The sequence below is a fragment of the Bradyrhizobium ottawaense genome (assembly GCF_900099825.1).
In the GTDB taxonomy this organism is placed as follows: Bacteria; Pseudomonadota; Alphaproteobacteria; order Rhizobiales; family Xanthobacteraceae; genus Bradyrhizobium; species Bradyrhizobium ottawaense_A.
Window position 1 is genome coordinate 8,138,487 of the sequence record NZ_LT629693.1, and the last position, 112,575, is coordinate 8,251,061.

The 112,575-nt window shown below is 61.6% G+C and carries 113 protein-coding genes and 1 pseudogene (2 of these 114 running past the window's edge); 46 read left to right on the top strand and 68 right to left on the bottom strand.

Going from position 1 to position 112,575, the window contains the following annotated elements; translation table 11 throughout:
- From BLR13_RS38505 to BLR13_RS38515, 3 genes are all read left to right on the top strand, one after another.
- Nucleotides 1-530 carry the 3' portion of an outer membrane protein gene (locus BLR13_RS38505; protein WP_074829141.1) on the top strand. It extends 253 nt beyond the left edge of the window, so the window shows 530 of its 783 coding nt (coding positions 254-783); its start codon lies off the left edge, out of view; the stop codon is at nt 528-530.
- A 267-nt stretch (nt 531-797) separates the two neighbouring features.
- On the top strand, nt 798-983 hold the full coding sequence (locus tag BLR13_RS38510; protein ID WP_074829138.1) for a hypothetical protein: 186 nt from the start codon (nt 798-800) through the stop codon (nt 981-983).
- Between the two features lie 56 nt (nt 984-1,039).
- Entirely contained in the window at nt 1,040-1,810 is a 771-nt protein-coding gene (locus tag BLR13_RS38515; RefSeq protein WP_074829136.1) for an SDR family NAD(P)-dependent oxidoreductase, read from the top strand.
- On the opposite strand, the gene BLR13_RS38520 is transcribed toward BLR13_RS38515, so the two are convergent.
- The 3 genes from BLR13_RS38520 to BLR13_RS38530 form a co-directional block, all read right to left on the bottom strand.
- Nucleotides 1,800-3,029, bottom strand: a complete 1,230-nt coding sequence (locus tag BLR13_RS38520) for an FAD-dependent oxidoreductase (protein ID WP_074829131.1) — start codon at nt 3,027-3,029, stop codon at nt 1,800-1,802. The genes BLR13_RS38515 and BLR13_RS38520 overlap by 11 nt on opposite strands.
- 160 nt (nt 3,030-3,189) lie before the next feature.
- A complete protein-coding gene (locus tag BLR13_RS40895) occupies nt 3,190-3,423 on the bottom strand; it encodes a hypothetical protein (protein ID WP_074829127.1) in 234 nt (77 codons plus the stop codon).
- Between the two features lie 169 nt (nt 3,424-3,592).
- Nucleotides 3,593-5,089, bottom strand: coding sequence for a caspase family protein (locus BLR13_RS38530; RefSeq protein ID WP_074829124.1), 1,497 nt, complete (start codon nt 5,087-5,089; stop codon nt 3,593-3,595).
- A gap of 416 nt (nt 5,090-5,505) precedes the next feature.
- On the opposite strand from BLR13_RS38530, the gene BLR13_RS38535 reads away from it, so the two are divergent.
- Both BLR13_RS38535 and BLR13_RS38540 read left to right on the top strand, forming a co-directional pair.
- A complete protein-coding gene (locus BLR13_RS38535; protein ID WP_074829117.1) occupies nt 5,506-7,086 on the top strand; it encodes a DEAD/DEAH box helicase in 1,581 nt (526 codons plus the stop codon).
- 159 nt (nt 7,087-7,245) lie between these two features.
- On the top strand, nt 7,246-8,313 hold the full coding sequence (locus BLR13_RS38540; protein WP_074829113.1) for a GGDEF domain-containing protein: 1,068 nt from the start codon (nt 7,246-7,248) through the stop codon (nt 8,311-8,313).
- 121 nt (nt 8,314-8,434) lie between these two features.
- On the opposite strand, the gene BLR13_RS38545 is transcribed toward BLR13_RS38540, so the two are convergent.
- The 8 genes from BLR13_RS38545 to BLR13_RS38580 form a co-directional block, all read right to left on the bottom strand.
- The gene (locus BLR13_RS38545) at nt 8,435-8,911 is read right to left on the bottom strand and encodes a TfoX/Sxy family protein (RefSeq protein WP_074829110.1); all 477 of its coding nucleotides are present in this window, start codon (nt 8,909-8,911) and stop codon (nt 8,435-8,437) included.
- A 148-nt stretch (nt 8,912-9,059) separates the two neighbouring features.
- Nucleotides 9,060-9,464 carry a HesB/IscA family protein gene (locus tag BLR13_RS38550; protein WP_074829107.1) on the bottom strand — a complete coding sequence of 135 codons (405 nt, stop codon included), beginning with the start codon at nt 9,462-9,464 and terminating at the stop codon, nt 9,060-9,062.
- Nucleotides 9,465-9,526: 62 nt separating this feature from the next.
- A complete protein-coding gene (locus BLR13_RS38555; RefSeq protein ID WP_074829105.1) occupies nt 9,527-9,898 on the bottom strand; it encodes an SUF system Fe-S cluster assembly protein in 372 nt (123 codons plus the stop codon).
- Nucleotides 9,895-11,142 carry a cysteine desulfurase gene (locus tag BLR13_RS38560; protein ID WP_074829103.1) on the bottom strand — a complete coding sequence of 416 codons (1,248 nt, stop codon included), beginning with the start codon at nt 11,140-11,142 and terminating at the stop codon, nt 9,895-9,897. The genes BLR13_RS38555 and BLR13_RS38560 overlap by 4 nt, the downstream gene beginning before the upstream one ends.
- Nucleotides 11,139-12,455 carry a Fe-S cluster assembly protein SufD gene (gene sufD / locus BLR13_RS38565; RefSeq protein WP_074832223.1) on the bottom strand — a complete coding sequence of 439 codons (1,317 nt, stop codon included), beginning with the start codon at nt 12,453-12,455 and terminating at the stop codon, nt 11,139-11,141. Before sufD ends, BLR13_RS38560 begins: the two co-directional genes overlap by 4 nt.
- 9 nt (nt 12,456-12,464) lie before the next feature.
- Nucleotides 12,465-13,217, bottom strand: a complete 753-nt coding sequence (gene sufC / locus BLR13_RS38570) for a Fe-S cluster assembly ATPase SufC (protein WP_074829100.1) — start codon at nt 13,215-13,217, stop codon at nt 12,465-12,467.
- A 128-nt stretch (nt 13,218-13,345) separates the two neighbouring features.
- Nucleotides 13,346-14,827: a Fe-S cluster assembly protein SufB gene (gene sufB / locus BLR13_RS38575; protein WP_074829098.1), complete on the bottom strand. Its 1,482-nt coding sequence runs from the start codon at nt 14,825-14,827 to the stop codon at nt 13,346-13,348.
- A gap of 90 nt (nt 14,828-14,917) precedes the next feature.
- Nucleotides 14,918-16,075: a cysteine desulfurase family protein gene (locus BLR13_RS38580; protein ID WP_074829095.1), complete on the bottom strand. Its 1,158-nt coding sequence runs from the start codon at nt 16,073-16,075 to the stop codon at nt 14,918-14,920.
- A gap of 297 nt (nt 16,076-16,372) precedes the next feature.
- Here BLR13_RS38580 and BLR13_RS38585 point away from each other — a divergent pair, with 297 nt between their 5' ends.
- Nucleotides 16,373-17,020: an alpha/beta hydrolase gene (locus tag BLR13_RS38585; protein ID WP_074829094.1), complete on the top strand. Its 648-nt coding sequence runs from the start codon at nt 16,373-16,375 to the stop codon at nt 17,018-17,020.
- A 23-nt stretch (nt 17,021-17,043) separates the two neighbouring features.
- Nucleotides 17,044-17,457 (top strand): annotated as a pseudogene (locus BLR13_RS38590) (DUF1697 domain-containing protein); the annotation flags it as partial.
- A 4-nt stretch (nt 17,458-17,461) separates the two neighbouring features.
- On the opposite strand, the gene BLR13_RS38595 reads toward BLR13_RS38590, so the two are convergent.
- Together BLR13_RS38595 and BLR13_RS38600 are read right to left on the bottom strand one after the other, a co-directional pair.
- Nucleotides 17,462-18,136, bottom strand: a complete 675-nt coding sequence (locus BLR13_RS38595) for a glutathione S-transferase family protein (RefSeq protein ID WP_074829091.1) — start codon at nt 18,134-18,136, stop codon at nt 17,462-17,464.
- Between the two features lie 83 nt (nt 18,137-18,219).
- Nucleotides 18,220-19,320, bottom strand: a complete 1,101-nt coding sequence (locus tag BLR13_RS38600) for an anhydro-N-acetylmuramic acid kinase (protein ID WP_074829087.1) — start codon at nt 19,318-19,320, stop codon at nt 18,220-18,222.
- Between the two features lie 175 nt (nt 19,321-19,495).
- On the opposite strand from BLR13_RS38600, the gene tyrS reads away from it, so the two are divergent.
- The 3 genes from tyrS to BLR13_RS38615 all read left to right on the top strand — a co-directional run bounded on the left by tyrS (nt 19,496) and on the right by BLR13_RS38615 (nt 23,903).
- The gene (gene tyrS, locus BLR13_RS38605; protein WP_074829084.1) at nt 19,496-20,749 is read left to right on the top strand and encodes a tyrosine--tRNA ligase; all 1,254 of its coding nucleotides are present in this window, start codon (nt 19,496-19,498) and stop codon (nt 20,747-20,749) included.
- A 55-nt stretch (nt 20,750-20,804) separates the two neighbouring features.
- Entirely contained in the window at nt 20,805-22,052 is a 1,248-nt protein-coding gene (locus BLR13_RS38610; RefSeq protein ID WP_074829081.1) for an MFS transporter, read from the top strand.
- A gap of 162 nt (nt 22,053-22,214) precedes the next feature.
- Nucleotides 22,215-23,903 (top strand): methyl-accepting chemotaxis protein, encoded by a 1,689-nt coding sequence (locus tag BLR13_RS38615; RefSeq protein ID WP_074829078.1) that lies wholly within the window; start codon nt 22,215-22,217, stop codon nt 23,901-23,903.
- Nucleotides 23,904-24,076: 173 nt separating this feature from the next.
- Here BLR13_RS38615 and BLR13_RS38620 read toward each other — a convergent pair whose 3' ends face one another.
- Nucleotides 24,077-27,766 carry a DUF3971 domain-containing protein gene (locus tag BLR13_RS38620; RefSeq protein WP_074829077.1) on the bottom strand — a complete coding sequence of 1,230 codons (3,690 nt, stop codon included), beginning with the start codon at nt 27,764-27,766 and terminating at the stop codon, nt 24,077-24,079.
- Nucleotides 27,767-27,982: 216 nt separating this feature from the next.
- On the opposite strand from BLR13_RS38620, the gene BLR13_RS38625 reads away from it, so the two are divergent.
- Together BLR13_RS38625 and BLR13_RS38630 are read left to right on the top strand one after the other, a co-directional pair.
- On the top strand, nt 27,983-28,762 hold the full coding sequence (locus BLR13_RS38625; protein WP_074829074.1) for a peroxiredoxin: 780 nt from the start codon (nt 27,983-27,985) through the stop codon (nt 28,760-28,762).
- Between the two features lie 108 nt (nt 28,763-28,870).
- Nucleotides 28,871-30,220: a M23 family metallopeptidase gene (locus tag BLR13_RS38630; RefSeq protein WP_083387661.1), complete on the top strand. Its 1,350-nt coding sequence runs from the start codon at nt 28,871-28,873 to the stop codon at nt 30,218-30,220.
- A gap of 222 nt (nt 30,221-30,442) precedes the next feature.
- On the opposite strand, the gene BLR13_RS38635 is transcribed toward BLR13_RS38630, so the two are convergent.
- A complete protein-coding gene (locus tag BLR13_RS38635) occupies nt 30,443-31,678 on the bottom strand; it encodes an ABC transporter substrate-binding protein (RefSeq protein WP_074832217.1) in 1,236 nt (411 codons plus the stop codon).
- Nucleotides 31,679-31,839: 161 nt separating this feature from the next.
- Here BLR13_RS38635 and BLR13_RS38640 point away from each other — a divergent pair, with 161 nt between their 5' ends.
- Complete coding sequence (locus tag BLR13_RS38640) at nt 31,840-33,993, top strand: carbamoyltransferase C-terminal domain-containing protein (RefSeq protein ID WP_244525031.1); 2,154 nt, start codon at nt 31,840-31,842, stop codon at nt 33,991-33,993.
- A 227-nt stretch (nt 33,994-34,220) separates the two neighbouring features.
- Here BLR13_RS38640 and ltrA read toward each other — a convergent pair whose 3' ends face one another.
- The 3 genes from ltrA to BLR13_RS38655 form a co-directional block, all read right to left on the bottom strand.
- On the bottom strand, nt 34,221-35,552 hold the full coding sequence (gene ltrA / locus BLR13_RS38645; RefSeq protein ID WP_143039567.1) for a group II intron reverse transcriptase/maturase: 1,332 nt from the start codon (nt 35,550-35,552) through the stop codon (nt 34,221-34,223).
- 736 nt (nt 35,553-36,288) lie between these two features.
- The gene (locus BLR13_RS38650) at nt 36,289-36,525 is read right to left on the bottom strand and encodes a hypothetical protein (protein WP_074829064.1); all 237 of its coding nucleotides are present in this window, start codon (nt 36,523-36,525) and stop codon (nt 36,289-36,291) included.
- A 249-nt stretch (nt 36,526-36,774) separates the two neighbouring features.
- Nucleotides 36,775-36,936, bottom strand: coding sequence for a hypothetical protein (locus tag BLR13_RS38655; protein ID WP_157793765.1), 162 nt, complete (start codon nt 36,934-36,936; stop codon nt 36,775-36,777).
- A 132-nt stretch (nt 36,937-37,068) separates the two neighbouring features.
- Between BLR13_RS38655 and BLR13_RS38660 the strand changes: the two genes are divergently transcribed.
- From BLR13_RS38660 to BLR13_RS38685, 4 genes are all read left to right on the top strand, one after another.
- Nucleotides 37,069-37,425: a hypothetical protein gene (locus BLR13_RS38660; RefSeq protein WP_074829060.1), complete on the top strand. Its 357-nt coding sequence runs from the start codon at nt 37,069-37,071 to the stop codon at nt 37,423-37,425.
- Between the two features lie 1,538 nt (nt 37,426-38,963).
- Nucleotides 38,964-39,332 (top strand): VOC family protein, encoded by a 369-nt coding sequence (locus BLR13_RS38675; RefSeq protein WP_074829057.1) that lies wholly within the window; start codon nt 38,964-38,966, stop codon nt 39,330-39,332.
- An 82-nt stretch (nt 39,333-39,414) separates the two neighbouring features.
- The gene (locus BLR13_RS38680; protein ID WP_074829055.1) at nt 39,415-40,167 is read left to right on the top strand and encodes a cupin domain-containing protein; all 753 of its coding nucleotides are present in this window, start codon (nt 39,415-39,417) and stop codon (nt 40,165-40,167) included.
- A gap of 64 nt (nt 40,168-40,231) precedes the next feature.
- The gene (locus BLR13_RS38685; protein WP_074829053.1) at nt 40,232-41,155 is read left to right on the top strand and encodes a complex I NDUFA9 subunit family protein; all 924 of its coding nucleotides are present in this window, start codon (nt 40,232-40,234) and stop codon (nt 41,153-41,155) included.
- Nucleotides 41,156-41,217: 62 nt separating this feature from the next.
- Here the strand turns inward: BLR13_RS38685 and BLR13_RS38690 are convergent, their stop codons facing one another.
- The 6 genes from BLR13_RS38690 to BLR13_RS42365 all read right to left on the bottom strand — a co-directional run bounded on the left by BLR13_RS38690 (nt 41,218) and on the right by BLR13_RS42365 (nt 49,886).
- The gene (locus BLR13_RS38690; RefSeq protein WP_074829050.1) at nt 41,218-42,123 is read right to left on the bottom strand and encodes a DMT family transporter; all 906 of its coding nucleotides are present in this window, start codon (nt 42,121-42,123) and stop codon (nt 41,218-41,220) included.
- 86 nt (nt 42,124-42,209) lie between these two features.
- Entirely contained in the window at nt 42,210-43,079 is an 870-nt protein-coding gene (locus BLR13_RS38695; protein WP_074829048.1) for an NAD(P)-dependent oxidoreductase, read from the bottom strand.
- Between the two features lie 3 nt (nt 43,080-43,082).
- Nucleotides 43,083-44,214, bottom strand: a protein-coding gene (gene prfB, locus BLR13_RS38700; RefSeq protein WP_143039817.1) for a peptide chain release factor 2 whose coding sequence is annotated in 2 segments (ribosomal slippage) — nt 43,083-44,144 and nt 44,146-44,214 — 1,131 coding nt in all. Because the reading frame shifts where the segments join, the coding sequence is not laid out codon by codon here.
- Nucleotides 44,215-44,455: 241 nt separating this feature from the next.
- Complete coding sequence (locus BLR13_RS38705) at nt 44,456-46,954, bottom strand: penicillin-binding protein 1A (RefSeq protein WP_074829044.1); 2,499 nt, start codon at nt 46,952-46,954, stop codon at nt 44,456-44,458.
- 240 nt (nt 46,955-47,194) lie between these two features.
- Entirely contained in the window at nt 47,195-48,565 is a 1,371-nt protein-coding gene (locus BLR13_RS38710; RefSeq protein ID WP_074829041.1) for an N-acetylmuramoyl-L-alanine amidase, read from the bottom strand.
- Between the two features lie 640 nt (nt 48,566-49,205).
- Entirely contained in the window at nt 49,206-49,886 is a 681-nt protein-coding gene (locus BLR13_RS42365) for a hypothetical protein (RefSeq protein ID WP_283808261.1), read from the bottom strand.
- 21 nt (nt 49,887-49,907) lie between these two features.
- Between BLR13_RS42365 and BLR13_RS38715 the strand changes: the two genes are divergently transcribed.
- On the top strand, nt 49,908-52,451 hold the full coding sequence (locus BLR13_RS38715; protein WP_283808262.1) for an Rne/Rng family ribonuclease: 2,544 nt from the start codon (nt 49,908-49,910) through the stop codon (nt 52,449-52,451).
- A 73-nt stretch (nt 52,452-52,524) separates the two neighbouring features.
- Here BLR13_RS38715 and BLR13_RS38720 read toward each other — a convergent pair whose 3' ends face one another.
- The 5 genes from BLR13_RS38720 to BLR13_RS38740 all read right to left on the bottom strand — a co-directional run bounded on the left by BLR13_RS38720 (nt 52,525) and on the right by BLR13_RS38740 (nt 57,898).
- Entirely contained in the window at nt 52,525-53,544 is a 1,020-nt protein-coding gene (locus BLR13_RS38720; RefSeq protein ID WP_074832212.1) for an amidohydrolase family protein, read from the bottom strand.
- A 208-nt stretch (nt 53,545-53,752) separates the two neighbouring features.
- Nucleotides 53,753-54,421 (bottom strand): RraA family protein, encoded by a 669-nt coding sequence (locus BLR13_RS38725; protein WP_074829038.1) that lies wholly within the window; start codon nt 54,419-54,421, stop codon nt 53,753-53,755.
- A gap of 148 nt (nt 54,422-54,569) precedes the next feature.
- Nucleotides 54,570-55,898: a dicarboxylate/amino acid:cation symporter gene (locus tag BLR13_RS38730; protein WP_074829036.1), complete on the bottom strand. Its 1,329-nt coding sequence runs from the start codon at nt 55,896-55,898 to the stop codon at nt 54,570-54,572.
- A gap of 136 nt (nt 55,899-56,034) precedes the next feature.
- A complete protein-coding gene (locus BLR13_RS38735; protein ID WP_244525316.1) occupies nt 56,035-56,538 on the bottom strand; it encodes a biotin transporter BioY in 504 nt (167 codons plus the stop codon).
- A 172-nt stretch (nt 56,539-56,710) separates the two neighbouring features.
- A complete protein-coding gene (locus BLR13_RS38740; protein WP_074829033.1) occupies nt 56,711-57,898 on the bottom strand; it encodes a pyridoxal phosphate-dependent aminotransferase in 1,188 nt (395 codons plus the stop codon).
- 256 nt (nt 57,899-58,154) lie between these two features.
- Here BLR13_RS38740 and BLR13_RS38745 point away from each other — a divergent pair, with 256 nt between their 5' ends.
- The 10 genes from BLR13_RS38745 to BLR13_RS38790 all read left to right on the top strand — a co-directional run bounded on the left by BLR13_RS38745 (nt 58,155) and on the right by BLR13_RS38790 (nt 68,647).
- Nucleotides 58,155-59,558 carry a M48 family metalloprotease gene (locus BLR13_RS38745; protein WP_074829031.1) on the top strand — a complete coding sequence of 468 codons (1,404 nt, stop codon included), beginning with the start codon at nt 58,155-58,157 and terminating at the stop codon, nt 59,556-59,558.
- Between the two features lie 103 nt (nt 59,559-59,661).
- The gene (locus BLR13_RS38750) at nt 59,662-60,429 is read left to right on the top strand and encodes a DsbA family protein (protein WP_074829028.1); all 768 of its coding nucleotides are present in this window, start codon (nt 59,662-59,664) and stop codon (nt 60,427-60,429) included.
- Between the two features lie 220 nt (nt 60,430-60,649).
- Nucleotides 60,650-61,396 carry a DUF1236 domain-containing protein gene (locus BLR13_RS38755; protein ID WP_074829025.1) on the top strand — a complete coding sequence of 249 codons (747 nt, stop codon included), beginning with the start codon at nt 60,650-60,652 and terminating at the stop codon, nt 61,394-61,396.
- Between the two features lie 258 nt (nt 61,397-61,654).
- Nucleotides 61,655-62,137, top strand: a complete 483-nt coding sequence (gene aroQ / locus BLR13_RS38760; RefSeq protein WP_074829022.1) for a type II 3-dehydroquinate dehydratase — start codon at nt 61,655-61,657, stop codon at nt 62,135-62,137.
- A 69-nt stretch (nt 62,138-62,206) separates the two neighbouring features.
- A complete protein-coding gene (gene accB / locus BLR13_RS38765; RefSeq protein ID WP_074829020.1) occupies nt 62,207-62,704 on the top strand; it encodes an acetyl-CoA carboxylase biotin carboxyl carrier protein in 498 nt (165 codons plus the stop codon).
- A gap of 86 nt (nt 62,705-62,790) precedes the next feature.
- Complete coding sequence (gene accC / locus BLR13_RS38770) at nt 62,791-64,152, top strand: acetyl-CoA carboxylase biotin carboxylase subunit (protein ID WP_074829019.1); 1,362 nt, start codon at nt 62,791-62,793, stop codon at nt 64,150-64,152.
- A gap of 109 nt (nt 64,153-64,261) precedes the next feature.
- On the top strand, nt 64,262-65,794 hold the full coding sequence (locus BLR13_RS38775; protein ID WP_074829015.1) for a sensor histidine kinase: 1,533 nt from the start codon (nt 64,262-64,264) through the stop codon (nt 65,792-65,794).
- Nucleotides 65,791-66,231 carry a response regulator gene (locus BLR13_RS38780; protein WP_074829013.1) on the top strand — a complete coding sequence of 147 codons (441 nt, stop codon included), beginning with the start codon at nt 65,791-65,793 and terminating at the stop codon, nt 66,229-66,231. Before BLR13_RS38775 ends, BLR13_RS38780 begins: the two co-directional genes overlap by 4 nt.
- Nucleotides 66,228-67,322 (top strand): sensor histidine kinase, encoded by a 1,095-nt coding sequence (locus tag BLR13_RS38785; protein WP_074829010.1) that lies wholly within the window; start codon nt 66,228-66,230, stop codon nt 67,320-67,322. The genes BLR13_RS38780 and BLR13_RS38785 overlap by 4 nt, the downstream gene beginning before the upstream one ends.
- 443 nt (nt 67,323-67,765) lie before the next feature.
- Nucleotides 67,766-68,647 (top strand): LysR family transcriptional regulator, encoded by an 882-nt coding sequence (locus tag BLR13_RS38790; RefSeq protein WP_091977002.1) that lies wholly within the window; start codon nt 67,766-67,768, stop codon nt 68,645-68,647.
- Between the two features lie 64 nt (nt 68,648-68,711).
- Here BLR13_RS38790 and BLR13_RS38795 read toward each other — a convergent pair whose 3' ends face one another.
- Nucleotides 68,712-70,151: a DASS family sodium-coupled anion symporter gene (locus BLR13_RS38795; RefSeq protein WP_074829008.1), complete on the bottom strand. Its 1,440-nt coding sequence runs from the start codon at nt 70,149-70,151 to the stop codon at nt 68,712-68,714.
- A 121-nt stretch (nt 70,152-70,272) separates the two neighbouring features.
- Here BLR13_RS38795 and aat point away from each other — a divergent pair, with 121 nt between their 5' ends.
- Nucleotides 70,273-70,947, top strand: a complete 675-nt coding sequence (gene aat, locus BLR13_RS38800) for a leucyl/phenylalanyl-tRNA--protein transferase (protein ID WP_074829005.1) — start codon at nt 70,273-70,275, stop codon at nt 70,945-70,947.
- A 131-nt stretch (nt 70,948-71,078) separates the two neighbouring features.
- Here aat and BLR13_RS38805 read toward each other — a convergent pair whose 3' ends face one another.
- The gene (locus BLR13_RS38805; protein WP_074829002.1) at nt 71,079-72,080 is read right to left on the bottom strand and encodes a DUF2155 domain-containing protein; all 1,002 of its coding nucleotides are present in this window, start codon (nt 72,078-72,080) and stop codon (nt 71,079-71,081) included.
- Between the two features lie 252 nt (nt 72,081-72,332).
- Between BLR13_RS38805 and BLR13_RS38810 the strand changes: the two genes are divergently transcribed.
- From BLR13_RS38810 to BLR13_RS40905, 8 genes are read left to right on the top strand one after another with little or no spacing between them, the layout of a single operon-like run.
- The gene (locus tag BLR13_RS38810; protein ID WP_157793766.1) at nt 72,333-72,605 is read left to right on the top strand and encodes a hypothetical protein; all 273 of its coding nucleotides are present in this window, start codon (nt 72,333-72,335) and stop codon (nt 72,603-72,605) included.
- A complete protein-coding gene (locus BLR13_RS38815) occupies nt 72,602-72,997 on the top strand; it encodes a DNA ligase LigA-related protein (RefSeq protein WP_091977007.1) in 396 nt (131 codons plus the stop codon). Before BLR13_RS38810 ends, BLR13_RS38815 begins: the two co-directional genes overlap by 4 nt.
- A 15-nt stretch (nt 72,998-73,012) precedes the next feature.
- Nucleotides 73,013-73,468, top strand: a complete 456-nt coding sequence (locus BLR13_RS38820; RefSeq protein WP_172805585.1) for a hypothetical protein — start codon at nt 73,013-73,015, stop codon at nt 73,466-73,468.
- Entirely contained in the window at nt 73,465-73,905 is a 441-nt protein-coding gene (locus BLR13_RS38825; RefSeq protein ID WP_091977012.1) for a DUF6884 domain-containing protein, read from the top strand. The genes BLR13_RS38820 and BLR13_RS38825 overlap by 4 nt, the downstream gene beginning before the upstream one ends.
- A gap of 40 nt (nt 73,906-73,945) precedes the next feature.
- A complete protein-coding gene (locus BLR13_RS38830) occupies nt 73,946-74,299 on the top strand; it encodes a hypothetical protein (protein WP_091977014.1) in 354 nt (117 codons plus the stop codon).
- A gap of 10 nt (nt 74,300-74,309) precedes the next feature.
- Complete coding sequence (locus BLR13_RS38835; RefSeq protein WP_091977017.1) at nt 74,310-74,681, top strand: hypothetical protein; 372 nt, start codon at nt 74,310-74,312, stop codon at nt 74,679-74,681.
- A complete protein-coding gene (locus BLR13_RS38840; RefSeq protein WP_091977020.1) occupies nt 74,681-74,887 on the top strand; it encodes a hypothetical protein in 207 nt (68 codons plus the stop codon). Before BLR13_RS38835 ends, BLR13_RS38840 begins: the two co-directional genes overlap by 1 nt.
- A complete protein-coding gene (locus tag BLR13_RS40905; RefSeq protein ID WP_157793767.1) occupies nt 74,887-75,534 on the top strand; it encodes an SLOG family protein in 648 nt (215 codons plus the stop codon). Before BLR13_RS38840 ends, BLR13_RS40905 begins: the two co-directional genes overlap by 1 nt.
- Here BLR13_RS40905 and BLR13_RS38850 read toward each other — a convergent pair.
- Nucleotides 75,470-76,147, bottom strand: coding sequence for a DUF4118 domain-containing protein (locus BLR13_RS38850; RefSeq protein WP_091977022.1), 678 nt, complete (start codon nt 76,145-76,147; stop codon nt 75,470-75,472). The two genes, BLR13_RS40905 and BLR13_RS38850, sit on opposite strands and share 65 nt — an antisense overlap.
- A gap of 24 nt (nt 76,148-76,171) precedes the next feature.
- Nucleotides 76,172-76,522: a hypothetical protein gene (locus tag BLR13_RS38855; protein ID WP_091977024.1), complete on the bottom strand. Its 351-nt coding sequence runs from the start codon at nt 76,520-76,522 to the stop codon at nt 76,172-76,174.
- Nucleotides 76,523-76,956: 434 nt separating this feature from the next.
- On the opposite strand from BLR13_RS38855, the gene BLR13_RS38860 reads away from it, so the two are divergent.
- From BLR13_RS38860 to BLR13_RS38905, 9 genes are all read left to right on the top strand, one after another.
- A complete protein-coding gene (locus BLR13_RS38860) occupies nt 76,957-77,223 on the top strand; it encodes a DUF3850 domain-containing protein (protein ID WP_091977025.1) in 267 nt (88 codons plus the stop codon).
- 95 nt (nt 77,224-77,318) lie between these two features.
- Nucleotides 77,319-77,774, top strand: coding sequence for a deoxycytidylate deaminase (locus tag BLR13_RS38865; RefSeq protein ID WP_091977027.1), 456 nt, complete (start codon nt 77,319-77,321; stop codon nt 77,772-77,774).
- Nucleotides 77,774-78,079: a hypothetical protein gene (locus tag BLR13_RS38870; RefSeq protein ID WP_091977029.1), complete on the top strand. Its 306-nt coding sequence runs from the start codon at nt 77,774-77,776 to the stop codon at nt 78,077-78,079. Before BLR13_RS38865 ends, BLR13_RS38870 begins: the two co-directional genes overlap by 1 nt.
- Entirely contained in the window at nt 78,076-78,828 is a 753-nt protein-coding gene (locus BLR13_RS38875; protein WP_244525032.1) for an MT-A70 family methyltransferase, read from the top strand. Before BLR13_RS38870 ends, BLR13_RS38875 begins: the two co-directional genes overlap by 4 nt.
- Nucleotides 78,825-79,103 (top strand): hypothetical protein, encoded by a 279-nt coding sequence (locus BLR13_RS38880; RefSeq protein ID WP_091977031.1) that lies wholly within the window; start codon nt 78,825-78,827, stop codon nt 79,101-79,103. The genes BLR13_RS38875 and BLR13_RS38880 overlap by 4 nt, the downstream gene beginning before the upstream one ends.
- Nucleotides 79,104-79,127: 24 nt before the next feature.
- Nucleotides 79,128-79,616 (top strand): TIGR02594 family protein, encoded by a 489-nt coding sequence (locus tag BLR13_RS38885; protein ID WP_244525033.1) that lies wholly within the window; start codon nt 79,128-79,130, stop codon nt 79,614-79,616.
- A complete protein-coding gene (locus BLR13_RS38890; protein ID WP_091977036.1) occupies nt 79,613-79,810 on the top strand; it encodes a hypothetical protein in 198 nt (65 codons plus the stop codon). Before BLR13_RS38885 ends, BLR13_RS38890 begins: the two co-directional genes overlap by 4 nt.
- Nucleotides 79,810-80,184: a hypothetical protein gene (locus BLR13_RS38895; protein ID WP_091977039.1), complete on the top strand. Its 375-nt coding sequence runs from the start codon at nt 79,810-79,812 to the stop codon at nt 80,182-80,184. Before BLR13_RS38890 ends, BLR13_RS38895 begins: the two co-directional genes overlap by 1 nt.
- A gap of 234 nt (nt 80,185-80,418) precedes the next feature.
- Nucleotides 80,419-80,790: a hypothetical protein gene (locus BLR13_RS38905; RefSeq protein WP_091977707.1), complete on the top strand. Its 372-nt coding sequence runs from the start codon at nt 80,419-80,421 to the stop codon at nt 80,788-80,790.
- A 35-nt stretch (nt 80,791-80,825) separates the two neighbouring features.
- Here BLR13_RS38905 and BLR13_RS38910 read toward each other — a convergent pair whose 3' ends face one another.
- The 35 genes from BLR13_RS38910 to BLR13_RS39075 all read right to left on the bottom strand — a co-directional run.
- Nucleotides 80,826-81,638: a DUF3883 domain-containing protein gene (locus tag BLR13_RS38910; protein ID WP_091977044.1), complete on the bottom strand. Its 813-nt coding sequence runs from the start codon at nt 81,636-81,638 to the stop codon at nt 80,826-80,828.
- A gap of 8 nt (nt 81,639-81,646) precedes the next feature.
- The gene (locus tag BLR13_RS38915; protein ID WP_091977049.1) at nt 81,647-83,551 is read right to left on the bottom strand and encodes a DEAD/DEAH box helicase; all 1,905 of its coding nucleotides are present in this window, start codon (nt 83,549-83,551) and stop codon (nt 81,647-81,649) included.
- Entirely contained in the window at nt 83,548-84,882 is a 1,335-nt protein-coding gene (locus BLR13_RS38920; protein WP_157793768.1) for a hypothetical protein, read from the bottom strand. Before BLR13_RS38920 ends, BLR13_RS38915 begins: the two co-directional genes overlap by 4 nt.
- A 13-nt stretch (nt 84,883-84,895) precedes the next feature.
- The gene (locus BLR13_RS38925) at nt 84,896-85,357 is read right to left on the bottom strand and encodes a BglII/BstYI family type II restriction endonuclease (RefSeq protein ID WP_091977055.1); all 462 of its coding nucleotides are present in this window, start codon (nt 85,355-85,357) and stop codon (nt 84,896-84,898) included.
- The gene (locus BLR13_RS38930; protein ID WP_091977057.1) at nt 85,354-86,232 is read right to left on the bottom strand and encodes a DNA-methyltransferase; all 879 of its coding nucleotides are present in this window, start codon (nt 86,230-86,232) and stop codon (nt 85,354-85,356) included. Before BLR13_RS38930 ends, BLR13_RS38925 begins: the two co-directional genes overlap by 4 nt.
- 404 nt (nt 86,233-86,636) lie before the next feature.
- Nucleotides 86,637-87,320 carry a hypothetical protein gene (locus tag BLR13_RS38935; protein WP_091977060.1) on the bottom strand — a complete coding sequence of 228 codons (684 nt, stop codon included), beginning with the start codon at nt 87,318-87,320 and terminating at the stop codon, nt 86,637-86,639.
- Nucleotides 87,321-87,356: 36 nt separating this feature from the next.
- Nucleotides 87,357-87,818 carry a hypothetical protein gene (locus tag BLR13_RS38940; protein WP_091977062.1) on the bottom strand — a complete coding sequence of 154 codons (462 nt, stop codon included), beginning with the start codon at nt 87,816-87,818 and terminating at the stop codon, nt 87,357-87,359.
- 32 nt (nt 87,819-87,850) lie between these two features.
- A complete protein-coding gene (locus BLR13_RS38945) occupies nt 87,851-89,806 on the bottom strand; it encodes a hypothetical protein (RefSeq protein WP_091977065.1) in 1,956 nt (651 codons plus the stop codon).
- 123 nt (nt 89,807-89,929) lie between these two features.
- Complete coding sequence (locus BLR13_RS38950) at nt 89,930-90,271, bottom strand: hypothetical protein (RefSeq protein WP_157793769.1); 342 nt, start codon at nt 90,269-90,271, stop codon at nt 89,930-89,932.
- Entirely contained in the window at nt 90,271-90,456 is a 186-nt protein-coding gene (locus BLR13_RS38955) for a hypothetical protein (RefSeq protein WP_091977069.1), read from the bottom strand. Before BLR13_RS38955 ends, BLR13_RS38950 begins: the two co-directional genes overlap by 1 nt.
- A 22-nt stretch (nt 90,457-90,478) precedes the next feature.
- Nucleotides 90,479-90,910 carry a hypothetical protein gene (locus BLR13_RS38960; protein WP_091977072.1) on the bottom strand — a complete coding sequence of 144 codons (432 nt, stop codon included), beginning with the start codon at nt 90,908-90,910 and terminating at the stop codon, nt 90,479-90,481.
- Nucleotides 90,903-92,075: an N-acetylmuramidase domain-containing protein gene (locus BLR13_RS38965; RefSeq protein ID WP_172805594.1), complete on the bottom strand. Its 1,173-nt coding sequence runs from the start codon at nt 92,073-92,075 to the stop codon at nt 90,903-90,905. The genes BLR13_RS38960 and BLR13_RS38965 overlap by 8 nt, the downstream gene beginning before the upstream one ends.
- A gap of 13 nt (nt 92,076-92,088) precedes the next feature.
- Nucleotides 92,089-93,258, bottom strand: coding sequence for a phage late control D family protein (locus tag BLR13_RS41290; RefSeq protein ID WP_172805596.1), 1,170 nt, complete (start codon nt 93,256-93,258; stop codon nt 92,089-92,091).
- Between the two features lie 88 nt (nt 93,259-93,346).
- Nucleotides 93,347-93,568, bottom strand: a complete 222-nt coding sequence (locus BLR13_RS38970) for a tail protein X (RefSeq protein ID WP_091977077.1) — start codon at nt 93,566-93,568, stop codon at nt 93,347-93,349.
- Entirely contained in the window at nt 93,568-94,074 is a 507-nt protein-coding gene (locus tag BLR13_RS38975) for a phage tail protein (protein WP_091977080.1), read from the bottom strand. Before BLR13_RS38975 ends, BLR13_RS38970 begins: the two co-directional genes overlap by 1 nt.
- A 57-nt stretch (nt 94,075-94,131) precedes the next feature.
- A complete protein-coding gene (locus tag BLR13_RS38980; RefSeq protein ID WP_091977083.1) occupies nt 94,132-97,560 on the bottom strand; it encodes a phage tail tape measure protein in 3,429 nt (1,142 codons plus the stop codon).
- A 197-nt stretch (nt 97,561-97,757) separates the two neighbouring features.
- On the bottom strand, nt 97,758-98,036 hold the full coding sequence (locus BLR13_RS38985) for a phage tail assembly protein (RefSeq protein ID WP_091977085.1): 279 nt from the start codon (nt 98,034-98,036) through the stop codon (nt 97,758-97,760).
- 83 nt (nt 98,037-98,119) lie between these two features.
- Complete coding sequence (locus BLR13_RS38990) at nt 98,120-98,644, bottom strand: phage major tail tube protein (protein WP_091977088.1); 525 nt, start codon at nt 98,642-98,644, stop codon at nt 98,120-98,122.
- Nucleotides 98,645-98,742: 98 nt separating this feature from the next.
- Nucleotides 98,743-100,170 (bottom strand): phage tail sheath subtilisin-like domain-containing protein, encoded by a 1,428-nt coding sequence (locus tag BLR13_RS38995; RefSeq protein WP_091977091.1) that lies wholly within the window; start codon nt 100,168-100,170, stop codon nt 98,743-98,745.
- Nucleotides 100,171-100,237: 67 nt separating this feature from the next.
- Complete coding sequence (locus tag BLR13_RS39000; protein ID WP_091977094.1) at nt 100,238-100,663, bottom strand: hypothetical protein; 426 nt, start codon at nt 100,661-100,663, stop codon at nt 100,238-100,240.
- A gap of 8 nt (nt 100,664-100,671) precedes the next feature.
- Nucleotides 100,672-101,223 (bottom strand): hypothetical protein, encoded by a 552-nt coding sequence (locus BLR13_RS39005; protein WP_091977096.1) that lies wholly within the window; start codon nt 101,221-101,223, stop codon nt 100,672-100,674.
- A gap of 629 nt (nt 101,224-101,852) precedes the next feature.
- A complete protein-coding gene (locus BLR13_RS39010) occupies nt 101,853-103,172 on the bottom strand; it encodes a hypothetical protein (RefSeq protein ID WP_157793770.1) in 1,320 nt (439 codons plus the stop codon).
- Entirely contained in the window at nt 103,153-103,344 is a 192-nt protein-coding gene (locus tag BLR13_RS39015; RefSeq protein ID WP_091977100.1) for a hypothetical protein, read from the bottom strand. Before BLR13_RS39015 ends, BLR13_RS39010 begins: the two co-directional genes overlap by 20 nt.
- Nucleotides 103,345-103,372: 28 nt before the next feature.
- A complete protein-coding gene (locus BLR13_RS39020) occupies nt 103,373-105,625 on the bottom strand; it encodes a hypothetical protein (RefSeq protein WP_091977102.1) in 2,253 nt (750 codons plus the stop codon).
- A 19-nt stretch (nt 105,626-105,644) separates the two neighbouring features.
- Nucleotides 105,645-106,874 carry a phage tail protein I gene (locus BLR13_RS39025; protein WP_091977104.1) on the bottom strand — a complete coding sequence of 410 codons (1,230 nt, stop codon included), beginning with the start codon at nt 106,872-106,874 and terminating at the stop codon, nt 105,645-105,647.
- 3 nt (nt 106,875-106,877) lie between these two features.
- Entirely contained in the window at nt 106,878-107,747 is an 870-nt protein-coding gene (locus BLR13_RS39030; RefSeq protein WP_091977107.1) for a baseplate assembly protein, read from the bottom strand.
- Nucleotides 107,748-107,770: 23 nt separating this feature from the next.
- Entirely contained in the window at nt 107,771-108,130 is a 360-nt protein-coding gene (locus BLR13_RS39035) for a GPW/gp25 family protein (protein ID WP_091977109.1), read from the bottom strand.
- Nucleotides 108,111-108,380, bottom strand: coding sequence for a hypothetical protein (locus BLR13_RS39040; RefSeq protein ID WP_091977112.1), 270 nt, complete (start codon nt 108,378-108,380; stop codon nt 108,111-108,113). Before BLR13_RS39040 ends, BLR13_RS39035 begins: the two co-directional genes overlap by 20 nt.
- Nucleotides 108,381-108,396: 16 nt before the next feature.
- Nucleotides 108,397-109,974, bottom strand: coding sequence for a hypothetical protein (locus tag BLR13_RS39045; RefSeq protein ID WP_091977114.1), 1,578 nt, complete (start codon nt 109,972-109,974; stop codon nt 108,397-108,399).
- Between the two features lies 1 nt (nt 109,975).
- Complete coding sequence (locus BLR13_RS39050) at nt 109,976-110,557, bottom strand: hypothetical protein (RefSeq protein ID WP_091977117.1); 582 nt, start codon at nt 110,555-110,557, stop codon at nt 109,976-109,978.
- On the bottom strand, nt 110,557-111,024 hold the full coding sequence (locus BLR13_RS39055) for a phage virion morphogenesis protein (protein WP_091977120.1): 468 nt from the start codon (nt 111,022-111,024) through the stop codon (nt 110,557-110,559). Before BLR13_RS39055 ends, BLR13_RS39050 begins: the two co-directional genes overlap by 1 nt.
- The gene (locus BLR13_RS39060; RefSeq protein ID WP_091977122.1) at nt 111,024-111,440 is read right to left on the bottom strand and encodes a gp436 family protein; all 417 of its coding nucleotides are present in this window, start codon (nt 111,438-111,440) and stop codon (nt 111,024-111,026) included. The genes BLR13_RS39055 and BLR13_RS39060 overlap by 1 nt, the downstream gene beginning before the upstream one ends.
- Before the next feature lie 12 nt (nt 111,441-111,452).
- Entirely contained in the window at nt 111,453-111,689 is a 237-nt protein-coding gene (locus BLR13_RS39065) for a hypothetical protein (protein WP_091977125.1), read from the bottom strand.
- A gap of 28 nt (nt 111,690-111,717) precedes the next feature.
- The gene (locus BLR13_RS40910; protein ID WP_157793771.1) at nt 111,718-112,059 is read right to left on the bottom strand and encodes a hypothetical protein; all 342 of its coding nucleotides are present in this window, start codon (nt 112,057-112,059) and stop codon (nt 111,718-111,720) included.
- A gap of 86 nt (nt 112,060-112,145) precedes the next feature.
- Nucleotides 112,146-112,575 carry the end of a major capsid protein gene (locus BLR13_RS39075; protein ID WP_157793772.1) on the bottom strand. It continues 551 nt past the right edge of the window, so only the last 430 of its 981 coding nucleotides appear in the window; its start codon lies beyond the right edge, outside the window — the gene reads right to left on this strand; its stop codon occupies nt 112,146-112,148.

Genomic DNA, 112,575 nt, shown 5'->3' on the forward strand with positions numbered 1-112,575 from the left:
GTGCCGGTTATGACTGGCAGTTCAACGGAACCTGGGTTGGCGGCATCTTTGGCGATGGCCAGTTTGGCAGCATCAAGGGCACTGTTCAGGACCCGATCGGTGGGTTGACCGGAACTGAAAAGCTGCAGGACTCGTGGGCGGCGGGCGTACGGCTCGGCTATCTGGTGGCCCCGAATGTTCTTTCCTATGTGAACGGTGGTTACTCCGGTTCCCATTGGGCGGGTACGACCTTGATGACCCTCGGCGGCCTTCCCGGCGGAGCCCATACCAACAGCTTCAACAAGAACGGCTGGTTTATTGGCGGTGGCGTGGAAAACAATCTGAACATCTTCGGCATCTCCGCGCCGGGCTGGTTCATGAAGACCGAATATCGCTCGGCTTTTTACGACCGGAAGACGGTCAACGAATTGGTCGATGGCACCAACGCACTTGTCGGCCGCGACCTCCGGTTCAACACCTGGAACCAGACCATCTCGACTTCGCTGGTCTATCGCTTCAACTGGACCGGCCCGGTCGTAGCCAAGTACTGAGATTTGAAATACTGAGCTCTAGCTAAATCAGCTACTCAAAAGCCCCGGCATCGTCCGGGGCTTTTTTGTGCCCGGACGTGACCGCGGTTCGAAAGCACGCTGCCGGCTTGCGGGTGGTCAGCAGGCCGATCCAGGCCGCCAAAGCGGCGCCGTGATCATTCCGCCCTTGCCCCGCGCTTCCGCATTGTATTCGATCGATGACGACGCGATCCCCGGGCAACGGCTCGCTGGGGTAACCGAACGAAAGCGGCAACAGGGGGAAAGTCCATGGCCAGATCGCTTTCGATCATAGGCTTTGTCGCGCTCGCCATCGGGCTGCTCTGGATCGGTCAGGGCACCGGCGCCATCGCCTGGCCGCGCTCGAGCTTCATGATCAACCAGCTACAATGGGCCGGATATGGCGCGCTGCTGGGCGCCATCGGCCTGATCCTGATCTGGCAAGGAAACCGCTGAACGCAACCGCTGACCGCAAACCTTTAACGACCGACGGCAAGTAACGGATAACAATCATGAAAGAAGGACTATTCGACCTCACCGGCAAGGTCGCCATCGTCACCGGCGGCAATGGCGGCATCGGGCTCGGCATGGCCAGGGGATTGGCGGCGGCCGGCGCTGCCATCGCGATCGTCGGCCGTAACGAGGCCAAGTCGGAAGCCGCGGCCGCCGAACTCACGCAAGGCGGCGCCAGGGCGATTTCCGTGGTCGCCGACGTCACCGACAAGGAAGCGGTCGCGGCCATGACCGCGCGCGTGGCCGGCGAACTCGGCCGCATCGATATCCTCGTCAACAATGCCGGCATCAACATCCGCAAGCCGCCGCATGCGCTCGACATCGCGGAGTGGAACAGCGTGATAGCGACCAATCTCACCAGCGCCTTCCTGTGCTCACAGGCGGTGTACCCTGCCATGAAGGCCGCGGGCGGCGGCAAGATCATCAACATCGGATCGATGATGTCGATCTTCGGCGCCAGCTTCGCGCCAGCCTATGCCGCGAGCAAGGGCGGCATCGTTCAGTTCACGCGTTCCTGCGCGGTGGCCTGGGCTGGCGACAACATCCAGGCCAATGCGGTGCTGCCGGGCTGGATCGACACCGATCTCACCAAACGCGCACGCCAGGAGATCGACGGCCTGCACGACCGGGTGCTGACGCGCACGCCGGCAGCGCGCTGGGGCGCCATCGGCGACTTCGCGGGGATCGCGGTGTTTCTGGCCTCCCCCGCCTCCGACTTCGTCACCGGCACCGCCATTCCCGTCGACGGCGGCTACTCGATCATGGGCTGACGCCGGCGCCTTCGGCAACCGGCGACTGCACATGCTCGGGCCGGACGCCGAGGCCGACAAACCGCGCGGTAATGCCCTGCAGCCAGGGGATCGCGGTGATCAGCCGGATAACGGCCGGGGCCTGCAGCGGCTGATTACCCGGTTTGAGCGCTGACGTGATGATGTTGTTCTGGACAACGACCTGCATTCGCTGCGTCACTCGCACCGGAAACGCGCGACGCCTGCGCACCGCGTCCAGGTCGTCCTCCGACGGGCAACCGCTGGCGAGCTTCGAGGCCAGAAGATTGGCGGTCGCCACCGCATCCTGAACCGCGAGATTGACGCCGACGCCGCCGACCGGCGACATCGCATGGGCAGCGTCGCCGATGCACAACAGCCCCGGCCGCGTCCAGCGCGGCAGCCGGTTGATCGCAACCGTCAGCAGCTTGACGTCGTCCCAGCTCTTTACGTCCGACAGCCCGGATTCAAGAATCGGCGCCATCCGCGCGATATCGTCGAGCAGCGCCGGCAGTCCCCTCGCCTTCACCGCGTCGTACTGGCCCTTGGCGATCACATAGGCGCACTGCCAATAGCTGCCGCGATCGAACGTCACCATCATCTTGCCGGGATCGACGCGGGCAAACAGGCTTTCGCTCTCGTTCTCGCGCTTGCCGGCGCGAAACCACAACACGTCCATCGGCGCGCCGATCTCCTCGATCGGAAGCCCCGCGCGTTCGCGCACCAGCGAATGGCGGCCGTCGCAGGCAACCGTCAGATCGGCCTCGATATCGACGACGCCATCGGGCGTCTTCACCTTCACGCCCGCGATGCGATTGCCGTCATGGATCAGATCGACCGCCTCGGCGGACATCATCACCTTCAGCGAAGCAAACCGCTTGCCGCTCTCGCGCAGAAAGTTGAGAAAATCCCACTGCGGCATGAAGGCGATGAAGGGATATTTCACGTCGAGCCGGCTCAGATCGGCGATCCGGACCGAGGTTCCGCCGAACATGCCGTCCATCGTCTGCAATTTCTGGTGCGGCAGTTTCAGGAAGCCGTCGATCAACCCGAGTTCATCCATGACCTGCAGGGTCGAGGGATGCACGGTGTCGCCGCGAAAATCGCGGAAGAAATCCGCATGTTTTTCCAGCACGACGACGTCGATGCCGGCGCGTCCGAGCAGATAGCCGAGCATCATCCCGGCCGGCCCGCCGCCGACGATGCAGCAACGCACTTTCATGCTTCACCCCGTTCAACAACGGCGGCAGTCTACCCGGACGATAATCCGTGGTCGACAGGTCCAATCGGCGGCATATTCGCGTCGGGGTAAAGGCGGAAGCGGAATAGTGACGCCCTGCCAGCGTCCGCTCTCTCGCCCTGCGGGGGAAACCACCGGCCGGCTATCTTGCCAACAAGCCTGTCAACTGCTCGTCGGCGATTGAACAGCGAATTTCATCTATTTGACGAGTCAGAAATAGCGCACTGGCCCTCAGGCTTTCGAGCGCCGCGCCTTCCGGATGTATCTTATCAAGATCAGCTATTTTTTCATTGACCGCCGCAAGCCGAAAATGAAGCCGTTCGATTTCAGCACGAAGATCGGCTTCGGAATCCTTCCAAACCGGCTGAGCCCGCATGATCGTCCCCCCGTTTTTTGTCACACCAACGTGAAGGGTTTTTATGGCGGGAACGGGATCAATCCGCGTCGGATTAGGAACGCTCGCGCGGCTTTTTCGGTCCCAACGCCGGGCGCATCGCTCTGCGGGAATGCGCGGGGGGATCAGCACCGTCAGCGCTAGGCGGAGTCTAGCGCCGAAACGTCTTGATCTCCGACACACTGCCGTCGCGGTAGGTCAATTCCACCGAGACCGATTTGGTCGATGGCGCCAGCTTGAGGTACGGCAGTGCGTCGTGCGGAATGGCGCTGGGATCCCTGGGATCGCAGGCCGGCATTTTCAGAACCTTGTCGGGCACCGCGCTGTCGATGCCGATCCGCGCTTCGCGGATCGCGCAGCGAAACGACATCAGCTGGCTGTAATAGACCAGAAGCCCGTTGAATTCGCGAAACGACAGCCAGCTCGTCGCGGTCATGTCGAGGATCTTGCGCTGGTCGCGAATGAGGGCGGCTTCCGGATCGAACCTGATCGGGAACGGCCCCTGGGTCTCGCCATTGGTGTCGACATAGCGCACCTGGATGGTGGCCGCCGGCGCGTCGGCCGGAAGCTCGATCGACGGATTGGGCATCCGTTTGCGGGTGCGCGGATCGAGCGTGTCGACGAAGCCGGTTTCGCGGAAGTCGCCGGCTTCCCCCATCCGCCAGGAAATGCCGAGCGTCGGATCGGCGATCGAGAACACCACGCTCCAGCCGCCATTGTGGCGCGAGAACGAGGCGATCGGCGCATTGACGGAATCGTTTTGCGGGGCGAGCCGCTGCACCGGCGGCAGCGCCGCAAGCTGCTGCGGCGACGCCGCCGGCTTCGCGGCGTCCGCAGGCCCCTTCGAAGCGCCGTTGAGAAACACGTCGTCGACCATCTGGTCGAAATAGACCGGGATCTGCTTGTGGTGGACGGTCTCCGCCATCTCGCTGACGAGGCGCCGCGTGCGCTGTGCGACCTGGACCAGGTTCACGCCGGGCTCCGTCAGCTCCTTGGCAAAGGTCCGCGTGAACACCGAATTCGGATTGTTGTCGTCGTTGGAAAGCCGGTCGAGCGCGGTCTGCCGGGGACCTGCCGAAAATACCGAGAACACGCCTTCCGGCAATTGCGTCATCGGCGCCAGCCCGCCGCCGCCGGCGACCGCGCGGGTACCGGAGCGCTCGAATGGATTGTTGCGGCAGGCGTCGAACACCAGGATGGCGGTCCGCACCTTCTTGTTCTGCAACCGCTCGATGACGCGGTCGGCGAGAACGGAAGCGTCGCGCACCAGCTCTTCCTGGCCTTCGGTCGCGGCCGGCACGTCGGTCGGCAGCAGAAAATTCTGGCCTGCGATCTCAAAACCGTGGCCGGCATAGAAGAAGAACGCGGTGTCGCCGGGGCCGACCGCGCGATCGAACGCCAGCAACGTTTCGGAAAACGCCTGCCGGTTCTGGTTCTCCGCCACCATCACGGTGAAGCCGAGTTGCTTGAGCGTGTCGCCCATGGTGCGGGCGTCGTTGACCGCCTTTTGCAGCTTCGGCACGTTCTTGTAGTCGTTGTTGCCGACGACCAGGGCGACGCGCTTCTCGGCATGCGCAGGTGCGGCGAGCGCGAGCCACGCCGCCGCCATGCATGTCGCGGCCAACAGTCTGGAAAGCCAGGCAGTCATCAAATCCCTCGTCTGCGCGAATGCACTCAAAGTCCTGTGGCCTGCGGGCCAAGTTCTTTGGAGCCCGTGCCTTTGGACCCCGCGCAACCGCCACATGCCATAGTCGGCAGGCCCTGTCCTGCGGTTCAACGGCTGACAGAACGGTGCAGTCGTTTGACGGCCAAATGACGGTTTTGCGGTTATTTGTGCGAAAACATTAAGCTTTTTCGGCCATATGATCGGTTGCCAGATTGACTTTGGCCATTTCGCCCCTATGTTTCGCTTCAACGCGGCCTTGGATCGAAACGCGATTCCCTGGTTTGCCGCTCGTCTGCGTAAGTCAGAGCCCCCAGCTTCCAAAAAGCGCGCCGTTTCGGGGCAAAACGCGACAGCCTTTTTACCCTCGATTCCGAACGGCGGTGTCGACTTGAGGCTCAATGTCTTTTTCCCATCTCGGCCTTTCCGATAAGGTCCTCGCCGCTGTTGCGGCCACGGGTTACACCACCCCTACTCCCATTCAGGAACAGGCGATCCCGCATGTTCTGGCCCGCCGCGACGTTCTCGGCATCGCCCAGACAGGCACCGGCAAGACCGCCGCCTTCGTCCTGCCCATGCTCACTTTGCTGGAAAAGGGCCGCGCCCGGGCACGAATGCCCCGCACCCTGATCCTCGAACCGACCCGCGAACTCGCCGCACAGGTCAAAGAGAATTTCGACAAATACGGCATCGGCCAGAAGCTCAACGTGGCGCTTTTGATCGGCGGCGTCTCGTTCGGCGACCAGGACACCAAACTGACGCGTGGCGTCGACGTGCTGATCGCAACCCCGGGCCGGCTGCTCGACCACACCGAGCGCGGCGGCCTCCTGCTCACCGGCGTCGAACTGCTCGTCATCGACGAAGCCGACCGCATGCTGGACATGGGCTTCATTCCCGACATCGAACGCATCTGCAAGCTGGTGCCGTTCACGCGCCAGACGCTGTTCTTCACCGCGACGATGCCGCCCGAAATCAGCCGCATCACCGAATCCTTCCTGCACAACCCCGAGCGGATCGAAGTCTCAAAGCCGGCCACCGCGGCGGTCGGCGTATCGCAGTTCCAGGTCCCCGGCGGCCGCGAGGCGCACGACAAGCGCGATATCCTTCGCCGCCTGCTGCGCGACGCCAAGGACCTCCAGAACGCGATCATCTTCTGCAATCGCAAGCGTGAAGTCGCCGTCGTTTACAAGTCGCTGCAAAAGCACGGCTTCAGTGTCGGCGCCCTGCATGGCGACATGGACCAGTCGGCCCGCACCGCCGCGCTCGACCAATTCCGCAAGGGTGAAATCCCGTTGCTGGTGGCCTCCGACGTCGCCGCCCGTGGCCTCGACATTCCGATCGTGAGCCACGTCTTCAATTTCGACGTTCCGCATCACGCCGACGATTACGTGCATCGCATCGGCCGTACCGGACGCGCAGGCCGTGCCGGCACCGCGATCTCGATCGTCACCTCGCTCGATACCAAGTCGATCGCCGCGATCGAAAGGCTGATCGGCCAACCGATTCCCCACGCCGAGGGCGACTATTCGGTCAGCCCGGATGCGTCCAGCGACAGCGACCAGCCGCGCGAGCATCGCTCCCGCGAAGGCGCGAGAGACGGTTCACGCGGCGGCCGCAAGCCGCGGCGCGAACCGCGTCACGGCGAACGCGAACCGCGGCACGCCAAGGGTGCCGACCGCGAGCCGCGAACTGCTGAGCCAAGAACTGGTGAACCAAGGCATTCCGAGCCGAGGGCTTCCGAACCCGGTCATTCAGAACCCCGTCATTCGGAACCACGGCATCCCAGGGGTGGCCGCAATCGCGCCCCGCAGCCGCAGGCATCGACCGAATCGTTCGCGCCTCCTGCCCCCGCGCCGGCTTCCCGCGTCCCCTCGATCGGTCGCCCCGAACCGCGGCGCGCCCAGCGCGAGGTCGAATCGGAGCCCGCCGATCATTCGCATCTTCCGGCGTTTCTGTTGCGGCCGGTTCGAGCCCGCATCTGAGCTGCGCGTATTGAGCAGGCATTTGGGAAATCCTGGCAGGAAACTGCCAGGGAACCCGTGTTTACCCGGTATTCATTCTCCCCGGCTAACTTCGCAGCGTTAATTTTAGTCATTGCTGCAGGGCAACGAGCGGCGCTGCTCGGTATTGGGGACGGATCAGTGGTCAAGCTGCTGGACGAACACGAACGCACGATGGCGTTTGCCGAAGTGGCGTTGGGCCAGATCAAGTCCCTCCGGCAGACCGCCGTCCCGCGCAATTACGAAATCTGGTACGTCTACGCGACCGGATACAATGCTGCGCTCAACAAGATCATCAACGAGACGCTGGCGCGCAACGGCAAGCTGAGCGAGTCCGATCTCGAACAGATCTACGAAACCTATCTCTCCCACATCAAGACCTCCGACCGCATCGACAAGGTCGGCGCGCGCGTGATCGGCGAAATCGACGACGTGATGACGCTCATCACCGAGGCGCTCGGCATGTCGGCGACCTACGACGCCAGCCTGACCGGCGCCACCCAGAAGCTGTCGGCTGCGCAGCAGCCGGACCAGATCAAGGCGGTCGTTGAGCAACTGGTGAAATCCACCCAGGAAATGCGCGAGACCAACAAGGCGCTGGAAACCCGGCTGTTGCTGTCGAAGACCGAGATCAGCAATCTCCAGCACAGCCTCGAGGCGATTCGCGCCGAGAGCCTGACCGATCCCTTGACCGGCTTGGGCAACCGCAAATATTTCGACCGCTCGATCGACATGGCGGTGCAGACCGCGCTTGCCAGCGGCGAGCCGCTGTCGCTCCTGATGTTCGACATCGACCACTTCAAATCGTTCAACGACTCCTACGGCCACCTCACCGGCGATCAGGTATTGCGGCTGGTCGGCATGTCGTTGAAGCAGACCATCAAGGGCCAGGACATCACCGCCCGTTATGGCGGCGAGGAATTCGCGGTCGTGCTGCCCAACACCGCGCTGCGCCAGGCGCTGACGGTGGCCGACCACATCCGTCGCGCCGTGATGGCAAAGGAATTGAAGAAGAAATCCACCGGCGAAATTCTCGGCCGCGTCACCATCTCGGTCGGCGTGTCCATGCTGAAGCCGGGCGATGACACCGATTCGCTGATCGAGCGTGCCGACGCCTGCCTCTATGCAGCCAAGCGCAACGGCCGCAACCGCGTGATCTGCGAAGTCGACCCCGAATACGCCGCCGAGACCCGCAGCCAGGTCGCGTAGGTATCCCTCCGGCCGTCGTCCCGGCCTTGAGCCGGGACCCATAACCACCGCCGTCAGTTGCTGGAAAAAGCCGTCAACCATCTGGCCCGGATCATATCCGCCGCGGCGTATGGGTCCCGGCTCAAGGCCGGGACGACACCGGTTTTCGTTTCGCAGATTTTCCTTTGGCCGGCTTACTGTTCACCTTGGCCTTCTTCACCGCAGGCTTCTTGAGCGCCTTCGCGCGCTTCTTGGCGACGGCCTTCTTGGCTGCAGCCTTCCGGGCCTTGGGCCGCTTCTTCATGGCCGCGCGTTGCGCCGCCACCAGCGCCGTCCTCGCCCACACGCTGAGCTCCTCGGAATCGTCGAACAGCCGGGCCGGCAATTCCCAATACGAGTTCACGGTGACCGTCTTGGCCCGCGTCTGATATTGAAACGGTTTTGAGCCTTCCGCCTCGAAGTGCGGAATCGATTGCTCGTCGGCACGGAAATACAGGCCGGAGCGCAGCGCCAGGGCGAAGTTGGTGCCGTCGGCGGAAATGCCGAAGCCGGAAAACATTTTGCGGATGGTGACCGGACCGAAGTCCGCGAACAGGTCGATCAGGAAATCGCGATCCATCTTTGTCGTCCCGGCCTTGAGCCGGGACCCATATGCCGCGGCTTCTCGATGCGGCAGTATGATCGACGATCTTTTCCGGAATCAACAGCGATGGTTATGGGTCCCGGCTCCTGATGCGCAATTGCGCATCTGGGCCAGGACGACGCGGTTAGAGCTTCGCAGCCGTGAGCTGCACCGATTCGCCGCAACCGCAGGCCGAAACCTGGTTGGGATTGTTGAAGATGAACTGGGCCTGCATCTTGTCGGCCTTGTAGTCCATCTCGGTGCCGAGCAGGAACAGGACTGCCTTCGGATCGACCAGGATCTTGACGCCCCTGTCCTCGACCACCTCGTCGGTGGGCTTCACTTCATGGGCATATTCGACGGTGTAGGACTGTCCGGCGCAGCCGCCGTTCTTGATACCGACGCGCAGCCCGACGATCTCGGAATCGGCGCGCTGGGTCAGTTCCGTGATCCGCTGCGCGGCGGCTTCGGTCAGGCGCATGACCTGCGGGCGCGGACGCGGCTTCGGCTTGGCGGATGGCGTGGGTGAAGCGGGTGTCATGTTGGTCATGTGATCATTCCAAGCGGCAAATCAATGCCAGTCATCTTGCCGTAAAGCGGTTAAACCCTCACTCACCACATATTGAGGACGAGGCGGGCCTCGTCGGACATGCGATCCGGCGTCCAGGCCGGGTCCCACACCAGATTGACATTGACGACGCCGACCCCGGGAACGCTGGCGATCGCGTTCTCCACCATGGTCGGCAGTTCGCCGGCCGCCGGACAGTTCGGCGTGGTCAGCGTCATCATCACGTCGACGGCGCGATCGTCCTTGAGGTCGACCTTGTAGATCAGGCCAAGCTCGTAGATGTCGGCCGGGATTTCCGGGTCGAACACCGTCTTCAGCGCGGCGACGATCTCCGTCCCCAGCCGTTCGGTCTCCTCCGGCGGCAACGCCGAGACGGTTTCCATGTTGGCGGTTTTGACTTCGACAGTGTCACTCATGAGAACAATTCCCGCGCCTTGATCAGCGCCTGTGCCAGATGATCGACTTCTTCACGGGTATTATACATCCCAAACGACGCCCGGCAGGTGGCTGTGACATTGAACCGCTCTAAAAGCGGCATCACGCAATGGGTGCCGGCGCGCACGGCGATACCCTGACGGTCGATCACGGTTGCGACATCGTGGGGATGGGCGCCCTTCATTTCGAAGGAAATCACCGGTCCCTTGCCCTTCGCCGTGCCGATCAGGCGCAGCGAATTGATTTCGCGCAGGCGGCCCTCGGCATAGGTCAGCAGATCGTGCTCGTGAGCGGCGATGCGCTCCTTGCCGATCGAATTGACGTAATCGATCGCAGCGCCCAGCCCGATCGATTCCACGATCGCCGGGGTGCCCGCCTCGAACTTGTGCGGCGGATCGCCATAGGTGACCCAATCCTTGGCGACTTCGCGGATCATCTCGCCGCCGCCATTATAGGGCCGCATCGCGACCAGGTGCTCGTGCTTGGCATAGAGCACGCCGATGCCGGTCGGACCGTACAGCTTGTGCCCGGTAAAGACGTAGAAGTCGCAATCGATGTCCTGCACGTCGATTGCGAGATGCACCGCGGCCTGACTACCGTCGACCAGCACCGGAATGCCGCGGGCATGCGCCAGCTTGACCACGTCCTTGACCGGAACGATGGTCCCGAGCGCGTTCGACATTTGCGTGATCGCGACCAGCTTGGTGCGGTCGGTCAGCAGCTTTTCGAATTCCTCGATCAGGAAGTTGCCTTCGTCATCGACCGGCGCCCACTTGATCACGGCGCCATGGCGCTCGCGCAGAAAATGCCAGGGCACGATGTTGGAGTGATGCTCCATGATGGAGATCACGATTTCATCGCCGGCCTTGATGTTGGGCTCACCCCAGGACGACGCCACCAGGTTGATCGCCTCGGTGGCGTTGCGGGTGAAAATGATCTCTTCGGTGCGTCCGGCGTTGAGGAATTTCGCGACCTTGGCGCGGCCGCCCTCATAGGCCTCGGTCGCGGCATTGGCGAGATAATGCAGGCCGCGATGCACGTTGGCGTATTCGCTCTTGTAAGCCTCCGTCATGCGGTCGAGCACGGCGGTCGGCTTCTGGGCGGAGGCCGCGTTGTCGAGATAGACCAGCGGCTTGCCATAGACCTTCATCGCCAGCGCCGGGAAATCCTCCCGCACGCGGTTGACGTCATACGCGCCGTTCATGACCGCCGGATGCTGGGTCATGCCCGTGCCTCCAGCCAGCGCTGCGCCGCCGTGATCGCAAGCTCGCGCAAGTCGTCGTTGACGACAGATTCGATCGCCTCGCCCACAAACGCCTGGATCAGCAGCGCCTGGGCCTCCTTCTCGGAAAGCCCGCGGGCGCGCAGATAGAACAACAGGCTTTCGTCGAGCGCGCCGGTGGTCGCGCCATGGCCGCAGGTGACGTCGTCGGCGAAGATTTCGAGTTCCGGCTTGTTGACGGCCTCGGCCTCGTCCGACAGCAACAGCGCCCGCGTCATCATCTTGGCGTCGGTCTTCTGGGCGTGGGGCTGCACGATAATGCGGCCCTGGAACACGGAATGACCGCTGTCATCGACGACGGCCCGGAAGACTTCACGGCTGGCGCAGTGCGGCACCGCGTGATCCATGAACAGCGTGGTGTCGGCGTGCTGTTTGCCATTGAGCAGGTTGACGCCGTTGGTCTCGACTGTCGAGCCCTCACCGGCAAAGGCGATGGTCGCCTGGTAGCGGCTGACGCCGGCGCCCGAAACCATGCCGAAGGTGTTGAAGTGCGCATGCGCGCCCAGCGTCACCATGCCGGAGGAAATGTTGAAGGCCTCGCGGCTATCCTCGACCAGACGAACATGATCGAGCCTGGAATTGTCACCGATCGCGACGACAAGGGAATCATGGGCCTGATAGGTCCTGGCGCCGTCGGCCGCAATGTAGCTCTCAACCAGCGTAGCTGTGGCATCCTTGCCGAGCCGAAGCATCGAGCGCGTGAACATGGCAGCAGGTGCCGCGCCGCTGGCGACGTGGACGATCTGCAGCGGCTGCGTCAGCACCACGCCATTGGCGATCTCGATCACCACGCCGTCGGTCATCATGGCGCTGTTGAGCGCGACCATCGGATTGTCGCTATCGAGCGAAAACAGTTGCGCCTGCAGCGCGGCGTCGCCGGCCTCCAGCACGTCGCGCAGGGTGCGGACGGCAAGGCCCTTTTCCAGTCCGCCCAGTTCGGAAAGCTTTGGCGCGAACACGCCGTCCACCAGCACCAGCCGGCGCGCCCCCTTGACGCCCTGCAGCTTCAAGGCTGAAGCTGCCTTCGTCAGCGCCGCCGCATCCGGCGCGGGCGCCAGCGGCAGCACCTCGCGCATCAGCGCGCGCAAATCCGTGTACTTCCAGTCCTCGATCCGGCGGTTCGGCAGACCGGTGCGCTCATAAGCCTCGAACGCCGCGCGTCGCGCCTCGGCCGCGCCCGGCAGCCGATCGCGCGCGACCGCAAAGCTGTCGCTCAGCGGGCGTCCGGTTTCGTTTTTTGCCACAGCAACGTTCATCATAAGACCTTAGGCCGCATCTTCGAACTGGGCGTAGCCGGAAGCCTCGAGCTCCAGTGCCAGTTCCTTGCCGCCGCTTTTGACGACCCGCCCCTTCGACATCACGTGCACGAAATCAGGCACGATGTAGTTGAGCAGCCGCTGATAGTGGGTGATGACGACCATGGCTCGATCTGGCGACCGCAGCGCGTTGACGCCGTCGGCGGCGACCCTGAGCGCATCGATGTCGAGGCCGGAATCCATTTCATCCAGAATGCACAGGCTCGGCTGGAACAGCGCCATCTGCAGTATTTCGTTGCGCTTCTTCTCGCCGCCGGAGAAGCCGACATTGACGCCGCGCCGGAGCATGTCCTGCGGGATGTTGAGGGAAGCCGCGACTTCACGCACCTTCTTCAGAAAGTCCGGCGTCGAGAATTCGCTTTCGCCGCGCGCCTTGCGCTGCGCATTGAGCGCGGTGCGCAGGAAATTCATGGTGGCGACGCCGGGAATTTCGACCGGGTACTGGAACGCCAGGAACACGCCCTTGGCAGCGCGTACGTCCGGCGCCATTTCCAGGAGGTCCTCGCCCTTGAACAGGATTTCACCGCCGGTGACTTCGTAGCCCGGCTTGCCGGCGATGACGTGGCTCAGCGTCGACTTGCCGGAGCCGTTCGGCCCCATGATCGCGTGCACCTCGCCCGGATTCACGGTCAGCGACAGCCCGTGGAGAATTTCACGCTCCTCGACACGGACCTGCAGATTTTTGACTTCAAGTAGAGACATCAGATTTTTCCGTTTTCTATTCCTCGTCCTGAGGAGCGCCGCTAGGCGCGTCTCGAAGGACGTGGCCAACAATCTTTCCTCTCATCCTTCGAGACGGCTGCTTACGCAGCCTCCTCAGGATGAGGTCCTTATCCAACCGAACCTTCGAGGCTGATCGAAATCAGCTTCTGTGCCTCAACGGCGAATTCCATCGGCAATTGCTGCAGCACGTCCTTGACGAAACCGTTGACCACGAGGCCGACGGCTTCTTCCTGGCTCAAGCCCCGCTGCACGCAGTAGAACAGCACGTCCTCCGAAATCTTCGAGGTCGTGGCTTCGTGCTCGAACAGCGCCGAGGAATTCTTCGCTTCGACGTAAGGCACGGTATGCGCGCCGCATTTGTCGCCGATCAGGAGCGAGTCGCAGGCGGTGAAGTTACGCGCGCCGGTGGCCTTGCGATGCGCGGTGACGAGGCCGCGATAGGTGTTCTGCGACACGCCGGCGGCGATGCCCTTGGAGATGATCCTGGAGGTCGTGTTCTTGCCGAGATGGATCATCTTGGTGCCGCTGTCGACCTGCTGGTGACCGTTCGAGATCGCGATCGAATAGAACTCGCCGCGTGAATTGTCGCCGCGCAGGATGCAGCTCGGATATTTCCAGGTGATCGCCGACCCGGTCTCGACCTGGGTCCAGGAGATCTTGGAATTTTTGCCGCGGCAATCGCCGCGCTTGGTGACGAAGTTGTAGATGCCGCCCTTGCCTTCGGAATTGCCGGGGTACCAGTTCTGCACCGTCGAATACTTGATCTCAGCGTCATCATGCGTGACGAGCTCGACCACGGCGGCGTGCAACTGGTTCTCGTCGCGCTGCGGCGCAGTGCAGCCTTCGAGGTAGCTGACATAGGCGCCCTTGTCGGCGATGATCAGCGTGCGCTCGAACTGGCCGGTGTTGCGCTCGTTGATGCGGAAATAGGTCGACAGCTCCATCGGGCAGCGCACGCCCGGCGGCACGTAGACGAACGACCCGTCGGAAAACACCGCCGAGTTCAGCGTCGCGAAATAGTTGTCCGAGGTCGGCACCACGGAACCCAGATATTTCTGCACCAGTTCGGGATGCTCGCGGATCGCCTCCGAGATCGGCATGAAGATCACGCCGGCCTGCTTCAGCTCCTTCTGGAACGTGGTCGCGACCGAGACCGAGTCGAACACGGCGTCAACAGCGATTCGCCGCTCGCCCTCGGGACGCACGACGCCTTCCAGCACCTCGACCTCGCGGAGGGGAATGCCGAGCTTCTCGTAGGTCTTGAGAATTTCCGGATCGATCTCGTCGAGCGAGCCGATCTGCTTCTTCGGCTTCGGCGCCGAATAGTAATAGAGATCCTGGTAGTCGATCTTGGGGTAGTCGACGCGGGCCCAGGTCGGTTCGGTCATGGTCAGCCAGCGGCGATAGGCTTCCAGGCGCCATTCCAGCATCCAGGCCGGTTCGTTCTTCTTGGCGGAAATGAAGCGGACAGTATCTTCCGAGAGCCCCTTGGGCGCCTTGTCGGACTCGATATTGGTCTCAAACCCATATCGATACTGGTCGACGTCGATACGCCTGACGCGCTCGACCGTCTCTTGTACGGCAGCCATTCTATCCTCCGCTCGCGGTTTCAAGGACCGCGGTGGATCAATCGCAAAAATCGAATTCGAAGTTTCCTGACGAAACGTGCTTAGAACGATTCAAGCCGTGTTTCGTCGCTCCCCTCTAAGTAAGCCATCGGCGAGCTTTCGCCAAGCCTCCAGGGTCAGATCAATGTCTGCTTCGGAGGTAGACCAGCCCAGACTGAGCCGCACCGCTCCCTGCGCCAACTCCTTGCCGAACCCCATGGCCGCCAGAACATGCGAGGGCTGGACCTTGCCGGAGGAGCAGGCGGAACCCGACGATACCGCAATACCGGCGAGATCGAAGCCAATAACGGCCGTTTCGGCCTTAAGCCCGGGAACCGTGAACAGCGTGGTGTTCGGCAGCCGCGGCGCGGCTTCCGAAAACACGATCATTCCCGGCGTCTGCTTCAGACCATGCTCGAGCTGGTTCCGTAGGCCCTCAAGCCGTGCGGCGTCTGCGCCGAGGGCGGCCATCGCGGCCCTGGTCGCGGCGCCAAAGGCGGCAATCCCAGCGACATTCTCGGTGCCGGCCCGGCGCCCCAATTCCTGCCCGCCGCCGCGCAATAGCGGTTCCAGGCCCTGCACGTCTTCGGCCAGAACTACCGCGCCGACGCCCTTCGGGCCGCCGATCTTGTGCGCGGAAAGCGTGATCAGATCGGCTTTCAACCGTTTGATATCAATAGATATCTTTCCCAGCGCCGGGATCGCGTCGACGTGCAGCAGGCCGCCTGCTTCATGCACTACATCAGCGATTTCAGAGACCGGCTGAACCGCCCCGGTCTCGTTATTGGCCAGCATCACCGATACCAGCGCGGCAGGCTCCCCAGCCAGCCGAGCGCGCAGGTGGTCGAGATCGACGAGCCCCGTCCCTGTGACCTTGATCGTGCCGATCGCGCCGGTCACAAACCGACCGCCCGTCAGCACCGAAGCGTGCTCAATGGCCGAGACCAGCAGCCGCTGCACGGGCTGCCCAGTCCCCCGGCGAAGCCCCGGCGTCAGCGCCAGCGCGTTGGCTTCGGTGCCGCCGGACGAAAACACCACGTCCTGCGGCCGGGCCGCGACCGCCGCGGCAATGGTGGCCCTTGCGTCCTCGACGAGTCGGCGCGCCTGGCGGCCCTCGGTATGGACCGAGGACGGATTGCCGCTGAACTCCCATGCGGCCGTCATCGCCTGCTTCGCCTCGGGGCGCAGCGGCGTGGTCGCATTCCAGTCGAGATAGACCCGGTGAGACATCCCTACAATATTACCTGCATTCGCGTGCCGACGGGCGATGGCGGCGGCGGCATCGTTGCCATCTCCTTATTGCAATTGGGGATCGCCGCGTCTTCCGCAAATCCTTGACCAAAGCCTTGCGAAAACTCCAGGCTAACGCCTTGAACAGACTTCGAGATGTTCAAGATGCTTGCTTTTTGCCCCTCGCCTCATGCTAGAACGCCGCCACCAATTCACCGGAAGCGCCGTTCGCGCATCTCCCAACGACGCCTGATCGCATTCCTCCTCCAGATCACGTCCGTTGCCTAGGGATCATCAATGCCTGAAGTTATTTTCACCGGCCCCGCAGGCCGCCTCGAAGGCCGTTACCATCCGGCCAAGCAGAAGAACGCGCCGATCGCGATGATCCTGCATCCGCATCCGCAGTTTCACGGCACGATGAATCACCAGATCGTCTACCAGTGCTACTACGCGTTCGCCCATCGCGGCTTTTCGGTGCTGCGTTTCAATTTCCGCGGCGTCGGCCGCAGCCAGGGCTCGTTCGATCACGGCACCGGCGAGCTGTCGGATGCGGCTTCCGCGCTCGACTGGGCGCAGACCATCAACCCCGAAGCGCGCGCCTGCTGGGTCGCGGGCTTTTCGTTCGGCGCCTGGATCGGCATGCAGCTCCTGATGCGCCGGCCCGAGGTCGAGGGATTTATCTCGATCGCGCCGCCCGCCAATCTCTACGACTTCTCCTTCCTCGCGCCCTGCCCGTCGTCCGGCCTGATCGTGCATGGCGAAAAGGACGCGGTGGTGCCGCCGAAGGACGTCAACACACTGGTCGAGAAGCTGAAGACCCAAAAAGGAATCGTGATCGACCAGCAGATCATCCCCGGCGCCAACCATTTCTTCGACGGCAAGCTGCAGCCGCTGATGGAAACCGTCACCGGCTATCTCGACATGCGGCTCGCCAACGTCCGCTAACGACTGGGTTCGCCGCAGGCTTTGCCGGCGTCCGCACCTACATCGCCAGCGGCAACGTGGTGTTCACCAGCCGCAAATCCGAATCCGCCGTGAAGAAGGCGCTGGAAGCGGCGCTTGAAAGCTACGCCGGCAAGCCGGTCGGCGTCATGGTGCGTTCACTGGCCGAAATGCAGGCCGTGCTATCAGACAATCCGTTTCCGAAGGCGCCCGCCAACCGAACCGTCGCTGTCTTTCTAGATCAGCCGCCGCCGGCCGATACGTTCAAAGCCGTCAAAGGCCGCAAAGACGAGCAGATCGGCCTCGGCCGGCGCGAGATCTACATTCACTATGGCGACGGCATGGGACAATCGAAACTGGTTATACCCGCCGCCAAGGCAGGAACGGCGCGCAACATGAACACGGTCGCCGCGCTCGCGAAGATGGCCTCGGAATTGTAGTCGTTCACGCCGCCGCGCGGGCCTGCAATCCTGAAAGCCACGACTTCCGCCGCTCGATGAAGTCGCGCAGCAGCGCCGGATAATCCGCACTCACCGCCGACCGTACCGACGGCCGCTGCGCCAAATTCCGGCGCCAGCGCGCGAGCTTCGGTTTGCCGGCGAGAATGCCGAAGTCGGCAATGGCATCGAACACATCGAAATAGCGAAACACCGGCCCGAACACCGCATCGACCAGCGAAAATTCTTCGCCGTCAAACCACGGCGATGCGGTGATACGCGCTTCAAGCCGCGCAAACTTCTGTTCGAGCTGGGCCGTCTTGGTCTTGAAGGTGGCTTCGTCTGCCGCCGCATAGAAGCCCGCGATGTCATTGAGCACGGCTGATCCGAACTCGATCCAGCCGCGATGCTCGGCGCGGGTCAAAGCATTCTCCGGATGCAGCGGCTTTGGCTGGGTCTCTTCGAGATATTCGAGGATCACGGCGGATTCGAAGATCGCGATGTCGCCGACCTGCAGCACCGGCGTCTTGCCGAGCGGCGACAGCGCGAGGAACCAGTCCGGCTTGTTGGCGAGATCGATATCGATCCGTTCGAATTCGACGCCCTTCTCGGTCAGCGCGATCACCGCGCGCTGCACATAGGGACAAAGCTTGTGGCTGATCAGTTTCAGCGCCGCGACCATCGGGAATCCTCGCATTCAATGCATGTGCATTAAACTACATGCACCTGCATTAATCCGTCAAGGTCGACACATTGGCTTCTACTTCACGGTCGCGCGATAACGCCCCCGGTCATGGGAATGGGCACCCCCGTGGTGGTGGGATAGCTCAGCGGCAGGCCCTTCAGGCCGCGCGCGGCGAGGAAACCGAAGGCCTGCGCCTCGATCGAATCGGAGGCCCAGCCCAGCGTGTCGGCCGCCTGCACCGCTGCCGGTGCCAGACACTCGCGCAGCATTCGCAGCATGGTCAGGTTGCGGGCGCCACCTCCCGCGACAACCCAGCTTTTGGGCTCCTTCGGCAGCAGCGGCACGATCCGGGCGATCGCCGCCGCCGTGAACGCGGTCAGGGTCGCCGCACCGTCGGCCGGCGACATATCGCCGAGCTTGAGCGAGGCAAAATCGTTGCGGTCGAGCGATTTGGGCGGCGGCAGCGCGAAGAACGGCAGTTTCAGCGCCCGCGCAATCCAGGCCGCATCGACCCTGCCCTGGGCTGCGGTACGGCCCTCGCCGTCGAAGCGCTGGTTCATGATCCGGAACATGTGGTCGTCCAGCAGCGCATTGCCGGGCCCGGTATCGCAGGCGATCAGCGTGTCGCCGTCGATATAGGTGATGTTGGAAACCCCGCCGATATTGACCACGACGATCGGCCCCTCGCGCTGCAACGACTGCGCCAGCGCCCGGTGATAGACCGGCACGAATGGCGCGCCCTGCCCGCCGGCTTCGACGTCGGCGGCGCGGAAATCGTGCATCACAGGGATATGGATCGCCTTGGCCAGCGCGGTGGCGTCGCCGATCTGCACGGTCAGCCGGCGCTCCGGCCGGTGCAGCACGGTCTGGCCGTGAAAGCCGACGATATCGATATCCGAAAAGGCGATTCGGTGCTGGGCGACAAAGGCGGCCACCGCCTCGGCATGGGCCGATGTGACGACAGACTCGGCCTCCCGGAGGCAGCCCGGCCGGGCGTTGCGCTGCGGCAGGTCGACCGCCTCATACAGCGCCTGGCGCAGCAGGTTGCGCTCGGATTCGGTATAGGGCCGGTATCCGGACGGCCCGAAGGCGGTCACCCGGCGGCCGTCGGTCTCGATCAAGGCGACGTCCACCCCGTCGAGCGAGGTGCCGCTCATCAGACCTATTGCCGTCAACATCATTGTCGTCGTGCCTTCGCAGCGCCCTGCTCGATTCGTCCCGCCGACGACGACCAGCTTGTGCCAAACACACACATCTTATAATGCCACATCGGCGCGATTACGGCATCCTGTTCCGCTATGGTTCCCCTAATTGCTACAATTACCGTGAAAATAGAATGATCAGAGTCGCTTACCAATGACGGCATTTAAATCGGATTTCCTGAATATCCTCCAGGAACGCGGTTTCATCCATCAGTGTTCAGATTTCGACGGCCTTGACGCGCTGGCCGCCAAGGGCGAGGCCATCGCCTATGTCGGCTATGACTGCACCGCGCCGTCGCTGCACATCGGCAACTACCTCACCATGATGATGCTGCACTGGCTGCAGGAGAGCGGCAACAAGCCGATCACGCTGATGGGCGGCGGCACCACCATGGTCGGCGACCCCTCCGGCAAGGATGAATCGCGCGCGATCCGCAGCGTCGCGGAAATCGAGGCCAACAAGGCCTCGATCCGCGGCGTGTTCGCCAAGGTGCTCCGCTACGGGACCGGTCACAGCGACGCGATCATGCTGGATAATGCCGAGTGGCTGACCAAGCTGAACTGGATCGAGATGCTGCGCGACATCGGCCGGCATTTCTCCGTCAACCGCATGCTGACGATGGACTCGGTGCGCCTGCGCCTCGAACGCGAGCAGGAAATGAGCTTCATCGAGTTCAACTACATGGTCTGCCAGGCCTACGACTTCGTCGAGCTGTCGCGGCGCACCGGCTGCCGGCTGCAGATGGGCGGCTCCGATCAATGGGGCAACATCGTCAACGGCGTCGATCTCGGCCGCCGCATGGGCACGCCGCAATTGTTCGCGCTGACGACGCCGCTCTTGACCACCGCCTCCGGCGCCAAGATGGGCAAGACTGCGCAAGGCGCGGTCTGGCTCAACGCCGACCAGTTCTCGCCCTACGACTTCTGGCAATACTGGCGCAACGTCGAGGACGCCGACGTCGTGAAGTTTCTAAAGCTGTTCACGATCCTGCCGATGGGCGAGATCGCAAAACTCGCGGCGCTGCAGGGTGGCGAGATCAACGAGGCCAAGAAGATTTTGGCGACGGAGGCGACCGCGCTGCTGCATGGCCGCGGCGCCGCCAACACCGCATCCGAAACCGCGCGGCAAACCTTCGAGCAAGGCGCGATTTCGGAATCGCTTCCCACGGTGGATATTCCGCGTGGCGAACTCGAAGCCGGGATCGGCGTGCTCGCGGCCTTCGTCACGGCCAGCCTCGTCGCGTCGAATGGCGAGGCGCGCCGCCAGATCAAGGGCGGCGGCCTGCGCGTCAACGACGCCGTCGTCACCGACGAGAAGATGGCGCTGACGCCGTCACACCTGACGCCGGAAGGCGTCATCAAGCTGTCGATGGGCAAGAAGAAGCACATCCTGCTCAAGCCTGCATAGGCGTATTCGTTTTTGAGCCTTGCCGGGAGCAGCGGAAACGCGCTCCCTACTCCCGATGGACAAGCATACGCCAGCGGAGGAACTCACGGCAAAACTGCTCAAGCCGGGGCGCGTGGCGCTCAACGTGCTGGCGCTGTGCTTCGCGCTGTCCGTGCTCGGCCGCGGCCTCGGCGACAGTTTTACGGTCTTCCTGAAACCGATCTCGGAAGAATTCGGTTGGGATCGCGCCCAGGTGGTTTCGGTCTACTCGCTGACCTTTCTGGCGGGCGGCCTGACCTCGCCTCTGATCGGCCGTCTGTTCGACCGCTCTGGGCCGCGTACGATCTACGCGCTGGGCTTGGCTTTGCTCGGCGGCGCATTCCTGTTCGCTTCGCATGCGCAATCGCTCTGGCAGCTCCAACTCAGCATTGGGCTCTGCGTCGGCCTCGGCATTGCCCTGATCGGCAACGTGCCGAATTCGATCCTGCTCGGCCGCTGGTTCGGCCCGCGGCTGCCGACCGCCATGGCCATCCTCTATTCTGCGACCGGCGCCGGCATCCTGGTGCTGCTGCCGGCGTCGCAAATGCTGATCGACGGGATCGGCTGGCGTAACGCCTACCAGTTGTTCGGCGCGGTGGCGCTGTGCCTGCTGGCGCCGTTGCTGCTGATGCCGTGGCGGCTGTTTGCCGGCGGCTCGCCGCACATCGCCAAAAAAGCCGATCCGGATTTCATCGACGCCGGCTGGACGCTCGCCAGCGCCATGCGCCACCACACGTTCTGGGCGCTGTTTGCCAGCTTCTTCTTCACGGCGGTCGCGATGTTCGCGATCACCGCGCAGATCGTCGCCTACCTGATCGACGCCGGATTTCCGCCGTTGCAGGCCGCGACCGCCTGGGGCTTTTCCGGCATCGTGCTGCTGTTCGGCATGCTCGGCATCTCCACGCTCGACGGCCTGATCGGCCGCCGGCCGTCGGTGCTATTGAGCTACGGCGTCTCGATCGTCGGGATCATCCTGCTCTGGCTGCTGCAATACTGGCCGAACTACTGGCTGCTGACCGGCTTTGTCGTCTGCTTCGGCAGCATGATCGGCTCGCGCGGACCGCTGATCACGGCGACCGCGCTGAACATCTTTCGCGGCGAACGGGTCGGCACCATCTACGGCACCATCTCGATCGGCAGCGGCCTCGGATCGGGACTGGGCTCGTGGAGCGGCGGCCTGATCCACGACTGGACCCACAGCTACAACGCGCTGTTCGCGTTCGCGCTGGTCAATGTGGTGCTGGGATTGATTCCCTTCCTGGTAGTTCCCGCCCTGCGGCGCTAGCCGATTCCGCGATTGCATAGCGTTTTCGAGCGAAGTGGAAACGGCTCTCGGTAGAACTACGCATCCTCGACGCGCCAACGAACGCTTTAACGCGCGTTCACGATTGATAAGCGCCTTCATGATATCGCCCTTGGGAAAGAGCTTTCATCCCAGAGGTCGCCCATGCTCAGCCGATTGAAGATCCGCACCAAACTCGCCAGCATGGTTTTGCTGGCTGCGGTGACCACCTGCACGGTGATTGCGGTATCGGCTTCGCTCAGCAGGAACCGGATGCTCGACGACCGGGTGACGCAGATGCGCGCGGCGGTCGACTTGCTGCTGGGCATGGCGCAATCGCTGCAGGACGAAGTCACGGCGGGCAAGATGACGCAGGCGGAAGCGCAAGCGCAGTTTCGCCAGCGCGGCCGGAAGATGTCCTTCAACAAGGGCCAGGGCTATCCGGTTGTCTACCTCGCCGACACCACGATCCTGCTGAACGGCGCCAACCCGCAACTCGAAGGCAAGATCACTGGTGCAAAAGATTCCAACGGCATCGTGATCGCCGATGCCCAGGTCGCCGCCGCCCGTCAGAGCCCGGAGGGAGGCAAGACGTCCTATCTCTATCCGCGCCCCGGACAGACCGAGGCGGTTCGCAAGATGGTCTATGTCCGCAGCTTTGCGCCATGGAACGTCGTCATGAGCTACGGTCTGTATGTCGACGACGTCGATGCCGACGTCAGCGCGCTGCTGATGCGGCTCGGTACGATCGGTGCCGGCCTGCTGGTGCTGATGGGATTGCTGTCGTGGCTGATCGCCCGGGACATTCTCGGCGCGCTCGATCGCCAGAAATCCCGGATGCAGCGTATTGCCGAGGGCCATCTCGACCAACCCGTCGAGGAGACCGGACGCGGCGACGAGATCGGGCGCATGGCCGAAACGCTGGAAGTCTTGCGCCAGACCGCCATCACCGCGCGTTCGCTGGAAGCCGAACAAGTCGCCTCGAAACAACGGTCCGAGAACGAGAAGCGCCAGGCGATCATGGCGCTCGCCGACCGGTTTGACGCTTCCGTCGGCCAGCTGGTCGGACGGATGGCATCGGGATCGAGCGAACTGGAAACCACCGCCAAATCCATGACCGGCACCGCCGAGCGCACCAACCAGCGCGCCGCGCTGGTCGGCTCGGCCGCCAGCGAGGCCTCTACACGGGTCCAGACGGTGGCAGCCGCCGCCGAAGAGCTCTCGTCGTCGATCACCGAAATCAGCCGTCAGATGGCACAATCCGCCGCGATCACCGGCCGCGCCGTCGAAACCGCCCGCCGCACCGACGTTACCGTGCGGGCTTTGGCGGAGGGCGCCGAGCAAATCGAGCACGTCGCCGAACTGATCTCGAGCATCGCCAGCCAGACCAACCTGCTGGCGCTCAACGCGACCATCGAGGCCGCGCGCGCCGGCGAAGCTGGCCGCGGCTTTGCCGTGGTGGCGGTCGAGGTCAAGAGCCTCGCCAGCCAGACCGCCGACGCCACCAAGGAAATCGGCACCCGCATCGCGCAGATCCAGGCTGCGACCAGGGAAGCCGTCGAGGCCATTCAGGGCATCACCGCCACCATCGAGGAAGTCTCCACGATCGCGACATCGATCGGCTCCGCGATCGAGGAACAGGGCGCCGCGACCGCCGAGATCGCGCGCAACGTCACGCAGACGGCAGAGGCGACCAAGGAAGTCACCAGCAATATCGGGGGCGTCAGCGCCGCCGCAAATGAGACCGGCGGCGCGGCCGGCCTGTTGCTGACAGCGGCGTCGGACCTCTCCAAGCAGGCCGAACAACTATCCGGCGAGGTCAACGTTTTCCTGGCCGGCGTGCGCGCGGCCTGATCCCGCTTGACAATGGTGAGCCGGCCAGCAGCGGAATATCTGATTTTCGTCGCCACGGCGGGGGGCAAGCCGTCGCGCTGAGCTTCGGCGGACAAGTCGCTTCGCTCGCACAGCAATGACGTTGATGGTGCGAGGATGCTGGACAGCCCGCGTGCGCGAGAATGACGACGAGATTAGTTATTCGGCGGGAACTCGATCGCGTTGTTCTGCTTGCCGGTGTTGAACTCGAAGATCTTGCGCAGCACGCCGGGCGCCATTGCCGAGATCGGGTTGACGCGCAGCACCGGCTGGGCCGGCGTGCCGACGACTTCATAGGTCACGCCGATCAGGCCTTCATTGCTGCCGCCGCCGAGGAAAAGTCCAAGCACCGGAATCTGGCCGAACATGTTGTTCAACCCGTACATCGGCACGAAGGTGCCGCTCATACGAACCTGATTGGTGACGCTGTCGATGCTGCCTTCGATGGTGGCACCGATAGCCGGACCTTTGACGACACCGTCGCGGATGGTGAGCTGACCGCTCTGCCGGGTGAACTCGGCACGCAATGCCGAGAAGGCTACGCTGCCCTGGCCGGCGGGCGCTCCGCCCGCAGCCACGCGATCGAGCGAAGCCTCTCCCTTGATGGAGAAATCGCGAACGTTGATCAGGCCCTCTTTGGCATTGGCTTCCGGCGTCGGCGGCTCCATCGCCAGCGTGAGCTGGCCGCCGACGATCTTGGAATAGAAGTCGTTGAAGCGGAAGAACGCGCCGGCATCATTGGTTTGCAGGACAATCACGTCGCGACCCTGCCCCTGTCCCTGCGCGCGACCGCGCAAATCCGCCGTCAGCGGCGTATCGCGCCCGACCTTGCCGGAGATCGCAAAGGCCTTGATGATGCCGTTGCGCCGGGAGAACTTGCCATCGACGCTGCGCAAGGCCTCGCCGTTGAAACCCGCGACCGCGCCGAGCTTGAGATCGACATCAAAGTCGATGTTCTTGAGCTTGCTCTTGGCATCGGCCTCCTTGCCGGAGATCGCCGATTTGAGGAAGCCGCGGCCGTCGAACACGTCGCCGCGCATCGTGACCTTGACGACGCCGTCGGCGCCGCGCTCGGCCTTCAGCGACGTCTTGTCGCCTTCCGACGGCGCATAGGTCGGGAAGGTCGCGTTCAGGAGGTCGCCGTTCTGATCGACTTCCAGCGATCCCTTGATCGAGACGCCGCCGCCGTCGACGACAATGTCCTGGAACAGGGTCGACTGCTCCTTCTTGACCACCGTGAAGGTCGCCTTGCCGGACTTGCCGGGTACCTTGACCCAGCCCGGCAGGATGTTGTCGAGCTTCAACGACGTCAGATCGGCCTCGATGCCGACCTTGCTGTCGCGATCGCCGATCTTGCCGATCAGCTTGATCGGGATGGCGCCGGAGACCGCGGGTCCAAGGTCGAGCCCGAGGCGCGCACGGCTGGCGTCGTCGAGCGTCGCCGCCAGCTTGATATCGGCATCGCCGTCGGTGGCCTTGCGATAATCGAGCTGCGCCGCCTGACCGTTGATCTTGACGTCGCCCTTGACCTGATAGCCGGCGTTGTTGGCGACAATCTTCAGCGTGGTGGCTTCCAGCTTCTGGTTCATCACCAGCTTGTCGGCGGCAAATCCGCCGAGGTCGGCCGTGACGTTGTAGACGGTGTCGGCCTTGGTCAGCGCGCCGATGACCGGCATCGCCAGCGAGAACGTGGCGGCCACCGTCCCCTTGCTGTTGTTCGGATCGATCAGGGTGCCGGAAACGTCGCTGATGCGATCGGAGGCGAGAATCTCGGCGGCGGCCGGCACCGGACAATCGACCCTGAACTTGACCCGCGAGGCCACCGGCTTCGGCGCCATGTCCGGCACCTCGAAGGTGAAATCCGAAATATTGATCTTGCGCCCGCCGGGTGTATCGGCGACGCCCTGCCCGATCGTCACCGTGGCGGTTCGCCCGGTCACCCGCGCCTTCAGATCGGCATCGCGAACCGACGGCATTTTGTCCACCGGATGCACGGTGACGCCAGTGGCGACGATGTTGACGGACAGGCCGTCATCCGGAATCGGCGGGCCCTTGCGCGACAGGTTGCGCACCGGTGAATTGACGCCGACCTCGATGCGCTGGAGCATGCCGCGCTCGATCCGCTCGATCACCCATTCGCGCACTTCGGGCACGATCAGGATCGGCCAGATCCGCTTCAGCGCCGATGCCGACATCGGCGTTCCCGCAAAGCCGAGCTGAAGGCGCGCTTCTGCGGAATAGTCGATACTGCCGGTGCCGGCGATGCCGATCTCGCCATTGCTGATATCGGCCTGGGTCAGCAGCACACGCTTCTTGTCGGTGTCGAACCGCATGCCGATCGCGATGCGGTTGAAGATCAGCGGCGGCTCGTTGTCATTGCCGGCCAGCACGATGGTGCCGCCGCTGAGGCCCGCCTGCCAGTCCGTGATATTGCCGTTCGGCGGTTCGAGATGGGCGAGCAGCGTGACCCGGTTCGCGCCGGACACGATCTTGAACGGCGCCACCAGCACGCGCCGGCCGGAATCCCATTCGACGTTCATCTCGGCCGAATCGATCGCCATCGGATAATCGGGCGTGTCGCTATCGATGATGTGGCCTGCGCCGGCGAGGATCTTGCCGCGGAAATAGGTCGGCAGTCCGTCGCGGCCGAGTTCACCCTTGAGGTCGCCGGAGAGCGGCAGGTCGGCGCTGTAGGTCAGGTCCTTGACCCGCATCGCCAGCAGGATGTTGGCGGCCGGCACCTTGTCGGCGCGAAGATCGACCGATCGAACGCCATTCTGCTGCGGACCGATCAGGACCCGAAGCGACCACGGGCGGGCGCCCTCCTCGCCAAGGCTCAGCGCCACCCCGCCGCCGCTCGGACGGCGCATGCTGAGACTGATGTTCTCGAATGTCCATTTGTTGCCGCGCTGCTGGTCGTCAACGACCAGATTGCCGTTCTTCAGACCGATCTCGTTGAGGTTCTGTCCGTCGAGACCGGTCAGGCTCAGGCTGTCGAGCCAGTCGAGACCGGCCAACAATCCGTTCGGCGCGTTATCGGGCGGCGCTGCGCCGGCGGCGGGTGCCGCGCCCTGGCGGGGGAATGTGGGGGCGATGCCGGCATCGCGCTTCGAGGCAACGCCGGTAGCGAGCGGCTTGGCGGTGTCGCCGGCCGACACCGACACCTGGCCATCAGGCGTAATGCGTACCGCCAGTTCGGCATCCACCAGGTTGAGGCTCTCGGCGCGAAGCCGTCCCATCAGCAGCGCGGTGCCGGACAGTTTCACCTCGGCCTTCGGCGCCGTAGCGACGATGGCGCGGTCACGGTCGCGCACCACGATGTCGCGAATTCGCACCGCGATCCGGATCCGGCCGGCGCGCTCGATCTGGGTACCGCCGACCTCGACCGTATTGCCGTTGCCGATATTGTCTTCGATCGCAGCCGCAAGCCATGGCGTTGCCATGTCGAGATTGATCGGCCCGGCGCCGAGCCGCCACCACAGCCCGCCGAAACAACTTGCGAAGATAATCGCCAGCACCGCAAGGACGACGGCGATGCGCTTGACCCAGCGCCCGCCCGAAACCCACCGATTGATGGTCGTGAAACTGTCGCCGATCCGGTGAAATCTGGAATTGGAACGGGACAGCAACCGCCGCGCGCGGTGCCCCGCCGCCTCGTCGTTCTCCGGATCCCAGCCGGTCTCATCATCCCATTGCGAGATTTGAGCCTCAGCACGCGGATTCGACCCTCCAGAAGTTCCTTGGGGCGAAATATTCCTAGCCATTGCCTCTCGGTGCCGGCGCTGAGGTTGATCGCCGTCAAGGGCGCGCCCATCGATTGGTATCGAGCGCTCCTGTGCCGGCATCGCTGCCAATCCTCGATTAATACTGTTACTCGTGATCGGGCCCAAGGACTCATTGGGATTCCGCTTCACCAAGCGGACGGGTGTTGCGTCGAATTTCTTGTAACCATACTCCGAGGTCATCAAACTTGCCCAGCAGCCGGAGCGAATCCGACGGCCCGGGACGAGACCCGCAATATCCCAATGATTGAGCCGCGGAAAGCGACGAAAGGAAGGCGTATGTCCAAGAAAACGCGCAAGAAATCCTCCAAGAAATCCCTCCCGCAATCGAGCAAGACATCCGCCAGAAAGCCCGCCGCGGCGAAGCCTGTCCGCACCACCGCCAAAGCCCCGGCCAAAACGCCCAAAGCCAAGGTAAAGGCCAAGGCCAGCAAGCCCGTCGCCAAAAAATCCCCCAAACCCGCCAAAATGGCCGCAACCAAAGACAAAACGGCCGCAGCCAAAGAATCGCATAAGGCCGCCTCGAAACCGTTAAAATCCAACCCGTCCGCCATTCAAAAGCCGGCCACCCCAAAGCCGGAACCGGCGGCGGTCGCGATTGAAGGCGGCAAGGCTCCGGGCTTCCGGCTACCCCGTGACGGCGGCGACAGTGTCGCGCTGACCGACTATGCCGGACAGAAGCTCGTGTTGTTTTTCTACCCCCGCGCCGACACCCCGGGCTGTACCCGGGAGGCGATCGACTTCACGCGCCTCAGGAGCGACTTCGCGGAAGCCGGAACCGCCGTGCTCGGCATCTCGGCCGACACCGTGAAGGCCCAGGAGTCGTTCCGGAACAAGCATGAGCTCGCCATCCCCCTGATTTCGGATGAGCGCCATGAGATGCTGGAGGCCTATGGCGCCTGGGGCGAAAAATCCATGTATGGCAGGAGCTTCATGGGGATCATCCGGACCACGGTTCTGATCGGGGCCAACGGCCGGATCGCCAGGATCTGGCGCAATGTCCGCGTCGATGGCCACGCCGATGAGGTACTCGCCGCCGCCCGCGAACTGACGGGCTAGCGCCGCGCGTGCGAGGCTCCATTTCCCAAATATTAACCATGAGGGGGTCAAATCGGCAGCGCAAATTAGGCCGTCCGGAATTCATCTCCGATCGGCGCGGGAGTGCCGATGTCGTACCGTTCCGGTCATCATTCCGACCACCAGCACCATGATCAGAACCGGTTCCCGCCCCGCCGGGCGCCGCAAGCGGCCGTCGCGCAAGCCGCGGCAGCGGGCAATGGCTATGCCATCGTCCACGCCGGCAAGCAGGTCCGGTTCGGGCCGGTGGTGTTCTGGATCGTCGTCGGCACCATCGTCGTGCTCGGCATGTGGTCGGCCGCAACCGCCACCTATTTCGCGTTTCGCGACGACGTCCTGACCCGGCTGATCGCCCGCCAGGCCGAGATGCAATACGCCTATGAAGACCGCATCGCCGAACTGCGGTCCAAGGTCGATCGCACCACGAGCCGGCAACTGCTGGATCAGGAGCAGTTCGACCAGAAGCTCGATCAGATCATGCGACGCCAGACCGCGCTGGAATCCCGTGCCACTGCGCTCGGTGCGATACCGGATACGGCGGCGACCGGCTCGATCCGGCCGCAGGCCCGTACCGGCGCGGCAGATCAGCCCGCCTCCGGCACGCCAAAGCCCTCCCCGATCAGCGACACCGTGATCTTCGTGGCGCCGCCGGATCGCGAAGCCCGCCTCGAATCGCGCGCGCCGGTCACCGCCAAGGCGCAGCCGAATCAGTTCGCCAAGGTCCAGGGCGTCGACAACGTCCTCGACCGCCTGCAGACCTCGCTCGATTCGGTCGAGCGGCGTCAGATGGCCGCGCTGAGCGCAGTCGAGGACGGCATGGAATCACGCGTTCGCCGGATGCGCGGCGTGTTCACCGATCTCGGCCTCGACATGGCGCAACTGGAAGGCGCGACACCGCGCTCCGCCGTCGGCGGCCCGTTCGTGCCGGTGAAACTGCCGGCCGACGCCGGCCCGTTCGAACGCCAGCTCTATCGCATCAACACCACCCGCGCCCAGGTCGACCGTCTCAACCGGACGCTGGCGCTGGTGCCGTATCGCAAGCCTGTCATCGGCGAGGTCGAGTTCACCTCCGGCTTCGGCGTCCGCAGCGATCCCTTCCTCGGCCGCCCCGCCATGCACACCGGCCTCGATTTCCGCGCGCAAATGGGCGATCCCGTGCGCGCCACCGCGAACGGCAAGGTCGCGTCATCGGGGTGGGCCGGCGGCTACGGCCGGATGGTCGAGATCGACCACGGCAACGGGCTCTCGACCCGCTATGGCCATCTGTCGGAAATCAGCGTCAAGGTCGGCGATATCATCAAGATCGGACAGGTGATCGGCGCGGTCGGTTCGACCGGCCGTTCCACCGGGCCGCATCTGCATTACGAAACCCGGATCGACGGCGACGCAGTCGATCCGCAGAAGTTCTTGCGCGCCGGTGTGCGGCTCAGCGCGGGCTGAAACGTACCGCCCAAAGCATGACGGGTTCGGGGCCTGACACAAAATCGCGAAAACAACCCCATGCAAAGTAGAATAGCACGCGAAAAAAGGCCCGCGTCGCGCCCCCTACCTGATCGCATCCCGCTCTAGAGTCCCGTTCCGTAGAATCGGAACGGGACTCTAGATTCTTGATTTGACGCGTTTTCGTGACGCGAACCGGTTTCCACTTCGCTGGAAAACGCTCTAGCGGGTCGCTTCGTGCCCGACTTCACCGGTGATGACGTCGCCGAACAGCTCCCAGGCCTCGCCGTTGAATTTCATCAACTGCATCTGCTCGATCGGGAAGTAATCGTCGGCTGACGTGTTGACCATGATGCCCGGCAGCATCAGCTCCGAGTGGAAATTCTTCAGGCTGGCCGCCTGCTTCATGACGTTCTCGCGCGTCAGGTTGTCGCCGCACTGCTTGAGGACCTGCATCATCGCTTCCGCCTGGACATAGCCATAGAGGTTGTTGGCATTGGCCTTGTCGCCATCGGGATAATACTTGTCCATGAACGCGCGCCAGTTCACCACGGCCGGGTCCTTGTCCCAGGTCGGGTCGGTCGGGTCCTTCAGATAGGCCGTCGAAATGATCCCCTTGGAATATTCGAGCCCGGCCGGCTTCAGCACCGACGCCACGGAGGTCGCGGTGTTGGCGAGGAAGAACTTCGGCTTCCAGTTGAGTTCGCCGACCTTGCGAATCGCCTGTGCCGATCCCTTGGGTGCAGCCCAGGAGAAGAAGATATCGGCGCCGGAATCGTGCAGTGCCACGATCTGCGAATCGATTGAGGGATCGCTCACCTCATAGGATTTGTCCGCAATGATCATGTTGGCCTTGTCGCCGAGCCCATCCTTGAGGCCCTTGAACTGGTCCTTGCCGGCGTCGTCGTTCTGCCAGAGCACTGCAATCTTGCTGTTGGGGAATTTATCCCGAATGTATTGCGCGTAGATCCGTCCCTCGCTCTGGTAATTGGGCTGAAAACCCATGGTCCAGGGGAAGTTCTTGGGATCGCCGAACTTGGTGCCGCCCGAGGCCACGAACAGCTGCGGCACCTTCTTGGCGTTCATGTACTTCATGATCGCCGAATTCGACGGCGTGCCGAGCGGCTGGAAAATCAAAAGCACCTCGTCGCTCTCGACCAGCTTGCGCGCCTGCTCGATCGCCTTCGGCGGGCTGTACCCGTCGTCGTAGGAGATGAAATCGATCTTGCGGCCGTTGATCCCGCCCTTGTCGTTGATCATCTTGAAGAAGGCGGCTTCGGTCTTGCCGATCACGCCATACGACGACGCCGGACCGCTATAGGGCATGATATTGCCGATCTTGATCTCGGTATCGGTGGCGCCGGCATCGTATTTCTTCTGCGCGCTGGCTGAGGTCGCGACCACAGCGGCGACGGCGAACGCCGTCAGGGCCAACAGATTTCTTGAGCGAACCGGCATCGTCTTCTCCCGCATGTTTTATTTGATCCAAGTGTCGCAAGTAGCACGCCCGCTGGCAAGCATGTGGTTATTCCGCCCAATGAAACAGCATTGTTGCCTGACGTGAATTGTGATTGATCTGGGATCGCGACGTTACGTCCTTTTGATTGCAAGGCCCGCGGTTGGAACTGAACACACGAATTGGTCCGCGACATCCAAGGCTCGCCGCCGCGGGATTCCGCGCCACGCGCTGGCTGGCGGCGAAGACGATGGGGGCGGCGGGCTTCCATCAACTCGGCTCGGCATTTGCCGATGCGCGCATTGCCGCCGTCCGCGAAAAACTCAAGCGCGGCGAAACCGTCTATCTCGCGGGCCTCGGCGCCCCCGGCACGCATAATTCCGGCGTGGCACTGGTCGAAGTGACTCAGGCGCGCGGCCCTCGTTTGATCGTCAACAACGAGGAAGAGCGGTTTTCCGGCAACAAGCACACGACAGAATATCCGCGGGCATCGATCGACGCGATGGTATCAGCCTTGCGTGGCATCGGCCGCGACATCGGCGACATCGACGCCTGGCTGACCAGTTGGGATTATCCGACGCTGGCAGGCACGCTGGCGCGCTCGGTGCTCGAGGAACTGCCGCAGAGCCTGAAACTGCTCCGCACCACGGAGGCCGCCGGCTTCGAGAGCCGCCGCCTCGAGCAGATGACCCGGACGCCGAAAATTCTGGCGCGTCAGCTTGGTCTCTCCGAGCGCGTGCCGCTGATCTGCCTGCCGCACCACGACAACCACGCGTGGTTTTCCTATGCCGCCTCGCCGTTCGCCGATGACGGCGAACCGGTTGCGATTGCGGTGCTCGACGGCACCGGCGACCAGGGCTCGATCTCGCTCTACGTCGTCGAGAACGGCGCGATGCGAAAACTCTATTGCAACGACAGCATGTTCGATTCCCTCGGCGCGTTCTACAGCGTGATCTCGTCGACGCAGGGCGGCTGGACCTGGCTTTCCAGCGAGGGGCGTTACATGGGCGCCGCCGCCTGGGGCGACATGAGCCGCGCCAGCAATCCGTATTATGCGCGGCTCCGCGACGTCCTGCAGTTCGGCGATGCGGGCGAAATCCGCATCAACCGGGCGATGGCCAACTGGTATTGCGACCCGTTCGATCACCCCTACAAGCCAGCTTTGTCTGATATCCTCGGCGAACCGCTCCGGCCCGATCAGCTCTGGAATCCCGACGCGGTGCTACGCGTCGAGGATATCCACCACCGTCCCGATACCAGGGATCGCCTCGACAAGGCAGCCGCGACGCAACTGGTGTTCGAGGATGCGATGATCCATGTCACGGACCATCTGTTGCGCGTCACCGGCGCCAGCCGTCTGGTGCTGACCGGCGGCGTGGCGCTGAACGCGATCGGCAATATGCGGCTGCTCGAGCATTTCGACGAAGCATGGTTCGCCAAAACGCAGCAACGCGAGGCGCGTCTGCATCTCTGGGTGCCGCCGGTGCCCGGCGATCCCGGCGTTACCATCGGCGCCGCCTGGCTGTTCGCGCATTTGGCAGGCGCCCCGCGCGGCGCGCCGATGACGCATGCATTCCATTGCGGTTTGCCGCCGTCGTCCGACGACATCGCCAGCGCGCTCGCCGCCGATGACATTGCTTCTGAGCGCATCGGCGACGTCGCCACGCCGCAAGGCCGCGATGAGATCGCCGATCTGATGGCATTCATGGTCGCGCAGGGCGGCGTGATCGCGCTCTATCAGGGCGCCGCCGAAACCGGCCCGCGCGCGCTCGGCCACCGCTCGATCCTCGCCAATCCCTGCGACGCCGAGGTGCGCGAGCGGCTCAACGAGCGCGTCAAATACCGCGAGGCGATCCGGCCGCTGGCGCCGATGGCGACATTGGAAGCGGCACAGCAATATTTCGAATTGCTGCCGGGCGCGTCGGACGCCGACTACAACGCCTACAATTACATGGTGCTGACGGCGCAGTCGAAGCCGCATGCGCGCGACAAGATTCCGGCGGTGATTCATGCCGACGGCACCGGCCGCATCCAGATCGTGCGCGAAGACGACGATCCCCTCACCTACGCCTACCTGAAGGCGCTCGGCCGCCATATCGGCGTGGAATTGTCCGTCAACACCTCCTTCAATGTCGCGGGCCCGATCGCCCAGACGCCGCAACAGGCGACCGACACGCTGCGCCGCTCCAAGGGACTCGACGTGGTGCTGCTGGTCGCCAACGACGGCGCGGTGTTTGCGGCGTGGCACGGTGGGATGCGCGACAGCGGCCGGTTCACCGGTTGGTACGCGGCGTGGAAATCGGGCCGCTCCAGCTAGGGCGTGTACTCACAAATCGAGGTTGGTGAGCGAACTCAATTCATGTCGGCTATCCGGCGTACTGCAGGTAGAGTCGAAGTGTGACGCGGTAGTTTTAGGTTCGAACATATCTGTTTCCGCCCCTTTCGTTTGGCGGTGCCTTACTGGTTCGACCATGGCCCCGTTTTCACACTCCGCTCATCGAACCGGACAGGCGGATTTCCCGCATCCGGCTCTCGGACAAAACGTCACGCCTTCACCCACGGCACGTCGTGCCCAAGCATGCTCAGCCGTACGAGCCCGAAGTGCCCGTAGAGATGCGGGAGTGGATAGGTCCCGCCCTTGCGTCGCCTGACCTTGTGCTTGATGCGCAACCACCGGCGCAACCGCATCGCGGTGTAGCTATCGAGTGCCCGATACGCCTTGCTGACAGTGCCTACTTGGAAGTAGTTCGACCATCCGCGCAGCGTGCGGTTCACCTTGCCCACCAGCTTTGTGGTTTCTTGCCATGTCCCCGTTCGGTCTGTCAGTGCGTGGATTTTCTCAACCATGCGCTTGATGCTTTTCTTCGATGGCCGGTATCCCAGGCGCGCCTGGCCGGTTCTCTCTGAGAACATCCGTCCGAACGTGTAGCCCAAGAAGTCGAACTCACCTTCCGGAACCCTGCAGATTCGTGTCTTCTCCTCGTTGACCGTGAGCTTCAGCTTGCTCATGATCTTGCGCAGTTGCTGCAAGGCTTCTTCGGCTTTGCCTCTCCGACACAGGATCACGAGATCGTCGGCGTAGGTCACGATACGAGAGCCGAGGCTTTGCTCCAACCCGAGCATATTCCATCCCAGCACAAACCGGCGCATGTAAATATTCGCCAGTAGTGGGGAGATGGGTGACCCTTGCGGGATGCCTCGCCGGTTGTCCCGGGCTTCGGTCGTGCGTGTCTTCCTTCCTCGATCATCGGTTTCTTCTACGGGGCATTCCAGCCACATCTTGATCAGATGCAGCACGCGCCGATCAACAATCCGGCGCGCTACCGACTTTAGTAGTTCGGCATGGGGGATGCTCCCGAAGTAGTCCGCGAGGTCGGCGTCAACGACTTCCGGATGGCCTCGGAACAGCAGCCGGTCCACCTCAATTACCGCCTGCTGGGCATTTCGCCCAGGACGGTACGCGTACTGTTCGGGTGGAAGGTCGGCTTCGAAGATCGGTTCCAGCACCAGCATCGCTGCCGTCATGCAGACCCGATCCCGCACGGTCGAGATGCCCAGCGGCCTGAGCTTGCCGTTGGCCTTCGGGATGAACACTCTTCTGATAGGATCCGGTCGGTAGCTTTCCTCCCGGAGCGCAAGCGCCAGTTCGCCAAGCCATCGCCCTACGCCATACGCATCGATATCCGCAAAGTCTTGACCGTCCACACCCGGTGCGCCCTTGTTGGAGCGGCACTGGGCATAGGCATGGGCCAGAATGTCCTCGCGGCTGATCTTGTCGTACAGGGCATAGAACCGATAGCCGGCTTCTGCCTTCGCTTTCGCGTGCAACGCCTTCTGCAGTTTCTGAACAGTTTTCGGAGTTGATAGGTTACCCAATCTCCAAATCCCTCACTACTTGTTGCGTCTGTCTTGAACTGAGGTCCCTTCCCTCCACCGGCGTTACCCGGCTTCAGCGGTACTGCGAACCTCTCCGCCACCCCAAGGCGCCCGACCTGTCCCTCGCGGGCGTTCGGTTGGTCATCGCTGGCCACGCCATGGGGCTTCCCGTGTTGCGTACGCTTTCCTTGTGTACATGCCGTCGCCACTACCCCGGCGCAGCGGCTGGGAGTATTAATTCGCTCTTGCACCCAACCGTATCAGCCTTCCCCGAAAGAGTGGTCGGGTCGGCCTGCGCATCGTCCTTTTCGAGGTTTGCTCGGCGTTTACTCGCGTTACGGCCTGCACACTCGCGCTGTCACCAATTCGTGACACGCATACCGAAGGCTTCAGCCACTTTGTTACCTCCATGACTGCTCCGGTTGCTTCCGGCTGGAGCGGTTGCCGGGTGGGACTTACACCCACTGGAAAGCGCCGCCTTTCCACGGCGCACACTCAAGTCGGACATCGCCTCAGGTTCGAAAAGTGCCAATAGGCGACATGGCGCGATTAGCTGGAAATGAAATGAGGCCGCCAAATGAGGCGACCTAATGAGAGGATCGCATTATGTCGCTACGGCGTTTGGATGCTTGTCAGTCATCGCCGCGGCCTCGTCTCACCGTTGCGCAGGCTAAAAGCCGACGACGTTCGCTTCCGCTGGTCGGATAATCTGGTCAATTTTTATGGTCTCATAGCATCATTCAGTCGGCGACAATTCCAGCAACTTCTTTTCCGCAGCGTCGTACACCTTGACTTGGAGCATCGGAAACTCGGCTTTGAGATCCCTCGCCCTTTTCTGCGCCGCTTCAAGTGTTGGAAATACCGTCTTCATCCGGCCATCGACTTCCAAGCCAAAGCCCTCGGTCATCACAAGGTCAGCGCGTGTGATGTTGCGGGGTTGCGGCTCGTCCGGTATCGTCAGAGGCTTTTTCATGGCAACTCCTTGGGTTGCCCCCTCCCTATCTAATCACTGCCCTCCTCGATAGAAGAGCAACGCCTTTCGCGAGATTTTCCTGGTCGTTCAATTTTCGACTTTTTCAACTCCTGTATGTTCGGCAATGCCGCGAATTGCCGAAGTCCAGAAAGACCGCAAACCAAGGCCGCCACTAGAGATGGATCTTTCGCCGTAGCCGCTCCTAATTGTTTTTGACGGGTTAAGCCACTCACGCCGACATCAAGCGCCTTAGTTCTTTCTGGGCAGCGGTTCGTTCGCTACTTCCTCCGCCAGTAGCTTTAAAAGCTTCTCCTGCCGCGCGCGAGCTTTCGCTGCCGCCGCCTCCGATGCAGCCACGAGACTGCGATAGAGCTTAAGGTTTTGCTGGCGAATGAAAAATTGATGTTCCATAGCTACCTCCTCTGAGGGCATGGACCGAAGCGCATCGTGCGCTTAAGAATGGAGAATGGGAAGTGTCGCGCACGTATTGTCTGCCGGAACGATCGAGGAAGACGACGACAAGCTGGGGAAGCCCTCACCAACATGGAACTAACATCGCTCAAGCGGTTAGTTGGGCGGCAAGCAGTCATCAAGACGGGCACAGGCCGGGATGCCGTCTGGCTTGCCTACGCTTACGGCGTTGTAAATACGGTCAGCCTTTGCGCCGAGCACGGACAAGAGACTTTTCATGCAATTCCCGTCGAAGCGAGCAGTTCGTTTCCATTAGCGTTGCGGATCTCTTTGTTAGCCGCCGCTCTGCTAGCCGCTCTGGTTTGGATTTTGCGTCTGTTGGCTAGGCGTCTGATGCGGGTTCTGGCCGGACTTAGCGGATTAATCGCCCTGTCGATTCTGCTGACCATACTTGTTGGGATCATTCTGTTTGTCATCCCGTCTCCTTAATGGTCGGGAACATATGACAACCGAGCATACGGAGGTTCGTTCCGGCAAATCAAAAAGAAAGCCGTTCAGTTCAGATGTGGCAGACCACTTGCTGATTATCGCGACCTTTGCCTTCAGTTACCCCCTCGTGCTAAGCGACACGTCCAACATATGCATATGCGCTTTTACTGTTTTCGCACCCGGAGTGCGATTCAATGCCTTTGCGATTTTCGTAGCGCCGGCTTTTTGCGTTGTTAGAGGCTTTAGTTGACCGATATCTGTTGCGGTCCAAGCGGGAACTTCGTTTTCCGTAGCCAACCCAGCATCGCCCGTTCACCTCTCGCGCCTAGCCGGGTCTTTTGTGTGATCGTCCCGCCGTCATCCAGATTATTTGGAGGCTGAAACCGCTCTTGGGCAACTATCTCACGCAGTAAGCCTGTTAGGAACGCTGTCCAAATTAGGCGCGACGCCGCCACCAACTGCGCGCGACACCAACGCTTGCTGGGCTACGACATCGCATTCAATTGCTTTCAGGAAGTTCCGATGCTCCTGGTGTTGAGCGTTCACCCTTCCCGGCAGCAGGCGAAAGCTCTTCACTCCTTGAATAGGTCGGCGCTGATGTTGCATGGTTTTGTTACTTACATCTCGTTGCGGCAGTTGCGGCCTTCTTAGGCACGATCATGAAGAGATGGCACCATAAAGAGATGGCGCACGTTTTATGGCAGCAGCGCTGTCTTGAAGTCGCCTCGCGACTGCACCATGTTGGAGTCGTCGATGAGACGCGTAGGACTTATCGACGTCACGGCAGGTAACGCGACGCGCTCCGGCGCATCGCAACGTTCCGCCACGCGACGCTGCGCGTCGCACCACATCGCTACGCAACGCTTGAGCCGCTGGGGTAGCCCGGCGGCTCGCGCGCGTATAGCGCGGACGGTCTCCCCAATCGCCTGTGGCTCCGAGACGCCTACCGCAGCCAGCCGGAGGTTGAAACCGAGGAGATCTGACAACGAGGGCGCGAGCTAGTCCCGCGCCGCCCGACCCGCCGGCGGGCCTTAATTCCGTCGGTGCAGATCGCCTTGAAGCCAGCGTCCAAGGCCCTTGGACTTCATGGAGTCTTCAAACGCGACAAAGGTCGTAAGTACCTGATTGCAGACAGCGCATTCAAACGTATGCAAGTCGACGCCCCGGGCGCGTGCTGGCTCGATGCTGACGAGCATCATTTGGGCCTTGCACCTCGGACAGGCGGGGCGCTCAATTGCAGCGAATGGAACGACGGACGACAGGCGTTGAGATTGGGGCATGATGCTTCCCTCGAACAGGCGGGAGCGCAACACTCTCTGTCACCGGTAATGCCTAGGAGGCGGAGCGGTGATTGTTTGATTATGCGCCGCCTGGGGTCTCAAACGCGAGTTAATTCGCAGATATTTGGAAGGAAGGTAAGCGCCTCGCGGAAATTGCGAAACCGGAAACTCCCGCCCGATGCGGTGAGCGTCCGCCACCAATTGCCAGTCTGGGGCCTGGCAACGGCGCGGGGAAAATGAAACGGGAGAGTTCTGCCCATGATCGAGGGGATCAGCGCGGTCACACTCGGCACCCACGAAATGCCACGAGCTGTCCGGTTCTACCGCGCGCTAGGGTTCGAGGTCCTGTATGGCGGCGAAGAGTCTTCATTCACCAGCTTTCAAGCAGGGACGAGCTATCTCAATCTCATCGCCCAGCCTGCCGAGCGGCGCTGGTCCTGGTGGGGGCGGGTAATTTTTTACGTCGCCGATGTTGACGCACTTTACGACCGTGCGCTCGCAGCGGGATACCAGCAAGCCACCGTGCCTCACGACGCCGAATGGGGTGAGCGCTTCTTCCACCTCAATGACCCCGACGGCCACGAACTCAGCTTCGCTCAGCCTTTGCTCCCGGTTTCCGTCCAGTAGCAGCTCGGAGCGGCCTGCCATTCCAAGAGGCGCTGGGAGAGTGTATGGTGCTCCGATTATCCGCTGAACCTGGGAGGCAATCATGCACTTCAGGACAACCGGACTTCTGTTGCTCGGCGCGATGGCGCTTCCCGCCTCGGCGACCGCACAAACAACCCCCGCTGCACCGGCAATTACACGAACAGTGGTCGCCGCAACCACACTGCCGACCGTCACCGACGTACCGCTCCATTTCAAAGCGGTGAGCGTCACTCTTCAGCCGGACGAGAAGAGCGACGTCTCCGCGGCCAACGGCATCCTCTACCAGATGTCCGGATCGACCGAGGTCGCGCTCGATGGCGAAGCCAAAATGCTCAACGGCGGAGAGGGGCTGTTCGTCGCCAGCGGAAAGACCGCGGCGCTGACGGCGGGCAGCAGAGGGCCATCGACTTTCCTCCACTTCTTCCTTGTCCCGGCAGTGGACTTGGGTCGGCCTGTCGAGACGGCGCCTGCCGCTGTGAGAGAGCTATATCGCACTTCGACTCCAATCCTCGACCTGAAGCCAGGCGGTTATGATCTCAATCTCACACGAGTCACATTTCCGGCACAGATGCCCTCCAACCCGCCGCACCATCGGTCAGGCGCAGCTCTATACTTTATCATCTCCGGCACCGGCGCGAACACGGTCGACGGCAAGACGGAAGCAAGAGGACCAGGTTCCCTGATCTATGAACCGTACGCCCTCGTGCACCAATGGGGAAACCCAGGCAACGAGCCCTTGATATTCCTGGCCTTCAACATCAATCCGAAAGGTGTGGCAGCCGTGCTTCCGGGCGCGCCGGCAAAGAATCAATAGCTAGTGGCGGGTGCCGCCGCATCCGGAGGACCGTTCGATTCCACATGAATTGGCGAATTGAATCATGGTGGCAACGAACGATCGCACCGTCACCGTGTTCGGCGGAACCGGCTTTCTCGGCCGCCGCATCGTTCGGTATTTGCGCTCTCACGGATTTCCTGTTCGTACCGCGTCAAGGCATCCGGATCGGGAGCACAGACTGTTTGGTCCCGATGATCCGCAGCTCCAATCCGTATGGGCCGACATTCACGACGAACGGTCAGTCGCGGATGCGCTTGCCGGCGCCTACGGCGTTGTAAATGCGGTTAGCCTTTACGTCGAGCACGGAGAGGAGACGTTTCATTCCGTTCACGTCGAGGCTGCCCAACGGGTAGCGGCTCAAGCACTCCGTGCCGGTGTCGATCGGCTCATTCACATTTCAGGAATCGGCGCCGACGCCACCTCACAATCACGGTACATCCGAAAGCGCGGAGAAGGCGAACTGGCGGTCCGGGCCGCCTTCGGCGATGCACTTTTCGTTCGCCCGGCGGTGATGTTCGGACCGGACGACGCGTTTCTCACCACCATCCTCAAGCTCCTTCGCCAGCTTCCGATCTATCCGACGTTCGGCCGCGGCCTGACCAGATTGCAGCCGGCCTATGTGGAGGATGTTGCGGAGGCGATTGGCCGGATCATGCAGCGAGCGGAAACGCCTTCAACGATCTTCGAGTTCGGCGGCCCGCGCGTCTACTCTTACGAAGAGTTTCTTGGAGTTGTTGCGCACCAGGCAGGACTTGCGCCCCGACTGATTCCAATTCCGTTTGCCGTTTGGAATGCACTCGCAAGGGCCTCCGAAATGTTCCCAAGCCCGCTCCTCACGCGCAATCAAGTGGAACTGATGCAAATCGACACCGTGTCATCGCCTGAGATGCCTGGATTTGTTGAACTTGGGATTTGGCCGCACACGGTCGAGGCAATACTCCAGAAGATGCTGTCGAATTGTGGATGAAAGAGGCTCCTCGGTTAATCCGTTTCAACGGCTGACGCCTCGCGCGTGACATTCGCCCGCAGTCATCGCTGCAAGAATTTCAGCACCCGCCCGTCGATCAACAGCAGCGCGCTGCCGATCACCAGCGCGCCAACAATTTCCTGCGCGGAAATTTGCTCGCCCAGCATCAGATAGCCGAGCAGGATGGCCGTCACCGGGATCAGCAGCGTCACCAGCATGACGTTGGTGGCGCCCGAGCGCTGCATGATCTGAAAGAACACGATATAAGCGAGCGCGGTCGATAACGCGGCCAAACCGATCACCGCGAGCCAGGTCGTCGGCGCCGGCATCGGCAACTGCCAGGGACGATCGACGAGGCCGGCGACAACAGTCATCATGGCGGCCGAGGCCAGCATCTGGAATGTCGCGGTACCGAGCGGTGGCGCGTCTGCTGGCAGTCGCCGCGCCACCAATGCTGACAGTCCGTAGCTGAAAGCCGCACCAAGACACAGCAGGATGCCGAGGCCCTGCCCGCTTTCAAACCCGAGCCCGCCGCCATGCAGAATGGCTACGCCGATCAGGCCGGCCAAGACGCCAGCAACCCGATGCGCCTGCAACTTCTCCTCCCCGGCCACCGCCATCACCACGACAGCGAACAATGGCGTCGTTGCGTTCAGGATCGAAGCCAGCCCGCTTGGAATATAGGTCTGTCCGGTCACGATCAGCGCGAACGGCAGCACGTTGTTGAGAAACCCGATTGCGAAAAACGGCTTCCAGCCGGACAGGCCTTTGGGAAAGGGAATCCGATAGAGCCAGAGCAGCGGCAACAGCATCACGGCCGCAAGCGCCACCCGCAGGAAAACCAGCGTCAGCGGCGGCAACTCCCGCAACACCACGCCGTTGAAAAAGAACGAGCCGCCCCAGAGCACCGAGAGCAGGCCCAGCAGCGGCCAGTCGCGGGTGTCTATCGAAGTGTCATTGGCGGTCATTGCGGCTCATATCTGCGGTTACGCAGATGTATTCCGCGGCGGCAGGCTTGCCCACCCGATTCCCGGACACGAATTCGCGACGCCGGCTATTTCGGCTGTGAGACGATCGCGATCATGCTGCCCTCGTCTTCGTCGGGCGCGTGGGCCTTCGCTCTGTCGTAGGCGGCGAGCGCAGCCCGGCTGACCGGCACGCCCGGCAGCAGGCTCTCGGCGAGCGCCACGGCATAGGCCGCATCCTTGTGGCGCAGCGCTGCGGTAAAGGAGGCGCCGGAGAAGTCGCGCGCGATCATGCGCCTGGAGTGACGGATCACCTGCGGGCTTGCCACCGCTCCGGTCGCCAGCGCTTCGGCCACCAGCTTCATGTCGAGGCCGGCCTGTTCGGCAATCGCAACGCCCTCGGCGAGGCTTGCGATCTGCACCGCCCCGATCAGATTGTTGATCAGCTTGAACACCGTGCCGCTGCCGACCGCGCCGAAATGGCGCACCGTCGTACTGAGCGGCGCCAGATATATCCGCGCCTTTTCGAGATCGGCCGCGTCGGCGCCGACCAGCAGCGTCAGCTTGCCGGCGGCGGCGGCTTCCGGCAGGCCGGTGACCGGGCAATCGATATAGACCAGTCCCCGCCCGCGCAATTCGCGCGCCATGTCGAGCGCGTGCTGGTGCGACACGGTCGAACATTCGATCGCGAAGCTCCCCGGCTTCATGTTCGCCGCAGCGCCGTCGTTGCCGAGCCAGACGCTGCGCGACGCCTCGTCGTCGGCGACCATGGTCACGACCGCATCGGCGCCACCGGCGGCATCGGCCGGAGATCGCGCAAAACGCGCGCCGCGCGCGATCAGGTCGTCCGCTTTCGCCTTGCTGCGATTCCACACCGCGACGTCAAAGCCGGCATCGAGATAGCGGCCGGCCATGCCGTGGCCCATGCGGCCAAGACCGATGAAAGCGACTTTGCTCATAGGTCAGTCAACATCGTCGACCGCGCCGGGCGAGGTGCCGAACGCACGTTGCGCCAGCGTGGCCGCCATGAATTCATCGAGATCGCCGTCGAGCACGCCTGATGTATCCGACGTCTGCACGCCGGTGCGCAGATCCTTCACCATCTGATAGGGCTGCAGCACATAGGAGCGGATCTGGTGACCCCAGCCGATATCGGTCTTGGCGGCCTGATCGGCGGCGGCCTGCTCCTCGCGCTTCTTCAACTCGATTTCGTAGAGCCGGGCGCGCAGCATGTCCCAGGCCTGCGCCTTGTTCTTGTGCTGCGAGCGGCCGGCCTGACAGACCACCGCGACGCCGGTCGGAATATGCGTGAGCCGGACCGCGGATTCGGTCTTGTTGACGTGCTGACCGCCGGCGCCGCCCGAACGCATGGTGTCGGTGCGAACGTCGGACTCGGCGATGTCGATCTTGATGCTGTTGTCGACGACCGGAAAGATCGCCACCGACGAGAACGAGGTGTGCCGTCGCGCGTTGGAATCGAACGGCGATATCCGCACCAGCCGGTGCACGCCGCCTTCGGTCTTCAGCCAGCCATAGGCATTGTGCCCTGAGATCTGGATGGTGGCGGACTTGATGCCGGCTTCTTCGCCCGGGGTCTCTTCCAGGTATTTGATCTTGAAGCCGTGCTTCTCGGCCCAGCGCGTATACATGCGCAGCAGCATCGAGGCCCAGTCCTGGCTTTCGGTGCCGCCGGCGCCGGCATGGACCTCGAGATAGGAATCGAATCGGTCGGCCTCGCCCGACAACAGCGCTTCCAGCTCGCGGCGGGCGACTTCCTTCTTCAACGCCTTCAGCGCGTTCTCGGCCTCGGTGACCACGCCTTCGTCGTTCTCGGACTCGCCGAGTTCGATCATTTCGACGTTGTCGCTGAGCTCGCGCTCGACCTTGCCGATGCCTTCAAGCGCATCGACCAGCGAGGTGCGCTCCTGCATCAGCTTCTGGGCCTTCTGCGGATCGTTCCAGAGATTGGGGTCTTCGGCGAGCTTGTTCAGCTCCTCGAGGCGTGCCGTCGATTGGTCGACGTCAAAGATGCCTCCTCAGCAGCCCGACTGACTGCTCGATCTCTTCAACGAGGCGTTCGATTTCGGCGCGCATGGTCTCTCTGATCTGCGGCTAAACCGCGAATGAATGAGTTCCGAGGGATGTAGCGGCGTCCGCCGCAAAGCGCAATCACCCCGGGCTTATGGGCCGGGGTTTAGTTGCTACACGCGGGCTAGAACCCCGCTCCGATAGGATCGGAACGGGGCTCTAGATTTTTGATTTGACGTGTTTTCTTGACGCGGACCGGTATCCACCCACGGATCAAGTCCGAGGGCATGCTTCGCTGGAAAACGCTTTAGTACAGCCCGCCGGTTCCGGGGCGCATGATGTTGCCGGCGTCGGGCGTGGTGCCTTGCGGAATCATCCGCTGCCCGTCCGCATCGGCTACGCCGATGACGGAGTAGTTATCCGGCGGCGCCGTGCCCGGCTTGAACGCTTCCAGGATGGTGCGGCCGCCGTCGCCGGGACCGGCGCGCATGCCGGACTTGGCATCGACGCGAACCAGCTTGATACCGGCCGGCACCTTGAACGGAATCGGCGGCTTGTCGGCAAGCGCGAGCTTGAGGAAGTCGCGGGCGATCGGAGCGGCCAGATGACCGCCGGTCGCGCCACGGCCGAGGTTGCGCGGTTTGTCGTAGCCGACATAGATGCCGACCACGAGGTCCGGCGAGAAGCCGACGAACCACGCGTCCTTTTCATCGTTGGTGGTGCCGGTCTTGCCGGCGATCGGCTTGCCGACTTCCTTCACGGCCATCGCCGTGCCGCCCTGCACCACGCCTTCCATCATCGACGTGATCTGGTAGGCGGTCATCGGATCCAGCACCTGCTCGCGGCGATCGACCAGTTGTGGCTCGGGCTGGTTTTTCCAGCCGGCCGGCGCGTCGCAGCCACGGCATTCGCGCGCGTCGTGCTTGAAGATGGTGTGACCGTAACGGTCCTGGATGCGATCGATCAGCGTCGGCTTCACGCGACGGCCGCCATTGGCGAACATCGAATACGCCGTGACCATCCGCATCACGGTGGTTTCGCCCGCGCCGAGCGCATAGGACAGGAAATTCGGAAGTTCGTCGTAGACGCCGAAACGCCTGGCATATTCGCCGATCAGGGGCATGCCGATATCCTGCGCCAGCCGCACCGTCACCGTGTTCAGCGACTGCCGCAGCGCGTTACGCAGCGTGACCGGTCCCTGGTATTTGCCGGACGAATAGTTTTCCGGACGCCAGACGCCGGCGCCCTGCCCCTGGTCGATTTCGATCGGGGCGTCGACCACGACGGTCGACGGGGTGTAGCCATTGTCCATCGCCGCCGAATAGACCAGCGGCTTGAACGACGAACCGGGCTGCCGATAGGCCTGGGTGGCGCGGTTGAACTGGCTCTGGTCGAACGAGAAGCCGCCGACCATCGCCAGCACGCGCCCGGTCCACGGGTCCATCGCCACCATCGCGCCGGACACTTCCGGCAACTGACGCAGCCGGTACTGGCCTTCAACGGCATTGCCGTCCTTGCCGAACAGCGGATCGGCATAGATCACGTCGCCCGGCGCCAGCACCTGCGCCACCGACGTCGGCGTCCTGCCCTTTGCGGGTCCGGACGCGGCCTTGGCCCATTTCACGCCGTCGATCGCGATGATGCCGGTCTGCCGCTGCTTGGAGACCGCACCGCCAAGTTCGCGGGCCGGCTGAAAGCCGATCCGCGCCGACTGGTCCGAGGTCTCCAGCACCACGGCCATGCGCCAGGGCGCGATGTCGCCCAGCGATTTGATGTCGGCGAGTTTCACGCCCCAGTCGCCGGAGATGTCGAGCTTGCTGGGCGCACCTCGCCAGCCGGTGGCCTCATCGAAGTTGACGAGGCCGGCCGCCATGGTCTTGCGCGCCATCACCTGAATTTTCGGATCGAGCGTGGCACGGACCGACAATCCACCTTCGTAAAGCTTCTTTTCGCCGTAACGCTCGAAGATGTCGCGACGGACTTCCTCGGCAAAATATTCGCCGGCGAAGATATGCGCGCCGTTGCCGCGGTTGCTGACAATCAGCGGATCCTTGCGGGCCTTGTCGGCGTCGGCCTGCTTGATCCAGCCGTTTTCCAGCAGGCGGTCGATCACGTAGTTGCGGCGCTCGATGGCGCGGTCGCGGTTGCGCACCGGGTGCAGCGCGCCCGGGGCTTTCGGCATCGCCGCCAGATAGGCCGCTTCCGCGACCGTGAGTTCGTTCACCGATTTATCGAAGTAAACCAGCGAGGCCGCCGCGATTCCATAGGCGCCGAGCCCGAGATAGATTTCATTGAGGTACAGTTCGAGGATGCGATCCTTCGAATAGGCGCGCTCGATGCGCATCGCCAGCAAGGCTTCCTTGATCTTGCGGGCGAACGAAACCTCGTTGGTCAGCAGGAAGTTCTTGGCGACCTGCTGGGTGATGGTCGAGGCGCCCTGCGGCCGGCGGTTGGAGCCGTAGTTCTGGGCATACAGCACCGCGGCGCGGGCCATGCCGGAGAAGTCGATGCCGCCATGCTCATAGAAATTCTTGTCTTCGGCGGCGAGGAAGGCGTTGATGACGAGCTTTGGAACCGCCTGGATCGGCAGATAGAGGCGGCGCTCCTTGGAGTATTCGCCGAGCAGCGCGCCGTCGGAAGCGTGCACGCGCGTCATCACCGGCGGCTCATAATCCTGAAGCTGCGAATAATCCGGCAAGTCCTTGGAGAAATGCCAGATCGCGCCCGCAACGCCGGCAACGCCGACCAGGAACACGACGGTTCCGGCGGCGAACAAGAAACCCAGGAATCGCACCAGCAAGCGCATTGAAGTTCCGTTCCCTCGCGCCGTGATCAGTGGCGTCAGTCCAGCAGCTAAAATCTACACCCAACCGGCCGCCATCGCGCGGCCTGTCGATCAGCGGTCTATCAATCAATCGGGTCGACGGCACAATACTGGCCGATTCCAAAGACCCTGCGGTGGTTTTTTATACCTTTGCCGCTGTGGCCAAACTAGGGCTTGGAGCAGATGGCGGTATGCTTTTGACCCTACTTTTCTTGCGACTTTTCATTTGGCTGTTCCGGCAGTTGCCAGCCGTTTGGCGAAAAATGCATCAATCGCCTGCGCCATCGATCCGACCGTCTTGGTCCGCCAGTTCTCCGACACCAGATGTTCGAGATCGCCCTTGTTCGAGACGTAGCCGAGTTCGACCAGGACCGACGGCACGTCGGGAGCCTTCAGGACCCGGAAGCCTGCCGACTTCAGCGGATGCTTGTGCATCCGCGCGGTGTTCTTCATCTCGCCCATCAACAGGCGGGCGAACCGGTTTGAAAACGTTCGCGTCTCGCGCTGCGCCAGATCGATCAGGATGTCCGCGACCTCGGTCGGTTCGTCGGTGAGATTCACCCCGCCGATCGCGTCGGACTTGTTTTCGGCCTCCGCCAGCCGCTCGGCCTCGGCGTCGGAGGCCTTGTCGGACAGCGTGTAGATCGTGGCGCCCTGGGCGTCACCCTCGTGACGCGGCAAGGCGTCGGCATGGATCGAGACGAACAGCGCCGCCGACTGGTTGCGCGCCACCTTCACACGGTCATTCAGCGGAATGAAGGTGTCGTCGGTACGGGTCATGACGACGCGGAATTTGCCCGATTTCTCGATCCGATCGCGCAGCGCAAGGCCGAATCCCAGCACCAGGTTCTTTTCCATGACGTCGCCGCCGGCCTGGGTGCCGTTGTCGATGCCGCCATGGCCGGGATCGATCACGATCAGCGGCCTCGTATCGGTCACTTGAGCAGACTTGGCCGCAGCAGACTTTTCAGCAGGAGACTTGTCAGCAGCAGACTTGGCCGCGGCCGAGGCGTCCACCGGCGCCACGGCCGCATTGGCATCGGCAATCGCCGGCCGCAGCTCGGGGCGATTCTCCGGCGCCAGCGACTGGACGAAGGCGGTGCGGTCGACCTCTTCGAATTCAATCACCAGCCGCGGCGGCTGGTCGTTGGCCGCCTCCAGCACATAGGATTTGGCGATCTTCGCAGGTCCCGTCAGATCGAACACGATTCGCGAACCGCCGGGCATGACAAGGCCGTAGCGGAACGCCTTGATCAGCCCCCGCCCCGCGGCGCCGGTGCCGGCGGCAAGCTTGAAGCTGACCTGGGGAATGTCGAGGATCACGCGATAGGGATCGGCGAGCGCAAAGGCGCGAAACGGGATGGTCCGGTCGAGATCGAGGATAAAACGGGTCTGCCGTGCGTCGCCCGCGAGGCGGGCGTCAGAGGCGGTCGGGAAACTCACCCCCGCTGACGCCAAAGCGGCGGTCGGGACGGCGGAACCGGCGGCAGGTCCCTCGGCCGCGCTCGGGCCGATGGTTTCGGCGCACAGCAATGCTGCGGCGCACAACAGGCCGTATCCCAGCAAAACACGGTGATTTGCGCGGTTGGCCAACGATTCGGTGCCTCCGGAGACCCCTCAATACCGCATTAGAACCACAGGGTTAATCGGACCTTAAGCCCGTGGCCACGAAAAGGAACGAGTGTTGCTGCGCAGCGACGCTTGCCGGATGCTTCCCTTGCACGGAGGCCCCGATCCACGTATGTACGGGGTGCTGAAGGCTAATACTCCCGGTTGTGTCGCGTTCAGCCTCCCGGTGCAGCGCCGGATCCTTCGAAGTTGAAGTGTCCAGCGTCTTTCCCGATCCCTCCACGGCCAGCGCCGCGCGCGGCTGACACGGAGTGGCGGTTTCGAGCCCGAGCGGCGTCCGGTCCCACAGGTACTTGTTGAGTACCTTTCTGCTCCAGGGACGGTTTGAGACACGGCAGAACTGATTATCCGGACCCGAAACGGTCCGATATGCGATGGCCGGCGGGCGCTTTGGCGCCGCGCCGGGGCTTTCGGCGAAGAGACAAGGCGGTATCTTTTTGCCGCCAACATGTTCAGACGGGCCGACGCTTGATGCGCCAGACTGTATTGCCGACCAAGATCCACGGAACGATCGCGCCGACGCGAAGCGAAAGCTTCGCGCGTCGTCTCGCTCCGGTGGGACACCGTTCGGCGCGGCGCCAAGGTTTGCGTTTTGGCCTTCCCCTCACCCCCGAATCAGGTGGACCGTCGCGTCACCGGGCCGCGCAATTTGCGCGCGCCATGCACCGCGCCCGCCGCCGTCAAGAGCTCCAAAATGCCCAACAAGATGTTGATCGATGCCACCCACCCGGAAGAGACCCGGGTCGTTGTGGTCCGCGGCAATCGCGTCGAAGAATTTGATTTCGAGACCGCCCAGCGCAAACAACTGCGGGGCAATATCTACCTCGCCAAGGTCACGCGCGTAGAGCCATCGCTGCAGGCGGCTTTCATCGAATATGGCGGCAACCGCCACGGCTTCCTGGCCTTCAGCGAAATCCATCCCGACTACTACCAGATCCCGGTCGCCGACCGTCAGGCGCTGATCGAGGCCGACGAACGCGCCCATCGCGAAGCCGAGGAAGAAAGCGAGAACCGCTCCAGCCACCGCCGCAGCGGCGGTCGCTCGCGTCATCGCAACGCGCACCGGCGCGGCCATGGCGACCGCGTCCAGAGCGACGTTGTCGAGAATGCCGGTGGCGATCCGGCGCAGGCGCCGCAGCCCTATCCGGCGCAGGAACATTCGCAAGAACACGCGGAAGGCTTCCACGCCGCCGAAGCCCACGGCGAGCACCCGCACGCCGACGCGGGCCATCATGACCATGAGGGACATGAGCACGATCATGCCCATGATCACGATCATAGCCATGACCACGATCACCATGAGCCGGTGGCAGCCGAAACGCCGGCCAGGGAGTCGGTTTCCGAAGCACACGTCGCCGCGCCGGTCGATGCGACCGCGTTGCCCGGCACCGAAACGCAGGAACACGCCCAAGATCTGCACGCCCACGACGTTCACGCTCACGACGACCATGCGCACGAGCATGCCGAAGAGCACGCGCTCGAAAACGCCGCCCATGCCGACGACGCGCCGCATCGCGAGCACGCCGGCGAAGAACACGAAGCTCACCCGCATGACGAGCATGCCGGCGCCCATGGTGACGAACATCATGACGATGAAGAAGACGATGGCGACGACGCCGAGGAAGAAGTCGTCGAATCCGTCGGCGGCGACGACGTTCTGGAAGAAGTTCCGGAGCGCGCCTTCCGTCCGCGCCGCCAGTACAAGATCCAGGAAGTCATCAAGCGCCGCCAGGTGATGCTGGTTCAGGTCGTCAAGGAAGAACGCGGCAACAAGGGCGCTGCGCTGACGACCTATCTGTCGCTGGCCGGCCGCTATGCCGTGTTGATGCCCAACACCGCCCGCGGCGGCGGCATCAGCCGCAAGATCACCTCGGCCCAGGACCGTTCGCGGCTCAAGGAAGTGGTGCAGGATCTCGACGTGCCCGAAGGCATGGGCATCATCCTGCGCACCGCCGGCGCCTCGCGGACAAAGCCCGAGATCAAGCGCGACTTCGAATATCTGATCCGCATGTGGGAAACCGTGCGCGACATGACGCTGAAGTCGCAGGCCCCCACCCTCGTCTATGAGGAAGGCTCGCTGATCAAGCGCTCGCTGCGCGACCTCTACAACAAGGAAATCGACGAAATCCAGGTCGCCGGCGAAGCCGGCTACCTGGAAGCGCGCGACTTCATGAAGATGCTGATGCCCTCCAACGTGCGGGCGGTCCGCAAGTACGGCGACGGCCAGCCGCTATTCTCGCGGATGGGCGTCGAGAGCCAGCTGGACGCGATGTTCTCGCCCACGGTGCAATTGCGCTCCGGCGGCTACATCGTCATCAACCAGACCGAGGCTTTGGTCTCGATCGACGTCAACTCAGGCCGCTCGACCCGCGAACACCACATCGAGGATACCGCGCTCAAGACCAACCTGGAGGCTTCAGAGGAAGTCGCCCGCCAGCTGCGATTGCGCGACCTCGCCGGCCTCATCGTCATCGACTTCATCGACATGGACGAGAAGCGCAACAACCGGGCGGTCGAGCGCAAGCTCAGCGACTGCCTGCGGCAGGATCGCGCCCGTATCCAGGTCGGACGCATCTCGCATTTCGGCCTGCTGGAAATGTCGCGCCAGCGCATTCGCGCCAGCGTGCTGGAGAGCTCGACCGAGCCCTGCGCGCAGTGCGGCGGCAGCGGTCACGTTCGCTCGGTCTCGTCGGTGGCGCTGCAACTGCTGCGCGGCATCGAAGAGATATTGATGAAGGGCGCCACCCACAATCTGGTGGTGCGCACCCGGACCGACGTCGCGCTCTACGTCCTCAACCACAAGCGCGGCCATCTGCGCGATCTCGAAAACTCGTTCAAGGTCTCGCTCGCCATCGTCGCCGATCCGACCGTGAGCGGCCAGCAGTCGTTCATCATCGATCGCGGCGAACAGGTGCATACGCTGGAGGCCGCCAAGGCGTTGCTCGCAGCGCAGGCCGCCGCCACCCCGCCGCAGGTCGACGAGCCCTATGACGAGGAAGAGGCGTTCGATATCGAGACCGAAAGCGAAGTCGAAACCGAAGAGACCGAGGGTCTCGTGGAAGACGCCGCCGGCAGCGAAGAGGTTAGCGGCGAAAGCGAAGGCGACGCTCACCGCCGCAAGCGGCGTCGGCGCCGGCGCGGCCGTTCCGGCGAACCCCGTGAAGGCGGCGCGCTCCGCGAGGACAATGGTTTCCCACGCGAGGAAAACGATGCCTTGCGCGTTGTCGCCGAAGCCATGGAAAGCCCCGTGGCCGGTGACGACGGCGAATCCGACGAGGACGAAGGCGACGAGCAGCCCGGCGTGGTTCGCGGCGATCAACCGGCGAACGGCGAGCGGCGCCCGCGCCGCCGCGGTCGCCGTGGCGGACGCCGTCGGCGTGGCAACGGGCCGGAAGATGGTCTCGCCGGATCGATCGCGGACGAACTCGGGCCGACATCGGCGCCGGAAGCCGCCAACGCGGTGGCCGATTTCGACGGCGGCTCGTACGAGCCCGCCCCGACGCTCACCCAACCCGAACCCGCCTGGCAACCGGCGCAGCATGAACCCGCCCCCCCGGCCTATGCTCCGCCCGAGCCGGTCGCGAGTGCGCCCATTGCTAGTGCGCCAACGGTGGAAGAAACCACGCAGGATGCCGACCGGGCCGCCGCGCGGCGCCGCTCGACCGTGCGCGAAAAGGTCAGCTTCATGACCAGCGCGCCGGCCGATCCGGCGCCTGCCGCCGTCAGCCACAGCGCGCCTGAACCGGTCGCTTCGCCGGCACCGTCCGAGCCCGCACCGGCCGAGAGCGGCGAAGCCGCCGCACCGCGCAAGGCGGGCTGGTGGTCACGGCGCTTCGGCAACGGCGAGTAAACGACCAATTCGGAAAAAGAAAACCGCCCGGCAAAACCGGGCGGTTTTGTTTTGTCTGCGCCTCGGCCGGGCCTCAGGCGGCGAGCCTGGCCGACAACCGTCCGTAGACGGCGCGCGCATTGGTTTCGAAGATCGCGCGCCGCTCACCGGCGCCAAGCGAGGGCGACTGCTCGATGTAGCGCTTGGTGTCGTCGAAGGGATATCCGGTTTCCGGATCGATCCCCTTCACCGCACCGACCATCTCCGAGGCGAACAGGATGTTCCTGGCCGGGATCACCTTGGTCAAGAGATCGATACCGGCCTGATGATAGACGCAGGTATCGAAGAACACGTTGTTCAACAGCAGTTCCGACAGCGGCGGACGTTTCAGGTCCTGCGCCAGCCCGCGATAGCGGCCCCAGTGGTACGGCACCGCACCGCCGCCATGAGGAATGATGAACTTCAGCGTCGGGAAATCGCGGAACAGGTCCGAGGTCAGGAACTGCATGAACGCGGTGGTGTCGCCGTTGATGTAATGCGCCCCGGTGGCATGAAAAACGGAATTGGCGGAGGCGCTGACATGGACCATCGCCGGGACGTTCAGCTCGACCATCTTCTCGTAGAGCGGATACCACCATTTGTCGGTCAGCGCCGGCTCCTTCCAGAATCCGCCCGACGGATCCGGGTTGAGGTTGCAGCCGACGAAGCCGAGTTCGTTGACGCAGCGTTCGAGCTCGGCAATACAGTTCCTGGGCTCAACGCCGGTCGACTGCGGCAACTGGCAGACGCCGACAAAATTCTTCGGATAGAGCTGCGTCAGCCGGAAGATCAGGTCGTTCGAGACCCGCGACCACGCAGCCGAGACCGAGGCATCGCCGACATGGTGGCCCATGCCGGAGGCGCGCGGCGAGAAGATCGTCAGGGACGTGCCGCGCTCGCGCTGCAGCCGCAGCTGCGCGCCCTCGACACTCTCGCGCAACTGATCGTCGCTGATCTCCAACGCGTCGATCCGGGGCGCCTGCGACGGACTACCGATCGCATCGATTTGACGCTTGCGCCAGTCGAACAGGGCCTTCGGCTCGGTGGTGTAGTGTCCGTGGCAATCGATCACCAGGCCACCGGCGCCCTCGCCCACGGACTTCGACCTCGCTCCCGCTGCGGCCTCGACATTGACCGGCGATGCGCCGAAGGATACCGCATTGACGGCCATCGCCGCCAGCATGCCGACCGGCGGCGCATAGCAGCCACATGCGAGCCTTCGCGGCATTGCGCGACGGCCCGGCATTGCCATTCCGTTCGGCATGATGCGTTCCCCCTTGCCCTCAGGCGATGACGCCGAGCTTCTTCAGGCTAGCGTCGACCCAGCTACGGTCGCTCTTGCCAGCCTTGATCGCCGCGAGCTGCCTGGTTTCGGCCTCGTGCTTCGCGGTCGTCGCTTTCAGCACTTCGGCGGTGTTTGCGAAGGGGATGCAGACGATCCCGTCACCGTCGCCGACGATGAGGTCGCCAGGCTCGATCACCATGCCGTCGATCGCGATCGGAACGTTGATCTCGCCAGGACCGTCCTTGTAGGGGCCGCGGTGGGTGACGCCGGCAGCGAAAATCGGAAACCGGCCGGCATGGATCGAGTCGTAGTCGCGGATCGAACCGTAGATCACCATACCGGCGATGCCGCGATGCTCCGCGTGCGCGGACATCATTTCGCCGATCAGCGAATTGGTCAGGTCGCCGCCGCCATCGACCACGATCACGTCGCCGGGTTCGGCGATATCGATCGCCTTGTGCAGCATCAGGTTGTCACCCGGCCGCGTCTTGACCGTAAAGGCCGGCCCGGCCAGCACGCCGCCCTCGTGCATCGGACGCAGCGACGCGCCGCCCGCCGTCATCCGCGACATCGAATCGCTGATATTGGCGACCGGCAGCGCGCTGAATTTCGACACCGTATCGGCGTCGACCTTGCGGGTTCGCTGCAGAATTCGAAATCCGATCAATGTCTCTCTCCCGTTTTTTATGGCGCCGGCAGTTTGACCTGCCGGCGCGTTTTGAGCCGCAATGGCTTTCAATTTGACACGTTTCCCTGACGCGAACCGGTTTCCACCCACGGATCAAGTCCGAGGGCATGCTTCGCTGGAAAACGCTCTAGCCGGTCGTGACCGCGGTCTCGAGGTCGGCCGGATCGACCTGCTTGTTGAGACTGACGCGCAGCTTGTCCTGATCGAGTTCACCCTCCCACCACGACACCACCACGCAGGCGACGCCGTTGCCGCACAGGTTGGTCAGCGCGCGGCACTCGCTCATGAACTTGTCGATGCCGAGCACGATCGCCATACCCGGCACCAGCCGCGGATCGACCACCGCCAGCGTCGCCGCCAGCGTGATGAAGCCGGCGCCGGTGATGCCGGACGCCCCCTTCGAGGTCAGCATCGCGACCAGCAGAATGGTGATCTGCTGACCGAGCGTCAGATCGAAGCCGAGCGCCTGGGCAATGAACAGGGTTGCCAGCGTCATGTAGATGTTGGTGCCGTCAAGGTTGAACGAGTAGCCGGTCGGCACCACGAGGCCGACGACCGACTTGGAACAGCCGAGCCGCTCGAGCTTTTCCATCAAGGACGGCAGCGCGCTTTCCGAGGACGACGTTCCGAGCACGATCAAGAGTTCGTCCTTGATGTAGGCCAGGAACTTGAAGATCGAGAAGCCGACCATGCGCGCGATCACGCCGAGCACGACGAACACGAACAGTGCGGCGGTGAGATAGAAGGTCGCGATCAACCCCATCAGGTTCAGGATCGCCCCGGTGCCGAACTTGCCGATCGTGAACGCCATGGCGCCGAACGCACCGATCGGTGCAGCCTTCATCACGATCGCAATGACGCCGAACACGGCGTGGGCGGCGTCATCGATGAAACTGCGGATCACATGGCCGCGTTCGCCGAGCCCCATGATCGCAAAGCCGAACAGGATCGAGAACAGCAGCACCTGGAGGATTTCGCCCTGCGCGAAGGCGCCGACCACGGTGTCGGGAATGATGTGCAGGAAGAAGTCGACGCTCTTCTGCGCCTCGGCCTGTTTAGCGAAGCCGGCGACCGCCTGTGCGTTCGCCCCCGCCCCGCCGAACCCCGAGCCGGGCTTGACGACATTGCCGACGACCAGCCCGATCAGCAACGCGAAGGTCGAGACGATCTCGAAATAGACCAGCGCCTTGATGCCGATGCGGCCGACCTTCTTGGCGTCCTGGATATGCGAGATACCGGATACCACGGTGCAGAAGATGATCGGCGCGATCACCATCTTGATCAGCTTGATGAAGCCGTCGCCGAGCGCCTTGATCCAGTCGTTGGTCGCGTAGGCAGGCTCGAGCCAGCCGAAAAGCGCACCGAGCACGATGGCAATCAGCACCTGAACATAGAGAACCCGGTACCAGGGCTTTGCCGCACGCACCGGTACTTCGGTCGCAATCGTTGCCGTCATGACGTTCACTCCCCCTCAGAAGTTTTCGGATTTTGTGCGCATTTGCCCGCGCTCTTGTTGGACCACAGCCAAAACATTTGGGCCAGCGGAGTCAATGGCATTGCTCCGCCGGCCACTGGTTCTGCACGTGACGGTTTCAGGCGCGCGGCGCGAACAGCCGCCGGAGCGCCGGCACCAGCGTGGCGCCGAGCGCGTTCTTGACCAGCGATGCCGCGATAAACGGCACGATGCCGACCAGCCAGGCCTTGTCGGCGCCAAGCTTCATGCCGAACGCCAGCCAGGCGAAGCCTGTGCCGAGAATGAGGACGTGTCCAATTCCCATCGCGACGAACAGCCACAACACCGACCGGTCCCAGCCGCGCTGGCTCAGCCAGCCCGTGGCAAACGCCGCCAGCACGAAACCATAAAGGTATCCCGCCGTCGGACCGACCAGCGGCGCGAGACCGCCGACGGGACCCGCAAACACCGGCAAGCCGATGGCGCCCTCGGCCAGGTAGGCGATCACGGTCGCACTGCCGAGCCGCCAGCCATAGGCGGCGCCGATCATCAGCACGACCAGCGTCTGCAGCGTCATCGGCACATAGGGCAATGGCAGATTGACCTTGGCCGACAAGGTCAGGAGCGCGGTACCCAGCGCCATCAGGATGGCGCCGCGCAAGGCGCGGAACGAGCGATCTTCGCGGCGCGGCCACAGCAACTCGGCTAGCGGAGAATGCCTGACGGCGGCGGGATCGGACATGGTGCTGGCGGGCAAGGATGGCTCTCCGGTTTGAAGTGGTGGGATGGCAGGATGGATCGATGACGGCCGGGCTCTAGCCGAGCCAGCGCGCGATGCGTGTCACCGCTTCGCGCATCTCGTCGGCCGAGCGCGCATAGGAGAAGCGCACGAAGGCGCGGCCATGGATCGGATCGAAGTCGACGCCCGGCGTTGCCGCGACATGGGCCTTTTCCAGCATGCGGCCAGCGAATTCAAAACTGTCCGACGTGAAGTCGGAAACGTCCGCATAGAGGTAGAACGCGCCGTCGGCGGGCAAGAACTTGGTGATGCCGGCTTTCGGTAGTCCATCGATCAGAATGCGGCGGTTCGCTTCGTAGCCGTGCTTGATCGCCTCCATCTCCTCCCGCCCTTCGAAAGCAGCTTCGGCGGCGATCTGCGACAGCGTCGGCACCGAGATCGACAGGTTCTGCTGCAGCCGTTCGATCGGCCGCACCAGCGGCTCCGGCACCACCATCCAGCCCACCCGCCAGCCGGTCATGCAGAAATACTTCGAGAACGAGTTGATCACGAGCGCCTGCGGCGAGAGCTCGGCGGCGGTGACGGCCGGAAACGCATAATCGAGGCCGTGATAGATTTCGTCGGAAATGAAGCGGATGCCCGCGCCCTCCGCCGCAGCGATCAGCCCGGTGAGCGCCTCGCGCGACATCATCGTTCCCGTCGGATTGGCGGGGCTGCCGACCAGCACGCCCTTCAGCGGCGTCTTGCGATGCGCCGCCAGCAACGCTTCGCCGGTCAGCGCATGACGCGTCTCGTTCGACGTCTCGATCAGCACCGGCTCGCAGCCGAGCGCGGTGAGGATATGGCGGTAAGGCGGATAACCGGGCACGGTCACGGCAACCCGGTCGCCGGGTTCGAACATCGACAGAAACGCCAGAATGAACCCGCCGGACGAGCCCGTTGTGACGACGATATGTTCGGGATCGACCGAACAACCGTAAGTATCGTGGTAGTGCCTGCTGATGCGCGTCCGCAGCGAGGGAATGCCGAGCGCCGAGGTGTAGTCGATCCGGGCCTCGTCGAGCGCGGCATGCGCGGCTGCGATCGCGACCTTCGGGGCGGAGGCCGCCGGCTGGCCGACTTCCATGTGAATGACATGCCCGCCCGCCGCTTCGATACGCGCGGCCGCCGCCATCACGTCCATCACCATGAACGGGGGAACATCGCTCCGCCGCGATGGCGTCAGCAGGGTTTTCACGCGGTCTCTAAGTGTCGCTTCGTGCATCGATTTCTGCTATTTGCGGGGGCTATCGCCGATATTGGGTTCCCGAACCGGTTACCGCCCCAGACTGGCCGCATTCGGTGGCTTGTTATAGCGTTTTCCGGCGAAGTGATACCGGTCCGCGACAAGAAAACGCTTTGAAACAACAGGCCTTGAAACAAGAGACTGCAGCCTGGTTCTGATCTAAGCAGAACCGAACCGGATCCCGGCCAATCCGCACACCAACCCATCTCCGACCGCCCCGACAAAAAGACCGCCCATGCTGCTTCGTATCACCTTTGCCAAGAAAACGCTGAAGCTGACCGCCCTGACGGTGGCGGTCGCGCTCACGGTCTCGCCGATGGCGGCACTCGCGCAAGAGGGCAAGGGTCCGTCGTTCCTGCGGGACACCGAGTCCGAGCAGTTGCTGCGCGAATATACCAGGCCGATCCTGCGCGCCGCCGGTCTGGAAAAGCAGAACATCCAGATGGTGATCATCAACGACAGCCAGTTCAACGCGTTCGTCGCCGACGGCCGCCGTATCTTCGTGAACTATGGCGCGATGATGCAGTCGGAGACGCCGAACCAGATCATCGGCGTGCTCGCCCACGAAACCGGTCATTTGGCCGGCGGCCATCTCGCCAAGATGCGCGAGCAGCTCGCGCAGGCGCAAACCCAGATGATCATCGCCATGCTGCTCGGCGCAGGCGCGATGGTGGCAGGCGCGCGAGGCGGCGCCGGCAGCGGCCTGACCAATGCCGGCGCGGCCGCGTTTTCCGCACCAGGCGAAATGATCAAGCGCAACCTGCTCTCTTATGTGCGCCAGCAGGAAGAAAACGCCGACAAGGCCGGCGTGAAGTTTCTGACCGCGACCGGTCAATCGGCCAAGGGCATGTACGAGACCTTCAAGCGGTTCACCGACGAGAGCCTGTTCGCGGCGCGCGGCGCCGATCCCTACGTACAGTCGCACCCGATGCCGGCCGAGCGCGTCCGCGCGCTGGAAGAGCTGGCGCGCTCGAGCCCCTATTGGGACAAGAAGGACGACCCTGCCCTGCAGATGCGCCACGACATGGCGCGCGCCAAGATTTCGGCCTTCATGGAGCGGCAGGAAACCGTGTACCGGCGCTATCCGATGTCCAACACCAGCCTGCCCGCCCGCTATGCGCACGCCATCACCACCTATCTGCATGGCGACCTGCGTAGCGCGATCGCCCAGATCGACGGCCTGATCGCGCTGCAGCCCGGCAACCCCTATTTCTACGAGGTACGCGGCCAGGCGCTGCTGGAAGGCGGCAAGCCGGCCGAGGCCATTGCGCCGCTCCGCAAGGCGGTGCAGCTCTCCAATAACGCGCCGCTCATCGAGATGTTACTTGGGCAGGCCCTGGTAGCGGCTAATAATACCGCCAACACGGACGAGGCGATCTCGATTCTGCGCGCGGCGGTGGCCCGCGAGTCAGAAGCACCGCTCGGCTACATGCAGCTCGCAATGGCCTATGGGCGCAAGGGGGACTACGCCCAGGCCGATCTCGCATCGGCGCAGGCCGCCTATCTCCGCGGCGACAACAAGACCGCCCGCGACCTCGCTTCAAGGGCAAAGACCCGCTTTGCGATCGGGACCCCGGGATGGGTCAAGGCTGACGACATTGTGAGCGCGAAGCCGCTGCCGGGCCAGAGGAGCAACTAGAAGTAAACCGCGTAGATCGAGATACAACCGAACCGAAATTGAAACGTATTCCAAGAGCCGGCTTCACGACACCGCCGGGAACTCGCCGCAAAAGGATTAGCTGATGCCCTCGTTCCGTTTCCTCGCTCCCGCACTGCTGGCGCTCGCGCTCGGCAGCGCCCCGCTGCCCGCCTCGGCACAGAGCTTCTCCGACACCCAGCGCGGCGATATCGAGAGCATCGTCCGGAATTATCTGATTGCGCACCCGGAAGTGCTCGAAGAGGCGATGGCCGAACTGTCGAAGCGCCAGTCGGCGGCGGAAGCCGAAAAGCACGAGGCCAGCGTCTCCCAGAACGCCGATGCGATCTTCAATTCGCCGCGCGGCGTCACCCTCGGCAACAAGGACGGCGACGTCACCTTCGTCGAGTTCTTCGACTACAATTGCGGCTACTGCAAACGCGCGATGGCCGACATGATCGAGCTGATGAAGGCCGATCCGAAGCTGAAGGTCGTGCTGAAGGAGTTTCCGGTGCTGAGTGCCGGCTCGGTTGAAGCCGCCCAGGTCGCGGTTGCCGTGCGCATGCAGGACCCGACCGGCAAGAAATATCTCGACTTCCACCAGAAGCTGCTCGGCGGCCGGGGCGCGGCCGACAAGGCGCGCGCGATGGCCGTTGCCAAGGAGGTCGGCCTCGACATGGGCAGACTGGAGAAGGATCTGGCAAGCGCCGAGGTCAAGAACACGCTCGAGGAAAACTTCAAGCTGGCAGAAGCCATGGGCATGAACGGGACCCCGAGCTACGTGATCGGCAAGCAGGTCGTGATCGGCGCGGTTGGCGTCGACAGCCTCAAGGAAAAAATCGGCGTCGCCCGCTGCGGCAAGACGACCTGCTGACGCCTCGCCTATCCAACGAAACGTCGAAAAGGCCGGCACTCGAGCCGGCCTTTTTGTTTGCGGCAATCTCCGGCAAAGCGGTTCATCACGCGTTCATCAAACCAGCCCCGCAAAGCGAGCTTGCACAAAACAAAGTCGATGGAACCGCAGATCGCAGGGAACATCGACCACCTCACCCCGTTGTCGGGCGGGCAATGCAAATACGTGAGGAGAACTTCGAATGACTAATCGCTTTTTGATTTCAGTGGCTGCGGCGGCGCTGATCGCCGGAACCGGTTTCGCCAACGCGCAGGGCACGAGCCGTGAAGGCGGCGCTGCTGCGGGTGGTGCCGCAACTCAGCAGACCGCGCCTTCGTCGGAGCGCGCCGCTCCGTCCGGCGCCGTGAACCATGACTCGGGCGCCGTGAAGGGTGCTGAATCGCCTGGCATGAAGGGCTCTGAAAAGTCCGGCATGAAGGCGGAATCCAACGAGAAGATGCCGGCCGCCAAGAGCGCTCAGGACACCAAGATGGACACCAAGGGTGAGAAGTCAAAGAGCATGAGCTCGGAGAACGACTCGACCAAGGGCGGCATCAAGGCCGAGGGCTCCAAGACAGAAGGCACCAAGGCCACGGAAGGTACCAAGGCCAACGGCAACATGAACGCCGAAACCAAGGGCGGCATGGAAGGCAAGTCGCAGACCACGACGGGCAACGCCGCCACGTCGGCGACCGCGGCGCCGCCGGCCGAGAAGCGCACGCAGATCGTTTCCGCCATCAAGTCGGAGAAGATCGAGGAGACTACCAACGTCAACTTCAACATTTCGGTTGGCGCCACCATCCCCGGCAACGTCCGGTTCCATCCGCTGCCGGCCCGGATCGTCGAGATCTATCCGGAGTGGCGTGGCTATGACGTGATCTTCGTGCACGGCCGGTACATCATCGTCCGCCCGCAGACGCATGAGATCGTCTACATCATCGAAGGCTAACCGGCTTTCGCGACAGCGAGGCTTGGCCGTCAAGGCTTTGGGGTGGGCAGAAATGCCCACCCCTTTTGCGTGTGGGGTTACGCCGTCGCCAGGCCAACCCTAAATATTGGTTAATCAATGATTTCCGTAGGTTCCACAGGGCTTTTTACCAACTGGATGAGGCCTTTGGCAGGTCTCCCGAAGGGCCACAAGGCTTCCCCTTGGCCGCGTTGTTACCTATAACCCCGCGACCAACCCGCCCCCATTCAACGGAATCCGATGGCCCAAGCTTCCGCCGCACAAGCCTCCGCCGCGACGATCTACGTGCTCAACGGTCCTAACCTCAATCTGCTGGGGACCCGGGAGCCCGAAACCTACGGCCACGCGACGCTGGCCGATGTCGAAAAGCTGTGCGCGGAGACGGCCGCGCATTTCGGCCTCAAGGCCGATTGCCGGCAGTCGAACCGCGAAGGCGAGTTGATCGATTTCATCCACGAGGCCCGCGAGAAGAAGGCGGCCGGCATCATCATCAACGCCGGCGGTTATTCGCACACCTCGATTGCACTGCACGACGCGATCGTCGGGGTCAAAATTCCGACCGTTGAAGTGCACGTCAGCAACATTCACGCCCGCGAGGATTTTCGGCATCATTCCTTCACCGCCAGGGCCGCCTTCGCGTCGCTGTGCGGCTTCGGGATCGATGGCTACCGGCTCGCCATCAACGGTCTTGCCGCCAAAATCGGCGCCAAAGCGAAAACCTGACACCAGACCACCGACACCAAAGCCTGACGCTTCAGCCGTCACCCACATCGAGAATTCCGGATCAAGAGCATGGCGCGCCAGCCCGAAAACAAAGCAGCGGACAAATCATCCGCAAACTTCAAAAGCGACGACAGTGCGCTCATCCGCGAGCTCGCCTTGTTGCTGGATGAAACCAGCCTCACCGAAATCGAGATCGAGCGCGCCGGCCTGCGGGTGCGTGTGGCGCGCAACGTCACCATGACGGCTTCGATGCCGGCGAATTTCCAGGCGCCGGCTTCCGTTGGCGCCGGCGCATCCGTGACGCCTGCCGCCGTCGCCGATATGGCCAAACACCCGGGCGTCGTGCCCTCGCCGATGGTCGGCACCGCGTACTGGTCGCCGGAGCCCGGCGCCAAGCCGTTCATTGAGGTCGGCAGCAAGGTATCGGCCGGGCAGACGCTGCTGATCATCGAAGCGATGAAGACGATGAACCAGATTCCCTCGCCGCGCGCGGGCACCGTGACGCAAATTCTCGTCGAGGACGGCCAGCCGGTCGAATTCGGCGAGCCGCTGGTAATTATTGAATAGCGAATGGCGAATGGCGAATAGCGAATAGGGAAGAAAAACCCCGTTCGCTACTCGCCACTCGCTACTCGCGCCTTCGCTAGGACACCATGTTCGACAAGATTCTCATCGCCAATCGCGGCGAAATCGCCCTGCGTGTCTTGCGCGCGTGCAAGGAACTCGGCATCTCGACGGTTGCCGTGCATTCCACGGCAGACGCCGATGCGATGCATGTGCGCCTTGCCGACGAAAGCGTCTGCATCGGACCGCCGCCGTCGAAGGACAGTTATCTCAACATCCCGGCGCTGCTCGCGGCCTGCGAGATCACCGGCGCGGACGCCGTGCATCCCGGCTACGGCTTCCTGTCCGAGAACGCCCGGTTTGCCGAAATCCTCGCCGAGCACAATCTGCATTTCATCGGCCCGAAGGCCGAACATATCCGCCTGATGGGCGACAAGATCGAAGCCAAGAAGACCGCCAAGCGGCTCGGCATTCCGGTAGTGCCGGGCTCCGACGGCGGGGTCGGCCCCGAAGACGACGCCATGGCGATTGCCAAGGCGATCGGCTTCCCCGTGCTGGTGAAGGCAGCCGCCGGCGGCGGCGGACGCGGCATGAAGGTTGCGCACACTGCCGACGAATTGATGATGGCGCTGTCGACCGCCTCCAACGAGGCCAAGTCGGCGTTCGGCGACGCCTCGGTCTATCTCGAGAAATACCTGCAGAAGCCGCGCCACATCGAAATCCAGGTGCTGGGTGACGGCCGCGGCGGCGCCATCCATCTCGGCGAGCGCGACTGCTCGCTGCAGCGCCGGCATCAGAAGGTGTGGGAAGAAGGCCCCTCGCCGGTTCTGTCGGCGGCGGCCCGCGCCAGGATCGGCGCGACCTGCGCCAAGGCGATGCAGGACATGAAATACCTCGGTGTCGGCACCATCGAGTTCCTGTACGAGGACGGCGAGTTCTATTTCATCGAAATGAACACCCGTATCCAGGTCGAGCATCCGGTGACCGAGATGATCACCGATATCGACCTCGTGCTGGAGCAGATCCGCATCGCCGCCGGCGGCGACCTGCCCGCGACGCAGGATGAGATCACCATTATCGGCCACGCCATCGAATGCCGCGTCAACGCGGAAAACCCGCAGACCTTCCGCCCCTCGCCCGGCAAGATCACCCAGTTTCATCCGCCGGGCGGTCTCGGCGTGCGGATCGATTCCGCAGTCTATCAGGGCTACGTCATCCCGCCTTATTACGACTCCCTCGTCGGCAAGCTGATCGTGCACGGCAAGACCCGCGCCGAATGCCTGATGCGGCTGCGCCGGGCGCTCGACGAGATGGTGGTCGACGGCATCGAGACCACCCTGCCGCTGTTCAGGGCACTGGTCCGCGAGCCCGGCATCATCGACGGCGACTACCATATCCATTGGCTGGAGCAGTACCTCGCCGGCCAGGCGGCGGAAGGCAAGACTTCCTGAAAAAGCCGGGACGCGCGGAACCAACCGCTTGGTGCATGCGTTATGGGCGCTATTGGGGTCCATTCCGCTAGGGGTAACTTGTTCCATTCGTTCATAATGCGAGGCCATTGTGACGGCTGATGCCCGGCGCCGTCGCACCGTGGGACAGATTGTGCTGCTTACCGCGGCACTTTTGGTGCTGGTCGCCATCAGCACGTCCTCGATCCTGCTGGTCAACAAATCACGCCGGGACAACGGCTGGGTCGTGCACACCGTCGAGGTGGAAAACCAGCTCTCCACCCTGCTGCTGCAGATTCGCCGGGCCGAGAGCGCCGCGCGCGGCTATCTGCTGACCTCCGAGCCGCGTTTTCTGGTGGAGCACGAAGCCGCCGTTGCGACCATCGTTCCCGACGTCGACAAGCTGATGCAACTGACCGGCGACAACTCCGTTCAGCGCGAGAACGTCAAACGGCTGCGGCCCCCGGTCGAGGCCCGGCTGGCGGAATTTGCCAAGGCGGTCGATTTCGTCAAACGCAACGATACCGCCGGCGGCGTCGCGATGCTGCGTGAGGCTGGGGCCAGCGATTCGGTCCGGAAAATCGCCGAGGTCGCGGGCGCGATGCGCGCCGAGGAAGACGGCCTGTTCGCGATGCGCACGACGACCGCCGACCGCACCCAGCAACTGGCCTCGATCGTGACGGTGGCGGGTTCGGGCCTCGTGGTCGCGCTGGCCGGCATTTCGATCCTGCTGGTGCGGCGCTCGGCGCGCGCCCGCGACGAGGCCGAAAGAAAATTGCGCGACAATAACATCAACCTCGAAACCACGGTCGACGAGCGTACTGCCGACCTGCGCGAAGCCAATGAGGAAATCCAGCGCTTCGCCTATATCGTCAGTCACGATCTGCGCTCGCCGCTGGTCAACATCATGGGCTTCACCAGCGAACTGGAGGAATTGCGCGGCGACATCTTCAAGCGCATTGCGGCGCTCGCCCGCCTGCAATCCGCCGTCCCCCAGGCCCCCGATAACGCAACCGATACCGCCGAACCCGCGCTCGAAGGCGCCGACAGACAGCTCTCGCAGGATTTCACCGAGGCGCTGGGCTTCATCAAATCGTCGATCGGCAAGATGGACCGGCTGATATCGGCCATCCTCAACCTGACCCGCGAAGGGCGGCGCGAATTCAAGCCGGAGCGCATCGATACGAGCGAACTGATCGAAGGCATCGTTTCGACGGTCGCGCATCAGGCCGCGGAAGCCGAGGCGCAGATACGGATCGGCCCGCTGCCCAATATCGTCAGCGACCGGCTGGCGCTGGAGCAGATCTTCTCCAACCTGATCGACAACGGGCTGAAATATCTGAAGAGCGGCGTGCCCGGCGACATCCATATCCGCGGCCGGACCAAGCTCGGCTTTGCGATCTACGACATCACCGACAACGGCCGCGGCATCGACCCCAAGGACCATCAGCGCATCTTCGATCTGTTCCGTCGCGCCGGAACCCAGGACAGGCCCGGCCAGGGCATCGGCCTCGCCCATGTCCGCGCGCTGGTCCGGCGGTTAGGCGGCACCATGTCGGTCGCATCGGAGCTTCATCAGGGCAGCACGTTTACGGTCACGCTGCCGATCAATTGGAACACCAGTAACCGGAACAGAGAAGCATGAGTAATCCAGTCACCATCATCATGATCGAAGACGACGAGGGCCACGCCCGGCTGATCGAGCGGAATATCCGGCGATCGGGTGTCAACAATGAGATCGTGCCGTTCACCAACGGTACAGACGCGTTGAACTACCTGTTCGGCAAGGACGGGACCGGCCTCGGTCACAAGGGCAACGCGCTGCTGATCCTGCTCGATCTCAATCTGCCCGATACGACCGGCATCGATATTCTCAAGCGGGTCAAGGAAAACAAATACCTCAAGGCGACCCCGGTCGTGGTGCTGACCACCACCGACGACTCCCAGGAAATCAAGCGTTGCTACGAACTCGGTTGTAACGTCTACATCACCAAGCCGGTGAACTACGAAAGCTTCGCCAACGCCATTCGCCAGCTCGGCTTGTTCTTTTCCGTCATCCAGGTACCGCCAGCCGCCACATGACCCCAGCGACGCCGACACTGCTGTATATCGATGACGACGCGGGCCTCGCGCGGCTGGTTGAGCGCGGGCTGACGCGCGCTGGCTTCAAGGTCGTGCATGCGGCCGGCGGCGAGCAAGGACTGGCGCGGCTGGCGCAGGGCGGCATCGACGCCATCGCACTCGACCAGTACATGCCCGGCCTCGACGGCCTGGAGACGCTGGAGCGGATTCTCGCCATACCGGGCGCGCCACCGGTGGTGTTCGTCACGGCTTCGCAGGATTCGGCAATCGCGGTCACCGCGCTGAAGGCGGGCGCGGCCGACTATCTGGTCAAGGATGTGCAGGGCGAATTCATTCCGCTGCTGCAGGTCGCCGTCAACGGCGCGCTCCGGCAGGCGGCGATGCAGCGGGCCCGCGACGAGGCCGAGGCCGAGGTCCACGCCTCCCGCGATCGCTACGCAGCGCTGGCGGCCGAGCGCGAGGTGCTGCTGCGCGAGGTCAACCACCGCGTCGGCAACAGCCTGCAGATCATTGCATCGCTGTTGCACCTGCAGGCCAATTCCGCGACCCAGGACGACGTCAAGGCGGCGCTGACGAACGCGATGGGACGCGTCGCCGCGGTGGCGCAGGTACACCGCCGGCTCTACACCTCGCACGACCTCAAGAGTGTGTTGCTGAATCAATATCTCGAAGCGCTGCTGGAAGACCTCAGGCGTTCGGCCGAGGGCAATAAGATGTCGCGGCTGACGCTCAAGGCCGAACCGATCGAGATCGATCCGGATCGCGCGGTCGCGATCGGCATCATCGTCAACGAGCTGGTCATGAACGCCGTTAAATATGCTTATCCCGACGGCGCCGGCCCGATCCATGTCGAGCTCGCATCTGACGGTGACGACATCGTCCTGGCAATCGCCGACGACGGCGTCGGCCTCAACGTCAAGACCGACCCGCGCTCCACCGGTATGGGCCAGCGTATCGTCAGCGCCATGGCGTCCAAACTGGAAGCCGATGTCGAACGCGATCCCGCCCATAGCGGCACAAGGATCGTGCTGCGTTTCAGCCGCGTCAATAAATTGGTGGCGCCGAAATCGGCCAGCGCCGCGGCGAGCTAGAGTGGATATAGATCGTCCAGGGCAATTCTTCTGACGATCATCTGGGTTAGGTCAGGCCAGCTGCCCTAATATGCATGCCTGCCGGTCTCCCGTGCAAATACGGATTCCTCAACCTTCGGTCTCAGATTACTGATTTGAACAACGTTTGTTTCTCCAGGCCGTTTTCTTGACGTGCGGAATGAAGTGGTGAAGCAAAATCTTGCGGTGGCACCGCACGATTGAACGCCGGCACCATCGTCATACCAGAGAATGAATAGTGCCCAGATTATTTTGCGTTCGCCGCTTTTGTCGGCCAATCGCCACCGCATATCACGATGCGTCTAACGGTGAGCTGAGAGTTGGGTAGCGGGAGAATCCCGGAGGGTTCTTTCGACAATCGATTGTCGGAGGTTACCCGCCAACGAGCAAGGTTGCCCTTCGTAGCAGACCGCCAAAGGTTTCTTATGAATCACGACCTGAATATTCCAATCGATATCGTTCGATCGGTCATTGTGATCGCCGAAACCGGAAGCATATCGAAGGCCGCCGATCGTTTAAACCTGAGCCAGCCGGCTCTCAGCTCTCAACTCAAACGAATTCAGGGCATCCTCGGCTGCGAGCTGTTTACGCGGACCGCGAACGGATCCTTATTGACCGAGGTAGGGAAACTGTTCGTCGAACAGGGCCGCCGCATCATTGAAGCCAACGACCAGATCCTGCGTATTGGCGGCCGGACACTTCGCCAGGAACCAACTCGCCTGGGCATCAACAATCTCTATATCAAGGAGATATTCAAATGCCTGTCAGCCGAGGCGCTGTCGAACGTCATCATCCAGGGCGGCAACTCCGGCGAGATAGCCAAGGGCCTGACTGAAGGATACATCGACATCGGCTGTTTCTTCGCTTCCATGGAACTGGCGGATCAAGTCTCGAACATGATCGTCAACGAGGCGGAAGAACGGTTTGTCTGGGTTAGGTCGAAGGACTTTGTCTTAAGTCCGGGGGCGCCGATCCCGCTCCTGAGCCATCCCGGCAATTTGACGGATTCGCTGATGATCCGGGCACTCACAAACAAGGGAATACAGTATCGGATTGCGTTCAACAGCGCGGACAATCTCGCAAGAACCGCCGCCGCCGAAGCCGGAATTGGCATTACGGCTTTTCCCGCTCGAATCGATCCCTCACCATTGATCTGCGCCCGGGAGTACTATCTTCCCGAGCTTACGCCGCTAAAATCCCTGCTTTGCGTTCGGCAAAACTTCGATGCCGGCACGAACCTGCTTGAGGCGCTCTCCGCCCAGCTCTTTGGCGACGGAGCTCGGACGAAATCAGGCAACAAAAAGTAAAATAGGTTCGGCAACGATTGGAGCATCCAGAGCTGACGTGCCTCGTTTGGCGCTCGCAGGCTCTTCATCCGATCATCTGCAGCCACGGCAGCACGATCAGCAGCAACCCGGCAAAATAGATCACGCCGAAGATCAGGCCGAACTTCCAGAAGTCGCCCTTCCCGATGTAACCGCTGCCGTAGTACATCGGCGCGGGTCCGGTGGCATAGGGCGAGATCACCCCCATCAGGCCCAGCGAATAGACGCATAGCAGCGTCAGCGTCGGGACCGACAGGCCGGGAATGCTGGTGCCGACCGCGAGCACCACCGGCAACACCGCGGCGGTATGCGAGGTGATGCTGGAAAAGAAGTAGTGGACCCAGAAGAAGAACGAGACCAGCAGGATCATGCCGGTCAGCGGGCTCATCGTTGCCAGCGGTTTTGCAAATCCCTCCGCCACCCATTTGATGAAGCCGATTTCGTTGAGGCCGGACGACAGCGTGAGCAGCGAGGTGAAATAGAAAAACACCTCCCAGGCGGCCTTTTCGCGGACGATGTCGTCGAAGTCGATGACCCCGGTCACGAGCATCAGCGAGATCACGACAAACACCACCATGGTCGGGTTGATGAAATTGGATCCGAGAAACGGCAGGCTGATGGTCGGATTGGAGCCGCAGATCCACAGGAACATCGCCAGCAGCACCAGCACCGACATGATCTGTTCGTTGCGCGACATCGGTCCCATCGCCTTGAGCTCGCCCGCGCTCCATTCGACGATTTCGGGACTTTCCTTCACCTCCGGCCGGCACACCAGGTAGCTCAGCAGCGGCACGACCACCAGCAGCAGGATGCCGAGCGGTGCGAAACCCGCGAACCATTGCGACCAGCCGACATCGACGCCGACGATCTTCTTGGCGATCGAGAGCGCCGCCGCATTCGGCGCCAGCGCCGTCAGGAACAGCGAACTCGTCACCGCTGTGGTCGCGAACGCCGTCCACATCACATAGGTGCCGATCTTGCCGGCGGTCGGCCCGGGTTCCGAGCCGTAGATCCGCGGAATGTTGCTGACGATCGGATAGACCGTACCGCCGCTACGCGCGGTGTTGGACGGCGTCGCCGGCGCCAGAACCAGATCAGAAAATGCCACGGCATAACCGAGCCCGATGGTGCTGCGGCCGAGCTTGTGGACCAGCAACAGCGCCAGCCGCCGGCCGAGGCCGCTCTTGCGGTAGCCGATCGAGAACACGAAGGCGCCGACGATCAGCCACACCGTGCTTTCGGAGAACCCGCCCAGCATCCAGCGCAGCGACTTGTTCGGATCGTGTTCGACATAGCCCATGACGCCAGCCGCCGTCAGGCCGATGATACCGACCGCGCCGACCGGCATCGATTCCAGGATCAGGCCGGTGATGACGGCCGCGAATATCGCAAAATAGTGCCACTGATCGGCGTTGAGGCCGGCCGGAACCGGCACCAGATAGAGCGCAAGCCAGACCGCAAGCGGCGCGATGGTCTTCCAGGTCATGTTCACGGATGCCCCTCTTGTTTTCCCCGGACGGCATTCACGCGGCCCCGATGTTCGGGTCGCACTGCCGTTTTTTTTGGAAACGTAGCATAGGCCCTCGGCGTCCTGCTATCCTCGGCCCATGACATCGCGCGACTCCGCCGCTTCCGAAATCACGCCCGAGGTGCTGCTGCGGGCCTATGCCTGCGGCATCTTCCCGATGGCCGAGAGCGCCGACGATCCGACGCTGTTCTGGGTCGAACCGGAGCTGCGCGGGGTGATCCCGCTCGACGGGTTCAACATCGCCTCGCGGCTGGCCCGCACCGTGCGTTCCGACGCTTTCAGCGTCACCGTCGACACCGCGTTCAAGGCCGTCATTGCCGGCTGCGCCGCGCCGCAACCCGGCCGCGACGACACCTGGATCAACAAGCGCATCCGCGATCTCTATGTCGGGCTCTACGAGCTCGGGCACTGCCACAGCGTCGAGGTGTGGCAGAATGACGCGCTGGTCGGCGGGCTCTACGGCGTCAGCCTCGGCCGTGCCTTCTTCGGCGAGAGCATGTTTCATCATGCCCGCGACGCTTCCAAGGTGGCGCTGGTGCACCTGGTGGCGCGGCTCAACGCCGGCGGGTTCGAATTGCTCGACACCCAATATGTCACCGAGCATCTGCGCAGTTTTGGCGCGGTCGAAATCCCGCGGCGGCGCTATCGGGCGATGTTGGACAGGGCGATCGCGGGCGAGCCGGCGGATTTCATGCGATTGCCGGCCAGCATCAGCGGCACCGACGCGCTGGCGATCATCGCCGAGCGCGGCTAGGCCGCGTGTCCCGGACGCGGCGCAGCGCACTTGCGGTGCGCCGCAGAGTCGGGACCTAGAGTCTTACGAAGTTTGTAGATCCCGGGTCTGCAGCGCACCACTTCGTGCTGCGCAGCGCCCGGGACACGGCCCTAGTTATTCCCGAACAGGCCGCCGAACAGCCCACCCGGCCGCTGTTGCGGCGGAGGTGGCGGCGGGGGCTGCTGCTGGAATTGCGGCTGCGGGGCTTGCTGCGGCCGCGGCGCGGCCTGCTTCGGCGGCGGACGCTTCTGCGCCACCGGCGGCGGTGCCGGCGGCTTCGGCGGATCGGGCTGCGCGCTGACGATGGTCTGGTCGGGGACTTTGCAGTCGGTCAGCCAGATATCGTAGATCGGATGCTCGACACCATGCAGGCCCGGGCTTGCGGCATACATCCAGCCGGAGAAAATCCGCTTCACCTCGCCCTGCAGCGTGATCTCGTCGACCTCGACAAAGGCGTCGGTATTGGCGGCTTCGGTCGATGGGCGGGTGTAGCACGCATCGGTCTTCACGCGCAGTGCGCCGAACTGCACGGTCTCGCCGATATCCTCGTCGAAATTGATGATGCGCCCGGTGATCTTGTCGAGACCCGAGAAGCTCGCCTTCTTGTTGGTGATCTTGGTCGCCGGCGGCTCGGACACGACTTCGTCGCCGGGCTGCAGGGTCGCCGGTGCGCCCGGCACGCTCTTGGGCTGCTTCTGCCCGGGCGGCAATCCCGGCAACGGATTGGCGGACGGCGGCGCATTGGCAACGGCGGGAGCGCCCGGCTGCGGCGGTGCCACCGCAATGCCCGGCGGTGTGTTCTGCGGAATCACCGTGGTACCAGGCGGCGGCGCCAGCGGCTGCGATTGCACGCTTCCGGGCGCAGGCACGCCCTGCCCGGGCGGCGGCCGGTTCGGGGTCGGCAACAGCCGGCCGCGCGGCAGTTCCGGCACTTCCTCGTCGTCGTCGGGCGCTTGCTGCGGCGGCTGGTTGCCACGCGGAATGGCGCCGGGCGGGCGCGGCGCGGGATCGGAAAAAATATTGCCGATCTGCGCCTGCGCCACAGGCGCAAGCGTGATGGTCGAGGCGGCAAGCAGGGCCGCAAAACCGGTCAGGGCAATGGTTCGAAACATTCTCGCGCGGCTTTAAAGGCGAATCGGGCTCGCGACATAGTACAGACAATATCCGCCGCTCGCGTACCCACCGGTTAACACGCCGAATACGGCGGGTTTACGACGTCAGATTTTTCTGTAGCAATATCAATGCATCTGATGTCGGCTGTTCGCATCTCGTTCCACCCTTTTCGGGACGTTTCTGGTACGAAACTGGTACGCGAACAAACCCGCCTTCCCCAGATTTATTGACCCTACCTCATGGAGAAGACGATGACCACGCAGAGTTGGCGCACGCCTGTCGCAGCCTTGATCCTGGTTGTGACAACCGCCGCAGCGTTCGCCGAGACCCCCTACCCGAGGCCGACCCGCGACGGCCGGGATCGCATCCAGCGGACCGGGGCCTGTCCCACCGGATACGTCGGATCTGGCGACAAGTGCGAGGCGCTCCACGCCGATACCCCGCGCGCCTACCCGAAGATCAAGGGGGCCGCCTGCCCCTCTGGCACGTTCGCCAGCGGCGATGCCTGCAAGGCGTTTCGATGACCGAGACGCTCGATCTGTTCGCCTACACCAAGGTGAGTGGTGGCACGTCGCTCGCCGATCTGGATTGGCACGCGAGAAGAATTGTCGTGGCGTCGTACCTCTACTATAGGCACGACCTATCGATGATGCCGGACCATGAGTTCGACAACATCTGTCAGGTCGTCGCCGATGGATGGCGCGGGCTATCCCCGCTCCGGCAGTTCATGCTGGAGTCGCCTGGCGCAATCCGGGCGAGCGGCTTCCATGTGAAGGTGACGTGGATGGCGGAAGCTGGAGCGTTCGCCTGGATGCGAGAGAACCGGCAACGAGAGAACGTCGATCGAGGTCCGGTCAGCCAATGGAACTTCGATAAGACACACCAGGTTCACTGGGCAGGACTCGCGGCACCATAAGAAACGAGGATGACAATGACGAGGCCGAAAGCGCCATGCAACGATCAGACCGCCGAACAGCTTGAGGCTTACTACCGAAAGGTCAAGCCCGGTGATGTTGCGGTCATCCGATGCACGCAGGGGAATGTCCTACGTTACCTGCTCGATAAGGTCACGGATACAACTCCGAAGAGCGGCAGGGTCTACGTCGAGAAGGGCGACGCTTGGGCCGGCCAGGGCTTTTACATGAAGAGCGGCAAGAGCACCGACGCCCCAACGGGACAGTCAAACTTGGTCGTTCCCACCGACGAGGTCATGGCGTGGATCAAGGATCATCCGGAGAAGCCCGGCCTCGGTCATGCGGTCATGTCATACGAGTGGGATTGGGATTTCACCCCTCCGGGACAGCGGACGGGAAAGAACCGCTCAAGCTTCACCAGCGGTCGGGCGCGGCAGGCAGTCATCGATAGGATGGTGAAAAAGAAACAATGAGCGGAAAAGCTGACGTTGCGTTCGTGTCCTGCGTGAAGACGAAGGCCAATCGCCCGATGCCGGCAAAAGACTTCTACCTGTCGCCATGGTTCCGATTGGCCCGGCGGTATGTCGAGAAGAACGCGCATCGCTGGTACATTTTGTCGGCCGCGCACGGCTGCATCCACCCGGAGGACATCATCGATCCGTATGACGTGACCCTCAACGGGGCTAGTGCCGCGGACCGAGGCTACTGGGCGGTGGTGGTGAGAGATCAGTTCGACAAGCTTGGACCGAATCTGTCGGGCGAGCGAGCGATCATCTTTGCCGGTCTCAATTACCGGCGCGACCTGATCTCTCCGCTGCTGCGGACCTTCGACGAAGTACAGGTTCCAATGGAAGGCCTGAAGATGGGTCAGCAGCTGAGCTGGCTGACAAAACATAATGACCAGGGGTGAGTAGCGAGGCTACCGCCTTTTTGCAAAATAGGATGATGAAATGAACTTCAAGAAACTGATGATCATGGCAGCCATAACTGCTGTTCCGTCTATAGCTCTGGCGGTCGATTCGAAGACCCCCGAGCTGGACAAGGTGACCATGGCAATGAAGGAGGCTCTCTGGAAAAAGGGGCTCAGCACGTCGCCAACCAGCATTAACATAGCGGCGCAATTTTCCTTACTGAACGAACTTTGCGGTCGCACCTATATGGAAGATGAAGTGCCGTTTCAGTTGAAGATGGCGTCGGTGGAAGCCCCAGCTCCGGTTATCCAGGCCTACTACGACGTCTTCAAGAGGAAGATGCGCGAGTCGCTGATGGCCAATCCCACCGAAGCAGCCGCATTTTGCAAATAGGAGACGGGATATGCAGCGCAAGATGAAACTGGCAATCATGATCGTGTTGACATCGCTATCGGTAACCGACGCGCGAGCCCTGGTGCGGATTGGCCCCGCAGCTCAGGCTGAAGCGGTGACGGACGCGGCTTACAATCATTCGGTCTTCACTGAAGTTATGAACGCCGCTAACTTCTGCCCCCTCATGGTGGACATGAAAAAGTGGGACGAAAAAATGCCCGCGGGCGTCATGGCCATTGTGAAGGCCTTCAACGTCACGGAGCAAGGTGATGCCTGGTACGGAAAACGGTCCGACGAGTTTCAGGCCAACCCGGCCAAGGAGTGCGCCGAGGCTGAGAAAACCTACGGTCCGGCTGGCATGCGATTGATGAAGAGGAAGTGATGGCGAAGAGGAAGGCAAAGTTCAGCAGGCAGGAATACGCGGGACTGATCCGGAGCGGCTCGATCGAGGTCACATGCGGGAACTGCGGGACAAAGATGCAGCCGGATAAGGATGATTGGGTCTCTTGCCCGAAGTGCCAAAAGGAACTGGGTGAGTGGGACAAGTTCGACTTCAAGAAGTCGGTCATCATCGGTCGGAAGCATTGATGCCAGCGCCCCGGGTCTACAACAAACACCACGGCGATGCGCCGGCCGCCGCCGTCTACATCGGGCGCGGATCTCCGTACGGGAATCGGTTCGTCATCGGAGCTGACGGCGACCGCGACCAGGCCTGCAATCGGTTCGAGTGCGAGCAGCTTCCCGACATGGACGTGAACGGGCTGACAGGGCGAGACCTGGTTTGCTTCTGCGCGCCGCATCGCTGCCACGGCGACTCCATCCTGCTGATGGCGAACCATCGCGTCCTGGTTTTTGGTGGCCGGGATTTCAGTGACAGAAGATGGCTGTACGACGTTCTGGACGCCGCCCATGAGCGCAGGAAGATCACCTGCATCGTAGAGGGGGAGATGTCGGGAGCTGACAGACTGTCTCGAGAATGGGCTGATAGCCGCAACGTGGCGGTCGATCCCTATCCGGCTGATTGGGACAACATCGAGCGCGATGGCGCCTTGGTCAGAAGGAACAGCCGCGGCAAGCTTTACGATGCTGCCGCGGGTCCATTTCGTAACACTCAAATGCTACGCAACGGTCGTCCGGATACGGCCTTCGGATTCCCAGGCGGAAAGGGAACTAGGGATATGTCGAAACAGTGCCTTGAGTATGGTCTGACACCGACGCTTTTCGGATTGAGGTGAGCCATCGTGGCGAAAGCAGCCATGGGAGTGCCACCGACACCACGAGGTTGATCAGAGTGTAGGCGCACTCCTCCAAAGTCGGAAGCGAAGGTGTCATGACAGGGGCCTGGAACGAGAAATTATACAGCACCATCACGACTAGGCTGGCTCCGATTGCCGGCCACCTCCCGAATTGTAGCGCTATCGCCGTCACCGCCAGAGTAAAAATGATAGCCGGTTCGGAGCCGGCAACGAGCTGTTGCATCCCCATCGCAACTGGGGTTGCAATGCCGACTACAGCCAAGACGGTCAGAATGATCTTGCTAAGCTTCGTCGGATCGACCTTTGACGCATTTGTATCGAACGTCGAAGCAATCCTCGCCGGCAGCGTCCTGAACGCACCAAGCTTCAAACGATCTCGCACCGGCTGATCGAGGTTGATCAGATCTTCCGTGTTGAACCACTGTGGCAAGCTGCCGCTATCGACAGTGGCCCAGAGAGCGTCGATTGCCTTCATAACCCGAAGTAAATGCCGGGAGCCGATTTCCCCCGGCTCACCGTCAAGCGGCTTCGCGATGAACCATCCATCTTCCCGGTCGATCACGTAAGCGCGATATTCAAATGGCGTATTCATAGCCCCACCTCCCAAGATGTCGGCTCACGCCGCGGCAACGATCCGAAGGAGCGGCTTCGCTTTGTCCGGGAAAAATTTACGGACATTTGCCAAAGGGTCGACGCTGCCGTGGGCGCGCAAGGACTCCAGGTTCGGAGACAAGGAGTCGGCAAAGACATCGAGGTCGCAGTGAAGGGTGTCGCCTTCTAGGTAGGTCGCGCACCAACCCGGCATATTGCAGGTTTCGAGAGCGTCCCAAAGGACGTCGATCGATCTCAAAACGCGCAAAAGATCCTTGGATACGAGCTGGCCGGGCTCTCCATCCGTGGATTTGGCGACGTAGAAGCCGCCATCGTTGCTTACATTATAGGCACGGTATTGGAATGCGCTTTTCATTTTTTGACTCGACAACCTTTTTTGAGCCCAGGGCGGGATCGGTTGCCGCGACTGCTAATGACATTTGCACGATAATGCAAGCGCAACCCAGCCCCCGTAAAAACACGGACTCTGGCACAAGTTGCGGGTGTTACACTTAAAATTAGGCCGAATATACAAACTTAGGTTGAACGCCGCACCCCGAAATCTCTTCTTGCATTCTCGCTATATTTGCTCTAATGCAAATGCTGAATGCAAACGGAGGCCTGTTTGTTCCCGCCCATCGACACCCGCAATAAGCCCATGATTTCAACATGTTTCCGCCCTCGTTCGATGACCGAACGCGGCGGCCATACTGACCTTGTTTTCGCTACTCGGTTCGTTCCCAGAGTGGACTGCCTGCAACCGCAGGCTAAGCCGCAGACCATCGCCCTGACGCGAAAGGGTGCGACACAATGAAGCGGCGGTATAAAAAATCCTGGACCCACTTCTTCCAGGCGATCAAGGGCGGCCGAAAGTTGCACGACGTCCGCGAAGACGACGGCTATCAAATCGGCGACATCCTAGTCTTGCAGGAGTTCGACAACATCAACGGGCGCTATACGGGCGCCGAGATCGAGGTCGAGGTCACCTACATCACCAACCGCACCGTGCCGTGCGCGTTCTCCAGCGCCGTGCTGTCGCCCGGTCACTGCATCCTGAGCCTGAAGGTGTTGGCATGATGTTAGGTTGTTGCTCCGCTGTGAACCCATGCTCGCACCAGCAGCGCGATCCCAACTCGCTCTGCGACATCTGCTGCCAGGCTAGCGGTATCGTCATGCCGAAGACCGATCGTCGGAACCAGGACTGGTGGGACAACTACTTCCTCGATCTCGCGGAAGCGGTTGCCTATGCCTCGAAGGATCCAAGCACCAAGGTCGGCGCCGTCATCGTTCGTCCTGACCGAACGGTGGCCTCCATGGGCTACAACGGCTTCCCGCGAGGGATCAAGGATAGCGACGAGCGCCTCAATGACCGTCCGACCAAATACTCCATGGTCGTTCACGCCGAGCCCAACGCCATCCTCTCGGCTCGTGAGCCGGTCCGTGGCTACTCGATCTACACCACGCTGTTCACCTGCGCTGACTGCGCCAAGCTGATCATCCAGGCCGGCATCAAGAAGGTGGTCTCGCCGACCTACGACATAGAGCGCTGGGAGAAGTCGCTGACGCTGTCGAAGCAGCTGTTCACCGAGGCAGGGGTCGAGTTCAAGCTGATCGATAGGGCGATCTGATGCGCCTGGAAGAATGGCCCCTGCCCTACGTGCGCGTGAAGTGCGCTCAGTGCGAGCGCGAAGGACGCCTCAGCAAGGACGGATTGCTCGAACGCTTCGGCGGTGAGCGAGAGATGTTCGTGGTCCGCGCCAAACTGACCGAGGCGAGCTGCAAGCGTGAGAACAAGAAGTCGCCCTGCATGTCCATCCTACCAGACGCACTGCTCGTGCAGGCGATCCGGGCTGAACGCAAGGAAGACATCCTCAGCGTCGAGATAATGCAAGAGGCGGCAAATTGGAACCCGAAGTGGTTGGAGGAAAAGTGATCGACCCGATCTTTGTCTCGACGGCATTTTACGAGGAAGCCAGACGACACGGCTTCGACATGACGCGCTTCGCGACCAAGGCTCCGCTTGATGCGGAGGCAACGGAAGAGTCGTGTCCGGACGCTTGCTTGAATGCAAACGACTTCCTGCGACCGGCCTTCAACCTGCAGCCGCTCAAGCAGCGTCACTATGGTCTGGCGAAGCTCGATCCGCCGTGGGCCTTCAAGACCTATTCCGAAGCCGGCAAGGGCAAGTCGGCCGAGCAGCACTACGACACCATGTCGCTTGAGGACATCTTCAATCTGAAGGTGGAAGACCTCGCGCATCCGGACGGCATGTGGGTTTGGCTCTATGCCACCGCTCCGATGTACGACGCGGCTCGCGCCTGCTTCGACAAATGGAACGTCAAGTACGTCACCCAGGGTGTCTGGGTGAAGATGGTCAAGGACAATAGCAAGCCGACCTTCGGCACCGGCTACGTCCTTCGCAATTGCCACGAACCATTCCTCATCGGGAAGGTCGGCACGCCGCGCATCCACTCCCGCAACATCCGCTCCGCGATTCTGGAGCCGCGTCGCGAGCACTCACGCAAGCCAGAGCAAGGCTACGTCGATGCCGCGAAGATGGCTGGACCATACCCGAAGGCGGACATCTTCAGCCGCGAGGCGCGTCCCGGCTGGGACGGTTGGGGCAACGAAATCACCAAGTTCAACCACCCTGAAGCAGAGCCGGAGCTGGAGGTAGCATGAGCCAGAAGATCACGAACATCATCGTCATGTCCGCAGGACCGATCTCTTTCAGCGCCGTACGCATCGAGGTCGAGGAACACCAGCCGACGCTCAAATTCCGAATGACCTTTGGCGACAAGGTCGTCGCAGAGATGGGCGAGCAGGCCGCGCGCCTGTTCTCCCGACTCGTGGGACAGACCTTCACCGTCGAGAAGAACGACGAGTGGACGCGCCTGCCCACCTACGCCGCGGTCGACGCCGACCGCAAACGGATCGCAGCACGCAGCTCGGTCTGACCAAAACCAACCACGGAGAAGATCGTGAACAGACTCCTCACGGCGCTGATTGGCGCCGCAATCCTCGCTGTCACCATGTCGACCGCCGATGCGCGTCCGCATCATCGCAGGCATCACCATCACCACCACGCTCGTGTTGTACAGGTTGAGCAGCAGCAATCGTTCTTTAGCGGTTTCGGCGGCGGCGTCGTGGATCGCGCCCGTCAGTTCATCGGAGCCACTGCCAGTCAGGTCGGCGTCCGATCGACGCTCTGGTGCTCAGCCTTCTTGCGCAAGATCACGGGCGCGTCCGGCGTCGACGACACCGCCCTCTCCTGGGAGCGTCGCCAACACATCGCCCCGCAGGTCGGCGCTATCGTGACCATGGGTCGCCGTGGCGGCGGTCACGTCGGTGTGGTCTCTGGTTTCACTGCCAAGGGAGATCCGATCGTCATCAGCGGCAACAACGGTGGCCGCGTCCGTGAGGCTGTGCATTCCCGCAGCAGCATCCGCTCCTGGGTGTCCGCATCATGAAGCGGGTAAAACGCATCCAGGCAAAGGACCCCTTCACCGACGTCAAGGTAACGGTGGAGATCAAGTCCAAGAACGGCTGGCGCTCTCGCGACGAGATGGACCGTTTTTCTTCATCGGTTGCCAGCGGCATCATGCATCAACTGTCCGCCAGCTCGCACCTGAAAATCACTCTCGATAAGATCAAGGTGGGCTGATGGTAGCCTGCATCTCAGATAGCCTCTATTGCGAGGCGGCAGCATGCGAGAAGCACCTGCCCGACATCAAGGATACGTGGCGCCGAGCTGGCGCCGCGTTGAAGTCGCACGATCGGCGACCGACCCCATACGACATCGAGGTGTACTCCTTTCCGCAAGGATGGGGATCAACAGCGCTCGGCTTCGGCGGGATCGGCGGGCAGGCAATGACGTCAGCCCAGACCACGGTCGTGATGTGCTCACCATCGGCGGCGGTCTACTTCGGACGGCGCCTAGCCTATGTCATCAAGACCGTAAACGGCAAGTTCATGGCTGATCTCGCCAGCCATGCGATGTCGGATGTCCGCCGGCACTCGCAGTACGAGGCCATCTGATGGCGGACACACGGGAAGCACGACTGCGGATCGTGGCGAGTGGCAAGTGTCGCTCCGCCAGCCGCAACTTCGGAGGCAGGCTCAAATACCTCCCGTCAATCGGTGGGATGATCTGCCAGCTCTCCGAGGAAGAAGAGGATTGCTACCACACCAGCAAGGAGGCTGTGGCAGCCGCAGAAGCATTCCGAGAGGAAGCTCGACAGAAACTTCAAGACGAATTTGGGAGGTGAATTGATGCCTGTTGTTTTTCAAAACTGGATCACCCGCAACGACCTGCTGGACAACCGGGACAAGATGTACGTCTTCGGTGACAACGTCCAACGGACCGGCTTTGCCGGCCAGGCCAAGGAGATGCGAGGAGAGCCGAATGCGATCGGAGTCGTCACCAAGTGGGCGCCCAGCATGCAGCCCACAGCCTTCTTCGACGACACTGCGGCCTGCAAAATGCTGGTGGAGCGTGATCTTCTCCTGGTGCAGCAGGCCCTGGATCGTGGCCGCACAGTGGTCGTCCCGGCTGACGGCATCGGAACAGGCCTTTCGCGCCTGCCGAAATACGCACCGAACCTAGATGCGTTCATCAAAGAGTGGCTCAGGAGCCGATTATGAAACATTCGCGAGGTCGGGTTTTCATCGAAGATCACCTAATGGATTTTGATTTCCACTTGGCTCCAGCGCCCAGAACCTTGATCCGCCGGGACATGCATCGCTATCTGCGCGACGGTGCGCTCTTGGAGGATCTCGGCTGGCAAGACCCAGATATGAAACACAAATGCGTCGCCATACTTCACGGCAGTTTCCCACTCATTCCGCGTTAGAACCATGCGAGGGGGGTTCTGCGTGGAAGACTTCACTTCGATAAGGCGGCCAATGGGCTCAACCGGTCCGGTGTCGTAAGAGCGGATATCATAGCCCGCACCGTTATCTTCAATTGCAACCCACTTTGGCTTTCTTGGAATCTGGAGAGCTTCGAGGCGAGCCGTTTCATAGGCGAGCGACAGCCGCTCTGCCTCGCGACCCTGCGCCAGGAGCCTGTCGTTTGCGGCGGCACGCGCGGTTTGTGCAAGATTGTCCCACCACAAAACAATCGCTTCGCTGGGGGGCTCTTCGAAAAGCCCTGCTGATCTGAGGCACTGCTCTTCGTCGCGCGTGAGCGCGGTCTTCACACGCTCCCTTCCGTAAGGGGTAAGCCGTACCCAAAGCGGATGCTGCCAACTGACGATGTTTGCGATCGCGTAACGTAGACCCTCTGCTGGATCTCCAAATGCGGAATCCACCGAAATCCTCTCGTGAAGCTCAATTCCTGTTTCGAAATCACACCCGGCATTATCCGCATCTATTGTTGGGATTGAACGTGCGACCGTTTGCGCATCGAGCCCCGGGTAAGCAATGAGATATCGCCGTATCGCAAGAAGGGCGTTGAGAGCACTCATTGTGAAGTATTTTGTCGCCGACATTAACGCCCCTACTCAGCGTCTTCGTCGTTGTACACGGCGTTCCCCTCGAGTTGCTCGATGAGATCGACGATATCAGCCGGGTCAACATCGTAGTCGACTGGATCTCCCGCATTTTCCTCATCTAGCGCGATCTGGTGAAGATCGGGGTCGTCGAGAAGAACCTGCAAGGCTCGAAGCTTCTGTGACAACCGACGACTAACCGAATGATCGATACTGCCCAAACCTTTTGGCGTCATCGTTTGAAAGATATGGATGTTAGTTTCCACTCCAGCTGGCAGGCCTAAGCGGTGAATGCGATCAAGCGATTGCAGGTAATGCGTAGAAACATAGCTGCGATCCAAATAAATCGCTTCGTGGCATACACGATGCAGGCTAATTCCCTCGCCAGCGGCGGCGGGGTTGGCGAGCATAACTTGGCATAGGGGATCGCTGTGGAATCTGTGAAGACGCCCTTCACGAGTTGCGGGATCGGATGGCTCTCCACTCGGCACCGCTCCGTATAGCGAAACCGGATTCAAGTCCGCTAACATGTTCTCCATTTGCTGAATTGTATCAGTGAAGATTGTCCAAATAACCGACTTCTTACCTTCCTTCGCCAATGAGCGTGCCATGTCTGCAACCGCTCGCATTTTCGTAGACGCGCCCTCGGCGAGAACCTGATCAACAATTCCAGAATCCAGATTGATCACATCGTCCGTAATCGACCGGAGTGCTAGTACCGGATTGGAAGAAAGCTGAAGGAGGCGCATGACCGATTTTTTTGCGCCTATAATATCTATGCGGGATTCGGTTCGAAGCGTGCTGAATTGGCGCAATGCCTCGTCTCGGACGATGCTGTAGAGAACCATCTGTCCTTTCGCCATGGGAATATGGACGAAACTTCGATTGGGCTTCGGAAGGCCCAACTCTTGTTTGGTAGTCCTGACGTAAAGTTGTCCCAGGACCTGACGCGGGGGTAATCCCTGCCCGATTTGGAAACCGAGCCCCGCTCCCGGCCACAAGAAATCCAATTGAGATTGAATATCCGACGGGTGCTGCGGCATCGGTGTGCCAGTGAGAATGTCCCGTCGTATAGGCAGGGGCGCAACATTGAGAAGAAAAGCTCCCCGTTGCGAACGGAACCCCGCTTTCATGCGGTGAGCCTCATCCAAGAGGAGATGCACAGGCTGACGCGATAGGTATGAGGTGATGATCTCAGGAATTTGGATCATTAAGTCATAGTTGATAACGAAACGTGTCGCGCCTGATGATAGTGCGCGCTGGATTGCTTCTGACGATCCAGAGAGGACAGTGAATTTTTCGGCATTATCGCCCGGGGCATCATCAGCGATGCATTCTTCGACGACCTCGCGCCACGCTGGAAATGCAGTTTTCGGCCCCACCACCAGAATATGCTGACCCGGCTTTCGCGCGAGTATGTGCAGAGCTAACGAGACGGTGGTTTTTCCTGCTCCAGGAACGGAGAAATTCGCCCCGTTCTGCAGCGATAGAAGGTGTTGAATGTCGCGCAATTGAAAGTCAGTCAGCGTTCGCTTTGTGAACCCGGCATCTTGCAGGCGTTGAGTAATTTCATCCCTTGTTATCGTGAGGGTGAGGCTGCCCTTCGCCTCTTGGACTTTTTTATACTGCTGAACAAATTGCTCGATCTTATCTCGCGCTTCGCCCGCTGCAGGACGAAAACGGAAATCGAGGGCCTTCTGCTGCCTTCCAAATTCGCGAATAAGGGCAAGAATGCCGGGCCATGACAGCTCAATCGCATTCGGATGCAGCGCGTACTCCGAACCCAGGCCAATGGCGGCCTGTTGAAGGCGGTCCCAAACCGAGTTGGTTGTCGCCCCCTCAAGGATAAGTTGCCCGGTCAGGCGTTGCGGATCGTACGTGATCGCGATGGACGCCGGATTGGGAGACGTCAACTCGCTGCCTCTTTGGATTTGGCGCCTTGCACGTAGGCTTGCAGCTTGGTCTTCAAATCTTGTCCGCGAAGTACAATCTCGTCCAATTGTTTCGCAATGCCCGGGTATGTGCTCGGCTCTGCCTTCGTGAGGTCCACTTCCGTGAGGCGAGTGTTAGCATCGCGTACCGCTGCAAGTGCATTCTTTCCCTGTTTGGCCGTCCTGCTGGCATCAATAATTGTCTGACAGACAACAACTAACCCATCCGTGATTTCCTCGCGCCGCGCCGGGTCGTCAATCGCCCCAATGAGACCGCCATAGGTCGTCGAATTTCCAGCTTCGTCGCCGAGATCAATGTCGATGTCCGCATCGTCGTCGTCGGACTCGCCCTCTTCGTCCAAGTCTATATCGATATGGTCCGCCAGCTTGGAAAGGACCTCCTCCGCTTTGTTTCCGAACATGTCGTTAAAGGCATACACTCGCTGGCCCAATTCGCTGCTGTTATCGATGAGAACCCAACCGATACGACGGCTCGCTTCAAGAAGCTCTCCCGTCTTGCCCTTCAGCCGTCCCGGCAAATCGTAAAAAAACTGCTTTGATTCTTCGACCAACCGATAATCGCCGGGAGCCTTGCGCCAGTCGCTGAGATAAATATTGACCTCTTTGAGCGCACTTATAGCGGCCTTCACTTCCTTGGGGCGGGACCGCATTACGTGAGCAATTTGGCTTTCAGATTTGCCGCAATTTATTTGCGTCTGAATCATCAGGCACTCATCTATCCATCCGTACGGAAGTTTAGTTTCTGGTGTCATTTGGAGGCGGATTTCGATCTCGACAATTTGCTCTGCCGTAAGCGCCGGGAGTACTGCGCACTCAACGTGCGCGAACTCTGCATAATCCGTCGGGCTCTCTGTATAGAGTTCGCGCATGGCCGCGAGGCGGCGGTTGCCGTTGATGACCAGCCCGCGGGGCGTGATCCAGATCGGCTCGCGCTGTTGATCTCTTTTTAGAACATCGATTATAGGAGTTATTTGTTCGGTCCCATCCTTCGCAAATTTCTTTAGTATTTCGTGCTGTATCTGTTGCACGGCTTCGTTTTCCTCGCCTTTGGCGAAATAGTCTGCATGCAATCCCTTCTCGCTGACATAAGCGAGTTGCTGCGTTGCCGTGCGGCCATTGGCCATGCGATAGATAGGAAGATTTAAAGGTATCCGTATCACCTTCAACGACGTCGGTGTATTTTCGAATACATCATGGCTGGTGACTTCACGCAGGGGTGACGTAAGTTGGGCCTGAATAATCTGTTCACGCTCGTGTGGCGGCTTCACAGTAACTTTGTAACCGAATGCCATGCGCCCCTCTTGCTTATTCGAACGACACCAGCAACAGCGGCACCGTTATAATCCTATCGAACAGCTGAACCTCTTTCCAAACGCGCTCCGAATGGGCGACGTTTGAGTTGATGATCTCCGCTGCTGCCTTTGTGGGCACGGCGAGCGCTGCGGCTTCAATCTTCTTTTGCGTATAGAGATATTGAAGTTTCACCAGATCGTATATTGCGCGGCTAATGTTGCCGGTCTGAATCTGAAATGCGAGATCGCGATACATGCCGGTTACGGTTAGATCGGAGTCTGCATCAATCCGCGTGTTGTAAGCCCAGCCCGCGTTAGTCAGTTCATCCTTGAGGTGGCTGCGTATTTTCGCTGTACAGCCCGCAGCAATCGCAATCTTTGGAGCCTCAAAGAGATCAGTGAGCCATTCGTCTAGCTCACGCCGCTGCCACTCGGCATTCCCGTTATGAAGCGAGAAGGCACTGACAAATTTCATTCGACATGCCTGAGAGGAGGTTCGTAGACGGGCTTGTTCATTGGGCGGACACGGAGTGTCCCCTCCTTCAAGTCTGCGACCCGATTTTCAGCGATCCGGACATATTCCTTGACGGCATCACAGCCATAGACATTCCGGCCATTTTTCAACGCGGCAACAGCCGATGAACCAACGCCGAGGTAGGGATCCAAAACATTGTCGCCAGCATTTGTCAGTGAGAGCACCAATCGTTCGACCAAGCCCACCGGAAACTGGCAAGGGTGGGCCTCTTTCTCGACGTGATTCGCTTTAACGTTCGGAATTTCCCAGACGTCTGATGGATTTTTTCCAAGGGGATTGCCAGATATTTTGCCACGCTTGGGACCCTTGAAATGTTTCTTTTCGGGATACTTAGAAGGAACGCGGACGGGATCTAAGTTGAATGTATAGTCCTCACCCTTGGTGAACCAAAGTATAGTCTCGTGCCGTCCCGAAAACCGCTTCTGGCAGTGTAGGCCGTGACCAAACGTCCAAATGATGCGGTTTCTGAGTTTCAGGCCGTGCGCTTTGAACAGCGGGTACAAAATGATATCGAGCGGAAAAATCTCGCCGTCATCAACATTGTTTCCGACCTGCCAGCATATAGAACCCTGTGGGTGCAAGAGGCGTACGGCTTCCGCGATGGTGGCTGCTTGTTGCTCGATATACAGCTCATTCGTCGTCCGCTTCTCATAGGCCTTATCCATGTTGTAAGGCGGCGACGTCACAATTAATTTCATGCTTTCCTTGTTCAGTGATCGCATGAAATCGAGATTGTCGAGGCACTCGATAACTGACTGGGCATCCTTCTTTTTGAACGGAAGGACGTTGCGGACCTTTGTTAGCGGCTGGGCCATGAATTGAATTGCTGCACTAAGCTTGAACTGCTGCACTAAGGGGGGCGATTCGAATTAAGGAAGCTTCACACGTTCAATATGAGCAAACAACCATAAATCGTGGCTAACCTTGCGTATTTGTTGCTTTACTGCAACAGGTTTGCCCGCGCGGTGGGCGTCCGGCCCCTATATTTGCCTGCAGCCTTGGCCTTCGCGATACCTTCCTGAAGGGGACTTCGGCTCCGGATCACGGTCAGGCAGCGCATAGGCGCAGTCGGCGCAGATGATCGCTCGCTTGGCGCCGATGAAGCTCGAGTCCTCAATATCCTTGCAGAGCGATCCTGCGCAACGGACATGGACGTACTCTCCCGGAGCCCATCCATGGCGTTGCGGCCTGCTGTCCTCTTTCCAGCGGAGCGGCGGCATCAACGAACCGTCGATGCCAGAGCCAGACCGATGGCGGCGGTCGCTGCCTTCGGCGAGCCCGAGAACGTGGTGTCGACCACGCGCTTGTAGTGCTGCACCATTGCGGAATCGAGGTCCGCGTAGAGCTGCTCCAGGCTGGAGTCGTTGTGGATGATGAAATCCGGCTTGATGCGATCGATGCGCTCGCTGCCGTGGACGCCCCACATCAGACCGAACTTGTCGTAAAGGAACTCGCCGAACCTGCCCCAGGTGAACTTCGCCGGCCGGGTGCCCGGGCGCTTGATCATGATGGTCACGCCGCCGAGGCCCTTGATCGCTTCCTGCTCGTTCGGGAAACGCACGGAGTCGTTCATCACGCTTTCGCCCTCAGCGACGCCGGCCGCCCAGGTATCAGCCCATAGATCCGGATTGATCATCTCGCGGCCCCACTCGGTGCCCAGGGTGATCTGCGCATAGCGGGAGGTGACGCCAAGTTCGGGGATCATCGACTCCTTCAGATCACCTTCCAGGTACCGGGTGATCATGTCGGCCGACATGCCGTTCGCCTTCAGCAGCACGGCGAGCATGGCCCGCAGCGGCTCGGCGATGTGCTTGCGGCGGATGCCGTATTTCTGCTCCAGATACAGCGCCGCCGTCGTCTTGCCCGACTGCGCAAAGCCCGAAAGTCCTACTACCGTCGACATCTACTCTCCTTTGGTTATTTGCATTCAAGCAAGCGCTCAGGCAGCAAGCAGCTGCCGGGTGACATCACAGGCTTCCCAGAGCGTTGGGACGCGGTAGCCGATGCAGTGCATCAGCATCGCGTGTTCATGGATGTTGCCGGTCTCCTCGACCGCGCAGACGATCGGGGTGCCCTTGGAGTCGGCCCAGGCAATCTCCATCACGGTGCCGATCGTGACCTTCTGGGCGCGCAGAAGGTTGACCAGCAGCACCTTGCAGCGCATCGCGTCCCAGCGGTCGCGGATCGTCAGCCCCTTGGGCATAGACATCGGCGACTTCAGGCGCGCGGTCTCCTTGGAGGCGTCGGTGAAAACACCGACCTCCTTGAGGTGCTCCTGATCACGCAGGGGCGATAGCGTCTTGATCCCAAACTGGGAGAGGTGGGCTTTCGCCTCCTCCCGCCAGTCGGTGGCGCCATCGAAGTTCAGTCCGGAGATCGGACCGGCCAGGTAGACGAGCATGGAAGCCTCCTTATTTGCATTCATGCAAGCGATTAGACAGCAGAAGACGCCGGCACCCGGATGATGGGCTTGGCCGGGCGCCACTTCCCCTTCTGCAGGGTGACCAGAGAGCGCTTTCCGTCCGCGTATTGCAGGATCATCGTCACGGCCCAGCCAGACGCGCCCTTGTTGTAACCGTGGCGCAGGTTCATCGCGCCGGCCACGTAAACGCCGTCCAGGATCTCGGGGCTGTGCTTGTCGCCGATCGACATCTTGCGGCCGACGCGGGCGAAGCCTGCCACCGTTCCCTTGGCGCCGTTCGCGCCGCGGAAGCCGTGGTTGCCGACCTCAATGCCATCGATCAGGCGGCTGTAGCCGTCGTGACACCACTCGACCAGATTGCCCAGCTCGGGCTTCTTGACCCGGATGGCGTATTCCAGCAGCGAGAACCGCGGCACTGGCAGGTCGTTGTCCAGGGCGTGCGAGCGCGCCTCGACGTAGCCGAGGTACGCATCCTCGAGCTGCAGGCCATAGCGCACGTTGGTTCCGTCGTTGCGGTACCGGCCTTCGCGGACGTACTTCTCCAGGGCGATATCGTGGTTGCCTTCAGCGATGATGATCGTGCGATCACGGCCGGCGGCCAGAACCAGAAAATCACCGACCTGATCGACTTCCTGCTCCACGCTGTCGCGGCCACGGATGGCCATCTCGTAGCTGTAGGCATTGTCGTGGACGTGGTGGTGGTTCCGCGCCTCGTTGTCGAGGATGTCGTGGGCGATAATGTTCTCGGGATCGAGGACGTCGACCATGCTGTTGCGGTACTGGCTGCGACCGCCACGCATATCCCAGCCGAACACGGCCATGCAGTTGCCCTGATCAAGCTTGCGGACGTGGAGATCGGCGCAGGTCATCGCCTTGACCCGGTTGCCCGTGGACACCTCGCCGTTCGCCACATGGGCGTCGAGGTCGTAGAAGGCACCGTCCTCACCAGCGGTGATCTGACGGCAGAAGACGTCCCCCTCTTCGTCGAACTGAACGACGGTGGCGCCGATGACCTGGTGGAAGATCGACTTCACGCCGGCCTTGCGCGGTATCACCTTGGGACGGGTGACACATCCGGACGTCATGACCTGATGCGCCTGGACGGCCGGGTCGGTCGACGGGACGCTCTTGAGCTGGCGCTTGGCGTGCGGGAACACAGCCCAACGACCCCGGCTGTAGGTCACCAGATCGGAGATCGGCGCCGAGGCGGTCGGCAGCGTGTTCATTTCGCCGCAGAACATGAAGTTCGAGCCGATTTTCATCTGGCCGAAGCACATGAACGGCGTTAGTTCGGAGGCGTATTCCCGAGCCTGTGGGTTATTCTCGGCCCACCACTGCGTCTCATAGGTGAACGGGCCGACGATGATCTCCGCGCCGATGAAGGCGGCGTAGGCTTGCAGGTTGGCCCAGAACTCCTCGTGGAGCATGGAGTCGTTCTGCGCGGACGTGAAGATGAAGCTCTTGCCGCGGCTGTCGACGATCGGAGATACCTTCAGCGTGTCGGTCATCCAGGTGCGGGGCTTGCCCTCGCGCAGGACGTAGGCGTGCGCGTCACGATCCCAGCGACGGGTCATGTAGCTGTCAACGACGATCGATTCCGGGTTGACGACCGGATACATGGATTGGGTGATGAGTGAGGTAACTTCGGTCGAGAGCGCAACCGCGCGTGCGTGCGCGTGCTCTTCGGCGGACAGTTCTTCGCCAGCTTCCTCGGACCCTCGGGTCACGGTGGCGGTTTTCACCGGGGGAACGTACAGCGACCAATCGATCGCGTAGTTCTCTTTGCGCTTGCGCTTCAGCGCCTCTTCGGCGCGAACCCAGTTCGGATAATTGATGCCTTCACGACCCTCCGCGGTCTTGGTGGCGGAGGCAAGGCCTCCACGTTGGCCCTGCGGGTGGTAACCGAGCTGCAGGAGATCCTCTACGACCTTCTTTCTACGGGCTCGTTCTTCGATGGAGAGCGTCATTTGACCCTATGAATGGTGTGGAACCACTCCCAGGGCTGCTTAACCCCCAGGATTTATGGTCCTGGGGGTAGCACATAATTTGCATTCAAGCAAATTTGAGAATGCAAACAAGGATCCAAGGCCTTACTTGGACGAAAGCTTGATCATGTTGACGATGCGATCGACGATAAGGTCTGGCATCTTCATCACCTGCTCCGTCAGGCTGTCCATTCGCTCGGTCAGCCTGCTCTCGATCGACCTCACAGTGTCCCAGGAGGCGTACTCCTCGACCACCTTGAGCTTGAAATCGGCCAGCTCCTTCTGCGCCGTCTCGGCCTTGACCTGGGCGGCGGCGGCCTGGGCTGCGGCGTCGGAGCGCACGGTGTCGATCTTGCCTTCGACCTTGTACCAAACGCCGGAGATGAAGCCGGCGATGGCTACGAACGGACCCACGAGCTGCAGGGCCTCAGAAAAGTCCATAGCCATTAGAAGTAGCCCTTCGTCTCTGCTCTATCGAGCAGGGCCATGCAGGCCTTGGAATCGGTGATGTTGCCATTGGCGCCGATCAGCGCCGCCCGGTACCGGGCAATCACTGCGCGGGCATCCATTCCGGCCTTGATCGGGGGAAGCTCAACGGTCTGAGCGACCCGCATGCAGGCGCTGAGATCCATCCGGTCTTCGACCAGAACAGCGTCACTGGATGTTTGACAGGCTGCGAGCGTCAGCGGGAGACAGAATAAGAGCGCCAGCTTTGCGGCGCTGCGCCAGCTGCTTTTCATAGTCGGTAACTTTCTGTTGGAGGCGGGCTTTGGCCGCTTCGGACTCGGACAGGCGTTCGGCGAGCTGATCGGCCCTACGCTTGCTCTCGACGTCCTCGATGGGTTCCCGGACCGTGACGGCCGGGCATTTGAAGGTGGATATCTGCTTCTGCAGGTCGGCGACCTGCGCCTTCAGATCCGACTTGTCAGATGCACCGGAGTGATGGGCAAAAGCCGCCACGACGGCCAGAAGGACAACGGCCAGGATGACCTTGCCCTTCGTGCTCGCGACGAAATCCCGAGCCGCTTGGGCGTACCCGGTGACCGCGGCGCAAAGGACCGCGATCTTGTTGACGATGTTATCCAAGGTGGACTCCGATCTGATGGTCGTGCAGACGTCGCTTGATGACGTCGCCGTACAGTTTGTAGGTAAGGAAGCCGACCGCGATCACGCCGACCCACCAGTACGGGGCGAGCGCAGCCGTCAGGCTGTGAACGCTGTCCATGATCCCCTTGAACTGCTGGACCTTGTCGACCACGCCCTGTACCTGGTCGAGCACGCCGGTCTGCTGAGCGCCGCCGATGGCGCCGGCACCGACCATGATCTTTGAGATCAGTGACCCCTTGTCAGCCGACGCGATGGTCTGCGATCCGGCCGATCGGAGGTCGTCGACTGTTGCCGTAGCGCGCTCGTCGGCCACCTGACGGGGCTCGTTGGAACGCTCCAGGAGCGCCGTGGTCTCGTCATTCGGATGGCCGGTGATCTTGACGCCTTCGCGCCGCTGGAACGCAGACGTTGCGCCCGTGGTCAGATCGCCCCAGTCACCATCGATCTTGCCGACGTTAAAGCCGAGTCCCTTCAGCTTGGTCTGATAGACCAGCGTGACGGTCTTGCCCGGCTTGGGTTCGTAATCGCCATTGGCGATCTGCTCCAGGCGGCGGACCCAGCGCGCATCGGCCGCAGCCATGCGGGTGTCGTACTGGTTCTGGGCGTAGCCAGATCCGTTGTAGCCCCGCGCGAAGGACGTGAAGTTCTTCGCCTTGAGGTATTTGTCGAGGTGGTCCGTCTTGATCTCGCGGACCAGCGCGTCGATCTGCTCCCCGATGCCACGCGACAGCTCGCCAACCATGTGGGTGGCGTCTTCGTACTTCAGGCGCTCGGCGTTGAATCCCATCGTTTGGCCAAGGCCCCAGGACGCCGCTCTGTTGGCGACTTCCTCGTCGACGGCTCGTGCCTTCGCGATAACGGCGAGGCGGCCGGCTGAGGTGCCCTGGTCCTTGTACTGAGTGTTCCGGCTCCACTTCGGGATCGCGAGGCCGGCTCGGATTGCCTGCGTCAGCTTGTTCGGCTGGTGCTGCTTCAGTTCCGAATAAAACTTGTGCCGCTCGAAGAGCAGCGATGGCGTATGTCCGTCCTGTTCGAACGGCTTGCCCGAGGTTTCGCACTCCACGACAGCCAACAGCGCAGAAGCAGGCCAGCCTTCGGCCTGCGCCGCCCGCACGATGGCGTCGATGATCTCTTTACTGAACATGGATACTCTCTGGTTAGGGTAGTCGCCCCGCCTCTGTGATGGCGTCGATGTCGCTCTTCGACAGGTCGCCTGGGTTGATCTCGGGATGCGTTCGGAGGTATTCGCCGAGCAACTCGCCCGGACCTGGCCGCATGAACTCCTTGCTCGCTTCCGCATAGTCAGCGCCATCGCCGGGCTGCTTGCATTCCATCTGCGATTTGATGCCGGTGCTCTTGATGTAGGTGTGCGTCACCTTGTCGATCACGTACGAACCATTGATGCCGTCGCGCATGCCGGTGACGATCAGCGTCTGCTGATCTCTGATCCAGGGATCGCCCTTGGCGAGATCGAACACGCCCTGCACTTCGGCACGCTTGAAGTTTGCTGCCTGGGATGATGCTGCCTGCTGCGCTTCCTCTTTCGAGTTGAAGAGCTGGCCGATGTTGAAGTTGCCGGTGAACTTGTTGGCGAGGCCGCCCAGCCCGCCGCCGACAGCGGAGTCGACCCACTTGCGGACCATTTCGTCCTTGTCAAAGTAGGCAGCCTTGACGCCGCCGTAGCCCGGCTTGCTGGTGTACCTGACCTGCCAGGTGCCGAAATGCTCCGGCTGCAGGACCAGGGTTGGCAGAGCCACGCCGCTGGCGCTTTCGCCACCGTCTCGCTTGACGAACATCAGATGCCCGTCGACGACCTTTGCAACAGCGCCAGTCAGACGCTCCAGCTCGTGGATCATGTGCAGGTTGCTGACGACCTGGTTCTTAAATGGAATCTTGATGTCGCCAAGGGCTCCGGAGATGGAAACTCCTAGACCGGTCTTGCCGGCCATGCCGCCAAGGATGTCGCTGATCGACTTGTTCTCGAAATCCTTGATGGCCGGAGCCTTCTGGATGTCGTTTGACCCGGTCGATTTTCCGGTCAGCTTGATCGAGCGCGGCGGCCCCACGAATGTGACGTCGTCGATCTCGAACGATCCCATGTAGGCGAGACCGATTTCGGCATAGCCAAGCCAGATCTGGAGAGACTCTCCAGGGATCGGCCGAGCAACCCTCCAGTCGCGATCATCGACCGTGATGGTGCATTGATCGTCGTTGCCGTTGCCAGCCTGGAGATCGACCTTGATCTGGGTGGTGCGGTCGTTGAACTGACCGGTGATGTCGATGCCGTCCTTGGACACTCGGTAGATCGGGGTGTAGCCGCTGGGCACGCACAGCCTCCAAAAGAAAAAGCCGCCCCGAAGGACGGCTTGATACGCACTCGCGTATAGTTCGGTTTTATACGCTTTCGCGTATGGATTACTTCCAGAGGAAGACTTGCTGGATGACCGGCGGCTGCGTCAGCTGGCGCGGCGGCTCCGGAAGTTCGATGGAAATGCCGAGCGGCAGCACAATGCCGTACAACTCGACACCAGGGTTCTGTTCGATGACCCACTCCACGATCTGGTTCGCCGTCGATCCGTATCGCGCGTAGCAGATCACATCGAGGCGGTCGTAGAGCTTCGTGATATATGTCGACATCAGGTGGCCACGAATGTGTTGAGGGTGTCGACAACCTGGTTGATGTCGTCGCCGTACCGCTGCAGTTCAAGGGTGAACTCGATCTTGTGAGCGATACCGATAACGCCGATCTTGGACTCGGCAGTTCGGACGCGCTTGATCACGTAGTTTCCGATCACCTCAGAGCCGTACCCCTTCGGGTCCAGCAGCGGGTAGAAGCGGACCATGATCATCGGCTTGCCGGCTCGACCGGCCCTTCGCAGGCGATCAAGCGTCGAGAGTCCGCCGAAGTGGTATGGATACATCTTGCCGTCGATGGAGATATTGTCCTCACCAGGACCGGTGAACTGCATTGCAGGATCGCGCGAAAGGCGATCGGCGTTGGTCCAGGTGTATTGCGCATCGCGCTGAATGGTTTCGAAGTTGGGGGTGTCGATGCCCTTCGATGGCACGTAGAAGAGGATCAGCCCGGTATCATCATTCGAGTTGGGATCCTGAGAGCCAAGACCAAGTAGAACGTCAGCCATATCTTCCTCTGGTGATTGAAGTGGAACCCCGGCCCCGTAGGGCCGGGATCATATCTGTTAGGTGTACTCGCTTGCCGTGTCGTGGGTTCGCCAGTTCATGGACTCGTCGATCCGGCGTTGCACCAGCGTCGCCAGCGCTTCCGGATCGTGACTGCTGCCGTTGATGTGGATGGCCACTGGCCCGCCGCCGCCACCTCCGCCATTGAGTCCGAGACTTGCGTCTCCGCGGATCGGAGAAGGCACATTCTGCACAGCGTCCGCGGGCGAAGGCACGGCGCTCGTAAGAGGAGCGTCGCCAGAACCGGCGATGCCTTGCTCCATGAGCTTGCGATAGTTAATCGCGCCTGCGCGGCCACGACCGTACTTCGATCCAGGGCCAACCCAATCGGTGAACTCGTTGCCGTCAAGCTTTCCGGTGCGAGGATCTCGGAGTCTGAGCCCTGGAATGCCAGTCCTTGCCGATCCGTTCGGATCGGTGGGAAGCCCCTGATCGGTGTGTCCACCGATGACGTGACTGCCAGCGAGCGCCTTCTGCGTGAAAGCGTTGTACTTCGCGAACTCCTTCGGGTTGTTCTGCATGTTGCGGATTGCCCCGTAGATCTCACCGCGACGGACGGGACCATAGAAGCTGTTCTGCCGCCCCCTGCCGTCCGTACTGCGAACACCCTCAGCCGAGAAGCCGAGCATCTGTCGCATCGACTTCCCCTGCATGTCTGCACGGTTCATCAGGCTCTCGATCGTTCCGCCCCTGCTGGCGCCCTCAGTCTGCTGCATGGCAGCGAGGTGCAAGGCCAGGTTTGGATCGTTCTTTAGCTCTTCGCCGAAGCGAGCGCGTCGAGCCTGAAGGAATGCGTCTCCGGACAAGCCGGCGCCAACGTTGTCAGCTGCAGATCCGCCACCACCCGTGAAGGATGGAACTTTCTGCGGATCTACGATGCTGCTGTTGCCGCTGCTGCCGCGAGAGAGCCAGGCCTTGTCCTTTGCCGCCATCGTGGCGTCGCTGAACGGGTTGCCTGTGACGCCGCGTTGGATGATGCCGCTGCTACCCAAGGCGCCAAGGCCAGGCAAGGCCTGACCCGGAGTTGCCTTCAGAAGAGCCGGCACACCGCCAATGAAGCCGCTTCCGCCGCCGCCACTGGCGCTACCGCCACCGAGGCTGAGGCCCCTTCCAGATCCTCCGGACATGGCGTATTGGAGACCGCCATTTCCGAGATTGCCGGACATGAAAGCCGCGCGCTCGACGTTGCCGCCGAACTTGCCGAGCTGGCTTGCCAGATCGTCAACCTTGCTGCGCCGACGACCGGAGAAGTCGGTCGAACCGGTATAACTCGTGGGAGTGAACAGCGGGTCAGCGCCCTTGGGCGTGGTATAGTTCTGCAGCCGCTTCGTTGTAGATTCGCGCTCGCGGAAGTCCTTCATGGACTCACCCTTGCGCCTGATATGAGCATCCGGGATACCAACGTCGTTGGCCGCAAAACCGACCATCGTCATGATACCGGCGATGCTCTTCACGAACGTGACAAGCGACTCGAGATATCCGGCAACAGTGCCAAGCGCCTTCAGGGCAGCAACCAGCTCAAGGATCTGAGCCGTGAATTTTCCAGCAGACTCTGCGTCTTTGACGCCGAACTTAGTGGCGATGCTGGAGATGATGCCACCAACAATCTCGGCAGCCTTCTTGATCTCGGCAACAAATCCCTTCGTAAAGTCGAATATCTGCTTGGCATGGCTCTTGACCTCGGCGGGATCGCCGAAGGCGGCCTTGAGCATGTCTGACCAGCTGGCGAAGCCCATTCCGGCAACGATGCCGTCAGTGAAAGCCTCGACCGACTCCCTGATCTTTCCGGTGTCAAGTGTGCCGAAATAGTTCGTGAAGAAGTCCGTGATTTGGCCGAAAGCCTTCTCGAAGCCGGCACCGACCGACTCCCAAAGGAGCGTCATGGCCGACACAAATGACCTCCAGCGACCGGCCAACGACTTGAGCTTCTTGTCGTTGATCTCATCGAGCTTGCCCGCATTCTTCCGATCGCGGACCTTCGCCAACAGATCGGCCAGGTTCCCCTTGGCCTCGACGAAAGCAGCAAGTTCGTCTCGCCACTCGCGCATACCGAGCAGGTTCAGAACCTTGTTCTGCCTCTGCTCATCCATGCTGCCGACCTTGTCGAAGATCTTGAGCAGGGTGTCGGCCGGGTTGGCCGCCATCTGAGCGGACATTTGGTTCCGACCGCCGAGACCAAGCATGTTCGAAGCCGTAGACAGATCCTTGCCGCGTTGACCGCGAGCATTCTTGGAGCCGACCAGTTCGTTGACGATGAAGCCGAGGAACGTGCCGACCTTGGCGGACGGCAGGCCTATACCAACACCGGTACCGGTGAAGGCCGACAGATCTTCAGGCGTCATCTTCGAGGTCGCGAAGACACCCGAGGCACGGCGGTTGGCCGCGATGATTTCGTTAGGATCGGCCGCGGACTCCATACCGGCAACCGCTACGGCATTCAGGATGCTCTTGAGCTTTGCAGGGTCCAGGTTATTCATGTCCTGGGTCAGCGTCGCAATTCGCGTCGCAAACCGGGTCGTCTCCTTCAGGTCGAGATCCAGTCCGGTTCCCGACTTCATGAGCGTGTCGGTAACTTCCCTGGCCTTGTCCTTCGGAACACCGGCCTTCAGCACTTCGGTGAAGGCGTCGATCATCTTGTCAGCCGTCATGCCATACTTGATGGATGAGGCGTTACCCCAGCTCTTCCGCATTTCGCGGACCTGGGCGTCGTTCATTTCGCCGAACATCTTCAGGTTCGTTTCGGCGGTGTCGGTCCTCATCCTAGTCCGGAATGCGGAGACTCCAGCATATCCAGAAGCAGCGGCGCCGGCAGCGGCGTACATCCCTGATCGACTGCCGATGCCGGACAGCTGGGACATGCTGCGCATTGCCGCCTGACGCATGCGCGAGATGTTGGTGAGGTGGTTGCGGTGTAACCGCTCCTGGTTACGAAGGTGAGCCGCTTCCAGATTACCGAGCTGCTCGGTCACCCGGCGCTGCGAATCCATTCGCTGCTCGCCGACCCGGTTGTACAGGTACTTGAAGGCGACCGCGTTCTTGTAGTGCTGCTGCAGCTCTTCGGCCGCCAGCTGGGCGCGCTTCTTCGCGCCGCGGGCTGTCGACTGGGTCCACTTTTCGTGTTCCTTGCCGGCCCGGATGAGTTCGTTGGTGAGCTTACCCCAGCTCAGTTGAGCCTGGTCACCAGCAACGCCGTTGGCTTTCGCCCAATCGAGGTGCTTCTTCGTCAGTCCGTTGACCGCCTTTTGACCGGCGTTCAGCTGCTTGACGTATTTCTCCATCGGGATGTCGGAGATGGAGTTGCCGGCCTTGCCGAGCCTCTGCATCTGCGTCTCGAGGCTCTTGATCTTGGCCAAGAGCTTGACGATGGTCGAGGACATCCGGTCTTCGCCGGTAAGCCTTGCCCTGATGTCGAGATTGTTGTCGGACATACCCGCTCCTCGGAGTCACAGAAAGGGACGGCTCAGGGGTTACTTCCCCTGGGCCGCTTTGATCTTTGCGATTTCTTCGGCATCTCGCCGGTTGAGTTCCTGGACGCCGTCTGCGATCAGGCAGAAGTCGTAGAAATCGAGGGCCTCCACGTCTTCGAGCGACCAGTGAAATCGCTCGAAGATCGGGAATGCGTCGATTAGGATTCGTCCGACTCGCCCAGCATTTTTTGCAAAAAACTCTCGAACCACGACTTCATCGGCGCGAAGTCCTCGACGTCGATCTCGGAGATGACCTTCTCGTCGATCTCCATCAGGTCGGCGAGCACCTTCTCCATGGCGGCGACGCTGTCTTTGTCGACGTTCTTGATGAAGTTGCGCAGGTCGCGCACTTTGGGACGACGGGCCTTGAACTCGATGTAGTTGGCGCCGCGGTGTTCGAAGGGGAATTTCAGGTTGAAGATTTTTTCGGTCGACATTGGTTTGCACACCTTGATATTTGCACACAGAAAAAAGGCCCCGCCGGTTAAGGCGAGGCCCAGTCGAATTGGTCGGTCTCGGCTTAGTAGGTGAAGCCGAGGATCCGACGCGCGTTGGCGGTCTTGTCGGTGCCGCCGATGATCGTGATCTTGTTGAACACGTCGATTTCAGTGACCGTCAGGCCGTTGATCTCGTGGCGGTAGTAGTTCGCCGCGAGGTGGACCGAGAGGCTGGCTTTCTTGCCGGGCTCGACCTTGGAGGGCTTGATCGACTTGATCAGCGAGTGCGTCTCGATGATCACGCCCTTCTCAGCGCCGCCGGCCGTCAGCAGATAGCCGCGGAAGGTGATCGGCACGTCGAGCGAGCCAGGGCCGTAACCCAGGTTCGACCAGACCTGCTCATCCCAGGTATGGAGTTCGAAATCGAACTCGATCTTTTCGATGCCCATCGGAATTTCGACGGTGCCATCCATGCCGCCGCCGCGGAACTCTTCGGTCTGGATGTTGATTTCCGGGGGCTGGAAGTTCGGCGCTTCGCCGATCTTGCCCACGTCCTGGATCCAGACGGTGAAGTCCTGGAAAATGTTGGAGTCGCGAAGATTGCTCATTTATGTCTCCGGCCAAGCAAAAGCCGACCCGGATGGTCCGGATCGGCCTGATGCTCAGCTCAATGGTTTGGTGTTCTGGTGAGGTGCAGTCGCTGCGATTAAGCGATCGAGCGCGCGAACTCTTCGATGAAATCCGTGTAGTAGTTCGGATTGCGACGAGCGCGGAACTGCAGGTGCTCCAAGCACGCCGGGGGTTCGAGATCGAAGTCCACCGTCAGTTCACCGTTGGCAAAGGTCGCCGGGGTGTTGACGTTGGGATCGATCCAGCACTTGCCACCGATCAGCGCGCCGCGGGAGCGGAGCAGACGGAGGTAGGCGTTCACGTCACCCTGGATGCCGGCGAGCAGCTGGCGGCTGAAGGGCTTGTCGAGGCGCGGGCGCTCAGCGCGCTCCAGGCTCTCGTAGACCATGTCAGCGGTTCGGCGGACCGACAGCTGAGCCCAGAGCGGGTCTGTGCCGGTGCCACGCAGACCCCAGAACCGGAAACCGTCATCGTGGATGATGGTGGTCACCTGGTTGGAGTTCAGCATGTTGGCTTCGCAGTCGCGGTCGTTCGGCATGAAGTCGACCGGTCGGGCGGGGCCGCCGATGTTCTGGATCAGCTCGTTCGAGAACGAGTACCAGAAGCCCTTCTCTTCGTCGACGCGCGCCTGGATGCCAGCCGCGTAGGCCGACGCCGGCTTCTGCACGTACACCGAGTTCTCGATATCCCAGCTCAGAACACCAGGATCGACCACTGCGATGCGCTGCGAACCGTAGTCACTGCGGTACTGAACCGCGTCAGCGTAGTCGGTGCCCGGGCCGTCCAGGAACGCGACAGCGCGGAGGCGATCGACGATCGAGGCGAACGCGACGCCAACCGGGTTGGCGACGTGGCCGAGGGTGGCGGTGACGGTAGCGCCGGTACCGGCACCGGTAACGGTGATGGCCGGAGCGACGGTATAGCCGTAGCCGGGGTCGGTGATGATCGCACCCGTCAGCTTGCCACCGACGACCTGCGGGACCGCCGTTGCGCGACGACCGCCCACAGTTGGGGGAGCGACGGTGATATGCGTGGTGGAGAGGACGTAGTCCTGACCATCGTCGCCGATGACCAGATTTGCGAGACCGTTGGTCGGTCGACCGCTGGTCATGCCGGGGGCCACCAGCAGTTTCGGAACCACCTTCAGCATCGGGCGAGCCTTGAGCAGCGACCAGACACCGGTCTTGCCGGTCGGCGAACCGACAGCGTTCGACCAGGTCTCTTCCTGGCTCAGGCCTTCGGAGACACGGACAACGACCACAACAGCCGCCTTCTGGCTGTAGATCGCATCGATGCCGTCGAGCAGCGTGCCGGTGGATTTCAGCTGACCCGCCTTGAGGGCGTCGGAGAAGACGGCCACAGGGGTGTTGAGCGGGAAGATATCCGGGTCAGCGTCCGGGGCGGTGCCGACAAGGCCGATCACATTCGACTTGACGGTTTCAACCGGGCCGGAGGGGCTATCGAGTTCGATCGTCTCGACGCCGTGGAGATATTGAACAGTCACTTAGGGTTCTCCCAAACGAAAAAGCCACCCGAAGGGGCGGCATGGAGGTTGGAGTTGTTGGCGATGGTTACGGTCTAAGGATCAGCGGGAAGTGCGACCACTTCTCCTGCCCTGGGACATTGGTGATGCCCTGATCGACCTGGATGGAGCCTTTCACAAGGCGGTAGATGCCATCGCCAGCAACGAGGACGATGTCGTAGTCGTACTGACCTGCGGGGATTTGGGCAGCGTCTGCCTGTCTCACCCTGAGCCCGTATTTTCCAGCTTCGTGATCGAGGACCATGAGGCGCTGGTTGTCGTTTGAATTGGTCATCACAAGGTCGCCGGAAGACTGCTTCTGCAACTGCATAAAGAACTTCCAGCCGGCCTCAATGAGGATGGGCGCCTCGTTTTCGGTCTGCAACTGCCACTCGCGCGTCCAATCCTCATTGGTAGCGACGATGAAGTCGTCTCTAAGAACGAGCGGAGGCCTCCAGCTGATGATGCTTTCCATGTGCTACCTCACAGGCTTGCCCATTGGAAAAACAGGCCGTCAACCTGCTCTGCCGTGAGATTTGCATTGACGCGAAGTGCCTCCACCATGGGGTCTGAGCGAACGACCTGAGACATGGCGAACCAGGTTATGGTGGCCTGATCCTTCATCTCCTGCATCGGAAGGCTGTCGATTACGGCCTGCACCGCGGTTGGCACGCCAACCATTTTCGCAGAGTCTATCGCCTCCTGTGCCGTGATGAGCCCTGCACTCGAAAGTCCGATCAGCATCTGTCGCCGTGTGAGCGTCGGAACCGGCGGAGGCGGAGGCGGCGGAATATCGTTCAGCACAGGGGCGGCCGAAACTTTTCCGTCGACCCGACTGAATACCATTCCCGTCATCACCTTGCCGACCGGGATTTCTGGATCATCGACGATGAATACGCCGATAGCAGCGAGTTCGTCCGACGTCCAAAGTTCGACCGCCTGCCACGGCTGCAGTGATCCGTCAGGCGCACGGATAGATGATCCTGGGATCAGCTGTTCGAAAGTCTCAGGAGACACCTCCTGAACAACAGTCATTGTGTTACCTTTCTAAGGTTTGCTTCTGAACGAGGCTTCGGCTCATGCCCACAGTAGCTGCCCCTTCGCGTTTGTTCCGCTGGTGCCAACAGCGTAATCACCAGCACCAGGACCACCTCCTGAAGCTAGAACGAGGGTATAAGTCGATCCAACGACTGGAGCGCCGACTGCGCCATACGTCCACTGCCGGACGACGAGACCTCCGTTGCCGCCGTCACCGCCTTTTTTGGGGCCGGCGCCGATATCGGTGGTCGTTCCGACACCTCCTGCCATACCTCCACCGGTAGTGTTGTTGACGTTGCCGCCAGAGGCGGCGCCGTGAACACCTGGATTACCGTTTACTTGAGGTCCGTTTGGGGCTCCGTTCGATCCGCCTGTTCCGCCGTAAGCATAGATGGTTCCATCAGGAGCGGTGAAGTATGAGGTTCCTCCGGTACCGGCCTGATATACGTTTGGCGCACCTGAAGTACCGCCGCCACCGCCGCCAGCACCCCAGACATTCATCGTGAGCACGTTGTATTCTGGGATGGTGACGTTGATCGTCCCGGGAGCATTCCATACGGTGTTGCCTGGTATGATTGTCCTTGTCGATCGCCACAGTTTCGATCGCTGGAATGGCAGGATAAGCATTAGGCAATCTTCCATCCGGTTCCGAAGATGATGGTGCTCGGCGACCACGATCCTTCGAAGACCGCAACGACTGCGACCTGGTTGGCTGTCGTGGTGATGGCTGGCACAGTCGCCCCGGGCCAATAGATCCCGGCACCCCAACCGACCGTTCTACCGCCAGTCGCGTCCTGAATGACGCAAACTGCGATGTCCTGGCCATTCTTCATATTGGAGATACTGATCGTCACCGCAGCGGTGGCAGTCATGTAGAACCTGGATCCGGTCGAAGCGTCGATCGTGACCGCGCCACTCTTGTTGCCAAGGGCAGTCCAGCCGGCCGCGGCCCACGCCTGGTCGGTCGTGACGACGTCACTTCCGGAGTTCGCAACCATGTTCGCCGCGGTAGCGACACCCTTGACCGCAGAAGCACCGAGACCGAGGTTGGTCCGGCCGTTGCCCTGCTGGGTGGCGTTCAACCCCTGAGCTGCGGTATCCACGCGGAGCCTGTTGCCAAGCGCCGCACTCACCGTGACAGAGTAGTTAGCGTCGTTTCCGAGTGCGTCGGCCAACTCCTTCAGAGTGTCCAGAGCCGCACCGGCCCCGTTCACCAAGTCGCTGAACTTCACGTCGATCGTGGTCTTCGTGTAGTAGCTCGACGGATCCCACAGGGCGGCGGCAGCGGCAGAAGCAGCTGCTGCGTCTCTCGCCTGTATGACAACAAGTCGGTCCGCGCCTGTCTGAATGCGATCAGCAGCTGTCGCCACTGCGTCTGCGGTTGACTTGACCTGCGCAGCGAGCGTAGCGGCTCGCGCCGCATCGATCTGCCGGAAGTATTCCATCGCAGCGGCGGTATTGGCCGCCAGCGCACATATCTGCCAATCGGTGAATGGTCCAGTGCTTCCGGTGATCGATTTAACCAGCAGCATAAGCCGACCGGTGGACTTTTCGTAGGAAACGAGCTGCGCGATTGCGTAGTCCGCAAGAGTGGACGTTCGCGTGATCGCGAGGAACGGCGTCGGCGTGAACAGCGAACGCTCGACCTCGTTTTCGATAACAAACGTGACGCTCTGGTTCTGGACCAGTGTCACTGATGAAGAGGAGCCGGCAAACAGGAAGCCCATCTCCGAAAGGAGCTGGATACGCTGGTATGACGGCAGGATGGCATCGTTCAAACGAGACAGTCCGACCGCACGCAGATCGTTGACCGCCGCCTCCCATGAAGGAGCGAAAGGCTCAAGAGAACGCAGGCGCTGATCCAGCACCTGCATTGCCTTGTTCAAACGTTCTGCCGTGAAGTCTTCACTCTCGTTGAATACAAGCTCAGGATAGTTGCTTGACATCGGCGACTACCCCCGCGGCATCGAGTGCCTGGAGTGTATCGTGGTCGACAACGTGTTCGTGGCTCGGCAAATACCAGAACCCGAGATGCTCGTGCCGCCCCGAAAGCTTGACTTCGTAGCGCACGTCAGCGTCCACCGCCTGATCGGCGGTGGATTTGCTGTTCTTGGCCATGTAGATGGTTTCCTTCTTGGTTGCGCTCTTACAGCGCGTAGTCCTTCTGCCAACCCACATGGAACGTGCGCTGGTTGGTCGACGTGTCGAGCCGCGTCTTGACCCGGTACTGCGTGACAGCGGCGCCGAGGTTGAACACGTAGGTCCGCTCGTAGGCGCCATCCATCGGATCGATCACGGTCGAGGTGCTGGACGGAGCAACTTCAGTTCCGAAACCGCTGCCCGTCAGAAGCTTGACGGAAGCAGTGTGGTAGATCGGATCGAAATACTCGTACCGCTCGATGACGCGGATCTGGGTCGAAGGTGCCGGAAGCGTTCGCGTCTGGGTGACGTGTTGCGCGTAGGTGTCCGGCCGTGACACGTAGACCGTGCTGTCTGCCAGGTTGATTGCCGGCTGACAGTCGACGGAACCCATGAACACCGCACGGAACGGCAACAGCGGCGGGATCGTGCCGCCCTGGCCGAGCATGTACTTGTCCACGTCCTGCAAGTTGTACCAGGTCGAACCAACCTGGATCTCATAGGAGAGCGTCGTGCCGTCCGGGATAGCCGTACCAGCGAGCAAGTCGATCGACAGGATGCCGCCCGAAAGCTGCAGCGGGTTCAGGTTCACGACCGCACGGGCCTGATTGAACTTGCAGCGATACAAGCGCATCCAGAGATCCTTGAACGCATCGCCTTGCGCATAAGCGCCGTCGAGGACGTAGAAGAACGTGCCCTGGGTGAACTGCTGACCGGGAACGAATGCGACCCAGTGATCTGCAGCCGTCGTTACGACCAGAGCGTAGCGCTTACCAGCCTGCAACAGGATGGGCTGCAGCGGAACCACCGTCTCGGCATTCAGCTTCATGTTCTCGCGAAGCAGCGTGGTCTGACCGAGCGCCGACTTGATGTTCGGCAGGCCGTAGTCCGACACTTCAACGATGGCGACGTGAGCCGAGCCGGCGGCTGCGAGGCGAGTGAACCAGATGCCAACGGCATCCAGCCACATATTCTGGCCCTGGAGCCAGGTTTCAGCGACCTGCGCGCCGGTCACCGTATTGGTGATGATGACCTTATCCCAATAGGTATCGGTGTAGTCATCGACCCAATACTGGCGAAGCCGGATGAAGTCGTGTCCCCACGCATTGCCAGAAAGGATCTCGTAGGTTTCGCCAGCGCGGAAGAAGCGGCTGCCGCCATCCCACTGGCCGGTCTGCCACCACCAGCTGTTCGTACAGACGGTCAATTCACCGCCGTAACGGATGCGTTGACGAGCGATCGTCTTCTGAACCATGTCGAAGGACGACACGGAATAGGCTGATACCTGAATTTCACCACTGATGGTGCCGGACTGCAGCCAAGCCTCACGGGTGTAGGCCGGGAACAGCATGCCGGCCTTGATGGTCGCGTTCGGATCGAGCGGGTTGAAGATGTTGAGTGCAGAGAGACCCTCGGCCGCGTGCGGCATTCGGATACCCTCTTCAACCTTCACATGCGACAACGGGTCGTCGAGCTTCGACTTGGTCTGGTCGAGGAAGAAGTTGGCGCTGGAGTCGATGGCGTTGTACATGACGCCGGCTTTGGACTCGAGAACCGCAAGGCGCGTCAGGGTGCGGCCGAGCTGCACTCCGTCCGCCTGCTGCTGCACCTGGTTCTGCTTGATACCAGCGATGTCGGAGGCCAAGGTCCGGATCTGCAGGCCTGCAGTCTCCTCGAACTCTTCGAGGTCGACGATGCGGTCATCGTGGCCCTGCACGCTCGGGAGCTTATTGACCGTGTTCATCGTGACCGTATCGACGCCGGTCGGCGTCAGGACGATATGCGCAATGACCGTGTATCCGGTGTCGACCAGCGGCGGCGTCGGGTCTGGAGCCTCGGTGCCGATCACCACGTTCAGGTTCGCGACACGGGCATGAACCAGAGGAACAGCCTGCGGCTCAGCCTGCCGCGTCTCAGCGTTGACGAGGAACTGGCGGGGACGGATGTCGGTATCCGACTCCGAACCCCAGGTCACGACCGCGGCAATCTTCTTGCCGGCGACGGGCAGCTGGGTGATGAAATCCTTGGACCACGAGGTCGAGGCCGATCCGAATACCTTGCCAGCCGAATAGAGGCGACCAGGATCAACCGTGATCTGCGTGACTGCCGACTTTACGACGCCGAAGCCGGTGTATTTCGTGCGGTCGCTGATGCCGTCCTGGACGACATGGTCGAGCGAGTTTTCGGCGAAGTCCTGCAGACGGGTGAAGTCTGTCGGATCATCATCGATATTCGCATGAAAGATGATCTTATTTTCCACTGTTTTCTCCGTGATCGCCTTAGGCGACCTTCTTGATTTCGCCGAGTTTGAAGGTTCCGAGCTTCCGCGCTTCCCCTAATCTCACGACCCGGTAATTGACGGTGTCGACGAGAACGGTGTCGCGAAGTGGCTTCGCTGCAACAATCGCCCCGCAGGCGTCGTTGAGCTTTTCCATGTCGGTCGGAATTCTGAAGCCATTTCGAAAGCGCCCGCCGAAGCCCAGAGCTGGAGACCGTATCAACGGCACTTCCACCTTGGCTTGAGCCGTGTAAGCGGGGATCCCGTACCGCATGTGACCGCGGTAGGATTTTGTAGACAGACCTGCAGGCAGATCTTTCTTGTCGTGAAGCGCGAGCCGGTCGTAGACCCATCGCGCCGCATCCGTCTCGCGGCGGAAGTTTCCTCCACGAAACGACTTGTTGTAGTCATGGAAGTGCTGGCCGGCCTGCGGTACATGCCGCTCTGCAATCTGAACCGGCTTGACGTCCTGTGGCGTCAGCCCAGGTGTAAGCGAAACGAGATCGGAACCGTTAGCATTGATGCGGACGGTAATGATGTTGTCGGTCGCGTCCGTCAGCTTGTAGAACTTGTGGCCGCGGAAACCATCGGTGTGATAATCACGCTCCGAATTGTTGCCGATAAAGACGCGCTCGACAGCCTGACCACCAAGCTCAGTCATGGACTCCAGCTTGACGTAGGCCTCAACCCCATTCTTGTAGATGGAGGCCTTTCGTCCGTAGAGATTTGGCCCAAGACTCTTTTCTCGGAAGTTATCGTTCCGGAAGCAAACGACCGGCACCCGAAAGTCCCTCGGTCCAGCCGGGTCACGGATGACGTAAGGATAGACCCTGATCTGAGGCAGATGCAGCAGCCATGACATGAACGATTCATTGGTCATCGCCGGGATGCGATACCCGCGCGCCGGGGGCACGATCAGGTCACGCAGGTTCGATCCAACCAGATCGAGGTAGGCGGCCATACCGGCCTTCGTTCCCTTGATCCGGTGGTGAGCAACTGCGTTGGCGACTACCTGTCGCTTCTTTGCTTCCGTCCAGTGTGGATCCCAGATGTCCACTGAAAAAGACCAAGCCAGGTACGGCAGGTCGTCGATGTGACAGCGATAGGGATCCCAGAGGCGACGGAGGCGGTCAATATCCAGGTCGAGGAGCCGATCAACCTGAGACGCCAGCGTCCGTTCGTAGACGGTCGCGTTCGGCGCCAGGATGTGCTCCATCAGCCGGTCAGCCATGGATTATTCCTCCCGAGTGTTGGACACGTTCACGCTGGCTGAGTTGATCCAGACGACACCGTTGGTTCCGACGTTGATATCCGAGAAGTCGATATCGACGTTCTGGACGCCCTCTTGGGTGAGGGCTGCAATCACGGCAGACCGCTTCAGATCCATACCGATCTGGGTGACACGGTTGCGAAGCGAGGTGAGCGCCTTATTGATGTCGGAGATCACCAGGGATGCATCTGGGCCAGGGTAAAGCGTGATGTTTGCCTGGATGTCTGTCGGGATCTTGATCACCGGCAGCACTGAAATATCGTCGGTCAGTGGCTTGATGCCGTCCGACATGAGTCGATCATAGATGGCGTCGATCAATGCGGCGCTTGGAACCGGGTTGGCTCCGTTCGCCATGATCGTGACAATCACCCTACCCGTCCCGCGCTCTGTGACCGCCGTGGCGTCCCTGACGTCGGTGGAGGTGCTCAGCGAGTGGAAGATGTAGGAGCCGGGACTGCCGGCCGTCGTATAGCTCTCCATCGAGAGCTGAATGCGCCTACGGAGTCGAGGATCTAGTTCGCCGGCCATGCGCGAAACGTTGAACCTGGCGCCGATCACTTCGAGATCGGAGCCGGTTGCAAACGGAAGCATGCAAGCCTTGGCCGCGGAATTGATGCGCTCGCGGACGATCATTTCTCCGTAGGCTTCCGCCTCCAGGATAACGTTCGTCGGTGACTGCTCCAGGTTAAGAGCCGCCGCGAGCCTCGGGTTCTTTGCGAGAACCTGCTGTTTGTAGACGGTCAGCAGGTCTTCGTATTTGATCTCCTCGATCACCTTCGGAGGCGGTAGCCTCGCGAAGTCGATGTATAGCGCGGGAGACTCGAAACTTGGCATTTGAGGCCCTCGCCTGTTTGAAATCAGATGGTGTTGCGAACCCTCTTGAGCGTGGCGTCGACCAGGTCGACTCCCTCAATGGTGATCGTGATATCCCCGTCCGGACCGAAATCATCGATCGTGACGCGGGTTACCTTGAACTCAGGCTCGTATGTGTTGATCGCGGCGATGGCAGCCATCATTCCGGCCATCAGGACTTCCTGGTTTCCAGGCTTGTCCTGCATGTCGAGGAACTTCGATCCCCACCACAGGCGCATCAGCCGAGTGCGCAGTCTGGTGGTGAGGATGACGAAGATGCTTTGCTTGATCCTGTCCCATCCCTGGACCAGGGCACCGGTTTCGCGATCGATGTCGGTAAGGTGCTCAGTTGACGCTGTCGACATTTTCGGCACTCGCCTGGCGCTTGGAGCGCTTGGACTGTGCGGTCGTTTCCGTCACGGCCACGCCGGCAATGGGCGTAACTTCGACTTCATCGACTGGCGCGGGAGCAGCCTCGGGATCCGCCACCGGCTTGTCCTCGGAGAGGATGTGGCCGAGGTACTTCGCCTCGGCCTTGGTCATGGAGGCTTTCGAACCGGCAGCGATCAGATGACCGCCGCGCCAGAAGTCCTTGGCCACGTTGTACTTGGGCATGGGTTTCCTTGATGTGTTAGACGCCGCCACCGCTGCCGGTGTCGCCGGGAGGAGCATCTCCGCCACCGCCACCGCCGCCACCACCGCCGCTCTTTGGCAGGATGGGAATTCCGGTCATGCCGGGGCCTGGCATTACGCCATTGTGAATATGGGTCGCGTCGATGAGCAGGCCGTTATGTGCCACTTGACCACCCGACTGCGTCCAACCAGATGCATCAAGCGTCCAGGTCGTTCCGCCTACGCTGATCTCCAGAGAGCCATTGCTCATCTTCCATGACGTGCTACCGCCCTGGCTGATTGTGATGTCTTCCTTGGTGAACTTCATCGAGGAGGCACTGTCGCCGCCCTGGCTCACGGTGATGTCGTCCTTGGTCATCTTGACCTTGGAGGCATCTTCACCGCCTTGCGTCGTCGTGATGTCGTCTTCGGTGTAGACCGTCTTGGACTTGTCGTCCTCGCCCATCTGGTGCGTGAGGTCGTTCTCAGTCCACTTGATCATGGACTTTTTGTCTTTGAACTGGGCCTGGATCTTATCCTCGTTCATGAGGATGTCGGCCTTCTCGTCCTGCTCGCCGTAGCGAATGTGGACCTTGTCTTTGTCCTGCTTGTAGTAGGACTTCTTCTCTCCGACCGTCTTGAGGATGAACTCCTTGGTCGACTTGACCTGGGTCACACCCTCATCGCCATCCTCAGATGGCTCTGGAAGTTTAGGCGCCTGAGCCTTTTGGCCGGCGCTTGATGGATCACCCGCACCGCCGCCTGCGCCGCCACCGATCATGCCGCCGACCGAGCTTAGATGCCCGCCGGATGTGACCTGCTGCGCGATGTTTGCGATGTTGCCGAACTGCGCCAGATTTGACAGGCCGGCCTGATTGAGAAGCGTGCCAACATTGGCAAGCTGCGAAAGGTCGCCGATGTTGCCGATCTGACTGGTGATCTGCTGCAGGTTGGCCATGCTCGAAATGTCGAGGCCGGCAAGGTTGCCGAGATTTCCCAGGTTGCCGAGATTTCCCAGGCCGCCGAGCATTCCTGAGAAGTCCATGCCGGACATGCCGGCGATCTGACTGATGCCGGCCAGGTCTCCGAGGCCACCGATGTCACCGAGGCCGCCGATCCCGGCGCCGTCCTTCTTCTTGGACTTGATGATCAGGTGATGCGTGTCTTTGGTCTGGTGAACCCAGTGCTGCTGATCCTCTTTCTCGTGGATCAGGCCGACCGTTTCGTCCTGTTTGCCGTGCGGCGACGGAGCCTGCGGACCGTAATGGTGCGGCTCGACCGTCGACAGCTCCGCGTTTCCGCCCGATGAGCGAAGCAGCGCCTGCTGGCCGACTTTCGGCGGCACGGAGAACTTGATGGACCCGTGCGAATGGCTTTGCCAGGGCTGCCAGTCACTCTTGAAAGTGCCGCCGCCGGCCGCCGCGTCTCCTCCGCCACCACCTGACCCGCTCGGGGTCTGGTCTTCGCCGTCGTTCATCTTGACGTACCAGCGGTCTTTCTCGTACTTGACCTGCGTGATCTTGCCGAGACGCTCCTTGTTCTCGAACTTGCGCTCCATGTCTTGCATGCGGCGTTCGATTGCCAGGAGAGCCTTCATGTCATTCCTCGTTCAGATCCAGTTCCACTTCTTCGTGGCGTGAGACGTGCCCGAAGTGGGCGTCGCCGCGGATGTACGAAGTCCGTGGCACGTCGGTGATCATGCTGCCGTCCGGACGGTAGAAAAATTCACGCTCTCGAACGCGATTGCGTCCGATCGTGAGGTCGCTTTCCCATTCAACGACGCCGACTGCAACGCCTTCGCGCCGAAGGACAGGTTGACTGATGCGTCTGAATTTGACCTTGGTGGCCGGCGCCGCGTTCGGGTCGCCGAAGGTGTTCAGGTTCGCCATGATGGCGGTATTCTCAACGTACTCCCAGGCCCTGGCGTCGCCATCAAGCGCCGCTCGCCGGTTGTCGTCGATGATGACCACTACGACGCGGAGACAGGCGTTGATTTCGCCGGTCACTTCGTGCTCGCCGGGCGCGTTCATGACGGCCACGCGAGCGCACGGCGTCTTCAACGTCCATTCAGCAATGTCCGTCTCGTCGAACAGGCCGTCGTACCATTCGACGTCCATCTCGGGAAACAGCGTCTTCACCGCCTGGACGATCCGATCACGGAAGTCGACGATTTTGCTCATCAGTCGCCTCCATGCGCCAGATAATCGCGGATCATTTGGCTGATCCGGCGTTTGTTTTCGTCCGAGAAACCCATGAACGGGCGCGGCGGGACTTTCTTGTTCCGGATCATGCCGCGCGTGCGCTCGATGCCCTCCTGCATGTAGGAGGCGTGCTTGGCGTTGGCGATGACCATGAAGCCGTCGTTGCTGACGTCTCCGACCTGGATGCTGTTGGCCAGGTCGCCGTGCTCGAACAGGATTCGGTCATGTCCCTTGAGGTTGACCGTCACATCCCGCAGAGCTTCCCAGCGTTCACCATCGGGCGAGGTTTTGGAGCGCAGGACACGATTGACCGTGGAGCGCTTCATATATTCCGCGGCCTCAGCCATGACCGGCTCCATGTGGAGCACGTCATGCAGAAGCTCGGTGATGCGCTTGTTCAGCCGACCGATGTCATTGTGGTCGATCTTGATTGCGATGCCGGACATTATGCCCTCCCGCAGTCGAAGGAGCCTCCCGAGCGCCGGACGTTTGGATTGGTCGTTTCACCATTATCGTCGGTGGCCGGCGGAAGGCCGAGGCCAACCTTTCCGGTCGAAATCTTCTCAAGCAGCGCCAGCGCATCCTCGTAGCGCACCCGCATCTCGTCGGTGCGGCTCGTGCGTCCCAGGGCCATCTTGTAGACGGCGATGTCGATCGCACAGTTCTTCACCACGCCAGGCGTGGGGACAACCGGGATCGTGTACTGGGCGGACAGGTAGGCGTCGCAAATCTCGTCAGCCGCCTCAAGACCCTTGTTGATGATCTCTGGGTCGGGCGTGCCGTCTCTGTTGTAGTCGGCTACCCGAACAAGCAGATCGGTGCCGTATAGATCATCGATGTCCTGCTTGCTCGCGTAACCCATTGTCGTCGATCCTTACGTGGCAGAAACAGCCGCGCCGATAAGGATGCGCAACCAGGCGGTACCGTTCGAATAGGCGAGACACGCGGCGCCCGAAGCACCGTTCGAGACGTAGACGATCTTGCCAGCGTGCTTGGCAGCAGCCGGAAGACCGGCGACAGCGAACGAACTAGCGCGAACCGCGTCATCGAAGGCCTGGTTCAGGGATTCGGCGCCGATCTTACCGCGGGCAACCCCGGGGGAAATTGACATTGTTGCTTCCTCTCAGGACGCATGGGTCTCAGCCCTTGTCCTTGTTCTTGTTCTTTTTGCCTTTGCCGGCCTTGTCGCCGTTCTCGGACGTTTCGTCCTTAGCGGGTTCGGCTTCAACAGGTGTCTCGGTGGTATCACCGGAGGCCTGTTCAGCAGTGGCCGGCTCGATTTCAACCTTTTCGGTTTCGGCCGGCACGACTTCCGCAGCCTTCACAGCAACGGCGTCATCTTCGTCAGCCTCTCCGTGAAACGAAGTTCCAGGCAGAGTCGCTGCACGAGCGGCCCGCACGTCATTCGATACCAGCCGACGATCGCGGTAACGGTAGTTTGCAGCGGCCTCACGGGCTCGAAAGCCCTTCGCTCCATTCATTCTCAAATCTCCAAATGCACAAAGATCCCTCCCCGGTTTCCCGAGGAGGGTCTTGTGTAGGTCTTCAACCGTCTGGGGTCAGACGATTAGGCCGCCAGCTTGTGCTTGAAGGCCACGATCCGGATGATCTTCGGATCGTACACGCGCTGCCAGTTGGCGACATTCGCCAGCTCGCTGTTCGCGGGGGTGACGCCGGCCTGGGTGCCGCCGAGCCACTTGATGCCGCGGGGGTGCATGACCCACTGGCGCCGGTTGACGATGTATTCCTGGCCCATGCCCTTCAGAGCCTGGCGCTCGACTTCCACCGGAACCTTCGGGCTCTTTTCGCCGAAGCCGATGGCGCCGGGGCCGAAGATGTAGGTGGTGAACACGCGGTTCGCGCCCGCGCCGGAAACCGGCATCGAGTCGTCGACCAGCACGGTCTTGCCCAGGTAGGTCGGGACCGTCAGCTTGCCCTGGCTGTCGGGCACGAAGTCGATCAGGTCGGCCTTCACCATCGCCTTCAGGGTCAGCGAG

What these genes read in the sequence shown, in the direction of transcription:
- BLR13_RS38510 (WP_074829138.1), top strand. Translation starts at nt 798, where the DNA reads ATGGCCAGATCGCTTTCGATCATAGGCTTTGTCGCGCTCGCCATCGGG.
- BLR13_RS38515 (WP_074829136.1), top strand. Translation starts at nt 1,040, where the DNA reads ATGAAAGAAGGACTATTCGACCTCACCGGCAAGGTCGCCATCGTCACC.
- BLR13_RS38520 (WP_074829131.1), bottom strand. Translation starts at nt 3,029, where the DNA reads ATGAAAGTGCGTTGCTGCATCGTCGGCGGCGGGCCGGCCGGGATGATG.
- BLR13_RS40895 (WP_074829127.1), bottom strand. Translation starts at nt 3,423, where the DNA reads ATGCGGGCTCAGCCGGTTTGGAAGGATTCCGAAGCCGATCTTCGTGCT.
- BLR13_RS38530 (WP_074829124.1), bottom strand. Translation starts at nt 5,089, where the DNA reads ATGACTGCCTGGCTTTCCAGACTGTTGGCCGCGACATGCATGGCGGCG.
- BLR13_RS38535 (WP_074829117.1), top strand. Translation starts at nt 5,506, where the DNA reads ATGTCTTTTTCCCATCTCGGCCTTTCCGATAAGGTCCTCGCCGCTGTT.
- BLR13_RS38545 (WP_074829110.1), bottom strand. Translation starts at nt 8,911, where the DNA reads ATGGATCGCGATTTCCTGATCGACCTGTTCGCGGACTTCGGTCCGGTC.
- BLR13_RS38550 (WP_074829107.1), bottom strand. Translation starts at nt 9,464, where the DNA reads ATGACCAACATGACACCCGCTTCACCCACGCCATCCGCCAAGCCGAAG.
- BLR13_RS38555 (WP_074829105.1), bottom strand. Translation starts at nt 9,898, where the DNA reads ATGAGTGACACTGTCGAAGTCAAAACCGCCAACATGGAAACCGTCTCG.
- BLR13_RS38560 (WP_074829103.1), bottom strand. Translation starts at nt 11,142, where the DNA reads ATGACCCAGCATCCGGCGGTCATGAACGGCGCGTATGACGTCAACCGC.
- sufD (WP_074832223.1), bottom strand. Translation starts at nt 12,455, where the DNA reads ATGAACGTTGCTGTGGCAAAAAACGAAACCGGACGCCCGCTGAGCGAC.
- sufC (WP_074829100.1), bottom strand. Translation starts at nt 13,217, where the DNA reads ATGTCTCTACTTGAAGTCAAAAATCTGCAGGTCCGTGTCGAGGAGCGT.
- sufB (WP_074829098.1), bottom strand. Translation starts at nt 14,827, where the DNA reads ATGGCTGCCGTACAAGAGACGGTCGAGCGCGTCAGGCGTATCGACGTC.
- BLR13_RS38580 (WP_074829095.1), bottom strand. Translation starts at nt 16,075, where the DNA reads ATGTCTCACCGGGTCTATCTCGACTGGAATGCGACCACGCCGCTGCGC.
- BLR13_RS38585 (WP_074829094.1), top strand. Translation starts at nt 16,373, where the DNA reads ATGCCTGAAGTTATTTTCACCGGCCCCGCAGGCCGCCTCGAAGGCCGT.
- BLR13_RS38595 (WP_074829091.1), bottom strand. Translation starts at nt 18,136, where the DNA reads ATGGTCGCGGCGCTGAAACTGATCAGCCACAAGCTTTGTCCCTATGTG.
- BLR13_RS38600 (WP_074829087.1), bottom strand. Translation starts at nt 19,320, where the DNA reads ATGATGTTGACGGCAATAGGTCTGATGAGCGGCACCTCGCTCGACGGG.
- tyrS (WP_074829084.1), top strand. Translation starts at nt 19,496, where the DNA reads ATGACGGCATTTAAATCGGATTTCCTGAATATCCTCCAGGAACGCGGT.
- BLR13_RS38610 (WP_074829081.1), top strand. Translation starts at nt 20,805, where the DNA reads ATGGACAAGCATACGCCAGCGGAGGAACTCACGGCAAAACTGCTCAAG.
- BLR13_RS38615 (WP_074829078.1), top strand. Translation starts at nt 22,215, where the DNA reads ATGCTCAGCCGATTGAAGATCCGCACCAAACTCGCCAGCATGGTTTTG.
- BLR13_RS38620 (WP_074829077.1), bottom strand. Translation starts at nt 27,766, where the DNA reads ATGCCGGCACAGGAGCGCTCGATACCAATCGATGGGCGCGCCCTTGAC.
- BLR13_RS38625 (WP_074829074.1), top strand. Translation starts at nt 27,983, where the DNA reads ATGTCCAAGAAAACGCGCAAGAAATCCTCCAAGAAATCCCTCCCGCAA.
- BLR13_RS38630 (WP_083387661.1), top strand. Translation starts at nt 28,871, where the DNA reads ATGTCGTACCGTTCCGGTCATCATTCCGACCACCAGCACCATGATCAG.
- BLR13_RS38635 (WP_074832217.1), bottom strand. Translation starts at nt 31,678, where the DNA reads ATGCCGGTTCGCTCAAGAAATCTGTTGGCCCTGACGGCGTTCGCCGTC.
- BLR13_RS38650 (WP_074829064.1), bottom strand. Translation starts at nt 36,525, where the DNA reads ATGAAAAAGCCTCTGACGATACCGGACGAGCCGCAACCCCGCAACATC.
- BLR13_RS38655 (WP_157793765.1), bottom strand. Translation starts at nt 36,936, where the DNA reads ATGGAACATCAATTTTTCATTCGCCAGCAAAACCTTAAGCTCTATCGC.
- BLR13_RS38660 (WP_074829060.1), top strand. Translation starts at nt 37,069, where the DNA reads ATGGAACTAACATCGCTCAAGCGGTTAGTTGGGCGGCAAGCAGTCATC.
- BLR13_RS38675 (WP_074829057.1), top strand. Translation starts at nt 38,964, where the DNA reads ATGATCGAGGGGATCAGCGCGGTCACACTCGGCACCCACGAAATGCCA.
- BLR13_RS38680 (WP_074829055.1), top strand. Translation starts at nt 39,415, where the DNA reads ATGCACTTCAGGACAACCGGACTTCTGTTGCTCGGCGCGATGGCGCTT.
- BLR13_RS38685 (WP_074829053.1), top strand. Translation starts at nt 40,232, where the DNA reads ATGGTGGCAACGAACGATCGCACCGTCACCGTGTTCGGCGGAACCGGC.
- BLR13_RS38690 (WP_074829050.1), bottom strand. Translation starts at nt 42,123, where the DNA reads ATGACCGCCAATGACACTTCGATAGACACCCGCGACTGGCCGCTGCTG.
- BLR13_RS38695 (WP_074829048.1), bottom strand. Translation starts at nt 43,079, where the DNA reads ATGAGCAAAGTCGCTTTCATCGGTCTTGGCCGCATGGGCCACGGCATG.
- BLR13_RS38705 (WP_074829044.1), bottom strand. Translation starts at nt 46,954, where the DNA reads ATGCGCTTGCTGGTGCGATTCCTGGGTTTCTTGTTCGCCGCCGGAACC.
- BLR13_RS42365 (WP_283808261.1), bottom strand. Translation starts at nt 49,886, where the DNA reads ATGGCTATGATCGTGATCATGGGCATGATCGTGCTCATGTCCCTCATG.
- BLR13_RS38730 (WP_074829036.1), bottom strand. Translation starts at nt 55,898, where the DNA reads ATGACGGCAACGATTGCGACCGAAGTACCGGTGCGTGCGGCAAAGCCC.
- BLR13_RS38735 (WP_244525316.1), bottom strand. Translation starts at nt 56,538, where the DNA reads ATGGCGCTGGGTACCGCGCTCCTGACCTTGTCGGCCAAGGTCAATCTG.
- BLR13_RS38740 (WP_074829033.1), bottom strand. Translation starts at nt 57,898, where the DNA reads ATGCACGAAGCGACACTTAGAGACCGCGTGAAAACCCTGCTGACGCCA.
- BLR13_RS38745 (WP_074829031.1), top strand. Translation starts at nt 58,155, where the DNA reads ATGCTGCTTCGTATCACCTTTGCCAAGAAAACGCTGAAGCTGACCGCC.
- BLR13_RS38750 (WP_074829028.1), top strand. Translation starts at nt 59,662, where the DNA reads ATGCCCTCGTTCCGTTTCCTCGCTCCCGCACTGCTGGCGCTCGCGCTC.
- BLR13_RS38755 (WP_074829025.1), top strand. Translation starts at nt 60,650, where the DNA reads ATGACTAATCGCTTTTTGATTTCAGTGGCTGCGGCGGCGCTGATCGCC.
- aroQ (WP_074829022.1), top strand. Translation starts at nt 61,655, where the DNA reads ATGGCCCAAGCTTCCGCCGCACAAGCCTCCGCCGCGACGATCTACGTG.
- accB (WP_074829020.1), top strand. Translation starts at nt 62,207, where the DNA reads ATGGCGCGCCAGCCCGAAAACAAAGCAGCGGACAAATCATCCGCAAAC.
- accC (WP_074829019.1), top strand. Translation starts at nt 62,791, where the DNA reads ATGTTCGACAAGATTCTCATCGCCAATCGCGGCGAAATCGCCCTGCGT.
- BLR13_RS38780 (WP_074829013.1), top strand. Translation starts at nt 65,791, where the DNA reads ATGAGTAATCCAGTCACCATCATCATGATCGAAGACGACGAGGGCCAC.
- BLR13_RS38785 (WP_074829010.1), top strand. Translation starts at nt 66,228, where the DNA reads ATGACCCCAGCGACGCCGACACTGCTGTATATCGATGACGACGCGGGC.
- BLR13_RS38790 (WP_091977002.1), top strand. Translation starts at nt 67,766, where the DNA reads ATGAATCACGACCTGAATATTCCAATCGATATCGTTCGATCGGTCATT.
- BLR13_RS38795 (WP_074829008.1), bottom strand. Translation starts at nt 70,151, where the DNA reads ATGACCTGGAAGACCATCGCGCCGCTTGCGGTCTGGCTTGCGCTCTAT.
- aat (WP_074829005.1), top strand. Translation starts at nt 70,273, where the DNA reads ATGACATCGCGCGACTCCGCCGCTTCCGAAATCACGCCCGAGGTGCTG.
- BLR13_RS38805 (WP_074829002.1), bottom strand. Translation starts at nt 72,080, where the DNA reads ATGTTTCGAACCATTGCCCTGACCGGTTTTGCGGCCCTGCTTGCCGCC.
- BLR13_RS38810 (WP_157793766.1), top strand. Translation starts at nt 72,333, where the DNA reads ATGACCACGCAGAGTTGGCGCACGCCTGTCGCAGCCTTGATCCTGGTT.
- BLR13_RS38815 (WP_091977007.1), top strand. Translation starts at nt 72,602, where the DNA reads ATGACCGAGACGCTCGATCTGTTCGCCTACACCAAGGTGAGTGGTGGC.
- BLR13_RS38820 (WP_172805585.1), top strand. Translation starts at nt 73,013, where the DNA reads ATGACGAGGCCGAAAGCGCCATGCAACGATCAGACCGCCGAACAGCTT.
- BLR13_RS38825 (WP_091977012.1), top strand. Translation starts at nt 73,465, where the DNA reads ATGAGCGGAAAAGCTGACGTTGCGTTCGTGTCCTGCGTGAAGACGAAG.
- BLR13_RS38830 (WP_091977014.1), top strand. Translation starts at nt 73,946, where the DNA reads ATGAACTTCAAGAAACTGATGATCATGGCAGCCATAACTGCTGTTCCG.
- BLR13_RS38835 (WP_091977017.1), top strand. Translation starts at nt 74,310, where the DNA reads ATGCAGCGCAAGATGAAACTGGCAATCATGATCGTGTTGACATCGCTA.
- BLR13_RS38840 (WP_091977020.1), top strand. Translation starts at nt 74,681, where the DNA reads ATGGCGAAGAGGAAGGCAAAGTTCAGCAGGCAGGAATACGCGGGACTG.
- BLR13_RS40905 (WP_157793767.1), top strand. Translation starts at nt 74,887, where the DNA reads ATGCCAGCGCCCCGGGTCTACAACAAACACCACGGCGATGCGCCGGCC.
- BLR13_RS38850 (WP_091977022.1), bottom strand. Translation starts at nt 76,147, where the DNA reads ATGAATACGCCATTTGAATATCGCGCTTACGTGATCGACCGGGAAGAT.
- BLR13_RS38855 (WP_091977024.1), bottom strand. Translation starts at nt 76,522, where the DNA reads ATGAAAAGCGCATTCCAATACCGTGCCTATAATGTAAGCAACGATGGC.
- BLR13_RS38860 (WP_091977025.1), top strand. Translation starts at nt 76,957, where the DNA reads ATGAAGCGGCGGTATAAAAAATCCTGGACCCACTTCTTCCAGGCGATC.
- BLR13_RS38865 (WP_091977027.1), top strand. Translation starts at nt 77,319, where the DNA reads ATGCCGAAGACCGATCGTCGGAACCAGGACTGGTGGGACAACTACTTC.
- BLR13_RS38870 (WP_091977029.1), top strand. Translation starts at nt 77,774, where the DNA reads ATGCGCCTGGAAGAATGGCCCCTGCCCTACGTGCGCGTGAAGTGCGCT.
- BLR13_RS38880 (WP_091977031.1), top strand. Translation starts at nt 78,825, where the DNA reads ATGAGCCAGAAGATCACGAACATCATCGTCATGTCCGCAGGACCGATC.
- BLR13_RS38890 (WP_091977036.1), top strand. Translation starts at nt 79,613, where the DNA reads ATGAAGCGGGTAAAACGCATCCAGGCAAAGGACCCCTTCACCGACGTC.
- BLR13_RS38895 (WP_091977039.1), top strand. Translation starts at nt 79,810, where the DNA reads ATGGTAGCCTGCATCTCAGATAGCCTCTATTGCGAGGCGGCAGCATGC.
- BLR13_RS38905 (WP_091977707.1), top strand. Translation starts at nt 80,419, where the DNA reads ATGCCTGTTGTTTTTCAAAACTGGATCACCCGCAACGACCTGCTGGAC.
- BLR13_RS38910 (WP_091977044.1), bottom strand. Translation starts at nt 81,638, where the DNA reads ATGTCGGCGACAAAATACTTCACAATGAGTGCTCTCAACGCCCTTCTT.
- BLR13_RS38920 (WP_157793768.1), bottom strand. Translation starts at nt 84,882, where the DNA reads ATGGCATTCGGTTACAAAGTTACTGTGAAGCCGCCACACGAGCGTGAA.
- BLR13_RS38925 (WP_091977055.1), bottom strand. Translation starts at nt 85,357, where the DNA reads ATGAAATTTGTCAGTGCCTTCTCGCTTCATAACGGGAATGCCGAGTGG.
- BLR13_RS38930 (WP_091977057.1), bottom strand. Translation starts at nt 86,232, where the DNA reads ATGGCCCAGCCGCTAACAAAGGTCCGCAACGTCCTTCCGTTCAAAAAG.
- BLR13_RS38935 (WP_091977060.1), bottom strand. Translation starts at nt 87,320, where the DNA reads ATGTCGACGGTAGTAGGACTTTCGGGCTTTGCGCAGTCGGGCAAGACG.
- BLR13_RS38940 (WP_091977062.1), bottom strand. Translation starts at nt 87,818, where the DNA reads ATGCTCGTCTACCTGGCCGGTCCGATCTCCGGACTGAACTTCGATGGC.
- BLR13_RS38945 (WP_091977065.1), bottom strand. Translation starts at nt 89,806, where the DNA reads ATGACGCTCTCCATCGAAGAACGAGCCCGTAGAAAGAAGGTCGTAGAG.
- BLR13_RS38950 (WP_157793769.1), bottom strand. Translation starts at nt 90,271, where the DNA reads ATGGCTATGGACTTTTCTGAGGCCCTGCAGCTCGTGGGTCCGTTCGTA.
- BLR13_RS38955 (WP_091977069.1), bottom strand. Translation starts at nt 90,456, where the DNA reads ATGGATCTCAGCGCCTGCATGCGGGTCGCTCAGACCGTTGAGCTTCCC.
- BLR13_RS38965 (WP_172805594.1), bottom strand. Translation starts at nt 92,075, where the DNA reads ATGTTCAGTAAAGAGATCATCGACGCCATCGTGCGGGCGGCGCAGGCC.
- BLR13_RS38970 (WP_091977077.1), bottom strand. Translation starts at nt 93,568, where the DNA reads ATGTCGACATATATCACGAAGCTCTACGACCGCCTCGATGTGATCTGC.
- BLR13_RS38975 (WP_091977080.1), bottom strand. Translation starts at nt 94,074, where the DNA reads ATGGCTGACGTTCTACTTGGTCTTGGCTCTCAGGATCCCAACTCGAAT.
- BLR13_RS38980 (WP_091977083.1), bottom strand. Translation starts at nt 97,560, where the DNA reads ATGTCCGACAACAATCTCGACATCAGGGCAAGGCTTACCGGCGAAGAC.
- BLR13_RS38985 (WP_091977085.1), bottom strand. Translation starts at nt 98,036, where the DNA reads ATGTCGACCGAAAAAATCTTCAACCTGAAATTCCCCTTCGAACACCGC.
- BLR13_RS38990 (WP_091977088.1), bottom strand. Translation starts at nt 98,644, where the DNA reads ATGAGCAATCTTCGCGACTCCAACATTTTCCAGGACTTCACCGTCTGG.
- BLR13_RS39000 (WP_091977094.1), bottom strand. Translation starts at nt 100,663, where the DNA reads ATGGAAAGCATCATCAGCTGGAGGCCTCCGCTCGTTCTTAGAGACGAC.
- BLR13_RS39005 (WP_091977096.1), bottom strand. Translation starts at nt 101,223, where the DNA reads ATGACTGTTGTTCAGGAGGTGTCTCCTGAGACTTTCGAACAGCTGATC.
- BLR13_RS39010 (WP_157793770.1), bottom strand. Translation starts at nt 103,172, where the DNA reads ATGTCAAGCAACTATCCTGAGCTTGTATTCAACGAGAGTGAAGACTTC.
- BLR13_RS39015 (WP_091977100.1), bottom strand. Translation starts at nt 103,344, where the DNA reads ATGGCCAAGAACAGCAAATCCACCGCCGATCAGGCGGTGGACGCTGAC.
- BLR13_RS39025 (WP_091977104.1), bottom strand. Translation starts at nt 106,874, where the DNA reads ATGGCTGACCGGCTGATGGAGCACATCCTGGCGCCGAACGCGACCGTC.
- BLR13_RS39030 (WP_091977107.1), bottom strand. Translation starts at nt 107,747, where the DNA reads ATGCCAAGTTTCGAGTCTCCCGCGCTATACATCGACTTCGCGAGGCTA.
- BLR13_RS39035 (WP_091977109.1), bottom strand. Translation starts at nt 108,130, where the DNA reads ATGTCGACAGCGTCAACTGAGCACCTTACCGACATCGATCGCGAAACC.
- BLR13_RS39040 (WP_091977112.1), bottom strand. Translation starts at nt 108,380, where the DNA reads ATGCCCAAGTACAACGTGGCCAAGGACTTCTGGCGCGGCGGTCATCTG.
- BLR13_RS39045 (WP_091977114.1), bottom strand. Translation starts at nt 109,974, where the DNA reads ATGAAGGCTCTCCTGGCAATCGAACGCCGCATGCAAGACATGGAGCGC.
- BLR13_RS39050 (WP_091977117.1), bottom strand. Translation starts at nt 110,557, where the DNA reads ATGAGCAAAATCGTCGACTTCCGTGATCGGATCGTCCAGGCGGTGAAG.
- BLR13_RS39055 (WP_091977120.1), bottom strand. Translation starts at nt 111,024, where the DNA reads ATGTCCGGCATCGCAATCAAGATCGACCACAATGACATCGGTCGGCTG.
- BLR13_RS39060 (WP_091977122.1), bottom strand. Translation starts at nt 111,440, where the DNA reads ATGGGTTACGCGAGCAAGCAGGACATCGATGATCTATACGGCACCGAT.
- BLR13_RS39065 (WP_091977125.1), bottom strand. Translation starts at nt 111,689, where the DNA reads ATGTCAATTTCCCCCGGGGTTGCCCGCGGTAAGATCGGCGCCGAATCC.
- BLR13_RS40910 (WP_157793771.1), bottom strand. Translation starts at nt 112,059, where the DNA reads ATGAATGGAGCGAAGGGCTTTCGAGCCCGTGAGGCCGCTGCAAACTAC.